Source organism: Burkholderia sp. FW306-1C-G01B, assembly GCF_058781685.1.
Genome location: NZ_JBYSWZ010000005.1, coordinates 167,458 through 281,765, shown reverse-complemented (window position 1 = coordinate 281,765; position 114,308 = coordinate 167,458). Strand labels below are relative to the sequence as shown.

At 68.2% G+C, this 114,308-nt stretch carries 95 protein-coding genes and 1 pseudogene (2 of these 96 only partly in view); 43 read left to right on the top strand and 53 right to left on the bottom strand.

Going from position 1 to position 114,308, the window contains the following annotated elements:
* A protein-coding gene (locus AC3WLY_RS12910; protein WP_492308263.1) for a GNAT family N-acetyltransferase crosses the window boundary here: on the bottom strand, positions 1-598 show its 5' portion. The gene continues 65 nt to the left of window position 1, outside the view; only the first 598 of its 663 coding nucleotides appear in the window; the start codon lies at positions 596-598; its stop codon lies beyond the left edge, outside the window.
* A gap of 216 nt (positions 599-814) precedes the next feature.
* Between AC3WLY_RS12910 and AC3WLY_RS12905 the strand changes: the two genes are divergently transcribed.
* Positions 815-2,038, top strand: a complete 1,224-nt coding sequence (locus AC3WLY_RS12905; protein ID WP_244137196.1) for a glycosyltransferase family 4 protein — start codon at positions 815-817, stop codon at positions 2,036-2,038.
* Positions 2,039-2,735: 697 nt separating this feature from the next.
* On the top strand, positions 2,736-4,127 hold the full coding sequence (locus AC3WLY_RS12900; RefSeq protein WP_034179702.1) for a sigma-54 dependent transcriptional regulator: 1,392 nt from the start codon (positions 2,736-2,738) through the stop codon (positions 4,125-4,127).
* A gap of 47 nt (positions 4,128-4,174) precedes the next feature.
* On the opposite strand, the gene AC3WLY_RS12895 is transcribed toward AC3WLY_RS12900, so the two are convergent.
* The 6 genes from AC3WLY_RS12895 to AC3WLY_RS12870 all read right to left on the bottom strand — a co-directional run bounded on the left by AC3WLY_RS12895 (position 4,175) and on the right by AC3WLY_RS12870 (position 11,082).
* On the bottom strand, positions 4,175-6,625 hold the full coding sequence (locus AC3WLY_RS12895; protein ID WP_492308264.1) for a glycoside hydrolase family 2 protein: 2,451 nt from the start codon (positions 6,623-6,625) through the stop codon (positions 4,175-4,177).
* 29 nt (positions 6,626-6,654) lie between these two features.
* Positions 6,655-7,719 (bottom strand): DUF1839 family protein, encoded by a 1,065-nt coding sequence (locus AC3WLY_RS12890; protein WP_492308265.1) that lies wholly within the window; start codon positions 7,717-7,719, stop codon positions 6,655-6,657.
* Positions 7,716-8,690: an amino acid--[acyl-carrier-protein] ligase gene (locus tag AC3WLY_RS12885; RefSeq protein WP_492308266.1), complete on the bottom strand. Its 975-nt coding sequence runs from the start codon at positions 8,688-8,690 to the stop codon at positions 7,716-7,718. The genes AC3WLY_RS12890 and AC3WLY_RS12885 overlap by 4 nt, the downstream gene beginning before the upstream one ends.
* Positions 8,687-9,883: an acyl-CoA dehydrogenase family protein gene (locus AC3WLY_RS12880; protein ID WP_175958973.1), complete on the bottom strand. Its 1,197-nt coding sequence runs from the start codon at positions 9,881-9,883 to the stop codon at positions 8,687-8,689. The genes AC3WLY_RS12885 and AC3WLY_RS12880 overlap by 4 nt, the downstream gene beginning before the upstream one ends.
* Positions 9,880-10,131 carry an acyl carrier protein gene (locus tag AC3WLY_RS12875; protein ID WP_006490451.1) on the bottom strand — a complete coding sequence of 84 codons (252 nt, stop codon included), beginning with the start codon at positions 10,129-10,131 and terminating at the stop codon, positions 9,880-9,882. Before AC3WLY_RS12875 ends, AC3WLY_RS12880 begins: the two co-directional genes overlap by 4 nt.
* A 168-nt stretch (positions 10,132-10,299) precedes the next feature.
* The gene (locus tag AC3WLY_RS12870; RefSeq protein WP_175958975.1) at positions 10,300-11,082 is read right to left on the bottom strand and encodes a Crp/Fnr family transcriptional regulator; all 783 of its coding nucleotides are present in this window, start codon (positions 11,080-11,082) and stop codon (positions 10,300-10,302) included.
* A gap of 919 nt (positions 11,083-12,001) precedes the next feature.
* On the opposite strand from AC3WLY_RS12870, the gene AC3WLY_RS12865 reads away from it, so the two are divergent.
* From AC3WLY_RS12865 to polX, 5 genes are all read left to right on the top strand, one after another.
* Entirely contained in the window at positions 12,002-12,784 is a 783-nt protein-coding gene (locus tag AC3WLY_RS12865; RefSeq protein ID WP_175958976.1) for a Crp/Fnr family transcriptional regulator, read from the top strand.
* Between the two features lie 32 nt (positions 12,785-12,816).
* Entirely contained in the window at positions 12,817-14,202 is a 1,386-nt protein-coding gene (locus AC3WLY_RS12860; RefSeq protein ID WP_175958977.1) for an undecaprenyl-phosphate glucose phosphotransferase, read from the top strand.
* A gap of 153 nt (positions 14,203-14,355) precedes the next feature.
* The gene (locus tag AC3WLY_RS12855; RefSeq protein ID WP_492308267.1) at positions 14,356-15,528 is read left to right on the top strand and encodes a glycosyltransferase family 4 protein; all 1,173 of its coding nucleotides are present in this window, start codon (positions 14,356-14,358) and stop codon (positions 15,526-15,528) included.
* A 305-nt stretch (positions 15,529-15,833) separates the two neighbouring features.
* On the top strand, positions 15,834-16,226 hold the full coding sequence (locus AC3WLY_RS12850) for a TraR/DksA family transcriptional regulator (protein ID WP_492308268.1): 393 nt from the start codon (positions 15,834-15,836) through the stop codon (positions 16,224-16,226).
* Between the two features lie 157 nt (positions 16,227-16,383).
* Positions 16,384-18,150 (top strand): DNA polymerase/3'-5' exonuclease PolX, encoded by a 1,767-nt coding sequence (gene polX / locus AC3WLY_RS12845; protein ID WP_492308269.1) that lies wholly within the window; start codon positions 16,384-16,386, stop codon positions 18,148-18,150.
* Positions 18,151-18,189: 39 nt separating this feature from the next.
* On the opposite strand, the gene ald is transcribed toward polX, so the two are convergent.
* The gene (ald, locus tag AC3WLY_RS12840) at positions 18,190-19,305 is read right to left on the bottom strand and encodes an alanine dehydrogenase (RefSeq protein WP_492308270.1); all 1,116 of its coding nucleotides are present in this window, start codon (positions 19,303-19,305) and stop codon (positions 18,190-18,192) included.
* 321 nt (positions 19,306-19,626) lie between these two features.
* Between ald and AC3WLY_RS12835 the strand changes: the two genes are divergently transcribed.
* Positions 19,627-20,043 (top strand): DUF3995 domain-containing protein, encoded by a 417-nt coding sequence (locus AC3WLY_RS12835; protein ID WP_492308271.1) that lies wholly within the window; start codon positions 19,627-19,629, stop codon positions 20,041-20,043.
* A 12-nt stretch (positions 20,044-20,055) separates the two neighbouring features.
* Here AC3WLY_RS12835 and AC3WLY_RS12830 read toward each other — a convergent pair whose 3' ends face one another.
* Entirely contained in the window at positions 20,056-20,274 is a 219-nt protein-coding gene (locus tag AC3WLY_RS12830) for an RNA 2'-phosphotransferase (protein WP_492308272.1), read from the bottom strand.
* Between the two features lie 595 nt (positions 20,275-20,869).
* On the opposite strand from AC3WLY_RS12830, the gene AC3WLY_RS12825 reads away from it, so the two are divergent.
* The 4 genes from AC3WLY_RS12825 to AC3WLY_RS12810 all read left to right on the top strand — a co-directional run bounded on the left by AC3WLY_RS12825 (position 20,870) and on the right by AC3WLY_RS12810 (position 26,737).
* On the top strand, positions 20,870-21,610 hold the full coding sequence (locus AC3WLY_RS12825; protein WP_175958982.1) for a gluconate 2-dehydrogenase subunit 3 family protein: 741 nt from the start codon (positions 20,870-20,872) through the stop codon (positions 21,608-21,610).
* Positions 21,610-23,388: a GMC family oxidoreductase gene (locus AC3WLY_RS12820; RefSeq protein ID WP_217586849.1), complete on the top strand. Its 1,779-nt coding sequence runs from the start codon at positions 21,610-21,612 to the stop codon at positions 23,386-23,388. Before AC3WLY_RS12825 ends, AC3WLY_RS12820 begins: the two co-directional genes overlap by 1 nt.
* Positions 23,385-24,809: a cytochrome c gene (locus AC3WLY_RS12815; RefSeq protein ID WP_175958984.1), complete on the top strand. Its 1,425-nt coding sequence runs from the start codon at positions 23,385-23,387 to the stop codon at positions 24,807-24,809. The genes AC3WLY_RS12820 and AC3WLY_RS12815 overlap by 4 nt, the downstream gene beginning before the upstream one ends.
* A gap of 209 nt (positions 24,810-25,018) precedes the next feature.
* Entirely contained in the window at positions 25,019-26,737 is a 1,719-nt protein-coding gene (locus tag AC3WLY_RS12810) for a cation:proton antiporter domain-containing protein (RefSeq protein WP_174417852.1), read from the top strand.
* Between the two features lie 158 nt (positions 26,738-26,895).
* Here the strand turns inward: AC3WLY_RS12810 and AC3WLY_RS12805 are convergent, their stop codons facing one another.
* Both AC3WLY_RS12805 and AC3WLY_RS12800 read right to left on the bottom strand, forming a co-directional pair.
* Complete coding sequence (locus AC3WLY_RS12805; protein ID WP_492308273.1) at positions 26,896-28,791, bottom strand: peptidoglycan D,D-transpeptidase FtsI family protein; 1,896 nt, start codon at positions 28,789-28,791, stop codon at positions 26,896-26,898.
* 420 nt (positions 28,792-29,211) lie between these two features.
* Entirely contained in the window at positions 29,212-29,556 is a 345-nt protein-coding gene (locus tag AC3WLY_RS12800; RefSeq protein WP_072436660.1) for a DUF3564 family protein, read from the bottom strand.
* A gap of 647 nt (positions 29,557-30,203) precedes the next feature.
* Between AC3WLY_RS12800 and AC3WLY_RS12795 the strand changes: the two genes are divergently transcribed.
* Positions 30,204-31,418, top strand: coding sequence for an SDR family oxidoreductase (locus AC3WLY_RS12795; RefSeq protein ID WP_310139717.1), 1,215 nt, complete (start codon positions 30,204-30,206; stop codon positions 31,416-31,418).
* A 55-nt stretch (positions 31,419-31,473) separates the two neighbouring features.
* On the opposite strand, the gene hpaR is transcribed toward AC3WLY_RS12795, so the two are convergent.
* Positions 31,474-31,914, bottom strand: a complete 441-nt coding sequence (gene hpaR, locus AC3WLY_RS12790; protein ID WP_034179682.1) for a homoprotocatechuate degradation operon regulator HpaR — start codon at positions 31,912-31,914, stop codon at positions 31,474-31,476.
* A 152-nt stretch (positions 31,915-32,066) separates the two neighbouring features.
* On the opposite strand from hpaR, the gene AC3WLY_RS12785 reads away from it, so the two are divergent.
* From AC3WLY_RS12785 to hpaI, 7 genes are read left to right on the top strand one after another with little or no spacing between them, the layout of a single operon-like run.
* Positions 32,067-32,756, top strand: coding sequence for a fumarylacetoacetate hydrolase family protein (locus AC3WLY_RS12785; protein ID WP_347063020.1), 690 nt, complete (start codon positions 32,067-32,069; stop codon positions 32,754-32,756).
* Positions 32,753-33,517: a fumarylacetoacetate hydrolase family protein gene (locus tag AC3WLY_RS12780; protein WP_492308274.1), complete on the top strand. Its 765-nt coding sequence runs from the start codon at positions 32,753-32,755 to the stop codon at positions 33,515-33,517. The genes AC3WLY_RS12785 and AC3WLY_RS12780 overlap by 4 nt, the downstream gene beginning before the upstream one ends.
* A 22-nt stretch (positions 33,518-33,539) precedes the next feature.
* Positions 33,540-35,003: a 5-carboxymethyl-2-hydroxymuconate semialdehyde dehydrogenase gene (gene hpaE, locus AC3WLY_RS12775; RefSeq protein ID WP_204422810.1), complete on the top strand. Its 1,464-nt coding sequence runs from the start codon at positions 33,540-33,542 to the stop codon at positions 35,001-35,003.
* Positions 35,004-35,053: 50 nt separating this feature from the next.
* On the top strand, positions 35,054-35,902 hold the full coding sequence (gene hpaD / locus AC3WLY_RS12770; RefSeq protein WP_175958990.1) for a 3,4-dihydroxyphenylacetate 2,3-dioxygenase: 849 nt from the start codon (positions 35,054-35,056) through the stop codon (positions 35,900-35,902).
* 41 nt (positions 35,903-35,943) lie between these two features.
* Entirely contained in the window at positions 35,944-36,336 is a 393-nt protein-coding gene (locus tag AC3WLY_RS12765; RefSeq protein ID WP_034179677.1) for a 5-carboxymethyl-2-hydroxymuconate Delta-isomerase, read from the top strand.
* A gap of 19 nt (positions 36,337-36,355) precedes the next feature.
* A complete protein-coding gene (hpaH, locus tag AC3WLY_RS12760; RefSeq protein ID WP_492308275.1) occupies positions 36,356-37,159 on the top strand; it encodes a 2-oxo-hept-4-ene-1,7-dioate hydratase in 804 nt (267 codons plus the stop codon).
* 7 nt (positions 37,160-37,166) lie between these two features.
* Positions 37,167-37,973 (top strand): 4-hydroxy-2-oxoheptanedioate aldolase, encoded by an 807-nt coding sequence (gene hpaI / locus AC3WLY_RS12755; protein WP_175958992.1) that lies wholly within the window; start codon positions 37,167-37,169, stop codon positions 37,971-37,973.
* A 246-nt stretch (positions 37,974-38,219) separates the two neighbouring features.
* Here hpaI and AC3WLY_RS12750 read toward each other — a convergent pair whose 3' ends face one another.
* Complete coding sequence (locus tag AC3WLY_RS12750) at positions 38,220-39,029, bottom strand: AraC family transcriptional regulator (RefSeq protein ID WP_492308276.1); 810 nt, start codon at positions 39,027-39,029, stop codon at positions 38,220-38,222.
* Between the two features lie 95 nt (positions 39,030-39,124).
* Between AC3WLY_RS12750 and AC3WLY_RS12745 the strand changes: the two genes are divergently transcribed.
* Entirely contained in the window at positions 39,125-39,376 is a 252-nt protein-coding gene (locus AC3WLY_RS12745; protein WP_034179673.1) for a hypothetical protein, read from the top strand.
* 46 nt (positions 39,377-39,422) lie between these two features.
* Positions 39,423-40,385 carry a quinone oxidoreductase family protein gene (locus AC3WLY_RS12740; RefSeq protein WP_492308277.1) on the top strand — a complete coding sequence of 321 codons (963 nt, stop codon included), beginning with the start codon at positions 39,423-39,425 and terminating at the stop codon, positions 40,383-40,385.
* 148 nt (positions 40,386-40,533) lie between these two features.
* Here the strand turns inward: AC3WLY_RS12740 and AC3WLY_RS12735 are convergent, their stop codons facing one another.
* The 5 genes from AC3WLY_RS12735 to pdxR (AC3WLY_RS12715) form a co-directional block, all read right to left on the bottom strand.
* Positions 40,534-41,625: a porin gene (locus AC3WLY_RS12735; protein ID WP_492308278.1), complete on the bottom strand. Its 1,092-nt coding sequence runs from the start codon at positions 41,623-41,625 to the stop codon at positions 40,534-40,536.
* A 166-nt stretch (positions 41,626-41,791) separates the two neighbouring features.
* Complete coding sequence (locus AC3WLY_RS12730) at positions 41,792-42,859, bottom strand: ABC transporter ATP-binding protein (RefSeq protein ID WP_175958996.1); 1,068 nt, start codon at positions 42,857-42,859, stop codon at positions 41,792-41,794.
* Positions 42,852-44,624 carry an ABC transporter permease gene (locus AC3WLY_RS12725; RefSeq protein WP_175958997.1) on the bottom strand — a complete coding sequence of 591 codons (1,773 nt, stop codon included), beginning with the start codon at positions 44,622-44,624 and terminating at the stop codon, positions 42,852-42,854. Before AC3WLY_RS12725 ends, AC3WLY_RS12730 begins: the two co-directional genes overlap by 8 nt.
* A 100-nt stretch (positions 44,625-44,724) precedes the next feature.
* Positions 44,725-45,825 carry an ABC transporter substrate-binding protein gene (locus AC3WLY_RS12720; protein WP_175958998.1) on the bottom strand — a complete coding sequence of 367 codons (1,101 nt, stop codon included), beginning with the start codon at positions 45,823-45,825 and terminating at the stop codon, positions 44,725-44,727.
* A 206-nt stretch (positions 45,826-46,031) separates the two neighbouring features.
* On the bottom strand, positions 46,032-47,519 hold the full coding sequence (gene pdxR, locus AC3WLY_RS12715) for a MocR-like pyridoxine biosynthesis transcription factor PdxR (protein WP_492308279.1): 1,488 nt from the start codon (positions 47,517-47,519) through the stop codon (positions 46,032-46,034).
* A gap of 102 nt (positions 47,520-47,621) precedes the next feature.
* Here pdxR (AC3WLY_RS12715) and AC3WLY_RS12710 point away from each other — a divergent pair, with 102 nt between their 5' ends.
* The 4 genes from AC3WLY_RS12710 (at position 47,622) to AC3WLY_RS12695 (ending at position 51,900) form a co-directional block, all read left to right on the top strand.
* On the top strand, positions 47,622-48,857 hold the full coding sequence (locus AC3WLY_RS12710; protein ID WP_492308280.1) for a multidrug effflux MFS transporter: 1,236 nt from the start codon (positions 47,622-47,624) through the stop codon (positions 48,855-48,857).
* Positions 48,858-48,982: 125 nt separating this feature from the next.
* Positions 48,983-49,654 (top strand): response regulator, encoded by a 672-nt coding sequence (locus AC3WLY_RS12705; protein WP_047903423.1) that lies wholly within the window; start codon positions 48,983-48,985, stop codon positions 49,652-49,654.
* A gap of 79 nt (positions 49,655-49,733) precedes the next feature.
* On the top strand, positions 49,734-51,134 hold the full coding sequence (locus AC3WLY_RS12700; RefSeq protein ID WP_310139767.1) for a sensor histidine kinase: 1,401 nt from the start codon (positions 49,734-49,736) through the stop codon (positions 51,132-51,134).
* Positions 51,135-51,405: 271 nt separating this feature from the next.
* Positions 51,406-51,900, top strand: coding sequence for a hypothetical protein (locus AC3WLY_RS12695; protein ID WP_175959000.1), 495 nt, complete (start codon positions 51,406-51,408; stop codon positions 51,898-51,900).
* A gap of 122 nt (positions 51,901-52,022) precedes the next feature.
* Here AC3WLY_RS12695 and AC3WLY_RS12690 read toward each other — a convergent pair whose 3' ends face one another.
* From AC3WLY_RS12690 to AC3WLY_RS12655, 8 genes are all read right to left on the bottom strand, one after another.
* A complete protein-coding gene (locus tag AC3WLY_RS12690; protein ID WP_492308281.1) occupies positions 52,023-52,889 on the bottom strand; it encodes an MOSC domain-containing protein in 867 nt (288 codons plus the stop codon).
* A 93-nt stretch (positions 52,890-52,982) separates the two neighbouring features.
* Positions 52,983-53,936: an ABC transporter substrate-binding protein gene (locus AC3WLY_RS12685; RefSeq protein ID WP_310139775.1), complete on the bottom strand. Its 954-nt coding sequence runs from the start codon at positions 53,934-53,936 to the stop codon at positions 52,983-52,985.
* A gap of 37 nt (positions 53,937-53,973) precedes the next feature.
* Complete coding sequence (locus AC3WLY_RS12680) at positions 53,974-55,155, bottom strand: c-type cytochrome (RefSeq protein WP_492308282.1); 1,182 nt, start codon at positions 55,153-55,155, stop codon at positions 53,974-53,976.
* A gap of 50 nt (positions 55,156-55,205) precedes the next feature.
* A complete protein-coding gene (locus tag AC3WLY_RS12675) occupies positions 55,206-56,033 on the bottom strand; it encodes an ABC transporter ATP-binding protein (RefSeq protein ID WP_072436681.1) in 828 nt (275 codons plus the stop codon).
* Entirely contained in the window at positions 56,027-57,133 is a 1,107-nt protein-coding gene (locus AC3WLY_RS12670; protein ID WP_492308283.1) for an ABC transporter permease, read from the bottom strand. Before AC3WLY_RS12670 ends, AC3WLY_RS12675 begins: the two co-directional genes overlap by 7 nt.
* 4 nt (positions 57,134-57,137) lie before the next feature.
* Positions 57,138-58,172: an ABC transporter substrate-binding protein gene (locus AC3WLY_RS12665; RefSeq protein WP_492308284.1), complete on the bottom strand. Its 1,035-nt coding sequence runs from the start codon at positions 58,170-58,172 to the stop codon at positions 57,138-57,140.
* 30 nt (positions 58,173-58,202) lie between these two features.
* Entirely contained in the window at positions 58,203-59,042 is an 840-nt protein-coding gene (locus AC3WLY_RS12660) for a class II aldolase/adducin family protein (RefSeq protein WP_175959006.1), read from the bottom strand.
* A gap of 20 nt (positions 59,043-59,062) precedes the next feature.
* A complete protein-coding gene (locus AC3WLY_RS12655; RefSeq protein ID WP_492308285.1) occupies positions 59,063-60,148 on the bottom strand; it encodes an LLM class flavin-dependent oxidoreductase in 1,086 nt (361 codons plus the stop codon).
* 394 nt (positions 60,149-60,542) lie between these two features.
* On the opposite strand from AC3WLY_RS12655, the gene AC3WLY_RS12650 reads away from it, so the two are divergent.
* On the top strand, positions 60,543-61,883 hold the full coding sequence (locus tag AC3WLY_RS12650) for an acyl-CoA dehydrogenase family protein (RefSeq protein WP_425133182.1): 1,341 nt from the start codon (positions 60,543-60,545) through the stop codon (positions 61,881-61,883).
* Between the two features lie 61 nt (positions 61,884-61,944).
* On the opposite strand, the gene AC3WLY_RS12645 is transcribed toward AC3WLY_RS12650, so the two are convergent.
* Positions 61,945-62,919 carry a LysR family transcriptional regulator gene (locus AC3WLY_RS12645; RefSeq protein ID WP_492308286.1) on the bottom strand — a complete coding sequence of 325 codons (975 nt, stop codon included), beginning with the start codon at positions 62,917-62,919 and terminating at the stop codon, positions 61,945-61,947.
* 17 nt (positions 62,920-62,936) lie between these two features.
* Between AC3WLY_RS12645 and AC3WLY_RS12640 the strand changes: the two genes are divergently transcribed.
* The gene (locus AC3WLY_RS12640) at positions 62,937-63,503 is read left to right on the top strand and encodes a cysteine dioxygenase family protein (RefSeq protein WP_175959010.1); all 567 of its coding nucleotides are present in this window, start codon (positions 62,937-62,939) and stop codon (positions 63,501-63,503) included.
* Between the two features lie 109 nt (positions 63,504-63,612).
* Entirely contained in the window at positions 63,613-65,238 is a 1,626-nt protein-coding gene (locus AC3WLY_RS12635; protein ID WP_492308287.1) for a rhodanese-related sulfurtransferase, read from the top strand.
* Positions 65,239-65,315: 77 nt separating this feature from the next.
* Here the strand turns inward: AC3WLY_RS12635 and AC3WLY_RS12630 are convergent, their stop codons facing one another.
* A complete protein-coding gene (locus AC3WLY_RS12630) occupies positions 65,316-66,461 on the bottom strand; it encodes a glycerophosphodiester phosphodiesterase family protein (RefSeq protein ID WP_310139800.1) in 1,146 nt (381 codons plus the stop codon).
* Between the two features lie 381 nt (positions 66,462-66,842).
* On the opposite strand from AC3WLY_RS12630, the gene AC3WLY_RS12625 reads away from it, so the two are divergent.
* Both AC3WLY_RS12625 and AC3WLY_RS12620 read left to right on the top strand, forming a co-directional pair.
* Positions 66,843-67,907, top strand: coding sequence for a phytoene/squalene synthase family protein (locus AC3WLY_RS12625; protein WP_492308288.1), 1,065 nt, complete (start codon positions 66,843-66,845; stop codon positions 67,905-67,907).
* Positions 67,908-68,385: 478 nt separating this feature from the next.
* Positions 68,386-69,582, top strand: a complete 1,197-nt coding sequence (locus AC3WLY_RS12620) for a porin (RefSeq protein WP_175959014.1) — start codon at positions 68,386-68,388, stop codon at positions 69,580-69,582.
* Between the two features lie 227 nt (positions 69,583-69,809).
* On the opposite strand, the gene AC3WLY_RS12615 is transcribed toward AC3WLY_RS12620, so the two are convergent.
* From AC3WLY_RS12615 to pdxR (AC3WLY_RS12580), 8 genes are all read right to left on the bottom strand, one after another.
* Entirely contained in the window at positions 69,810-71,300 is a 1,491-nt protein-coding gene (locus AC3WLY_RS12615) for an efflux transporter outer membrane subunit (protein WP_492308289.1), read from the bottom strand.
* Positions 71,301-71,310: 10 nt separating this feature from the next.
* Positions 71,311-72,465, bottom strand: coding sequence for an ABC transporter permease (locus AC3WLY_RS12610; RefSeq protein ID WP_492308290.1), 1,155 nt, complete (start codon positions 72,463-72,465; stop codon positions 71,311-71,313).
* Positions 72,462-73,412: an ABC transporter ATP-binding protein gene (locus AC3WLY_RS12605; RefSeq protein ID WP_310139811.1), complete on the bottom strand. Its 951-nt coding sequence runs from the start codon at positions 73,410-73,412 to the stop codon at positions 72,462-72,464. Before AC3WLY_RS12605 ends, AC3WLY_RS12610 begins: the two co-directional genes overlap by 4 nt.
* On the bottom strand, positions 73,409-74,371 hold the full coding sequence (locus AC3WLY_RS12600; RefSeq protein WP_492308291.1) for an HlyD family secretion protein: 963 nt from the start codon (positions 74,369-74,371) through the stop codon (positions 73,409-73,411). The genes AC3WLY_RS12605 and AC3WLY_RS12600 overlap by 4 nt, the downstream gene beginning before the upstream one ends.
* Complete coding sequence (locus tag AC3WLY_RS12595) at positions 74,368-75,066, bottom strand: TetR family transcriptional regulator (RefSeq protein WP_310139817.1); 699 nt, start codon at positions 75,064-75,066, stop codon at positions 74,368-74,370. Before AC3WLY_RS12595 ends, AC3WLY_RS12600 begins: the two co-directional genes overlap by 4 nt.
* A 304-nt stretch (positions 75,067-75,370) precedes the next feature.
* Positions 75,371-75,790: a cupin domain-containing protein gene (locus tag AC3WLY_RS12590; protein WP_175959021.1), complete on the bottom strand. Its 420-nt coding sequence runs from the start codon at positions 75,788-75,790 to the stop codon at positions 75,371-75,373.
* Between the two features lie 10 nt (positions 75,791-75,800).
* Complete coding sequence (locus AC3WLY_RS12585; RefSeq protein WP_310139824.1) at positions 75,801-76,238, bottom strand: carboxymuconolactone decarboxylase family protein; 438 nt, start codon at positions 76,236-76,238, stop codon at positions 75,801-75,803.
* Between the two features lie 94 nt (positions 76,239-76,332).
* Entirely contained in the window at positions 76,333-77,817 is a 1,485-nt protein-coding gene (gene pdxR / locus AC3WLY_RS12580; protein ID WP_310139828.1) for a MocR-like pyridoxine biosynthesis transcription factor PdxR, read from the bottom strand.
* Between the two features lie 215 nt (positions 77,818-78,032).
* Here pdxR (AC3WLY_RS12580) and AC3WLY_RS12575 point away from each other — a divergent pair, with 215 nt between their 5' ends.
* Both AC3WLY_RS12575 and AC3WLY_RS12570 read left to right on the top strand, forming a co-directional pair.
* Positions 78,033-78,950: a LysR family transcriptional regulator gene (locus tag AC3WLY_RS12575; protein WP_175959024.1), complete on the top strand. Its 918-nt coding sequence runs from the start codon at positions 78,033-78,035 to the stop codon at positions 78,948-78,950.
* Positions 78,951-79,090: 140 nt separating this feature from the next.
* The gene (locus tag AC3WLY_RS12570) at positions 79,091-79,840 is read left to right on the top strand and encodes an SDR family oxidoreductase (RefSeq protein WP_175959025.1); all 750 of its coding nucleotides are present in this window, start codon (positions 79,091-79,093) and stop codon (positions 79,838-79,840) included.
* Positions 79,841-79,932: 92 nt separating this feature from the next.
* Here the strand turns inward: AC3WLY_RS12570 and AC3WLY_RS12565 are convergent, their stop codons facing one another.
* On the bottom strand, positions 79,933-81,579 hold the full coding sequence (locus AC3WLY_RS12565; protein WP_175959026.1) for a glycoside hydrolase family 32 protein: 1,647 nt from the start codon (positions 81,577-81,579) through the stop codon (positions 79,933-79,935).
* A 157-nt stretch (positions 81,580-81,736) separates the two neighbouring features.
* On the bottom strand, positions 81,737-83,323 hold the full coding sequence (locus tag AC3WLY_RS12560; RefSeq protein ID WP_175959027.1) for a glycoside hydrolase family 68 protein: 1,587 nt from the start codon (positions 83,321-83,323) through the stop codon (positions 81,737-81,739).
* Between the two features lie 205 nt (positions 83,324-83,528).
* Here AC3WLY_RS12560 and AC3WLY_RS12555 point away from each other — a divergent pair, with 205 nt between their 5' ends.
* From AC3WLY_RS12555 to AC3WLY_RS12535, 5 genes are all read left to right on the top strand, one after another.
* On the top strand, positions 83,529-84,542 hold the full coding sequence (locus AC3WLY_RS12555) for a substrate-binding domain-containing protein (RefSeq protein WP_175959028.1): 1,014 nt from the start codon (positions 83,529-83,531) through the stop codon (positions 84,540-84,542).
* A gap of 393 nt (positions 84,543-84,935) precedes the next feature.
* Positions 84,936-85,622 carry a type 1 glutamine amidotransferase domain-containing protein gene (locus AC3WLY_RS12550; protein WP_175959029.1) on the top strand — a complete coding sequence of 229 codons (687 nt, stop codon included), beginning with the start codon at positions 84,936-84,938 and terminating at the stop codon, positions 85,620-85,622.
* Between the two features lie 141 nt (positions 85,623-85,763).
* Positions 85,764-86,873: an NADH:flavin oxidoreductase/NADH oxidase gene (locus tag AC3WLY_RS12545; RefSeq protein ID WP_492308293.1), complete on the top strand. Its 1,110-nt coding sequence runs from the start codon at positions 85,764-85,766 to the stop codon at positions 86,871-86,873.
* A 136-nt stretch (positions 86,874-87,009) separates the two neighbouring features.
* Positions 87,010-88,080 (top strand): AI-2E family transporter, encoded by a 1,071-nt coding sequence (locus AC3WLY_RS12540; protein ID WP_492308294.1) that lies wholly within the window; start codon positions 87,010-87,012, stop codon positions 88,078-88,080.
* Between the two features lie 223 nt (positions 88,081-88,303).
* On the top strand, positions 88,304-88,678 hold the full coding sequence (locus tag AC3WLY_RS12535) for a hypothetical protein (protein WP_175959032.1): 375 nt from the start codon (positions 88,304-88,306) through the stop codon (positions 88,676-88,678).
* Between the two features lie 28 nt (positions 88,679-88,706).
* Here AC3WLY_RS12535 and AC3WLY_RS12530 read toward each other — a convergent pair whose 3' ends face one another.
* Complete coding sequence (locus tag AC3WLY_RS12530; RefSeq protein WP_175959033.1) at positions 88,707-89,501, bottom strand: SDR family NAD(P)-dependent oxidoreductase; 795 nt, start codon at positions 89,499-89,501, stop codon at positions 88,707-88,709.
* 171 nt (positions 89,502-89,672) lie between these two features.
* Between AC3WLY_RS12530 and AC3WLY_RS12525 the strand changes: the two genes are divergently transcribed.
* Positions 89,673-90,518: an AraC family transcriptional regulator gene (locus AC3WLY_RS12525; RefSeq protein ID WP_492308295.1), complete on the top strand. Its 846-nt coding sequence runs from the start codon at positions 89,673-89,675 to the stop codon at positions 90,516-90,518.
* Between the two features lie 75 nt (positions 90,519-90,593).
* On the opposite strand, the gene AC3WLY_RS12520 is transcribed toward AC3WLY_RS12525, so the two are convergent.
* From AC3WLY_RS12520 to AC3WLY_RS12490, 7 genes are all read right to left on the bottom strand, one after another.
* Entirely contained in the window at positions 90,594-91,181 is a 588-nt protein-coding gene (locus AC3WLY_RS12520; RefSeq protein WP_492308296.1) for a LysE family translocator, read from the bottom strand.
* A gap of 99 nt (positions 91,182-91,280) precedes the next feature.
* Positions 91,281-92,747 (bottom strand): heavy metal sensor histidine kinase, encoded by a 1,467-nt coding sequence (locus AC3WLY_RS12515; protein WP_492308297.1) that lies wholly within the window; start codon positions 92,745-92,747, stop codon positions 91,281-91,283.
* A complete protein-coding gene (locus AC3WLY_RS12510; protein WP_034179625.1) occupies positions 92,744-93,439 on the bottom strand; it encodes a heavy metal response regulator transcription factor in 696 nt (231 codons plus the stop codon). The genes AC3WLY_RS12515 and AC3WLY_RS12510 overlap by 4 nt, the downstream gene beginning before the upstream one ends.
* 22 nt (positions 93,440-93,461) lie before the next feature.
* The gene (locus AC3WLY_RS12505; RefSeq protein ID WP_492308376.1) at positions 93,462-94,967 is read right to left on the bottom strand and encodes an efflux transporter outer membrane subunit; all 1,506 of its coding nucleotides are present in this window, start codon (positions 94,965-94,967) and stop codon (positions 93,462-93,464) included.
* Positions 94,968-94,972: 5 nt separating this feature from the next.
* Complete coding sequence (locus AC3WLY_RS12500) at positions 94,973-96,202, bottom strand: efflux RND transporter periplasmic adaptor subunit (RefSeq protein WP_492308298.1); 1,230 nt, start codon at positions 96,200-96,202, stop codon at positions 94,973-94,975.
* A 26-nt stretch (positions 96,203-96,228) separates the two neighbouring features.
* Complete coding sequence (locus AC3WLY_RS12495) at positions 96,229-99,477, bottom strand: efflux RND transporter permease subunit (RefSeq protein ID WP_492308299.1); 3,249 nt, start codon at positions 99,475-99,477, stop codon at positions 96,229-96,231.
* Between the two features lie 205 nt (positions 99,478-99,682).
* Positions 99,683-100,438 carry a Crp/Fnr family transcriptional regulator gene (locus AC3WLY_RS12490; RefSeq protein WP_175959040.1) on the bottom strand — a complete coding sequence of 252 codons (756 nt, stop codon included), beginning with the start codon at positions 100,436-100,438 and terminating at the stop codon, positions 99,683-99,685.
* A gap of 168 nt (positions 100,439-100,606) precedes the next feature.
* Here AC3WLY_RS12490 and AC3WLY_RS12485 point away from each other — a divergent pair, with 168 nt between their 5' ends.
* On the top strand, positions 100,607-102,259 hold the full coding sequence (locus AC3WLY_RS12485; protein WP_175959041.1) for an acyl-CoA synthetase: 1,653 nt from the start codon (positions 100,607-100,609) through the stop codon (positions 102,257-102,259).
* Positions 102,260-102,294: 35 nt separating this feature from the next.
* Here the strand turns inward: AC3WLY_RS12485 and AC3WLY_RS12480 are convergent, their stop codons facing one another.
* The 4 genes and pseudogenes from AC3WLY_RS12480 to AC3WLY_RS12465 form a co-directional block, all read right to left on the bottom strand.
* Positions 102,295-104,277 carry a methyl-accepting chemotaxis protein gene (locus tag AC3WLY_RS12480; RefSeq protein WP_492308300.1) on the bottom strand — a complete coding sequence of 661 codons (1,983 nt, stop codon included), beginning with the start codon at positions 104,275-104,277 and terminating at the stop codon, positions 102,295-102,297.
* A gap of 152 nt (positions 104,278-104,429) precedes the next feature.
* Positions 104,430-104,861 (bottom strand): YqaA family protein, encoded by a 432-nt coding sequence (locus AC3WLY_RS12475; RefSeq protein WP_072436722.1) that lies wholly within the window; start codon positions 104,859-104,861, stop codon positions 104,430-104,432.
* A gap of 85 nt (positions 104,862-104,946) precedes the next feature.
* Positions 104,947-105,135 (bottom strand): annotated as a pseudogene (locus AC3WLY_RS12470) (hypothetical protein); the annotation flags it as partial.
* The gene (locus AC3WLY_RS12465; RefSeq protein ID WP_492308301.1) at positions 105,132-105,800 is read right to left on the bottom strand and encodes a LysE family translocator; all 669 of its coding nucleotides are present in this window, start codon (positions 105,798-105,800) and stop codon (positions 105,132-105,134) included. The gene AC3WLY_RS12465 and the pseudogene AC3WLY_RS12470, both read right to left, overlap by 4 nt.
* A gap of 287 nt (positions 105,801-106,087) precedes the next feature.
* Between AC3WLY_RS12465 and AC3WLY_RS12460 the strand changes: the two genes are divergently transcribed.
* The gene (locus tag AC3WLY_RS12460; protein WP_072436724.1) at positions 106,088-106,570 is read left to right on the top strand and encodes an Lrp/AsnC family transcriptional regulator; all 483 of its coding nucleotides are present in this window, start codon (positions 106,088-106,090) and stop codon (positions 106,568-106,570) included.
* A gap of 802 nt (positions 106,571-107,372) precedes the next feature.
* On the opposite strand, the gene AC3WLY_RS12455 is transcribed toward AC3WLY_RS12460, so the two are convergent.
* The gene (locus tag AC3WLY_RS12455; protein WP_492308302.1) at positions 107,373-109,022 is read right to left on the bottom strand and encodes an IclR family transcriptional regulator; all 1,650 of its coding nucleotides are present in this window, start codon (positions 109,020-109,022) and stop codon (positions 107,373-107,375) included.
* Between the two features lie 177 nt (positions 109,023-109,199).
* Here AC3WLY_RS12455 and AC3WLY_RS12450 point away from each other — a divergent pair, with 177 nt between their 5' ends.
* Together AC3WLY_RS12450 and AC3WLY_RS12445 are read left to right on the top strand one after the other, a co-directional pair.
* On the top strand, positions 109,200-110,159 hold the full coding sequence (locus AC3WLY_RS12450; protein WP_492308303.1) for an MBL fold metallo-hydrolase: 960 nt from the start codon (positions 109,200-109,202) through the stop codon (positions 110,157-110,159).
* 157 nt (positions 110,160-110,316) lie between these two features.
* Complete coding sequence (locus AC3WLY_RS12445) at positions 110,317-111,684, top strand: MFS transporter (RefSeq protein ID WP_492308304.1); 1,368 nt, start codon at positions 110,317-110,319, stop codon at positions 111,682-111,684.
* A gap of 73 nt (positions 111,685-111,757) precedes the next feature.
* Here the strand turns inward: AC3WLY_RS12445 and AC3WLY_RS12440 are convergent, their stop codons facing one another.
* Together AC3WLY_RS12440 and AC3WLY_RS12435 are read right to left on the bottom strand one after the other, a co-directional pair.
* A complete protein-coding gene (locus AC3WLY_RS12440) occupies positions 111,758-113,563 on the bottom strand; it encodes a sensor domain-containing diguanylate cyclase (protein WP_492308305.1) in 1,806 nt (601 codons plus the stop codon).
* Between the two features lie 387 nt (positions 113,564-113,950).
* On the bottom strand, positions 113,951-114,308 hold the 3' portion of the coding sequence (locus AC3WLY_RS12435; protein ID WP_492308306.1) for an SDR family NAD(P)-dependent oxidoreductase. 443 nt of this gene lie beyond the right edge of the window; the window shows 358 of its 801 coding nt (coding positions 444-801); the start codon falls outside the window, past its right edge; it ends in the stop codon at positions 113,951-113,953.

Sequence of the window (114,308 nt, the reverse complement as noted above, 5' to 3'; positions counted from 1 at the left end):
TGTTTCGGGGCCGGGGCGTCGAAACGGCCCGGGACAGCAGTTGACGCAGCGCACCGGCGGCGTGATCGGCCGGCCGGATCATGCCGACGAACGGCGCGCCCTGTTCGAGATACGGGCCGTACGCCTTGCGGAATCCGAAGCGTTTGTAGAACGCCTGGCGCGGCGCGGGAACGTGCGTGCGGAGCGCGGCGTCTGGCCACGCGGCCAGCGCGGCGGTCAGCGCGCGTTCGATCAGGCGTTCGAGCGTATCGCCGTCGCGACACGCCTCGCTTGTCAGTACCTTGTCGATCACGACATCCGGATCGATGTCGTCGCCGGGCAGGATGCGCGCGTAGGCCGCGACTTCCGCCGTGTCGCCGTTGCGCACGCTTGCATACACGTGCAGCGCGCCGGCGTCCTTGCCGTCGATGTCGAGATGCGTGTGTGCGTCCTCGACCACCAGCACGGCGTTGCGCGCGCGCAGGATTGCATAGAGATCGACGGCGCTCAAATGTTCGAATTCACAACAATGCCATTCCATGATGCGGTCCTCGCGTGAAGCCTTCAGCACGCTGTACCGCACGGACGCGTTCGTTCCGTGCAGTGCGGCAATGGTCATGATGCGGATGCCGCGTGCGCCGGTCTGTTCGAAAGCGCACTCACGCCGTGGTTTCGCGCGGCCGGCGTGCTGCACGGCAATGCGCACGCCGACAGCGGCGCAATGTGCGGTAGCACACATCGGCCGTGCCGGGGCTTTCCGATAATTGGCACGTCACGGTGGCCGCACTGCGCGGTCTGCCGACATCGAACGTGAATGAAGAACCGGGGGCAGTACTTGAAGATTGCGATCGTTCACGACTGGCTGGTCGTGCCTGGCGGCGCCGAACGCGTGCTGGCGCACATGATCGACTGCTTTCCGCAGGCCGATATCTACAGCCTCGTCGATTTCCTCGAGGATCGGGACTGCCTGCGCGGTCGGGCGGTGCGCACGTCCTTCATCCAGACGCTGCCGTTCGCGCGCAAGCGCTACCGCAGTTATCTGCCGTTGTTTCCGCTCGCGATCGAACAGTTCGACCTGTCTGAATACGACATCGTGCTGTCGAGCTCGTACGCGGTCGCGAAGGGCGTGCTGAGCGGCCCGGACCAGTTCCACGCCAGCTACGTGCATTCCCCGGTGCGCTACGCGTGGGATCTGCAGCACCAGTACCTGAACGAGGCGGGGCTCGCGCGCGGGCCGAAATCGGCGATCGCGCGGGCGCTGCTGCATTACATCCGCAACTGGGATGCGCGCTCGGCGAACGGCGTCGATCGCGTGGCCGCGAATTCGCACTTCATCGCGCGCCGCATCCGCAAGACCTACCGGCGCGAGGCGACGGTGATCTATCCGCCGGTCGACGTCGACCATCTGTCGCTGCGCACGGACAAGGACGCGTTCTACCTGACCGCGTCGCGGCTCGTGCCGTACAAGCGGATCGACCTGATCGTCGACGCGTTTTCGCGTACGCCGGAGCGCCGTCTCGTCGTGATCGGCGACGGGCCTGAAATGGCGAAGATCCGCGCGCTTGCCGGGCCGAACGTCACGCTGCTCGGCTATCAGCCGTTCGATGTGCTGCACGACCACCTGCAGCGCGCACGCGCGTTCGTGTTCGCGGCGGAAGAGGATTTCGGCATTTCGCCGGTCGAGGCGCAGGCGTGCGGCACGCCCGTGATCGCTTACGGGAAGGGCGGCGTGCGCGAGTCGGTGCGCGCGTGGCCGTGCGCCGGTGCGACGGGCCTGTTCTACCGCGCGCAGACGGTCGACGCGCTGGTCGACGCGCTAGCCCGCTTCGAAGCACTGCCGCGCGGTTCGTTCGATCCGCACGCGTGCCGCGCAAATGCCGAATGCTTCGGCTCGGCGCGTTTCCGGGGCGAGCTCACGCGCTTCGTGATGGATGGCTATGCTGCATTGCAGGAGGAGATGGCCGGCACCGCCGGTTTCACGCCGGGCGACGGCGTTTCGGCCCGTGGCAACCTGCACGATCGGCAGGCCCGGCAACGCGAGGCGGCACTGCGGACCTGACCGGCGGCGCTGGCGTTTGGTTACGGCGCTGTAACGGACGACCCGGGCGCGTGCGTTCGCCGTGCGGTGCCGACGGGGCATGCGCGCGGCGATTATCGACTCGCCGAGCGGGACGTCCGGATTTATTCCGGGATTTCGGAGAAAATCGCGGGCAATGGACGTAGCGATCTTGCCGAAAAGTGGGATTTGCCACTGATTGACGGGAATAGTCATAGATAATCAAATTTCAGTGGTTAAAGGTGTGTTGTGCGGGCCGACCGGTGGCGTAATGGGCTGAATCATGTTTATCTTTTGGTAACACGGCCATCTCGAAACGGGGTGTAGATTCACGAACGGATGAAATACGGCGGTCATTCCGGGAGCGGGTTGGCGGCCATCCGGTTCGGCATCGGGCGCGACTGGCGACTGTCGTGTACGACGCAACGCACCTGCGGACGGATTTCCCGTTTGCCGACGTGCGCCGCCTGACGGCGCGTCGCATCAAAGCCGGAACGTCGTGGCTCCCGCGGCCGCGCGTTCCCTTCGAGTTCGATGACAACGAGGCCGGATGACATCCGGCTCGACCTCCGGGGGCTCTCGCCGTGTGCAGTTTCGATCTTCGCCAAAGCTGCAGAAACGCAGCGCGGACAGGCAGCCATGTGCCGCCGGCCGCAGCGCACGCGAACGGTTCGCGGAGTGGAGAAAATGATGGTTCGTTATGAATATGCCAATAACGCGCGATAAGAGCGCCGGCGGGGGAAGCGGTAACGGGCAGCGTCCGCTGATTTACTGGACGCAGTCGCCGTCCGTCATGCTGCGAAAGGAACTGGCCCGACGCGACTGGAAGGTGTCGATCGTCGAGCATGCGAACGAGCTGCGCAATACGCCCGGCGAAATCACCTGCGGCATTCTCGACCTGAGCGGCGGCCATGCCGATGCGATCGGCAGCATCGCGTCGACCTGTGCATCGATGCGCGACGTCGTGTGGGTCGCGCTCGTCGACGTCGGCCAGACCGCTTCCCCGAACGTGCGCGCGCTGTTGCGCGACTATTGCTTCGATTACGTCACGTTGCCCGCGTCGCACCAGCGGATCGCCGATACGGTCGGCCATGCATACGGCATGGAATGCCTGTTCGCGCGCGACCGCGAACAGCTCGAATCGGACGAGAAAGGCATCGTCGGCACCTGCAGCGCGATGCTGCGGCTGTTCGACACGGTGCGGCGCTTCGCGCGCACCGACGCACCGGTGTTCGTGTTCGGCGAAACGGGTACCGGCAAGGAGCTGACGGCCGTCGCGATCCATCGTCATTCGGAGCGGCGCAACGGCCCGTTCGTCGCGGTCAACTGCGGCGCGATTCCGCCGCATCTGCTGCAATCGGAGCTGTTCGGTTATGAGCGCGGCGCGTTTACCGGCGCGAACGCGCGCAAGATCGGCTATGTCGAGGCCGCGAACGGCGGCACGCTGCTGCTCGACGAGATCGGCGACCTGCCGCACGAGAGCCAGGCGAGCCTGCTGCGTTTTCTGCAGGAGCGCTCGATCCATCGCCTCGGCGGCAGCGATCCGGTGCCGGTCGATGTCAGGATCGTATCGGCGACGCACGTCGACCTGCGCGGCGCGATGGAGGAAGGGCGGTTTCGCGCGGACCTGTTCCACCGCCTGTGCGTGATGCGCATCGACCAGCCGCCGCTGCGCGCGCGCGGCAAGGACATCGAACTGCTCGCGCACCACATGCTCGAACGCTTCCGCGGCGATGCGCGTCATCGCGTGCGCGGCTTCTCGACGGACGCGATCACCGCACTCTACAAGCACGACTGGCCCGGCAATGTCCGCGAACTGATCAACCGCGTGCGCCGCGCGGTCGTGATGACGGAAGGGCGCCTGATCACCGCGCGGGATCTCGAGCTCGAATACTGTCTCGATGCGGCGTCGCCGTCCGTGGCCGACATCCGCAAGTCGATCGAGCGCGAGGCGATCGAAACCGCGTTGCTGCGCACGCGCGGGCGCGTCGCGGCTTCGGCGCGCGAGCTTGGCGTGTCGCGCGCGACGCTGTATCGCTGGATGGAAGCGTACGGGATCGAGCGGCCGCGCGGCACGGGCTCGTCCGACTGACGTTCGAATTGCGACGCTCGCGGCGCATGGCGCATGCGAGCGTCGCGTCAACCGGCCTGCGTGGCGCGTACCGTTCGCGCGGCGTTTACCGCGCGGATTTCCACGGCAGGCGGCCCGTCGTCTGCATCCTGAATCTTCCCGGCAGTTTCCAGCGGAACGAGCGCGACGCGCGCCGGCGTGCCGGGCGCGAGATGAAACCAGTCGTCGCGCGGCATGAAACCCGGCGCGTCGATCTGCACGTGCCGCGCGACGTGCCGCGTGTCGATGTCGACGTGCCACGTATCGCCGGTGCGCGACACGCACGCTTCGATCCCGAGTTCGCGGCGCGCCAGCACGGCCGGATGCGTGCGGGACGGGAAATGGAACGCCTGCGACAGCAGCGTGCCGTCGTCGGTGCGCAGCGTCGCGACGACGGTGTCGTGTTCGCAGGGCCCGAAACGGTACGCATAGGTCCAGTCGAAGAACCGGCCGAGCAGCTCGGCCGAGCCGATCCGCACCGTGTCGTGCGCGGCGATCCGTACCGGGCAGCCGGCCCGCGCGACCGGCGTGCGGCCGTCGCGCAGCGCGACCAGTTCGACGGCCGCCGACAGCGGCGCCGGGCGCTCGTTGACCACATGCACGTCGAGCCCGTTCAAGCCTTCGTCGACGAGCAGCACCTGCACGGGCTGCAGCACCTGGCGCAGCGCATACCACGCCGATTTCGGCCGGTGCGTGGCGTCGATCACACCCCATCCGGCACCCGGCATCACGTCCTGGAACTGCCATACGAGCGCGCCGGCGCAGCGCGAACCGGTGCGCCGCCATTCGGAGAACGTCTCGCGCATCACGTCCGCGATCGCGGCCCTCGACAGTTCGAAGTAGCGTGCCGGATCCTCGCGCCGCAGCCGGTCCGGCGCGACGTCGTACAGCGTCTGCAGATAGTGGTCGCGAATGTCCTCGAAATCCCACGACGTGCCGGGGTCGCGCGGCACGGCCGCTTTCCAGCGCGGCTCGTGCACGCCGGGCCAGCCGAGGCTGGCGAGCGTCGCATCGCACGGCACGTTCGCGAACGCGAGGCATTCGCTCGCGAAGCGCACGTCCGAGCGGCGCGCATCGTCGAGCGGGCGCAGGTACGCGCCGACGCCGTAGTAGTGCGACACGCGCTCGCGCGGCGCGAACGGCAGCACGCCGCCGTCGGGCGAATCGGGCACATACGGGACGTCGGGCCGGCGCGCGGCCGCATGGCCGGCCAGCCGCTCGGCGGTCAGCTCGAGGAAGCGCTGCTTCGGCCCGAGCCCCGACATCGCCGCCTGCTGCGCGATCTCGCTGCCGCCGCACAGCACCGCGAGCGACGGCGACGCGCCGTGGCGCGCGAGGAATTGATCGGCTTCACGGTCGACGTTGTCCGCGAACGCGGGATCGTCGAGCGCATGGTCGAAGTTCGCGAACATGAAGTCCTGCCAGACCAGCAGCCCGAGCCGGTCGCACCACGCGTGGAATGCGTCGGCCTCGTAGGTCATCGTGCCGCCGACGCGGATCATGTTGAAGCCGGCGTCGCGTGCGAGCCCGAGCAGGCGGCCGTAGGTGGCGTCGTCCGCGTGCAGCGCAAGCGGTGCGGCGCTGCTCCAGCATGCGCCGCGCGCGAACACGGGCACGCCGTTGATGCGCAGCCCGAAACCCTTGCCGTCGGCGCCGGCATCGATCTCGATCGTGCGGAAGCCGGTCGAGCCGAGCGGCCGCCGTTCGTCGCCGATATGCAGCGCGATCTCGTAGAGTGCCGGCTCGCCATGCGTATGCGGCCACCAGCGGCGCACGTTGGGCACCGCGACGCTCGCGCGCAGCCGGTCGGCGCCGGCGCGTTCGAGCGTCGCTTGGTGTTCACCGCACGACAGTCTTGCCGCGAGCGCGTCGGGCAACGGCGCGGCAAATGTCAGTTCGGCATCGAGCCAGCCCGTGTCGCCTTCGACGCGCGCACGCAGGTCGCAGTCGACCGGAACGAAGCCGTCGGCCGGATCGAGTACGTCGACGGGGCGCCACGGGCCGGCCGGCACGTATGGAGGAAACCAGCCGGGCATGTGTCCGAACAGCGACGTGCGGACCGTGCGCAACGTCGCCGGCTCGGCGAGCCGCGTGCGCCAGCGCGCACGGCGCGGCGCGCGCGCGTTGCGCAGGTGCGGCGCGAGCGCGCCGAAGCAGAGCGTCAGCCGGTGCGTGCCGTCGAGCGATACGGGAACGTCGTGCGCGACGAACATGCTGTCGGAGCGGAGGATAGGCGTGTCGTCGAGCCACGCCTGCGTGAACGTCGCGAGGCCGTGAAAGCGCAGCACGCGCGGCCCGCGCCCGCGCAGTTCGATCCGGTACCAGTGATCGCGTTCGTCGAGCGACGCCGCTTCGTCGAGCCGGCCGGCCAGCGCGAGTGCCTGCGCGACCGTGCCGGGCACCGGCGCCGCGATCCAGCCGTCGCCGTCGGCCGGAAGATCGCGCGGTTCCCGCGCGGCGCCCGCGGCCGTCGCCAGCATCGACCACGCGGGCAGGGCACGCGCGCGCGTCACCGCATGGCCGGCACGGGTGCCGCGTCGCTGCGCGCAGGCGTCGCGGGCGCCACATGCCGCGGCGGCGAGCCGATCTGCCGCGCGCAGGCGACGAGATCGGCGTAGGCGGCCGCGATCGCTTCGAGCGTCGAATCGCCGCGTTCTTCCTTGCCGCGTGCGCAGGCGCGCGCGAGCCGGAACTCCAGCACCATCGCTTCGGACGCGATGCGGTCGCATGCGACGCGGATTTCGGCGAACGGCCCGACGCAGCCGCTGGCCTGCAGCCAGCGCGCGTAATGGCCGAACAGTTCGAAATTCGCGCCGAGCTGCCGCACCGAATTGAACGAGTACGCATGGAAGTGTTCGAGCGGCGCATCGGCGAGCGTCTTCGCATCGGTCTGCAACTGCCGCCGGAATGCCGCGATCGGATCGACGACCGGCAGGCGCCGCAGGTGGCGCTGCAGCGCGGCGAGCGACGCTTCGCAGAGCGCGCGCTCGTCGAGCGGCGCAAAGCGCCGCTTCGCGATTTCGACGTACGGCGGCAGCGTCATCAGCGAACTGCCGCCGACGAGCCCGTTGTAGTCGAAATCCTCGGCCACGTAATAGCCGCTGTTGTGGAAATAGCCGATCTGGCGCTTCGCGCGGTCGATCGCGTCGATGCCGATCGTCGTCTTCGTGTGCTGCGTGCGATAGCTGCTGCCGCGCGTGTCGGGCAGGAACCACGCGTCGACCTCGACGATCATCAGGTGCCCGCGCGCGACCTGCGTTTCGATGTGCCGGTCGAGCGGCTCGTAGATCGAGTGCTCCTGCACGACGATGCCGTAGAGCCGCTCCAGTTCGTCGTGCGGAAACTTGAAGAACGTGAACTGGTCGCCCTCGAAATCGAGCGCGATCGTAAACGGCAGCGCCGCGTACGGATTGAAGCCCCACCACCGGAGCACCTCGAGCCACATGTCGACGTAGCAGTTGGTCTGCTTCCAGACCATCTCCTGACTGTGCAGCGGGTGCGGCCGGTAGTGGCGCGCACGGTGGCGCACGTCGTCGAACGACGCGTCTTCGCCGTCGCGGGAAACGAACCTCATCGCGTGCCCCACAGCACGTCGCGGACCTCGCGCGGCCACGCGTCGATGTCGAAGCCGTGGTGGCGGAACAGCGCGAGCGTGAGCCGTTCGAGACCGAAGCCGACGCAGCCCGTATGCGCGACGTCGCCCGTCTCGGTGCGGATGTCCCACAGCAGCCCGAAATGGTCCATGTGGTAGTTGAAGCTCAGGCACGCGGTCTGGCGGTCGTCGTGCTCGATCGGGATCAGCAGCTCGAACTTCAGGTTCTGCTCGCGCTGGCTGTTCGCGACGATCTTGCCGCCGCGCCCGAAGAACGGGTCGTTCGCGAGATCGATCGCGTTCGGCAGGCGCAGCGCGTCGATCATCCGCGTGCCGCGCTCGATCCACGTCTCGCGGAACGCGACGATCTGCTCGGGCGTGCCGATCCGCACGTATTCGCGCATCCGGAATAACTGCATGCGGGTCGGATCGAGCGACGGCTCGTGGCGGAAGCAGTACGAGAACACGTCGACGATCCGGCCGTCGCCGGGCAGCGCGCCCGCGCGTGCGACGACCGGATAGACCGGGTAGCACGCGGCCGGCGTCATCACGACGTAGGTCGGCTTCTGGTTTTCCGTCCAGTCGTCGCCGCGATCGAGGCACTGCAACAGGCGCTGGTGCTGCTGCTCGTCGCCGCAGAACGCATGCACGCTGCCCGCGAGCTGCGGGAAGCTCTTCATGTATTCGCTGCGCTCGAATTCGGTGCGGCTCATCGCCGGCGGGAAGCGCAGCACTTCGGCCTGTTGATCCGCGCCGAGGCGCGTGACGAACGCGTCGAGCGCTTCGACGACGCGCTCGAACCGTTCGCTGCGGCCGAACAGGCCCTGGATGCCGGTCGAGACCAGCAGGCCCGCGTCGATCAGCGCATCGCGCAGCGGGTTGACGCCCGCGCGGTCGAGCGGCGCGTCGGCGGGAGAGGCGGCGGCGGAGGGCACGGCGAGGCGATCGTTCACGAATGTTTCTCCAGTGTCGCAGGACGCAGCGCGAGCAGCAGGCTCGAGGTGTTGGCGGCAATGCGGTCGTTGCTGATCATCAGCGGCGCCGCGTGCAGGTCGCGAATGTGGCGGCCGATGCTGAACGGCGTGCCTTGCTTGTAGCCGGCCATCCCGCAGATCATCATCGCCTGTTGCGCGACTTCCAGCGCGGTCGACGACACGTAGGTCTTCAGCGTGTTGATCTCGGCGGCCCAGGCCATGCCGGCGGACCACGAGCGGGCCGGCGTATTCGCATGAAGCCGCAGCACGTTGTCGACGCGGGCCTGCATCGCCTGCATCAGCTCGAGCGATTCGGCGATGCGTCGCGACGCGGGCGACGGCGCGCCGTCGGTCTGGCGTGCCTGCGCGCGGAAGAACTGGTGCGCGCGATGGAACGCGTCGCCGGCCACGCCGATCCAGACCGCGGCCCACAGGATGTGCGAGACCGGCACCATCGTTTCCTCGGCGATCTTCGCGAACGGCACCGGCAGGCATTGAACGGCGGCACCCTGTGCGTCGAGCGCGAAGCCGTTGCTGCAGGTGCCGCGCATCCCGAGCGTGTCCCATTCGCCGCGGCGCGTGAGCGTATAGCCGTCGCGCAGCAGCGTGACGAGCACCTGTTCGGAAGCCGGCGCTTCCGCGTCGCGTCGCGCGGTCGCGAGGATGCCGTCCGCATAGTCGCCATACGAGATCGTCGGCGCGGATTTGCGCAGCCGGAATTCGCTGCCGTCGGTTTCGAGCGCGCACTGGCTCGCGCGCAGGTTGCCGCCGACGCCGTCTTCCGATGTGGCCGACGCGAGCAGCCACTGGCGGCGCACGAGTTGCTGCAGGAACAGCTTGTGCCAGCCCTGGTCGACGGCGTGGTCGACGATGCAGGCGACCTGGATCTGATGCATCGCGAACACCATCGCCGACGATGCGCAGGCCTGGCCGAGGATCGAGCAGGCCGACGCGATGTCTTGCAGCGACGCGCCAGCGCCGCCGAGATGGGTCGGCACCATCGCGCCCAGCAGCCGGCGCGCGCGCATCGCCTCGATCGCCTCGACGGGGCAGCGCGCGTCCCGGTCGACCGCATCCGCGTGCTGCGCGGCGATCTGCGCGACGGCGTGCGCGGCCTCGTCGAGCCGATGCGATTCGCTGTCGGCCGCGAGTTCGGGAAGCAGCGCGCTCATGCGGAATGCTCGGTGCGTTGCAGCGTGGCGATCGTGTCCGCGAGCGCGTCGATGCTGCGGAACAGGTTGCGGTTCAGCATCTCGTCGGGAATCTCGATGTTGAACTGCTTCTCGATCGCGAGCATCAACTGGATCGTGTCGAGCGAGGAGAGGCCCGCTTCGTAGAGGTCGTCCCCGTCGCCGATCGAATCGATCGCGGCTTCGAGGTGGGCGACGTGCTTGAGGATGGTTCTGATTTCGTTTTTCACGTGCGGCTCCGGCGTGCGTGGTGTCGTCCGCTCGGGCAGACGCGCGCATTGCGCTGACATCCCCCCGGCAGTCCGGCATCAGTAGACCATTCGCACGCTCGGCGTTCTGTTCGCCACCCTACAAACCGCTAACCCCGCATGCAGGCGCCGCACGAATCGGCGCGGCAATCAGGCGCGCGATGCGGCCGGCACGCCAGAATCGGCCGACAGGATGCGTTTCATCTCGTCGCGCACGATCGCGCGGCAGCCGCACGACATCTTCTCGAGGCCGTCGAGGTCGGCCAGCTCGATCGAGCTCCGGTATTGCCGGATCAGGCCAAGCTTCTGGATTTCGCCGGCGGCATCGGTGACCGTTTCCCGCCGCACGCCGAGCATCTGCGCCAGCATGCTGTGCGTCACCTGGATCTCGATGCTGCGCGTACGGTCGTACGCCAGCAGGAACCATCTGCATAACTGATGTTTGAGCACATGATGACGGCTGCAGAACGTGATCTGCGATACCTGCGCCATCAAGAGCCGCACGCAGACGAACACGAGATGGCGGATCACCGGCGATGCGTCGAACGCGGCCGCGAACACGCGACGGTCGAGCCGGTAGACGAAGCCGTCGCGGCAGGCGACGGCACGGCACGGCATCCGGCCGCTGCCGCCGATCACGTCGTCGCAGACCACGCTTTCGCTGCCGATTTCCGCGACTTCCAGCGTCATGCCGCCGGACGACACGTACTGCAGCGAGATCGCCGTCGTGACGGGCAGGTAGACGGCTGCGAGCATTTCGCCGGGTTCGCACAGCACCTGCCCCGATTCCAGGTGAACGAGTTGAAGGTGGGGGACCAGCGTGGCGAGCTCGTCGCGGTCGACGGCCGCGAGAAACCGGTTCGCATCGAAGCTGTGGGAAAGCTCGATCATGCCGTTCGCGTGCGCGACGACGTCGGGGGCCTGGTGAGTCACGGCGCATCCTCGTAGGGTGGCGGTCGCGCGCTGTCGCGGCGATACTCCCGAAAAGGGAATTTCGCACGCTCGTGCGGACTTGTGTTCAGCGAAATTCGAATGACGATGCTGCGCGAAGGCTAGCACGCAATTGAATTCAACCAATTTCACATTGCGTCATTTCACAAAGTTTGACGGTTTTGATTGGGTGCAAACGTTATCCGGATTTGATGATTCATTTGTCATGAAATTAATCATCCGCGATTGGAATGACAGGCTGGTCGACCATTCAATGTCGATCGTGAAGCAATCGGCCGACGCCATGCATCGTCCGGGAAATTGCCGCGCGAGCATTGAACATTATTTGACAAATAAACTGGGGTTGCGTGACTTTCTATAAGAATCAATGGCTTGCATGCGATATGTGCGATATCAGACATAGCCTGGAATTAGTGTGCCGATTCAAATTTGAGACAGTTTCAAACGACCGTGTGAAGCGTGGCGGCGCTGGCGCGTGCTGTCCGGCATATCACGGAAACAATTGAAAATCGGCTGTAAGTATATGACCGGTAAGCCTCGCGGCACCGCTGCGACGGCTCCGATCCGGTGCGCAAATTGATCAGTCGAATGCGGAACGGTGTCCGTCGCGCGGAAGAGTGTCCGGAAATGAGACGCTTTTTTCGGTTTTAGGTGGGTTATTCGGTCGATCTAAATCGGATGTGATTCATATATTAAGGACGGACGGGTATTGGCACGTAAATCGCTTATTCGGGCTGGCGTGTCGAAAACGGAACGATCGACTCAATCCGGAAGTGACAAGCCGATGGGCAGCCGGATTCAGGGTTGTGGCCGCAACCGCTGTGAACGTCCGGGCACGCATCGCGATAACGAGTTCCGTGCATGCGGCTAAACGCGGCGCGGACATAAAAGGGATACATACATGCTTCATCTTCACTCGAGCTACTCGGCGAATGCCATCCTCGATGCCCTCCCGGAGGACAGCATCCGCAACATCGCACCGCATCTCGAACTGGTCCGGATCAAGGCCGGCATGCTCGACCGGGTCGGCGAGCCGATGCGCCATCTGCATTTCCCGACGACGGCAATGATGTCGGTGCAGCACCTGATGGAGGACGGTGCGATGGTCGAGGTGGCGGTGGTCGGCCGCGAGGGCGTGGTCGGGCTTGGCACGCTGGTCGGGGGTGTCGCCGCGTCGAACCGGGTCGAGGTGCGCATCGGCGGCATGGCCTATCGCGTACCGACCTGCGTGATGCGCGCCGAATTCGAGCGGTCGCCCGAGACTTACCGGCTGCTGCTCAACTACTGCCAGGCGACGATGGCGCAGATCTCGCGCAGCGCGCTGTGCAACCGGCATCACTCGGTCAGCGAGCAGCTCAGCCGCTGGCTGCTGCTGGCGCACGACCGGATCGACGGCGACGAGCTGGCCGTCACGCAGCAAACGATCGCGAACATGCTCGGCGTGCGGCGCGAAGGCGTGACGGAAGCGGCCGGCAACCTGCAGGAAGCCGGGCTGATCCGGCAGCGCCGCGGCCGCATCACGGTGCTCGACCGCGATGGCCTCGAACATCACGCGTGCGAATGCTACGACCTGATTCGTGCCGACTATCGCCGCTTGCTCGGCACGCGCGGAAATGCGCGGTCGACGCCGGTGCGCCCCCGCATCCAGGAGGTACGTTGCGGATTCCCGGCACACGGTGCGTGACGATGCAGTCGGGGTCCGGTGGAACGAGTACGATGCGGCGTGCCGCGATCGCGGCGGCCGACGTCGTGCTCGTGCTGGCGGGGGCGCTCGCTGCGCAGGCGGCGTCGGGCCTTGCGTGGCGCGAGCTGTCCGATGCGCAGCGCGGTGCGATCGCGCTGCTGTGCGTGTTGACCGTGGCGCTGCTGCCGCGCCACCTGCGCACCGTGCGCGGCGGCGTGGCGCCGCACGGCAGCACACACCTGCCGACGCAGACGATGGTGGCCGTCGTTTGCGCGAGCGTGCTGACGGTGGCGGCCACGATGTGGATCATGAACCGCGGCGGCACGGTCACGACACGCTGGATCGTGCGCACGGTGCTGTCCGGCGACGCGGCGCTGCTGCTCGGCCGCGCCGCGCTGCTGGCGTTCGCGCTGACGCGTGACGACCCGCGCGCGCGGCAGCGCCGCGTCGCCGTCGTCGGCGCAACCGCCTACGGGCGCGTCGCGATCGAGCGGATGCAGCTTGCATCGAATGGCCCGTTCGTCGCGGCCTGCGTATTCGACGACGATGCGCCGGCCGCCGCGGGCGGCATCGGCGGCGTGCCGGTGATCGACGACTGGAATGCGTTGCGCGACATGATTCGCGGCGGCGCGATCGACGAGGTGTGGCTCACGCTGCCGATGTCGCACGAGTGGCGGATCCAGCGCATCGTGCGCGAGCTGCGCGACGAATTCGTCGAGCTGCGGCTGTTGCCCGACGTGCGGCAGATGGCCGTCGTCGATCGCTCGGCGACCGACGTGCTCGGCATGCCGGCGATCAATCTCGCGACCACGCCGCGCTCCGCGCCGGAGCTGTGGGCGAAGTTCGCGTTCGACCGGCTGTTCGCGTTCGGCGTGCTGATTCCGTTGCTGCCGCTGCTGTCGATGCTGGCGATCGCGGTCAAGCTGTCTTCGCCGGGGCCCGTGCTGTTCAGGCAGCGCCGCAAGGGGGTCGACGGTCGCGAGTTCGACATCCTGAAGTTCAGGACGATGCGCGTGCATCGCGCACAGCCGGGCGTCCTGCGGCAGGCGTCGCGCAACGATTCGCGCATCACGCGCGTCGGCGCGTTCCTGCGGCGCACGTCGCTCGACGAGCTGCCGCAGTTCTTCAACGTGCTGTTCGGGCAGATGTCGGTCGTCGGGCCGCGTCCGCATGCGATCGAGCACGACGACTTCTATCGGCAGCTGATCGACTGCTACATGTACCGCTACCGCGTGCGGCCCGGCATCACCGGATGGGCACAGGTGAACGGCTATCGCGGCGAGACGCGCAAGGTCGAGGCGATGGCCGCGCGCGTGAAGTTCGATCTGTTCTACATGCAGAACTGGAGCTTCTGGTTCGACATGAAGATCATCCTGTTGACGGTCGTGCGCGGCTTCATCGGGCGCAACGCTTTCTGAGGATAGCGAATCGTCTGGAAAGCGGTGCGTTGTGCGGTCGAACGTACCGACCGGATCGCAGGCGGCGGACACACTGACGGCACAGCAGCATCCCGCGCAACGGGGTGTCCGGCGGCGCGCAATCGCGCCGCAGCCATCGGAACAGTCACGATCATGTCAACGTCGATTCGGGAGCGAGGCGCACCTGTATTGCAGGAAGCGCGCGCGAAACGGGGCGTCGGCACAGCCGCGCACACCGCGCGGTTGCGCGGCCTCGCAATCAACGGAAAATTCACTGCGCAGCGCATGACGGGCGTTCAGCGGGTGGCATACGAACTGACGGCCGAGCTCGCGCGCATCGCGAACGCCGACGATGCGCCGGCGCTGGTCGTGCCGTCCGATCACGATCCGGCGGCATTGCCGGACGGCGCGCGGTCGCAGGCCTCCGGTCGCCACCACGGCGCACTCTGGGAACAATGGACGCTGCCGCGCACGACGCGCGGCCGGACCTTGCTGAGCCTGTGCAACATCGGGCCGCTGGCGAAGCGCGATCAACTGCTGATGATTCACGATGCGGCGATTTTCGATCTGCCGGCGGGTTATTCGCTCGCGTTCCGTCTGTGGTATCGCTTTGCGTTCTCGATCCTGAAGCGGCGCGCGCGCCATATCGTGACGGTCTCGCATTTTTCGCGGGCGCGGCTGGCCGCGCGGCTTGGCGTGCCGCCCGCACGCCTGTCGGTCGTGCCGGGCGCAGTCGATCATATCGACCGGATCGATGCCGACTCCGGCGTGCTGTCGCGGCTGAATCTGCAGGCGGACCGCTACGTGCTGTTCGTCGGGTCGCTCGCGCCCGGCAAGAATCTCGTGCGCGCGCTTGCCGCGATCGCGCTGATGCGCGAGTCGCATCCGACGCTGCGCTTCGTGATCGCGGGCGGCGCCAATGCGAAGATCTTCGGCGCACGGGCAGCCGGCTTGCGCGAAGACGACCCATACATCACGTGGGCCGGCTACGTGACCGACGGCGAACTGAAGGCGCTGTACGAGCATGCCGGCTGCTTCGTCTTTCCATCGTTGTACGAAGGGTTCGGGCTGCCGCCGCTCGAGGCGATGCGGTGCGGCTGCCCCGTCGTCGTGTCGCACGAGGGCGCACTCCCGGAAGTCTGCAGCGGAGCGGCATTGTTCTGCGACGCGTATTCGCCGCCGGATATCGCGGCGTCGATCGCGCGCGTGATGGACGATCCCGAACTGCGTGCGCGGCTGCGCACGATGGGCCGCGAGCATGCGCAGCGTTACAGCTGGCAGCGCTCGGCGCGCGCATTGCTCGACATCGTTCGTGCCGATGCCTGACGTGCGATGACGTCATGCTGCGCTGCGGATCGAGCGATCCTTCGCGGCGTTTGCATCGGACGAATCCGGCGATGGCGCGTTTTCGCGTCCGTCCCCAGTTTCCGCAAGCATGCGGCGAGCGCCGCGCTGATTCCGGTCAACACACGCGTGTTCAATGGGTTTATCCTGCGTCGAATGCATCCGGCGCTTCATGCGCCCGGGCGCATATCCGGGCGCGGCGGCGCCGGTCGTGTCTATCCGCCGCGCACCGGCGCGACACCGCGCGCCACACTTTCCGCGCGGAACCCGGAACAGGAGAGACGGCCATGGCGCTCGACCAACAACAACGGCAGATGCTGCAACAGCGGCTGAAGGAAAGCGAGCAGACGCTGCGTGCGGAGATCCGCACGAGCGAAGACCAGCGCGCGTCGGAATCCTATGCAGATCTTGCCGGCGCGTCGCCGGACGAGGGCGACGAGGCGAACGCGGATCTGTTCGTCGACGTCGATCATGCGTTGATCGGCATGAAGCTGACCGAACTGCGTGCGATCGGACGCGCACAACTGCGGATGCGCGACGGCAGCTACGGCGAATGCATCGATTGCGATACGCCGGTCGACTATGAGCGCCTGCTCGCGCGCCCGACCGCCGAGCGCTGCACGCACTGCCAGTCGGTCTACGAGCGACGCTACGCGACGACACCGCGCGCATCGCTCTGACGTCGCGCTCGCGATCCCGCTTTCGCGCTGCACGCGATGCGCGGCCGGCGTAGCATGACGAACGGGCGCCCGGCGGCGTCGACATGCGGCGCCGGGCGGGCAGACGCCGTCGCGCACGCGTGCGGCGCCATCCACGTGGAAGGGAGCCACGCCGATCATGCCGATCCACAATGCCGAGTGCGCGGCCGTGTTCGCCGAAATCGCGGACATGCTCGAAATCCAGGGCGCCAATCCGTTCCGCGTGCGTGCCTACCGCAACGCCGCGCGTACGATCGCCGACTACGGGCGCGACATCCCGACGATGATCGCGAACGGCGACGATCTCGGGAAGATTCCGTCGATCGGGGCCGATCTCGCGTCGAAGCTGCGCGAGATCGCCGCGACCGGCACCTGCGAACTGCAGCAAACGCTGCGCCACGCGCTGCCGGGCGCGATCGTCGAGCTGCTCGACGTACCGGGGCTCGGCGCGAAACGCGTGAAGGCACTGCATGACGCACTGCACGTCGATTCGCTCGAACAGCTTCGCGTCGAAGCGAAGAGCGGGCACGTGCGCGAGTTGCCGGGCTTCGGCGCGAAAACCGAAGCGCATCTGCTCGAAGCGATCGACGATCGCCTGCAGCGCGAACCGCAGCGTTTCCTGCTGCCGGATGCCGAGCAAGCGCTGACGCCGTTGCTCGAACGCCTGCGCGCGGTGGCAGGCGTCGGCAAGGTCGTGCCGGCCGGCAGTTTTCGCCGCCGCCGCGAGACGGTCGGCGATCTCGACATTCTCGCCACTGCACGCGATCCGGTGGCCGTCGCCGACGCGTTCGTCGGCTATGACAAGGTGGCGCGCGTGCTCGCGCACGGCAAGACGAAGTCGAGCGTCGTGCTCGACGGCGGGTTGCAGGTCGACCTGCGCGTCGTCGACGCCGATGCGTTCGGCGCGGCGCTCGTCTACTTCACCGGATCGAAGGCGCACAACATCGCGCTGCGCAGGATCGCGCAGGCCGGCGGGCTGAAGATCAACGAATATGGCGTGTTTCGCGGCGACGAGCGGATTGCCGGCACGACGGAGGCGTCGGTCTACGATGCAATCGGGCTGCACGTCGTGCCGCCCGAACTGCGCGAGAATCGCGGCGAGATCGACGCGTCGCGCGCGGGCACGCTGCCGGCGCTGGTCGAGCGCAAGCATATCCACGGCGACCTGCATGCGCATACGAACGCATCGGCCGGCCGCGACGGCCTGCGTGCGATGGCCGACGCGGCGCGCGCACGCGGGCTCGCGTACCTGGCCGTCACCGACCGGGCACCGCCTGCCGACGGCGGCCGCAACAGCTTCGAATGGCTCGCGCGGCAGCTCGACGAGATCGATCGCGTCAATGCGTCGTTCGACGATTTCGTGCTGCTCAAGGGCGTGGAAGCCGGCATTCTTGAAGACGGCAGTCTCGACATGCCCGACGCGATGCTCGGCCGGCTCGATCTCGTCGTCGGCGCGGTACGCGACGGCTTCGACTTGTCGCGCGCCGCGCAGACCGACCGCATGCTGCGCGCGATGGACCACCCGCATTTCACGATACTCGCGCACCCGACCGGCCGCATGCTCGGCGAGCGCGACGCATGCGAGCTCGACGTGCCGCGCGTGATCGCGCAGGCCGCGGCGCGCGGCTGCTTCGTCGAACTCGATGCGCAGCCGCGGCGGTTCGACCTGCCGGACATCTGGTGCCGCGAGGCCGCGAAGGCCGGCGTGCCGGTCGCGATCGGCTCGGATGCGTGCAGCGCGGACGAACTCGACAACCTCGCGTACGGCGTCGATCAGGCGCGACGCGGCTGGCTCACGCGGCCGGACGTGCTCAACACGCGCACGCTCGCGCAACTGCGGCCGCTGCTCGCGCGCACGATGGGTGGGGGCGGCGGGTCGAAGCGGAGCCGGTCGAAGGGTGCGTGAAGACGGCTGGCAACGCGTGCTGCCAGCCGTGCGTTCATGTCATGCCAGCACGCCGGCGGCCGGCACATAAGGCAGGCCGAGCGCCAGCGCGACCGCTTCGTACGTGATGTGTCCGTCGCAGACGTTCAGGCCCGCGCGCAGGTGCGGATCGTCGGCCATCGCCTGCTTCCAGCCCTTGTCGGCGAGCGCGAGCGCATGCCCGAGCGTCGCGTTGTTCAGCGCGAAGGTCGACGTGCGCGCGACCGCGCCGGGCATGTTCGCGACGCAGTAGTGCACGACGCCGTCGACGACGAAGGTCGGGTCCGCATGCGTTGTCGCATGCGAGGTCTCGAAGCATCCGCCCTGGTCGATCGCGACATCGACGACGACCGCACCCGTGCGCATCGTCGCGATCATGTCGCGCGTGACGAGCCGCGGCGCCGATGCGCCGGGCACGAGCACCGCGCCGATCACGACGTCGGCTTCGCGCACGGCTTCGTCGATCGTATGCGCATTCGAGCAGACGGTCGTGATCCGGTTGGCGAAGACGAGGTCGAGCTGACGCAAGCGGTTCACGTTGTTGTCGAGCACGGTGACGCGCGCGCCGAGGCCGACCGCCATCTGCAGCGCGCCGGTACCCACCACGCCCGCGCCGAGCACAACCACGTGCGCGGCCGGCACGCCGGGCACGCCGGCCATCAGCAGGCCGCGGCCGCCGCGCGGGCTTTCGAGGTGGGTCGCCGCGACCTGGATCGACATGCGTCCCGCCACCTCGCTCATCGGCGCGAGCAGCGGCAGGCCGCCGCCGGGCGCCGTCACGGTCTCATACGCGATGCAGACGGCGCCGGACTTCACGAGCGCGGCCGCCTGTTCGGGATCGGGCGCGAGATGCAGGTAGGTATAGAGAATCTGCCCGCGCCGCAGCATCGCGCATTCGACCAGCTGCGGCTCCTTGACCTTGATGATCATGTCGGCGCGCGCGAAGATTTCGTCGGCGCCGTCGCACAGCGATGCACCCGCGGCCGTGTAGTCGTTGTCGAGCAGGCCGATCGCCGTGCCCGCGCCGCGCTGCACGAGCACGGTATGGCCGTGCCGCGTGAGTTCGCGCGCGCCGGCCGGCGTGAGGCCGACGCGGTATTCGTGGTTCTTGATCTCCTTCGGCACACCGATCAGCATGAGTCGCCTCCATGGCCTCGTTATCGTTGTCGTGCATCTGCGCCGCGCGGCGAACGATGCGCGTGCGGCCGGTTGCGCAGGGGCATGCCGACCGCAGTACTGGAATACCAGCGTAGTAGTGCGTTGAGGGAAGTCAAGCGGGCGGCCGGCACGACGATGTCTGCGCATTGCACCGCAGCACGCACTGCGGCGGGTTGCGACCGGACGCCGCAATGCACGCGATGCCGGGTTTCGGTATCGTCTTGCGTGTCGCGGGCCGGGGCCGCGTGCCGGAATCTTCCGGCAAAACGACGAGACAACGAGACGAGGACATTTACCGACATGACCGGCGCGTATTTCAGCGTGCCGACGCTTTGCGCGATCGCGCTCGTTCACGTCTACTGGGCGTTTGGCGGGCGGCTCGGCAAGCGTGCGGCCATTCCGGAACAGGACGGCATGCCGCTGCTGCGGCCGACCGCCGTCGGCACGTTTGGCGTCGCGGCGGCGCTGCTGGCCGGCGCATGCGTGGTCGCCGCGCGTGCCGGCTGGCTGGGGCGGAACGCGTATCCCGACACGATCGCATTCGCGGTCGTTGCGCTCGCATTGATCTTCGCGGTGCGGGCCGTCGGCGATTTCCGCTATGTCGGCTTCTTCAAGCGGGTTCGCGGGTCGCGTTTCGCGCGGATGGACACGCTGTATTACTCGCCGCTTTGCGCGGCGCTTGCGCTGTCGCTTGCGTCGATGTTCTGGCCGCGGTGAGCGGCGTGCGGCTCAGCGCGCCGGCGTGTCGATCTGCGTGAGATATTCGGCCGGCACGGCGTCGGTCAGCCATACGCCGTTTTCGGCGACGAAGAGCGTGTGGCCTTGCCGGTGCATGTGCTGCGCATCGACTTCGAGAATCGCGGGCACGCCGTAGCGTGTGCCGACGGCCAATGCAGTCCGGATGTCCGGCGACAGATGCACCGGCGGTTTGTTCTTCCGTATATTCATGAGGCGCGGAGGCTACCAGAGCACCGTGCAAACCGGCACCGACGCGTTGCGCCGCGTGGCTGGAAACAGACAGCCGTCGGTTCCGCCCGACGCAGGCCGATAGCCTGCCCGGCGCGCGGCTCGGCCGGCGAGCGCGCCATCCTTGCGCATTCCCGCTTCCGGATTTTTCGATTGTTGCAATTTTCGATGCATTGAATTGCATCGAACCATCTAGCAATGGAACCGGTTCCATATATAATTCGCGGCACTCGTCGCCGGACCCGAGAGAGGGCCGTGCGCGTCGCGCCTGCTGTGGCAAGCGCGGCGTCCAGGTTGAACATGGTCATGGCGATGGCGGGCAGATCCAGGCCGACAGGCCGGTATTTGTCCGACGATAAGGCCCGCGAAGAGGTCGATCCGCGCCGCCGGAACCGGCACGCACGCGGCTGCATGACGGCGCCGTCGCGCATTGCGCGGCCGGCGCCCGCATCGAGGTTGTTCGCAACACACGAATGAACAGGACGGCCGGCCGCATGCGGCAAGGCTGCCGTGCCGGACCCGCCGTATGCGGAATGCGCGCGTCCGGCCCCCGATCCCCAACGATCAACATCCGACCATGTCCACGCCACCTGACAAACCCAACTCGCGCCGCCGTTTCCTGCGCACGTCGGTCGCGCTCGTGCCGATCGCGTCGGTCGCCGGCTGCGACCTGCGCGCGTCGTCGCCATCCGCGACGACGGCCGGCAACGCGCCCGCCGCTTCCGCCAGCGCCGAACGCGCCCCGTACAAGCCGACCTTCTTCGATGCGAAGGAGTGGGCGTTCGTCCAGGCTGCCGTCGACCGGCTGATTCCGGCCGACGCCGAAGGCCCCGGCGCGCTCGAATCGGGCGTGCCCGAATTCATCGACCGCCAGATGGAGACGCCGTACGCGCACGGTGCGACGTGGTACATGCAGGGGCCGTTCCAGCAGGGCGTGCCCGAGCTCGGTTACCAGTTGAAGCTCGTGCCGCGCGACATCTACCGGCTCGGCATCGCGGCCGTCAACCGCTATTGCGAAAAGGCCCACGGCAACACGTTCGCGGATCTCGACGCGCCGACGCGCGACACCGTGCTCGGCGCGCTGGAGAAGGGCGGCGCGCAGATCGACGACGTGCCGCCCGGCGTGTTCTTCGGCCAGTTGCTGCAGAACACGCGCGAAGGCTACTTCTGCGATCCGGTGCACGGCGGCAATCGCGACATGGCCGCATGGAAGATGATTGGCTTCCCGGGCGCGCGCGCGGATTTCATGGATTTCGTCAACCAGAACGGCAAGCCCTATCCGTACGGCCCCGTCTCGATCAACGGGGAGCGCACCTGATGGCCGCAGAGAAAAAGCCGCATGTCGATGCGGTCATCGTCGGCTTCGGCTGGACCGGCGCGATTCTCGCGAAGGAACTGACCGAAGCGGGCTTGAAGGTCGTCGCGCTCGAGCGCGGCGAGTATCGCGACACCTATCCGGACGGCGCGTATCCGAACACGATCGACGAGCTGACCTACAACGTCCGCAAGAAGCTGTTCGTCGACCTGTCGAAGACGACCGTCTCGATCCGCCACGGCGTGCAGGACACCGCGCTGCCGTACCGGCAGCTCGCCGCGTTCCTGCCGGGCGAGGGCGTCGGCGGCGCGGGGCTGCACTGGTCGGGCGTGCACTTCCGGATCACGCCGGAAGAGCTGCGCCTGCGCAGCCACTATGAAGAGCGCTACGGCAAGAAGTTCATCCCCGCCGGGATGACGATCCAGGACACCGGCGTCAGCTACGACGAGCTCGAGCCGCATTTCGATTTCGCCGAGAAGGTGTTCGGCACGTCGGGGCAGGCGTACAAGGTCGGCGGCAAGGTGGTCGGCGACGGCAACGTGTTCGAAGCGAACCGCAGCAACAACTTCCCGTTGCCCGCGCAGCTCAATACCTATTCGGCGCAGCGCTTCTTCGACGCGGCGCAGTCGCTCGGCCTGCATCCGTACCGGCTGCCGTCGGCGAACACGTCGGGCCCGTACACGAACCCGTACGGCGTGCAGATGGGCCCATGCAACTTCTGCGGCTACTGCAGCGGCTACGCGTGCTACATGTACTCGAAGGCGTCGCCGAACCTGAACATCCTGCCCGCGCTGAAGCAGGCGCCGAACTTCGAGCTGCGCTCGAAGTGCCACGTGCTGCGTGTCGACCTCGACGACACGAAGAAACGCGCGACGGGCGTCACCTACGTCGACCCGGCCGGGCGCGAAGTGCACCAGCCGGCCGATCTCGTGATCGTCGCTGCGTTCCAGTACCACAACGTGCACCTGCTGCTGCTGTCGGGCATCGGCAAGCCGTACGACCCGATCTCGGGCGAAGGCGTCGTGGGCCGCAATTTCGCGTACCAGAACCTGTCGACGATCAAGGCGTTCTTCGACAAGGACACCTACACGAATCCGTTCATCGGCGCGGGCGGCAACGGCGTCGCGGTGGACGATTTCAACGCGGACAACTTCGACCACGGCCCGCTCGGTTTCGTCGGCGGTTCGCCGCTGTGGGTGAACCAGGCCGGCGCGAAGCCGATCAGCGGCATTGCGACGCCGCCCGGCACGCCGCAGTGGGGCTCGGCGTGGAAGAAGTCCGTGAAGGACTACTACGCGCACACGATCTCGATGGACGCGCACGGCACGAACATGTCGTACCGCGACGTGTATCTCGACCTCGATCCGACCTATCGCGATTCGTACGGCCAGCCGCTCTTGCGGATGACCTTCGACTGGAAGGACAACGACATCAGGATGGCGCAGTACGTGACCGGGCAGATGAAGAAGATCGCGGAAGCGATGGGGCCGAAGGCGATCGGCGTGTCGACGCGCGAGTTCGGCAAGCACTTCGATTCGCGCGCGTACCAGACGACCCACCTCGTCGGCGGCGCGATCATGGGCACCGACCCGAAGACGAGCGTGCTGAACCGCTACCTGCAGTGCTGGGACGTGCACAACGTGTTCGTGATGGGCGCGTCGGCGCTGCCGCAGGGCATCGGCTACAACCCGACCGGGATCATCGCGGCGCTGGCCTACTGGTCGGCACGCGCGATCCGCGAGCAATACCTGAAGAATCCCGCCCCGCTGGTGACCGCATGAAGAGGACGATGAACCACAACGCCGCGCGCCGCCTTTCCCCGGTGCGGCGCGCGCTGGCGGCCGGCGCGGCCTGGGCCGCGTTCGGCCTCGCGGGCACCGCGGCTTTCGCGCAACCGGCGGTTGCGCCCGCGGCGGCTTCGGGCCCGGCGGCCGCGCCTGCGGCTCGATCCGCCGACGCGAACCTCGTCAAGCGCGGCGAATACCTGGCCCGCGCGGGCGACTGCATCGCATGCCACACGGCGAGCGGCGGCAAGCCGTTCGCGGGCGGGCTGAGGTTCGACACGCCGATCGGCGGAATCTATTCGACGAACATCACGCCGGACCCGAAAACCGGGCTTGGCGGCTGGACGTTCGAGAACTTCACCCGCGCGGTGCGCGAGGGCGTGCGCAAGAACGGCGACACGATGTATCCGGCCATGCCGTTCCCGTCCTATGCGCGCCTCACCGACGACGACATGAAGGCGCTGTATGCGTACTTCATGCACGGCGTCGCGCCCGTCGAGCACGAGAACCGCGCGGTCGACATCGTGTGGCCGCTGTCGATGCGCTGGCCGCTCGGGATCTGGCGCAAGATGTTCGCGCCGTCGCCGAAGCCGTTCGACGCGGCACCGTACACCGACCCGGCGGTCGCGCGCGGCGCGTATCTCGTGCAGGGTCTCGGCCACTGCGGCGCGTGCCACACGCCGCGCGCGCCGACGATGCAGGAGCGCGGGCTGACCGACGCGGACGGCCCGGACTTCCTGGCCGGCGGCGCGGCGATCGACGGCTGGGTGCCGACCAGCCTGCGCGGCGAGCCGCGCACCGGGCTCGGCACGTGGACGGAAACCGAGATCGTGCAGTTCCTGAAGACCGGCCGCACGCTGCGCACGGCCGCGTTCGGCGGGATGACGGACGTGGTCGGCCACAGCATGCAGCACATGACCGACGACGACCTGAATGCGATCGCGCGCTACCTGAAGACGTTGCCGCCGCGCGTGCAGGGCGAGCAGCCGCACGTGTACGACGCGGCCGCCGCGAAGGCCTTGCAGGCTGGCGACGCGAGCAAGCCGGGCGCGGCCGTCTATCGCGACAACTGCATGGCGTGCCACCGCAGCGACGGCCACGGCTACACGCGCGTGTTCCCGGCGCTCGCCGGCAACCCGGTCGTGCAGGGCGGCGATCCGACGTCGCTGATCCACGTCGTGCTGGAAGGCAGCGCGCTGCAGGGCACGCACACCGCGCCGTCGACCTTCACGATGCCGCCGTTCGGCTGGCGCCTGTCGGACCAGGAAGTCGCGGACGTGTCGAACTTCGTGCGCACGAGCTGGGGCAACACGGGCGCGCCGGTAACGGCCGCGCAGGTCGCGAAGGTGCGCAAGAGCGTGCCGTCGACCCGCCCCGAACCGCCGCCGGGCGCGCGGTTCCCGCAAGCGTCGCGCTGATGGGGAGGCGGGGCGCCAGCCCCGCCTGTCCGAGCCGCTTCAAGGCGCCGCCGAGCCCGCGCGGCGCCTGCCGTTGCGCCGGGGTTGCACCCCGCAAAGGCGCGCGCCGCCGGGCGAAATTTTCGCGGTAGCGCGCCATTGTTCCGCCTCATCCCTTATCCTTCCATTCTTGAACCTTACTAAATAGTTACAAGAGCTCGGGAGGGGGGATGCCCCATGATGTCAGCCTGATTGCGTTGCTCGCGGCCGGTTTCGGTCTCGCGATGATCTTTGGTTACCTTGCGTCGCTGCTGAAAATGCCGCCGCTCGTCGGCTATCTGCTCGCCGGGATCGTGATCGGCCCCGGCACGCCCGGTTTCGTCGGCGACCTGTCGCTCGCGCAGCAGCTCGCCGAAGTGGGCGTGATGCTGCTGATGTTCGGCGTCGGCCTGCATTTCTCGCTCGGCGACCTGCTCGCGGTGCGCAAGATCGCGCTGCCGGGTGCCGTCGTGCAGATTACCGTCGCGACGCTGCTCGGCGGCGGGCTCGCGCTCACGTGGGGCTGGAGCCTCGGTGCGGCGCTCGTGTTCGGGCTTGCGCTGTCGGTCGCGAGTACCGTCGTGCTGCTGCGCGCGCTCGAGGGGCGTGGGCTCGTCGAGACGGTCAACGGGCGCATCGCGGTCGGCTGGCTCGTCGTCGAGGATCTCGTGATGGTGCTGGTGCTCGTGCTGCTGCCGCCCGTCGCGGGGCTGCTCGGCGGCACGCCGCCCGGCGATGCGCAGGCGGCCGGCGGCAGCGTGTGGGGCACGCTCGGCGTGACGATGCTGAAGGTCGCGGCGTTCATCGCGCTGATGCTCGTGGTCGGCAAGCGCGTATTCCCGCGCATTTTGTGGCTCGTCGCGCGCACGGGCTCGCGCGAGCTGTTCACGCTGTGCATGATCGCGGCCGCGGTCGGCATCGCGTTCGGCGCGGCGAAGCTGTTCGACGTGTCGTTCGCGCTCGGCGCGTTCTTCGCCGGGATGATGATGCGCGAGTCGGAATTCAGCCGGCGCGCGGCCGACGAGACGCTGCCGCTGCGCGACGCGTTCTCGGTGCTGTTCTTCATCTCGGTCGGGATGCTGTTCGACCCGAAGGTGCTGATCGAAGAGCCGCTGCACGTGATCGAGGTCGCGGCGATCGTGCTGGTCGGCAAGACGCTCGCGGCGGTCGCGCTCGTGATCGCGTTCCGCTATCCGTTGAATACCGCGCTGACGGTCGGCGCGGGCCTCGCGCAGATCGGCGAATTCTCGTTCATCCTCGCGGGGCTCGGCCGTGCGCTCGGGCTGCTGTCGGCCGAGGGGCAAAGCCTGATCCTGGCGGTCGCGCTGATCTCGATCGCGATGAACACGCTGCTGTTCGCGATGATCGATCCGGCGCTCGCGTGGATCCGCAAGCATTCGGCGTTCGCGCGCAAGCTCGAGGCGCGCGACGATCCGCTCGCCGCGCTGCCGATGTCGACGCCGCAGACGCACCTGACCGGGCAGGTCGTGATCGTCGGTTACGGCAAGGTCGGCACGCGGATCGCGCATGCGCTGGACGAGCGCGGGATCGCGTATGTCGTCGTCGAGCAGAACCGCGAGCTCGTCGAGAAGCTGCGAGCCGACGGCATCGCGGCCGTGTCCGGCGACGCGATCGAGCCGATCGTGCTCGTGCAGGCGCATATCGCGCGCGCCGGGATGCTGGTCGTCACGCTGCCGGACGTGTTCGACGTGCGGCAGATCGTGGAGATCTCGCGCACGCTCAACCCGACGCTCGAGGTCGTGCTGTGCACGAACAGCGGCGACGAGGCCGCGCTGCTGTCGAGCGAGGGCATCGGCACCGTGTTCATGGGCGAGACCGAACTCGCGCGCGGGATGACCGAGCATGTGCTCGGCAGGATGGTGAAGCCGGTAGCAGCGGCGGCGCATTGACGGCGCGCGGGCAAGACCGCCCGCAGCGCGAAAGAATTGCAGGAGGGCGCAGCCGGAACGCTCAAATAATGCGGGGCGTTTCTGGAAAGTGGGATGAAAGCGGGGGACGGAGATGGAGCGCGGGCGGTGCGGCATGCCGCACCGCCCGCCTGGCGGCTTCAGCTTGCCGCCGCCTTCGTCGGCACGGTCGTGCCGGGCTGCGTGGCCGTCTTCAACGGTGCGGTGGTTTTCTGCGCGGCAGCCGTTTTCGGTCGAGCCGCCGCCTTCGGCGCCTCGACCGTCTTCTGCGGTGCAACCGCCTTGGCCGGCTGCGGCTTCTCCGGTTCGACCGGCGCATCGGGCGGCACGCCGAGCAACTGCAGCGAGCCGCTCGTGACCGACGCGAACACCGGGCCGGCCACCGTGCCGCCGTAGTAGCCCTTGCCGCGCGGCTCGTCGATCATCACCGCGACGATCAGGCGCGGGTTGCTCATCGGCGCCATCCCCGCGAACAGCGCGCGGTACTTGCCCTTCGCATAGGTCGCGCCGACCTGCTTGCGCGCGGTACCCGTCTTGCCGCCGATCCGGTAGCCGTCGACGCGCGCGCGGCGCCCCGTGCCGCCTTCGCCGACCGCCATCTCGAGCATCGAGCGAATCGATGCGGCCGTTTGCGGCGACGTCACGCGGTGGCCGCGATGCGCGTCGATCGTCTGCTGGTCGGTGCCGTTCTTCAGCAGCGACACCGGGTGCAGCGTGCCGTCGCCCGCGTAGGCCGTATACGTCTGCGCGATCTGCAGCAGCGACATCGACAGCCCGTAGCCGTACGCCATCGTCGCCTGCTCGATCGGCCGCCAGCGCTTGTAGCCGCGCAGCCGGCCCGACGCGACGCCCGGGAACGTCAGCTCCGGCGCGCGGCCGATCCCGTATTCCTGATACTTGTTCCAGATCGTTTCGGCGGGCAGGTTCAGCGCGAGCTTCGCGAGCGCGACGTTGCTCGATTTCTGCAGTGCCTGCGAGACCGTCAGCGACCCGTGGTTCGACGTGTCGTGGATCACGGCCGGGCCGATCTTGTAGGTGCCCGGCGACGTGTTGATGATCGTGTTCGGCGTGACCTTGCGCTCGTCGATCGACAGCGCGACGACGAGCGGCTTGATCGTCGAGCCGGGTTCGAACGTGTCGATCACCGCGCGGTTGCGCAACTGCTGGCCCGTGAGGCGCGCGCGGTCGTTCGGGTCGAAGGTCGGGTAGTTCGCGAGCGCGAGGATCTCGCCGTTCTGCGCATCGAGCACGACGACGCTGCCGGCGATCGCGTTGTTCTCGATCACGGCCGTCTTGAGCTGGCTGAACGCGAGCTGCTGGATCCGGCGGTCGATCGTCAGCTCGATCGTCGCGCCGTGCTGCGCGGGAACGAGCGGGCGCGTGTCCGACACGATGCGGCCGAGCCGGTCGCGGATCACCTCGCGCTGCCCGGACGTGCCCGACAGGCGCGCATTCGCCGCGAGTTCGACGCCTTCCTGGCCCTTGTCTTCGACGTTCGTGAAGCCGACCACGTGCGCGGCCGATTCGCCTTCCGGGTAGAAGCGTTTCGAATCGGCGATCTGCGTGATGCCGTCGATCGCGAGCTTGTCGAGGCGGCCCGCGGTGTCCGCGTCGACCTGCCGCTTGAGCAGCACGAACGTCTTGTCGTTGCCGAGGCGCCGCTTGACCTCGCCGAGCGGCAGGTCGAGCAGCTTCGCGATCTGCGGATAGTCGGTATCGGCGACCTGTTTCGGGTTCGCCCAGATTTCATAGGTCGACAGGCTGACCGCGAGCATCGCGCCGTTGCGATCGACGATGCGCCCGCGCATCGCATCGAGCTCGATCGTGCGCTGGTAGCGCTTCTGGCCCTGGCCGACGTAGAAATCCTGGTTCGCGACCTGCACCCAGAAGGCGCGCGCGAGCAGCGCGGCGAACGCAAGGAACACGACGATCACGACCAGTTTCGAGCGCCACATCGGCAGGCGCGACGCGAGCATCGGATTCTTCGTCGCGGCCGAGTACGGATCGGCGGGGTGGGTCTTCTTTTTCACGCTCATGCAATGGCCGGGTCGGGCCGCCGGGCGGCGGCGGGTCAGTCTGAATAATGCGATTGTAATAAATGAGTAAACGTCGTGTGGGGAAAGTATGTTCCGGCCCCGTGAAAAGGCGGGCGGTATCATCCGGCAAGCGCTGAAAGGTGGTGCCGGAAAGGTGGACGCGAGCGGATTTTCGCCGCCGCAGCAGACGCTGGGCGACGGGCGCTCGGCGGTGTCTCGATCCGGGCGTGCGGTGTCCGCTGGCGGTCGATCGCGGCCGTCGCCGGTATGCGATCAATTGCCCGGCCCTCGGTTATTTCTTTAATAGCGGAAAATAAAAAGCGCCCCGGAATGAGGCGCTGTTAATACTGAATATCGAAATGACTATCTCTGAAACTGGAATAAACCCGAAAACCGCAGACGTTTTACGTAAAAAATTTTCTATCGGGCGACGGAAATGAATTCCCGGTATTCCGGCTGGGTCGTGCAGCGATCGACGGCCTGCAGCCGCCACGCGCCGGGATGATTGCCGGCGAGCACGGCAGGGCCCTGTTCGCGCTGCGTCGCGCCGAACGACAGACCCTTCAACTGGCATACGGCTTTTCCGCCGTCGGCCGCGCAGAGCGCCATTGCGCCCTCGACGTCGCGGACCTTGCCCCAAGTCGGAAGATCGATGCCCTGATGTGCCTCACGCGACCACAGTCCCTCGTCGGTATCCACCCACAGTACCGCGAAGGATTGCCGGGTTGCCGATTCGCTGCCATTAATTCGAATGGTGAGGCGCATTGGAACGTCTCCTGAAAGAAAGGACGAATTTGACCGTTTGGACTTGAACAGTCTAGATAGACTGGTGTGAAACGCAAGCGATAATCCGCAATAAATCCATATTGAGTCCATTTCGGTTTCAGATGAAACGACGTCTGACGATTCACGGACATTTCGGCGGCGCGCGCAAACGTACGTGGCATCGGCGATTGCGGTGTCGACGCGCGCATCGGCGACGTTCGAGACATGGGATGACATGGCCGGGGGGCGCGTCGATCTGTCGCGCGCGGGCCGCCGCCGAAACCGGGCCGATCGACGCAATCCGGCACCGCCGGAATGCGGTCCGCCCCGATGTTTCAGCGTTTTGACGGCGCGGCCGGAACGACACACTCCAACAATCGCGCACAAATCGGCACACTTTCACGATACTTTCGGGACAGACTTGCACGCGATCGGGCCCCACACTGGGAACTTCCCGATCCTGTGCTGCGGACGCCCGTCCTCGGCGGCTGCCGCCTCGTGCCAGAGGTGCGATCGACGCGATCGCGGGCCGCACGCCCGATCGGGACTGCCGGGGCGCGTGTCAGCTCCGGCCCGGCCGGTGAGCCGTGCGCAGCCCGCAACCGCAGGCGCTGCGCCGCCCGGCCGACTCTTCGAAGGAGACTATCGTGCTGATCTGGAAAACCGCGTTGTCGCTGAACTGGCGGACGAGCCTCGTGTCGCCGGCCAGCGCACCGGTCGCGGCGGCGAACGTCGGGCGGCTGGTGCTGACCGGCGCGACCGGCTTCATCGGCAGTACCGTGCTGACGGCGCTCGTCAACGCAGGGCTGCTCGAACGCATCGTGTGCGTCGTGCGCGCGCAGGACCGCGGCCACGCCGTCGCGCGGCTGCGCGAAGCGGCGCTGCGCGCGGGGCTAACGCCGTACTGGGCGTCGCGCCTGACCGACGCGAACGTGATCGTCGGCGCGCTCGGCGACGTGTGGCAGGGCGCAGATGCGCCGCGCCTCGCCGGCGCGACGCACGTGATCCACTGCGCCGGCCATGCGTCGCCGGCCGACGGCGCGCACCTGCAGGCGGACATCGCCGATTCGGTGCGCTTCGCCGAACGCTTTGCACGGGCGCCGCGTCTGCAGCGCTTCGTCTACGTCGGCACGGCCTATGCGCATGCGGGGCGCGGCGGCATCGTGCACGAAGCAGTCGTGGCGGACGACGCGGCGAACGATGTCGGGCAACACGGCGGAGGCCTGCCGGGTGCGGTGCTCGCGGCGGACTACCTGCATGCGAAGGCGGAAACGGAGCAGCGCCTGCGCGCGCTCGGGCTGCCGCTCGTCGTCGTGCGGCCGTCGCACGTCGTCGGCCACACGGTGCTCGGCACGCGGCCCGCGCCGAACTCGTTCTGGATGTTCCGGCTTGCGCATGCCGCGCGCCGCTTCACCGCACGGCCGATGACGCGCATCGACATCGTGTCGGTGGACGACGTGGCGCGCGCGACGATGCTGCTGGCCGTCAAACCGACGCTCGCGCACGATCTCTATCACGTGTCGGCCGGCGACGAGGCGCCGCAGGTCGCGCAGATCGTGCGTGCGATGGACGAGGCAGCGGGGATGACGGGGGCGCCGCGCTACGCGGCGTGCGCGCCGGCCGAGCTGCCGCTGGTGGTGCGCGACGTGCTCGGGCGGCCCGATCCTGCACTCGAGCGCGTGATCGGCCGGGCGCTGCAGCGCTGCGCGGAATTCGCGACGGTCGATCGCGTGTTCGACAACAGCCGCGTGCGCGACGAAATCGATTTCGAGCCGTTGCCGTTCATCGATTACGTCGAGGAATGCATGCGCACGTCGCGCGGCGTCGCCGTGACCGAGCTGATGCGCGGCGCGATGCACTGACCGCCCGCGCTGCACCGGCGCCCGTTCCCGCGGCTGGCGGGAGCGGGCACCATCATCACGCGTTGCCGCCGAGTTCGATGAGCCGGTCGAGCGCGCGGTAGATGTCTTCCAGGCCGTCCTGGCCGAAGCGCGACTCGAGCTGCCGGTATTGCTCGTCGATGCGCGGACCGATTTCCGTGACGAGTTTCCTGCTTTGCGGCGTCAGGCTGACCAGCAGCCGGCGCTGATCCTCCTGCGCGCGCGTGCGCGTGATCAGCCCGTCGCGCTCCATCCGTTCCAGCACGCCCGTGAGGCTCGGGCTCAGGATGCAGCAGCGCCGCGCGATCTGTCCCGCTTCGAGTGCATGCGCCGGTTCGCCGTCGAGCACGCGGATGATCCGCCATTGCTGTTCGGTCAGTGCGAATTCCTTGAGAATGGGGCGGAACAGGCCCATCAGCGTTTCGCGGGCCTCGAGCAGCAGCATGGCCAGGTTGCGATGGTCGAGCGTACGGTTCATCGGGGTGGACAGTGGACGGGGACGCATCAATCTTAACAGCCGAAGGTGGTGAATTTCGCGTATCAGGGTAATCGAGGTTGCCAGCACCCGATTGTTTACTTAAGATGTTAAGTATTGACGATGCGCCGCGACGCGCGGCAGGGGAATGACGCATGGAGCTGTCTTGCACGACCGCCGCGGCGCCGCCGTTGCCGGTCGCCATCGGTACCGTCTACGGTGCGCTGCTGAACGAGCGCGCGGCGCTCGACGCGCTCGGCGATGCGGTAAACGCACCGCCTTACGGTCGCCCTCCGCAGGCGCCGATCCTTTACATCAAGCCGGCCAACACGCATGCGGCCGACGGCGCGGCCGTCGTCGTGCCGGCCGGCGTCGATGCGCTGGAGATCGGCGCGTCGGTGGCCGTCGTGTTCGCCCGGCGCGCCACGCGCGTGCCGGCCGCACAGGCGCTCGACTACGTGCACGGCTTCACGCTCGCGAGCGACGTGTCGGTGCCGCATCCCGATTACTACCGTCCGGCCGTGCGCTTCAAGTGTCGCGACGGCTTCTGCCCGCTGGGCCCGGCGATCGTGCCGGCCGCCGCGCTGGCCGAGGTCGACGCGCTCGCACTGACCGTGCGGATCGACGGCGAGGTGGCCGCATCGGCGTCGACCGCGACGCTGATTCGCCCCGTGCGCGAACTGATCGCCGACGTGACGGCGTTCATGTCGTTCGACGCCGGCGATGTGCTGCTGCTCGGCGTCGCCGGCGGCGCGCCGCGCGCGCGCGCGGGCAGCACGATCGAGATCGCCGCGGCCGGCATCGGCACGCTGCGGCATACGCTGATTGCGGAGGAGACACGATGAAGACGGCGCGCGTGATCTGCAACGGCGCACTGCATGCGGCCGAGCCGGCCGGCGACGGCGCGATCCGCCTCGACACGGGGCGCGTGGTTGCCGAGGAGACGGTCGCATGGCTGCCGCCCGTCGCGCCGCGCACGACGTTCGCGCTCGGCCTCAACTACGCCGACCACGCGAAGGAACTCGCGTTCAAGGCACCGAGCGAGCCGCTGATCTTCCTGAAGGGGCCGAACACGTTCATCGGCCACCGGTCGCGCACCGTGCGCCCGGCGGATGCCACCCACATGCACTACGAGTGCGAGCTGGCCGTCGTGATCGGCCGGCCCGCGCGCAACGTGAGCCGCGCGGAGGCGATCGACTATGTGGCCGGCTACACGGTCGCGAACGACTACGCGATCCGCGACTATCTGGAGAACTACTACCGCCCGAACCTGCGCGTGAAGAACCGCGACACCTGCACGCCGCTCGGGCCGTGGTTCGTCAGCCGCGACGAGATCGGCGACGCGGGCGACCTGATGCTGCGCACGACGGTGAACGGCCGGGAAACGCAGCACGGCAGCACGCGCGACATGATCTTCGACGTGCCGGCGCTGATCGAGCACATCAGCAGCTTCATGACGCTCTCGCCGGGCGACCTGATCCTGACCGGCACGCCCGAGGGGTTGGCGGACACGCAGCCGGGCGACGAGGTCGTGACCGAAATCGAAGGGATCGGCAGGCTCGTGAACACGATCGTCGCCGAAGCGGACTACTATCGCGCCGGCTGAGCCCGTCGCCCAAGGAGAACCCATGACCATCAAGCACTGGATCGACGGCCGCGAAGTCGAGAGCCGCGAGACCTTCACGACGCTGAATCCCGCGACGGGCGACGTGATCACCGACGTCGCGTCGGCCGGCGAGGCCGAAGTCGACGCGGCCGTGCGCGCGGCGAAGGAAGCATTCCCGAAATGGGCGAACACGCCGGCGAAGGAGCGCGCGAAGCTGATGCGCAAGCTCGGCGAGCTGATCGAGAAGAACGTGCCGATGCTCGCGGCGCTGGAGACGCAGGACACCGGCCTGCCGATCGCGCAGACGAGCAAGCAGCTGATTCCGCGCGCGTCCGAGAACTTCAACTTCTTCGCGGAAGTGTGCGTGCAGATGAATGGCCGCACCTATCCGGTCGACGACCAGATGCTGAACTACACGCTGTACCAGCCGGTCGGCGTGTGCGCGCTGGTGTCGCCGTGGAACGTGCCGTTCATGACGGCCACCTGGAAGACGGCGCCGTGCCTCGCGCTCGGCAACACGGCCGTGCTGAAGATGTCGGAGCTGTCGCCGCTGACGGCCGACCAGCTCGGCCGGCTCGCGCTCGAAGCCGGCATTCCGCCCGGCGTGCTGAACGTCGTGCAGGGCTATGGCGCGACCGCCGGCGACGCGCTCGTGCGGCATCCGGACGTGCGTGCGGTGTCGTTTACCGGCGGCACGGTCACGGGCAAGCGGATCATGGAGCGCGCGGGCCTCAAGAAGTATTCGATGGAGCTCGGCGGCAAGTCGCCGGTGCTGATTTTCGACGACGCGGATTTCGATCGTGCGCTCGATGCGTCGCTGTTCACGATCTTCTCGATCAACGGCGAACGCTGCACCGCGGGCTCGCGGATCTTCGTGCAGCGCACGATCTACGACCGCTTCGTGCAGGAATTTTCGCGCCGCGCGAACAACCTGGTGGTCGGCGATCCGTCCGATCCGGCCACGCAGCTCGGCGCGATGATCACGCGCCAGCACTGGGAGAAGGTGACCGGCTATATCCGCATCGGCGAGCAGGAAGGCGCGCGCGTGGTCGCGGGCGGCGCGGACAAGCCGGCGGGCCTGCCCGAGCATCTGCGCAACGGCAACTTCGTGCGGCCGACCGTGTTCGCCGACGTCGACAACCGGATGCGTATCGCGCAGGAAGAGATCTTCGGGCCGGTCGCGTGCCTGATTCCGTTCGAGGACGAGGAAGAAGGGCTGCGGCTCGCGAACGACACGTCGTACGGCCTCGCGTCGTACATCTGGACGCAGGACGTCGGCAAGGTGCATCGCCTCGCGCGCGGCATCGAGGCCGGGATGGTGTTCGTGAACAGCCAGAACGTGCGCGACCTGCGCCAGCCGTTCGGCGGCGTGAAGGAGTCGGGCACCGGGCGCGAGGGCGGCGAGTACAGTTTCGAGGTGTTCGCGGAGATCAAGAACGTGTGCATCTCGATGGGTTCGCATCACATTCCGCGCTGGGGCGTGTAACGGGCGCGGGTCGTTTCGCCGGAAGCACGAACGATATGGAGACTTGAACGATGGGCAAACTGTCCCTCGCCGCGAAAATCACGCACGTGCCGTCGATGTACCTGTCGGAAATGCCCGGCAGGCATCACGGCTGCCGCGAAGCGGCGATCCGCGGCCATCAACTGATCGGCGAGCGCTGCCGTGCGCTCGGCGTCGACACGATCGTCGTGTCGGACGTGCACTGGCTCGTCAACGCGGGTTATCACGTGAACTGCAATGCGCGGTTCTCGGGCACGTACACGAGCAACGAGCTGCCGCATTTCATCCGCGACATGCAGTACGCGTATCCGGGCAATCCGGCGCTCGGCCGGCTGATCGCCGAGACGGCCAGCGCACGCGGGATCGCGACGCGCGCACACGAGATCGACAGCCTCGAACTCGAATACGGCACGCTCGTGCCGATGCGCTACATGAACGGCGACCAGCACTTCAAGGTCGTGTCGATCGCCGGCTGGTGCATGTGGCACACGCTCGACGAAAGCCGGCGCTTCGGCGAGGCGTTGCTCGAAGCGATCGGGAAAAGCGATTCGAACGTCGCGTTCCTCGCGAGCGGCTCGCTGTCGCACCGCTTCAACGACAACGGCAGCCCCGAAGAATCGATCCACCAGATCAGCCGCGAGTTCTTCCGGCAGGTCGACCTGCGCGTGGTCGAGCTGTGGAAGCAGGGCGATTTCAAGACGTTCTGCGCGATGCTGCCCGAGTACAACACGCATTGCCACGGCGAAGGCGGCATGCACGACACGGCGATGCTGCTCGGCCTGCTCGGCTGGGATCGTTACGACAAGCCCGTCGAGATCGTCACCGACTATTTCGCGAGTTCGGGCACGGGGCAGATCAACGCGATCTTCCCGCTGCCCTGAACGCCGCGGCCCCGCATCGAACATCCGACCGGAGACTTGCCATGCCTCACATCGTCGTCGAATACACCGCGAACATCCGCGACGACGCGCGCATTCCCGCGCTGCTGCGCACGATCAATGCAACACTGATCGCGCAGGGCGGCGTGTTCCCGACCGGCGGCATCCGGTCGCGCGCGATCGAGCTGCAGGACTACTGCGTCGCCGACGGCACGGAGGACGACGCGTTCGTCCACGTGACGCTGAAGATCGGCTCGGGCCGCAGCGACGACACGAAGAAAGCCGCGTGCGACGCGCTGTTCGACGCGATCAAGGCGCATTTCGCCGAGCTGTACGCGAAACGCTATCTCGCGCTGTCGATGGAGCTGACCGAGTTCAGCGAAAGCGGCTCGTACAAGCACAACAACATCCACGCCCGCTACAAGCGAGCCGGCTGACCCCATTCCCGATCCGACCATGCTCGAAACCGCCATCATCGACCAGCTCGCGCAACGTCTGCACGACGCCGAGCGCGAGCGCAAGCAGATCCGCCAGATCTCGCTCGACCATCCCGACATCACGATCGACGACGCATACGCGATCCAGCGCGCGTGGGTGACCCTCAAGCTGGCGGAAGGCCGCACGCTGAAGGGGCACAAGATCGGCCTCACGTCGAAGGCGATGCAGAACACGTCGCAGATCGACGAACCCGACTACGGCGCGCTGCTCGACGACATGTTCTTCGCGGACGGCGGCACGATCCCGACCGGTCGTTTCATCGTGCCGCGCGTCGAGGTCGAACTCGCGTTCGTGCTCGGCAAGCGGCTATCGGGCCCGAACCGCACGATCTTCGACGTGTACGACGCAGTCGATTACGTCGTGCCCGCGCTCGAGATCATCGACGCGCGCAGCCAGTCGATCGACCCCGATACGAAACGGCCGCGCAAGGTGTTCGACACGATCGCCGACAACGCGGCGAACGCGGGCGTCGTGATCGGCGGGCGGCCGGTGCGGCCGCAGGACGTCGACCTGCGCTGGGTCGCGGCGATCATGTCGCGCAACGGCGTGGTCGAGGAAACGGGCGTCGCGGCCGGCGTGCTGAATCATCCGGCGAACGGCGTCGCGTGGCTCGCGAATCGTCTGTCGCGTTTCGACGTCGCGCTGGAACCCGGGCAGATCGTGCTCGGCGGCTCGTTCACGCGGCCGTGCGCGGCGCGGCCGGGGGACACGTTCAGCGTCGACTACGGCCCGCTCGGGACGATCCAGTGCTACTTCGAGTGAGCGAGCGATGCGGATTCCTTCGAATGTCTTCAAGGCCGCGCTCGCGCGCGGCGACGCGCAGGTCGGGCTGTGGCTCGGCCTCGCGAACCCGTACAGTGCCGAAGTCGTCGCGGGCGCCGGTTTCGACTGGCTGCTGATCGACGGCGAGCATGCGCCGAACACGGTGCCGACGATCCTCGCGCAACTGCAGGCGATCGCACCGTATCCGTCGCATCCGGTCGTGCGCGTGCCGTGGAACGATCCGGTGATCGTCAAGCAGGTGCTCGACCTCGGCGCGCAGACGCTGCTGGTGCCGATGGTGCAGAGCGCCGACGAAGCGCGCGCGGCCGTTGCCGCGACGCGTTACCCGCCGCACGGGATGCGCGGCGTCGGCAGTGCGCTGGCGCGTGCGTCGCGGTGGAATCGCGTCGGCGACTACCTGCATCGCGCGAACGACGAGATGGCCGTGCTCGTACAGGTCGAGACGCGCGCGGGGCTCGATGCGATCGACGCGATTGCGTGCGTCGAAGGTGTCGACGGCGTGTTCATCGGGCCGGCCGATCTTGCGGCCGATCTCGGGCATCTCGGCAATCCGGGGCACCCGGACGTGCAGGCCGCGATCGACGGCGCGATCCGGACGATCAAGGCGGCGGGCAAGGCGCCCGGTATTCTGAGTGCGGATGAAGCGGCGGCACGGCGGTATCTGGAAGCGGGTGCGCTGTTCGTCGCGGTCGGGGTCGATACGACGCTGCTGGCGAGGAGTGCGGAGCGGCTCGCGGCGCAGTTCAAGGGTGAATCTCGACCGACGGAAAAGAACGGTGACACGACATATTGAGCGAGGGGCTGTGGCAGATATGCCAAGTAACGCAGAGGCACTGCCTGACGAATCGGGGAATTGGCACAAGGTTTCGCAAAGGGACCGGATGACATCGCTTGCATCGAATGCGATCCCATATCGCCGTGCGGCGGCTCGTCGATGTGTCCGCGCCGTTGCCCTGACGCGTTGCGGGGCAGAATGCGATCAAGCGATCGTGGATGCGATGGCGGAATTGAGTGCGCAGGCGCAAGCCCTGTGGATGGGTTACGACTGACTTCCCATTGTTCCGACTGCTGATCTTGCTACGTCCATATACCGCCCCGGCGTCGTCCCCAGCGCGCGCCGGAACATGTCGATGAACGCGCTCACGTTGTCGTACCCGAGATCGAGCGCGATCGTCGTCACCGGCACGCCGTCGGCGATTCGCTCCAGCGCCCGCAGCAGCCTTGCCTGCTGACGCCACTGCGCGAACGTCAGCCCCGTCTCCGCGACGAAGCGGCGGCTTATCGTTCGTGCGCCGATGCCGGCCCATTCGGCCCATTCTTCCAGCCGCCGGTTGTCCGCGAGGTTCGTGGCCAGCGCGTCGGTGATGCGCACGAGCCGCGCGTCGCGCGGCCGCGCGAGGCTTAGCGATTCGACTTCCGAAGCAGCAATTTCATCGAGGATCACGTCGGCGATTCGCGTCTGCGCGGCATCGAGTTCCGAATCGCCCCAGCTTGCCGCGCGCTGCACCGCTTCGCGCAGCAGCGGCGACGCACGGATCGCGCGCGGCGTATCCGGCAACTCCGCGCAGCGTGCTTCGGCGACGAACGCCGACCAGCCGGAAATCGGCCCGAACGAACGCAGCGAATGCCGGCAATGCGGCGGAATCCAGATTGCGTGGATCGCCGGCACGACCCAGTCCCGGTCGTCGAGACCGATCGTCAGCAGCCCGCTCAGCGCACCGACGAGCTGGCCGCGCGCATGCGAGTGCGGCGCGGTCACGCGCGGGTCGCGTTGCGACAGGACGGCGGCGACGACGAACGGGCCGTCGTCGGACGTGACGAATCGGGCGGGCAGGAGCGGATCGGACATGGCCGGATAGCGGTATCAAATGGCTGTTATACCGGAGATCGGCCGGCTTCGCACGCCTACACTGCGTCCATCGATGACAACCGGAGTACGACGCGATGCGAGCCGAACAGATGCTTCCCGACCATGCCGACCGGATCGATGCCGGCGGAACGACGATCCGCAAGGGCACCGTCGGCGCGTTTCTGGTCAACGCGCGCGTGCTGACCGATCCCGGCGCCACGCCCGCCGACCGGGCACGCGCGGAAGCCGACGCGATCGATGCGTTGCCCGCGCTGCGCGCGCTCGGCTTATTCGACGTGATGGAAGTGCGCGATCCGGCGCTGCGCGCGTGGCTCGACGCGCGCTGACGTCCGCCGCAACCGTCGATCGAGATCCCCGAATCAAGGAGCCACCATGAAAGCCGCAGTCGTGAAGGGCGCCGGCGAGCGCCCCGTTTATATGGAATTCGAGGAGCCGCGCGCGACGCCGGGCCACCGGCTGGTCGACGTGACGGCATCCGCGTTGAGCCGGCTGGCGCAGGGGCGCGCATCGGGCACGCATTATTCGTCCGGCGGGCAATACCCGTTCGTCGTGGGTGTCGATGGCGTCGGCCGTCTCGACGACGGGCAGCGCGTCTATTTCTTCGGTGTCCCCGCGCCGTTCGGCTCGATGGCCGAGCGCACGATCGCGCCCGACACGCAGTGCGTGCCGCTGCCGGCCGCGCTCGACGACGTCACAGCCGCGGCGATCGCGATTCCCGGGATGTCGTCTTGGGCCGCGCTGACCGAACGCGCGCGGCTCGTCGCGGGCGAGACGGTGCTCGTCAACGGCGCAACGGGTACGTCGGGCCGGCTGGCGGTGCGGGTCGCGAAGCATCTCGGCGCTGCGAAGGTGATCGCGACAGGCCGCAACGCGGCCGCGCTGGACGCTTTGCTGAACGCCGGCGCGGATGCTGTCGTGTCGCTGCAGCAGGACGACGTGCAACTGGCGCGAGCGCTCGAACCACATTTCCGCGCGGGCGTGGATGTCGTGCTCGACTATCTGTGGGGTGCCAGTGCGCAGACGCTGCTGGTTGCCGCGGCGAAGGCGGCGCCCGATGGCCGCCGGCTGCGTTTCGTGCAGATCGGCTCGATCGGCGGCGCGGACGTGCTGCTGCCGGGCGCGGTGCTGCGCGCAACCGCAATCGAATTGATGGGCAGCGGCCTCGGCAGCGTGCCGCTGCCGCGTTTGCTGGACTCCGTGCGCGGCGTGTTCGACGCGGCCGGGCCGGCGGGCCTCGCGATCGAGACTCGTACCGAGCCGTTGTCGGCTGTAGGCGAACACTGGGGCGATGCAAACAGTCTCGTGCGTCCGGTGTTCATGATGCACGGCGCGTGAGCGGCGACCGAACCGCAGCGGGCCGGTCGTAGCGCGATGAACGAGCCGCGCGGCGACGACCGGCCATCCGTCGCGATGCCGCCGCGCGTGGGGGGAAAGCAGGGCGGCCGCGGGCGGCAGACGCCCGCGGACACCCGCCGCGTCGGGCTCAGAACCGCTGCTGAATCCCCGCCGTCACGCCGACCTGCGTCGTGCCATAACCGTTGACGTCGCGCGACACGCCGACCTTCTGATCGTGCTTCGCGATCGCGAACGCGCCGGCCGCGTACAGCACCGTGCGCTTCGACAGCGCGTACTGCGCGCGCAGCGACACCAGCGTCGGATCGGCGTCGGTGCCGCCCTTGATGTTCTGGTGATAGACGGCCGCGATCAGCGAGAACGTCGGCGTGAACTGGTACGACCCGCCGACCCAGACCATGTCGCTCAACTGGTTCGCCGCCGTCGTGCGGAACGTGCGTTTGTAATTGCGGTAACCGGCCATCGTCTTCAGGTTGCCGAAGTCGTAGCTCAGGCCCGCGTGGATGCCCTGGATGTAGTTGACCGTATCGGCCGGCATGACGCTGTCGGCCGCGCCGTTCTGCCGGTCGAACGTGACCGCTGCCGCGAACGGGCCGGTCTCGTAGCCGAGCGCGAAATCGTATTTCGAGCTGGTCTTCACGCTGCCCGGCACGTTGCCGAAGCCGTACAGCGCGCCGAACTTGAAGCCGCTGAATTCGCCGTCGTAGCGCACCGCATTCGACGAGCGCGTGAACAGGCCGTCCTTGCGGCCGCCCGTCGCCATCGACGAGGTCGCCCACGAGTAGTTCTGCGCGTAACCCATCGGATCGAACGGCAGCATGTAGTCGTAGGTGACGGTGAAGTTGCGGCCGAGCGACAGCTCGCCCCATTTGCCTTTCAGGCCGACCGTCGCGCGGCGCGCGAAGATCGAGTCGGGGCCGTCGTCGAAGGCGCCGTTCGCGAGATCGATCCCGCTTTCGAGGCGGAAGATTGCCTTCAGCCCGCCGCCGAGATCCTCGACGCCGCGCAGGCCCCAGCGCGACGTGTTCTTGTTGCCGGACTTCAGCTTGAACGAGTTGCCGCCCTGCGGCGCCGCGTGGTTCGTGTATTCGATGCCGGCATCCATGATCCCGTACATCGTGACGGACGACTGCGCGTGCGCGGCGGGCGCGGCGATGCAGGCCGCGGCGGCCGAGCTCGTGAGGACTACTGTGCGAATCGAACGTTCTGCGCGTGACTTCATTGACGGTGTCTCCTTGGTTCTTGTGGGTTGGGTGAAACAGGTGCTGCGCGCAACGGGCCGTGGCGGGCGCCGCAAGACGTCCGCCTGACCTGCATGTCGTCGCATGACGCGATGCGCGCGGCGTGCGGCGTGCAGGCGCGGCGGCGCGCGGGCCGCCGCGATCGGGTCAGCCCGCTTTCGCGAACGCCCAGCAGTCGTTGGTCGGGAATTCGAGCCAGTGCTTGCCGGCCGCGCGCGGCACGTGGCCGAACGCGCGCAGGCGCATGTCGCCGCAATGGAACAGGTATTCCCAGCGGTCGCCGAGATACATCGACGTGACGAGGTCGGCCTGCAGCCGGTTCGCGCCAGGGCCGTCGGCGACCTGCACGCGTTCGAGGCGGATCACGGCCTGCGCGTCCTGGCCCGGCGCGAACGTGTCGCGCGCCATCGCGCGCAGCTCCCAGCCGTCGCCTTCGAGCGTCACGCATTCGCCGTCGATCGCAGCGACGCGCGCATCGATCCGGTTGTTGCTGCCCATGAACTCGGCCGTGTACAGCGAGCGCGGCGCGCCGTACAGCTCGGCCGGCGTGCCTTCCTGCTCGATGCGGCCGTTGCGCAGCAGCAGGATGCGGTCGGACATCGCCATCGCCTCGGTCTGGTCGTGCGTCACGCACAGTGCCGACAGCCCGAGCGACACGATCAGCTCGCGCAGCCACGCACGCGCTTCCTCGCGCAGCTTCGCGTCGAGGTTCGACAGCGGCTCGTCGAGCAGGATCACCGGCGGGTTGTAGACGAGCGCGCGCGCGATCGCGACGCGCTGCTGCTGGCCGCCCGACAGCTGATGCGGAAAGCGTTCCGCGAGATGACCGAGGCCGAGCTGGTCGAGCGCGGTCTGCACGCGGCGCTTCTGTTCGGCGGGTGCGACGCGACGCAGCTTCAGCCCGTAACCGACGTTCTCGGCGACGGTGCGGTGCGGCCACAGCGCGTACGACTGGAACACGAGGCCGAGCGAGCGCTGCTCGACGGGCAGGTCGACGCGCTTCGCGCCGTCGAAGAATACGCGGTCGTCGAGCTGGATGCGGCCGTCGGACGGCTGTTCGAGGCCGGCCACCGCGCGCAGCAGCGTGGTCTTGCCGCTGCCCGATGCGCCGAGCAGGCACACGACTTCGCCGGCCTTCAGTTCGAACGACACGCCCTTGAGGATCGGATTGGCGCCGTAGCTGAGATGCAGATCGTCGACGATGAGCTTATCCATGAAGTTTCACTCCGAAACGCAGGGCCACGCCGAGACCGGCGCCGACCATCGCGATGTTGATGACAGAAAGCGCGGCGACCTGGTCGACGGCGCCGGTCGCCCACAGCGACACGAGCAGCGCGCCGATCACTTCGGTGCCGGGCGACAGCAGGTAGACGGCCGTCGAGTATTCGCGCTCGAAGATCATGAAGATCAGCAGCCACGCGGCGAGCAGACCGAAGCGCACGAGCGGCAGCGTCACGTCGAGCGACACGCGGCTGCGCGTCGCGCCGACGCTGCGGCCGGCTTCCTCGAGCTCGGGGCCGACCTGCAGCAGCGCGCTCTGGATGAGCCGCATCCCGTACGCGAGCCATACGACCGTGTACGCGATCCAGATGCTCCACATCGAGTTCTTCAGCTCGCGCAGGCCGGGGACGAACAGGAAGATCCACAGGAACGCGAGACCGGCGAGCAGGCCCGGCACCGCGCGCGGCAGCAGCACCAGATAGTCGAGCAGCTTGGTCGCCCAGTCGGGGCGGCGGTGGCCGGCGAATGCGACGAGCGAGTAGAAGCCGACCGCGAGCGCACCGCCGATCACGCCGATGCCGAGCGTGTTGACGATCGCGCGCACCAGGTTGTCCTGTTCGAACAGCTCGATGAAGTTCGACAGCGTCAGCACTTCGGCGAGCGCGACGCCTTCTCCCCAGTTGGTCACGAACGCGCGCAGCACGATGCCCGAGATCGGCACGATCACGGTCAGCATCAGCCACAGCGCGACGATCGCGAGCGCGACCCAGCGCCACACGCCGAGCGGCAGCACCGTTGCGCGGCCGGCCTTGCCCTTCACCGTGACGAAGCGGTTCGCCGTTTTCAGCAGGCGGCGCTGCAGCAGCACGAGCGGGAACGTGATCGCGACGATGCACACCGCGACCGCGGCCATCAGGTGATACGACGGCACGCCGAGCTTGTTGGTCAGCTTGTACAGATAGGTCGCGAGCACGAGGTGGCCTTCCGGATCGCCGAGCACGAGCGGCAGCCCGAACACCTCGAAACCGAGGAAGAACACGAGCACGCCAGCGAACAGCAGCGCGGGCATCGTCATCGGCAGGCTCACGTCGAGCGCGACGCGGAACGGACGGGCGCCCGTCACGCGCGCGGCTTCCTCGACATCCGAGCCGAGGTTGCGCAGCGCGGCCGACGAATACAGATACACGTGCGGCACGTGCGTGAGGCCGACGATCACCGTGATCGCGAAGATCGAATAGACGTTCCAGGGCACGTTTTGCACCCCGAACAGTTCCTTGAACCACACCGAGTAGAAACCGACCGGGCCGGCCGCGACCACGTAGCCGAACGCGAGCACCATCGGCGACACGAACACGGGCGTGAGCAGCAGCGGTTCGAGCCAGCGGCGGCCGGGCAGGTCGGTGCGCACCATCAGGAACGCGAGGATGCCGCCGAGCGGGATCGAGATGAACAGCATCCCGCCGGCGATGATGAACGAGTTCTTCACGGCCGACCAGAAATCGGGATCGCTGAAGATGAAGCGGAAACCTTCGATGCCGAGCGTCTTGTTCGCGTCGAAGAACGGCGCGGACAACAGGCTCTGGAACAGGATGAAGCCGAGCGGCAGCGCGACTGCGATGGTCAGTACCGCGACGACGATCCAGCGCAGCATGCCGGCAAGCGGCTGCAGGCTGTTGACCGGCAGCGGGGGAATCGCGCCGCGCTGGCCGGTGGTGGGCGCAACGGCCGGCGCCGTTGAGCGTGTGCTGGTTGAAAGCATGAGTTCGCCCCTGCGGCCATCCGGATGGCCGCCTCTAGGAAGTCGGTAAGGGGAAGCGGCCGCCCGCGCGATGCGCGGCGGGCGGCCGGCAGTCAGCGGATCAGCGCTTGATCGCCTGCTGCCATTGCTTCAGGAAGGCAAGGCGCTTCGACTGGTCGAGATAGACGAGCAGGCCGGTGCCGATCTGGATCGGCTTCAATGAATCGCCGAGCTCCTTCGTCAGGCTCGCGGCCGACGTTTCGCCCGTGACGTCCGTGCGGATCGCATACAGGTTCGCCTGGTCCGCGATCAACGTCTGGCCGCGCTTCGACAGCAGGTAGTCGACCCACAGCTTCGCGGCGTTCGGGTTCTTCGACTTCTTCGAGATCGTCGCGAGGCGGCTCACGATCTGTGTGTAGTCCTTCGGAAACACGTAGCCGATCGACTTGTCCTTCTTCGCTTTCGCGTACGCGTACGAACCGATGATGTTGTAGCCGATCAGGTTCTCGCCCGACGAGATCCGCTCCATCATCGCGCCCGTGCTCGACTGCAGCTTCGGGCCGGTCGCGCCGATCGCCTTCACGAGCTCCCACGTGACCTTCTCGTTCAGGTGCGCGTCCTGCGTCAGCGCGTTGAAGCCGACGCCCGATTTCTCGACGTCGTAGGTCGTGACCTTGCCCTTGAACTTGTCGGGTTGCGACGTGAGCAGCTTGATCAGGTCGGCGCGCGTTTTCGGCACTTCGTTTTCGGGAATCAGGCGCTTGTTGTAGACGATCGCGAGCGGCTCGAACGTCGTGCCGTACGCCTGCTTCTGGTATTGCGCCCACTGCGGCACGTTCGCGCTTTCGGGCGAATCGTAGGACGCCATCAGGCCGTCGTTGACGAGCTTCACCTGCAGGTCCATCGCCGCGCTCCACAGCACGTCGGCGCTGGTGCTGCTCGCCGCGTTCTCGCTGATGTAGCGGTTGTACAGCTCCGTGCTGTTCATGTCGTTGTACTCGACCTTCACGCCGTACAGGCTTTCGAAGTCCTTGATCAGCGGACGCACGAGGCCCGTGTCGGTCGTCGAGTAGACGATCAGCTTGCCTTCCTTCTTCGCGGCGTCGATCACGCTCTGGTAGTTACCCTGATACCCGGCCGGGACTTGCGCGACGGCGCTGCCGGCGGCAGTGCCCAGGACGATCGCCAGCGCGGCGGCGAGGTGCTTCGGTGCAAACGGCATGTCTTCCTCCAGTTACGCATTGATGTTGTTCGAGTGACGCGGATGTTAATTGCGAGGCACTTTCAGCCTGCTTTCATTTCCGTTCACAATCGCGTCCTTTATGTCATGGATTTCCCGAGGTCGAAACGACGGAGGCCGCGGTTTTTGCGGCGCGCGGGGCGGTTTGATGGGAGGGGGGGAGTCGCCGCGGGACGCGGCGATGACGGTTATGCGGGTTGCGCCAGCAGCTTGCCGAGGATCCGGCCGCCATGCCGCGCGTGCGCGGCCGTCAGCGCCGAATACCCGACGACGACGCCCGCTTCGCACTCGGCGCTTCGGCAGAATCCGCGGATCGTCTGCAACGCGATGCCAGCCGCGCGGGCCTGCGCGACGTACGATGCGTCGTCCATCCCGGGCGGCAACCACAGCACGAAATGAAATCCCGCGTGCTCGCCGGACACCGTGTACTGCCCGCCGGCGTGCTTCGCCAACTGGTCGAGCACGATGTCGCGCCGCTGACGGTACGCGTGGCGGCTGGCGCGCAGGTGCTTCGCAAAATCGCCTTGCGCGATGAAGCGGGCCAGCGCGAGCTGGGGCGCCACGCCGACGGAGCGCGCGGTCGCATGCCACACGGCCGACAGCATCGGCCGCAGTTCCGCCGGCACGACCATGAAGCCGATGCGCAGCCCCGAGAACAGCGTCTTGTTGAACGAGCCGCAGTAGATCACGCGATCGCAGGTGTCGAGCGATTTCAGCGCCGGCAGCGGAGCGGTCTGGTAACTGAATTCGCCGTCGTAGTCGTCTTCGATGATCCACGCACGGTTGCGCTGCGCCCAGTCGAGCAGTTCGAGCCGGCGCGACACCGGCATCGTGACGCCGAGCGGCGCCTGATGGGCGGGCGTCACGTACGCGACGCGCGCGCCGGGATGCCGATTCAGGGACGCGGTATCGATCCCTTCGCGATCGACCGGCACGTCGATCACGGTCGCACCGGCCATCGTGAAAATCTGCCAGGCCGACGCATAGCCGGGATCTTCCATCAGCACCGTCGAGCCGGGCGTAAGCAGCGTTCGCGCGACGAGATCGATCGAATGCCGGATGCCGGTCGTGATGAAAATGTCGCCGGCGTCGCACGGGATGCCGCGGTATTCCCGCAGGTACGCGGCGATTTCGGCGCGCAGGCTTTCGACGCCTTGCGCAGGCGTTGCCCCGAGGTCGTTTGCCGTCGCGGCAAGCAGGCTTGCGCCGAGCGCCTTCTTCCATTGCTGCATCGGCAGCAGGCCGGGATCGGCGAGGCGCGCGACGAACGGGACGCCGGGGCGCACGCCATGTTCCGGCGCGGCCGCATCGGTCGCGCCGGCCGGCGCGCGGGGCGTGTCGGGGCGGTGGGGGCTGCCGTCGCGCGACTGCCCGGCCGCGCGCAGATAGCTGTCCGGCACCACCGCGCAGACCCGCGACCCGGAGCCGCGCGTGCGTGCGATGTAGCCCTCGGAGCACAGCAGGTCGTACGCCGCTTCGACGGTTCCCCTTGCGACGCCCCAGCGTGCGGCAAGGGTCCGGCTGGACGGCAGCGGGCCGTCGCCGGGAAGCAGGCGCTTCAGGATCGCGTCGCGAATCGCGTCGGCAATGCACGCCTGCTTCGACTGCGGGCTGCCGGTCGACAGCCCCGCGGGGCGCGGCAGATCAAGCGGAATCGCGGCTTTGCCTCGCGACATAGTGGTCTAGCGGATAGTCGATTTAATGGCCCTTCAGCTTATATCACTTTCCTCTTAGATTGCTGTCGACCACACCCACCCGACCGGAGACGGACTCACCGCATGAAGACGCGTTCCTTGCCCCAGTGGGGCTGGCTGTTCCTGTTGATGCTCGTCGTGTGCCTGCCGCGAGTCACGATCGATGCGTACCTGCCGTCGCTGCCCGTGATGGCTGATGCGCTGCACGGCACCGACGCCCAGTTGCAGCTCACGCTGACCCTCTACATGGTCGGCTATGCGCTGTCGATGCTGGTGTCGGGGCCGTTGTCCGACCGCTACGGACGCCGTCCCGTCCTGCTCGGCGGCCTGTGTCTCTACGTGGTCGCGAGCGTCGCCTGCGCGTGGTCGGCCAGCATCACGGCGATCGTCGCCGCGCGCATCTTCCAGGCGTTGGGCGGCTGCAGCGGAACGGTGATCGGCAGGGTGATCGTGCGCGAGCGCTTCCCGACCGCCATGCAGGCCACGATGCTCGGCCGCATTTCGGCCGGCATGGCGCTGTCGCCGGTGATTGCGCCGCTGGCCGGCAGCGCAGTTGCCGAGTGGCTCGGATGGCGCGGTGTGTTCGGATTGCTGGCGGCAGGCGGGTTGGTCGCGACGGCGATGGTGCTGCGCTACCTGCCCGAGACCCGCGAATACGACGTGCGGCCGGCGCCGGGCCGCGGGCTCCTGCGGACGTATGCCGGCCTGCTGCGCGAGCGCCGTTTCCTGCGCTACTCGCTCGCCATCAGTTTCGCGTACTGCACGTACTACCCGTTCATCGCGGAATCGTCGACGCTGTTCCAGCGGCAACGGGGCGTATCCGGCCCGGTGTATGCCGCGATCTTCGGCCTGACCGTGCTCGGCTACCTGATCGGCTCGAGCGTATTCGCGCGGACCAGCGGCCGCTGGAAAGCCGATTCGGTCATCGCGGCGGCAGCGGTCGTCAATCTGGTCGGCGCCGCCGCGCTGTGGGGCTGCGGGGCGATCGCCCCCACGGCGGTCGCGGCCCTCGTCGTGCCGATGTTCGTCGTGATGATTGCCGTCGGGATCGCGATTCCGGCGTGCCAGTTCGCGGTGATGCAGCCGTATACGAAGATCGCCGGCACGGCGTCCGGGCTCTTCTTCTTTATCCAGATGGCGATCACAGCCACGTGCGGCGGCGTACTGGCATGGCTGTCGGACGGCACCGCCCGCCCGATGATTCTTGTCACCGTCTGCTCGAGCGTCGCGTTCCTGGTGGTGGTGGTCGGCCTTCGCGAGCGGAGCGCCGCCGACGGCCGACGCTTTGCCACGGAGAGCCTGCCGGCCGCCGAGCGGTGAGCGCAGATCGGGCAGGCCGGGTGATACGGGCTTGCGCCGGCGGCGCAACCGGTGTTTCCGCGAGACGTCGACATGGAAAGGATCATGTAATGTAGCGGCCTGTCGCTGACCTTACCGGAATCCCCATGCGTGTGCTGCTCGTCGAAGACAATCCGAACCTGGCCCAGTCGCTGAATGACGCGCTGAGCGCCGCGCGCTTCGCGGTCGATCACATGGCGGACGGGGAGGCGGCGGACCACGTGCTGCGCACTCAGGATTACGCGCTGGTGATCCTCGATCTCGGGCTGCCGAAGCTCGACGGGCTGGAGGTGCTGCGGCGGCTGCGCGCGCGGCGCAATCCGGTGCCGGTGCTGATCCTCACCGCGCACGGGTCGGTCGAGGACCGCGTGAAGGGGCTCGATCTCGGCGCCGACGACTATCTCGCGAAGCCGTTCGAGCTGACCGAACTGGAAGCGCGCGCCCGCGCGCTGATCCGGCGCAGCCTCGGCCACGAGCATTCGCGCGTCGAATGCGGCCCGCTTTCGTATGACAGTATCGACCGCAGCTTCCACCTCGCGGGCGAGCCGCTGTCGCTCACGCCGCGCGAGCGCTCGGTGCTCGAGGTGCTGATCCTGCGCAACGGCCGTGCGATCAACAAGGAAACGCTGTCGGAGAAGATCTTCGGGCTCGACGAGTCGGTCAACGCCGACGCGATCGAGATCTACGTGTACCGGCTGCGGAAGAAGCTCGAGAACACGGGCGTCGCGATCGTCACGCTGCGCGGGCTCGGGTATCTACTCGAAGCGAAGGCAGTATGAGTTACGACCCCCACGCTCACTGGCGTTCGCTGCCCCCCAAGGAGGCGCATGCCTTCCTCGGGCCGGCCCGGCGGGAAGCATGGTGACCCGCCCGAACCTGCGCACCCAGGTCGCGTTGTGGCTGCTGCTGCCGCTGCTCGGCCTGCTCGCGCTCGACTCGTGGCTCACGTACCAGCGCGCGATGAGCGCCGCGCATGTCGCGTTCGACCGCACGCTGTCGTCGTCGCTGAAGTCGATCCGCGAAGGCGTGCGGCTCAACGACGGCGAGATCGAGGTCGACCTGCCGTATCTCGCGCTCGAAATGCTCGAATCGAGCGACGGCGGCAAGATCTACTACCTGATTCGCGAGGACAACGGCCACACCATCACCGGCTACCCGGACCTGCCGCTGCCGCAGGGGCGCGACGCGGGCGACGGCGCGCTGTTCGTCACGCGCTACTACGACGTCGTCTATCGCGGCGAGCAGTTGCGGATGGCCGCGCTGCGCATCCCCGTGCACGACGTGCCGACCGCGCAGTCGCGCATCGTGTGGGTGATGGTCGGCGAGACGATCGAGGCGCGCCAGGCGCTTGCGCGCGAAATCCTGGTGGGTTCGCTGCTGCAGGAAGGGTTGCTCGTCGTGCTGGCGCTCGGCATCGTGTGGCTCGGCGTCGGGCGCGGGCTGCGGCCGCTGAACCGGCTGTCGGCGACAGTCGCCGCGCGCAGCGAGGACGATCCGACGCCGCTCGACACCGGCGCGATGCCGAGCGAGCTTGCGCCGCTCGTCGATTCGATCAACCAGTACATCGGCCGCACGCAGCGGATGCAGGTCGCGCGGCGCCGCTTCTTCGCGGACGCGGCCCATCAACTGAAGACGCCGCTTGCGGCCGTGCAGGCCGGTGTCGAGCTTGCGCTGCGGCCCGAAGAGCAGCCACGCGCGAACGGTCACCTGCGGCGCGCGAACGGCGCGGTGCGGCAGGCCGCGAAGATCGTCCAGCAACTGCTGTCGCTGTCGCGGCTCGATTCGGACAGCGGCCATGCGGTCGCGCACAAGCCGGTCGCGCTGCACCGGCTCGCGCGCAGCGTGACGCTCGACTGGTCGCCTGTCGCACGCGCGCGCGACATCGATCTCGGCTTCGAGCACGAGGCCGATATCGACGTGCACGGGCAGTCCGACCTGCTCGGCGAAATGATCGGCAACCTGATCGACAACGCGATCCGCTATGCGGGCGACCGCGCGGTGATCACGGTGCGCGTGTCGCGCGACGGCGAGCACGCGCGGCTCGATGTGATCGACAACGGGCCGGGGATTCCAGAAAACGAGCGCGACGCGGTGTTCGAGCGCTTCCATCGCGGCAGCAAGACGCAGACGGTCGAAGGGACGGGGCTCGGGCTGTCGATCGTGCGGGAGATCGCACGCGTGCACCAGGGCAGCGTGACGCTTGCCGATGCGGCCGGCGGCGGGCTGATCGTCACGGTGGCGCTGCCGATCAGCCTTTAGAAATACATTTCGGAATGTGTTTCCCGGGACGACGGTGGATATGCGGCGGGCAGGTGGTTATCGCGCTGTTATGCGCAACCGCGAAGTTCGATAAAATCGAAACCTTTAATAATAAAATTGAATGTTTTTATAATCGTAAGACATGCTGATATTTGTGACAGCTACAAAATCCAATTACCCGACCTAAGCTAAATCAGCCGTTCAATAACGGCTTCGTCTCGGTAATTCAGGGATGAATCGTAATTTTCTACAACTAAGTGAGGGCAAGGCCATGGCCACGACACTCGATGAAGAAGTTCTGCCGGAGATTTTCGTCAAACGATTCAGAATCAGCGGTGGGCAGGTCACGTCAGGAAAGGGACATGCGCCGGTCATCAACTTTGTCGCCGCTTTCCACCCGGAATTCGATCATCCGCAAGGCTCGGGTTCGCTGCAAGGCTCCGGCACGATCATCTGGGCTCATCGGCCCAACAACGTTACCAGAATCACGATCGGCGGAACCTATACCCACTTCCCGTTAAAGGAAGGGGAAAGCGCGTCCGTTCTTCCGGTGCGGTCGCTTTTGCTGCACGTGCACGGTTACGTCGGCGGGATCATCCCCATCAACAAGTATCATGGCATCCCGCCGGCACTGTGGCCGGTGCTGGATTTGTCTTCCCTTATTCCGCAGGTTTCGAAAACCGGAACGGCCAACTATACGAGCGTCGATCCCCAAAATCCGGAAGAAAAGATCACGGTGAGCGACGCAAAGATTGCGGAATTTTGATTCCGGCAGAAACCAATCGGCGCATTGTCTGAAATCGAATCCGGTGGCGCATTGCGGTAAATGATCGCATGCGCCGCCTTTTGATTCAGCGCCTTGCGCTACTCATGCGGGTTCGCGATTTCCTAATCGCCGAACCCGATCTCCGCTTCGAGCGCCTGCCCGACCTCTAGAAAACGCCCCGCGCCGCGCACGACGATCGCGTTGATGCCGAACGTCAGCGCATCGTCGTAGTTCGGGTTCGCGCGATAGGTCTGCATCGTGTCGGTCGGTTCGTGCGGCCACGCGGGATCGGGCGCGCCGGTGACCTGGTCGATCGTCGGCATCGGGCAGCGCGTGCACAGCTTCACGAGGCGCAGCCGCACCGGCGTCGCGCCGTCGGTGTCGAGGTGTTCGACGAAATCCTCTTCGTATGCATCGAGATCCGACACGACGATGTTCGGGCGGAAGCGGTTCATCGGGATCGCCGGCGCGCCTTTCGCGGCGAGCCGCGCGTTCAGGTCGTCGAGCGACGACTGGCCGATCACGAGCAGCGGATAACCGTCCGCGAACTGCGTATGCGTATCGATCTCGCCCGTCCATTTGCGGTTGCAGCCGCGGCGTGCGTCAGGCCCGAAGCGCGCGAGCCTGGTGGGCAAGCCGAGGAATTCGGTGAGCCATGCGGCCGTTTCGGCGCCCGTGTCGATCGCATCGACCGTGTCGCGCCAGACGGTCGCGGCCATTTTCGGCGTGGTGGGCGTCACGTCGCTGTCGAGCGGCGTGCGGATCTCGCGCATGCCCGGCGCGTTCAGCACGAGTGCATCGCTGTCGAGTGCGGTGCGGATCAGCGCGAGGCGCGGGTGCGTGCGCTGCGTGATCATCTGCCCGTCGGGATCGGTGATCAGCCAGTGGCGGTCGTATGCGAGGCCCGTTTCGAGCAGTTGCGCACGCGGCAGCGCGATGCCGGCGCAGGATTTGATCGGGTAGACGAAAAGTTCGCTGATGGCTGGCATGGCGCTGGCTTCGAATGACGTGGAGGATCAAAGCGCGATTGTGCCAGATCGTGCCGACGCCGTTCGGGCGGTTGCGTACCGCCGGGCGGCCGGTCATGCGAGCGGGAAACCCGCGTCGAAGGTCGTGCGCACGTCGAGCGGCTGGCGCAGCAGCCCGGCCTTCAGATAGAAGTCGGCCGTGCGCTGCTGTTCGGCGATCACCGTCGCATCGATCGGCAGCCAGCGCGTGTTGCGGCGCTCGAACTGCAGCTTCGCGGCTGCCGGTGGAATGCCGATGATGCGTGCGAGCGCCGCGGAATACGCGTCGACATGCCGGTACGACCAGGTCTGAGCGCGCACGACACGCCGCAGGAAATCGTGCAGCACATCGCGCTTCGACGCGATCGCGGCGTCGGTCGCCGCAAGATAGCTGAGGCCCGACCACAGCCCGCGGCCGTTGACGAGCACGCGCGCGCGGCCGCTCGTTTCGGCGAGCGCCGTGTAAGGCTCCCACGTCGCCCATGCGTCGATCGATCCGGTTGCGAGCGCAAGCATCGTGTCGGCCGGCGGCAGGAAGCGGAACGACACTGCATCGGGCGGCAGGCCGGCCGCGTCGAGCGCCTTCAACGTGACGAAATGGCCGATCGAGCCGCGCGTGGTGCCGATGCGCTTGCCCTTCAGGTCGGCCGCGCCTTTCAGCGCCGCGTCGGGCCGCACGAGCACGGCCGTGCCGTATGGATCGGAACGGTTCGCGCCGATCACCTTGATGCGTGCGCCCGACGCGAGCGCGAAGATTACCGGCGCATCGCCGATCGGCCCGCAATCGACGGCGGCCGCGTTCAGCGCTTCGGCGAGCGGCGCGGCGGCCGGGAATTCGGTCCACGCGATGTCGTACGCGAGGCCGTTCAATTCGCCCGCCGCTTCGAGCAGCGCGCGCAGCCCGCCTTTCTGGTCGCCGGCGCGCAGCAGCGGCCGTGCGCCCGATTGCGCGCGCAGCGCGGCCGGTGCCGCGGCGATCGTGGCGAGGGCGCTCGCCTGTGCGAGGAAATGGCGTCGGGTCGGATTCATCGTGAAGTTCGGTCGATCGAAAGAGAGGTTCGGGAAATCAGTGCGGGAGCCCGGCCTGCACGTCGCGTACGGGTTCCGCGTCGACGCGCAGCAGCAGCGCGGTCAGCGGGTCGCCGTTCGCGGCGGCCGCGGCCGGCCGCGCAGCGGCATCGGAACGACACAGCAGGTCGGCATCCGACCAGCCGGCGCTGCCCGGCAGCGCGCGCGCCCGCAGCCAGCCGCGCCGGTCGGCGAGCAGTTGCGTGCCGCCGAACGCGTCGGGCGCGACGCCGGCAATCGTCGCGAACGCGAGCCATGCATCGGGCGTCGCCGCGACGCAGTTCGCACGCGTACCGGTTGCCGGCGGCACGGCCGCGCCGTGTGCCGTGACGAGCAAGGTTTGCCAGCGCGCGTCTTCCGGCGGCGGCACGACGCCCGGTGCGAGCGCGACGATGCGCACGCGCTGGCCTTCGCGCCAGCGATCGAGCGATTGCGGCGCGGCGCTGCCGCAACGCACGTCGAGCGCCGGCAGCGGGACGGGCACGGGCCACGCGCCTTCGGCCTGCGCGCCGCTGCCTGCAGAGAGCGCTTTCAGGTAGTCGAGCACGGCCCACGTATCCTGCGGGCCGAGCGTCGCGGCGAAGCCGGGCATCGTCGGCGCGCCGTGTTCGTCGTGCGTGCCGTGGCGCACGCGCCAGAACAGTTCGCCGTCGAGGCGACGGGCGAGCAGCGAGCCGGCAAAGGTCGGCGGCCAGTGCGCGAGCGTGGCCGCGAGCGGGCCTTCGCCACGGCCGTCCGCGCCGTGGCAGGCCGCGCAGTGTTGCGCATACAGATGCGCGCCACGCATCACGTTCGTCACCGAAAACGGCGCGGGATCGCGCTGGAAACTCGTCGGCACGGCGGGCGCGAGCCACAGCGACGACGGCGGCCACGGTGCGAACCATGCAACGGCGAGCGCGGCGATCGCGGATGCGAAGCGCCGTTTGCGCGAAGCGAGCGCGATGCAGGCGAGCACGACGGCCAGCACCGTCGCCGCACAGGCGAACGCGAGTTGTCGCGTGAGTCCCGCGTCGATGCGCAGCGTCTCGAGCGCGATCCGGTGTGTCCACGGCCATGCGGCCTGACCGTCGGCGTCGCCGGTCAGGCTGACGGCATGCAGCACGCGCGCCAATGCGATTTGCGCGCGATACAGCAGTTGCAGGAATGCGAGTGTCCAGTCGGAGAACGGCGGCGCGTTCATCGCACACGTCTTTGCCGTGCAAAGGCCAAGCGTCGAACGGCACCCTGCATCTACCAGCTCGCATCCAGCCCGAGATGCCGCAGCGCGTCGTGGCGCAGTTCCGCGAGGCGCGGGTCGCCGCGATGGCGCGGGTAGGGCAGGTCGACGTGCAATTCGGCGACGATTCGTGCCGGACGCGGCCCGAACACGATCACGCGCTGCGCGAGAAACAGCGCTTCCTCGACATCGTGCGTGACGAGCAGCGCGGAGAACCCGTCGCGTTGCCACAGCGCGGTCAGTTCAGCCTGCATCGTGAGCCGCGTCAGCGAATCGAGCTTGCCGAGCGGCTCGTCGAGAATCAGCAGGCGCGGATCGTTGACGAGCGCACGGGCGAGCGCGACGCGCTGCGCCATCCCGCCGGACAGTTGATGCGGAAATACGTTCGAGAATTCCTGCAGCCCGACGCGTTCGAGCGCATCGTCGACGCGATGCTGCGCGACACGCGCCACGCCGCGCGCTTCGAGGCCGAGCGCGACGTTCGCACGCACGCGTCGCCACGGGTACAGCGTCGGGTCCTGGAACACGACGATGCGCGACGGATCGGGGCGCTCTATCGGTACGCCGTCCTGCGCGATCGTGCCTTGCCGTGCGGCGTCGAGGCCCGCGACGAGGCGCAGCAGCGTCGATTTCCCGCAGCCGCTCGGGCCGAGCAGCGCGACGAATTCGCCGGCCGCGACCGACAGCGTGACGTCGTCGAGCACCGGCAGCGGGCCGCCGGGGCCGTCGAACGCATGGCTCACGCGGCGGATGTCGATGCGCGCGCCGCGCGGCGCCGTGATGGTGGACGAAGCGGCGGGCGAAGCGGAAACGGACGGTTCGAGTACGGCGGCGCTTACCATTTGACGGTTCCTTTCTGCCACGCGAGCACGCGGTCGCGCACCGCGAACAGCAGCGCGATCAGCCCGGAAAACAGCAGCGCCATCACGATCAGCGCCGCATACATGTTCACGTACGATGCCCAGCCCTGTGCCCAGCTCAGGTACCAGCCGAGCCCCGACTTGACGCCCATCATCTCGGCGACGACCAGCACCGTGAACGATGCGCTCAACCCCATGAAGATGCCGACGAACACGTGCGGCAGCGCGGCCGGAATCGCGACGCGCAGCACCAGGAAGCGCGCGTTCGCGCCGAGCGTGCGCGCGACGTCGTAATACTGCTTGTTGACGCTCGCGACGCCCGACCACGTCAGCACGGCGACCGGGAAGCCGGTCGACAGCGCGATCAGGAACGCGGCGGCCGAATAGCTCGACGGGAAGAAGTAGAACGTGAGCGGCAGCAGCGCGGTGGCCGGCACGGGGCCGAGCACGCGCAGCACCGGATGCACCCAGTAGCCGATCCGGCGCGACCAGCCGATCGATACGCCGACGGCAAAGCCGACCGCGACGCCGTACGCGAACCCGAGCGCGAGCAGCTTCAGCGTGTTGCCGGCGCTGCCGAGCAGGCGCGGCCAGTCGTCGACATACACCTCGATCAGCGCCTGCGGCGGCGCGAAGAACGGTGTCGGCAGCCAGCCGGTTTTCGCGGTGACGATTTCCCATGCGGCGAGCACGAGCGGCAGCGCGACGAGCCACGGGCCGGCCGGACGCACGCGCGCGAGCCGCGTGCGCGTCGCGGGAACGAAATGGCCGAGCGTCGCGACGACGAGCAGCAACGCGGCGATCGTCCATGCCGCCGTGCCGAACGTGTCCGTGTATGCCCAGTCGGTGAAGCCGACGACGCGGTTCGGCCACAGTTGCGTGAGCGCGCCGAGCGCGGCCCACGCGAGTGCGGCGACGATGCCGGTCGGCCAGGTGCGTGCGCGGCGGGCCTCGGCGGCGAGCGTGGCTTCGCAGGCCGTGCAGGCGATGCGGGCGGACGCAGCGGAGGCAGCGGAGGCAGCGGCGCCGCCGGCCGGTGCCGATGCGGCGCGCGCGGGGGACGCGTGTTCGATCGTCGACATCGCGTCACCCCAGCACGTTCGCATAGACCTGCTGCGCGAAGCGCTGCGGGTCCGTGCTCTTCTTCAGCACGCTGATGCGGCGGAAATCGTCCGCATAGAACGCGATTTCCTGCTGCAGGTCGACGTTGGTCGGGTGATGCGTGTAGGTGAGCGTCGCGTACAGCTTGCGCAGGTCGTCGGGGCTGATCTTCGGCGAATACTTCGCGAACACCTTCGCGGCTTCGTTCGGGTTGTCGTGCGTGTACTCGGTCGCCTGCACGATCGAACGCGCGAGCGCGGCGGCAGCCGGCCGGTCGTTGCGCACGAGATCGCCGCGCGCGCCGATCACGCAGCACACCTTGCGCGCGTATTCGCCGGACAGGTTGGTCGCGAGTTCCGTATACGCGCCGTTGCTGCGCTTCTCGAGCAGAAAGAGATTCGGGTCGCCGTCGGCGATCGCGTGGATCTCGCCCTTGTCGACCGCGACGCCGAGCAGGTCGGCCGGATACTGCCGCCACGTGATGTCGCGCTCGGGATCGATGCCGTTCTTCGCGAGCAGGATCGAGAAGAAATGCTTGCCGGGCGCGGCGAGATCGCTGACGCCGACCGTCTTGCCCTTCAGCGCCTGCAGCGTCGTGACGCCGGCCGCCTTCGCGCCGACCAGCCGCACGCAGCCGCCGTGCGAGCTGCCGATGATCTTCACGTCGAAGCCGGCTTCGAGCGGTTTCAGCCAGCGGTGGATCATCCCGACCGCCGCGTCGGCCTTGCCGGTCGCGATCGATTCGAGCAACTGGTCGGTCGACCCGCTGTAGTTGATCAGGTCGACCTTCAGGCCGTTCTTCTCGAAGAAACCGCGCTCCTGCGCGACGACGATCGGCGTCAGGCAGAACGCGTTCTGGTTCCACGCGAACGTGAGCTTCTTCAGTGGCGGCGCGGACCATGCGTTGCGGCCGAGCGTGATCGCCGGCGCGGCGAGCGCGGCGGCGCCGGCCGCGCGCAGCAGCCGGCGGCGTTTGTCGTCGTGCGCGATGGCCGGCGCGGGTGCGGTGGGTTGGGTCATGGTCTGGTCTCCGGTCTTGCGGAAAGGCGCTCAGTCGAGCAGGTCGGGTTCGTCGGCGACGACGCGCGCGAACAGGCTGTCGAACGCATGCAGCGCGCCGTCGGGGCCGCCGATCTGGCCGTGCGTGTGGCGCGCGGTCGCGTGATCGATCGGCTGCGGCGTGCCGGCCGCTTCGGCCAGCAACTGCGTGTGCGCGGCGTTGTCGAGCGCGATGTACCACCACGCGGCGGCCTCGACGGTCGGGCCGGCCGTCAGGATTCCGTGGTTCTTCAGGATCACGCCCTTGTGCGTGCTGCCGTCCGGCTTCGAAAGCGCGTGCGCGATCCGCGCGCCTTCGCTCGTGTCGACGACCATCCCCGTGAAGTCGTCGAACAGCGCGTGATCCTCGTAGAACACGCACGCGTCCTGCGTCAGCGGATCGAGCGGGCGGCCGAGCGTCGACCACGCCTTGCCGTAGGTCGAATGCGTGTGCGCGGCGGCGACGATGTGCGGATGGGCTTCGTGGATCGCCGCATGGATCGCGAACGCGGCCTTGTTCAGCGGCCGCGTGCCGATCGCGGTTTCGCCGTGCGCGTTGACGAGCAGCAGGTCGGACACCTTGATCTGCGAGAAATGCACGCCGAGCGGATTCACCCAGAAATGGTCGGGCAGTTCCGGATCGCGCGCGGTGATGTGACCGGCGAGCCCGGACGCGAAACCGTAGCGCGCGAACAGGCGGAATGCGGCCGCGAGCCGTTCCTGCCGGTGGCGGCGTTCGGCGGCGACGTCGATGCGCGGTGCGGGCGGGTCGAACCAGAAATGCTGGCGCGGCGCGTCGGCGAGCACGAGTCCCGAGGCGGTACGGACGGGCGTGGCGAGGACGGCTGACATGGCGTGCGGCTCCGTTGGCGTCATGCGGCGCGCCGTGCCGCGTCGCGTGCGGCGACTGCGCTGCGCACGCGCGGAATCAGTTCGCGGCCGTAGTCGATCGCGTCTTCGAGCGGATCGAAGCCGCGGATCAGGAACGTCGTCACGCCGAGGTCGTAGTAGTCGAGCAGTGCATCGGCGACCTGTTCGGGCGTACCGACGAGCGCCGTCGAATTCGAACGTGCGCCGGTGAGCTTCGCGATCTCGGTCCACAGCCGCTTGTCGACGCGCGAACCGCGTTCGGCCGCGGCGAGCAGGCGGCGCGCGCCTTCGCTCTGCTGCGGGCCGCCGGCGCCGAGGCCGGCCGCTTCGCGCAGCCGCCGCGTTTCGTCGAGGATGCGATGCGCGCGCGCCCACGCTTCGTCCTCGGTCGCGGCGAGGATCGGGCGGAACGATACGGAGAAACGTACCTGCCGGCCGTGCCGAGCGGCTTCGGCGCGCACGCGCGCCGTCAGGTCGCGCACCTGGTCGAGCGATTCGCCCCACAGCGCGTAGACGTCCGCGTGCTTGCCGGCCACCGCGAGCGCGGCTTCCGACGCGCCGCCGAAGTAGATCGGCACATGCGGCTGCTGGAACGGCTTCACTTCCGAAAAACCCTGCTTGAACCGATAGTGCGCGCCGTCGTGATCGAACGGCTGCGCTTCGGTCCAGATTCGCCGCAGGATGCCGAGGTATTCGTCGGTACGCGCATAACGCGCGTCGTGGTCGAGGAAATCGCCGTCGCGCTGCTGCTCGCTGTCCGAGCCGCCGGAGATGAAGTGCACGGCGAGCCGGCCGCGGCTGAACTGGTCGAGCGTCGCGATCTGCCGCGCGGCAAGCGTCGGCGCGGTGAAGCCCGGGCGATGCGCGAGCATGAAGTGGATGCGCTCGGTCGCGGCGGCCGCGAACGCGATCGTCAGCGTCGCCGACGGACCGGTCGAGTGATGCGGCACGAGGATCCGGTCGAAGCCGGCCGTTTCGTGGGCGCGCGCAAAGTCGCGCACGTAGTCGGGATCGACCACGGGGCCGGACGGCGGGTGGATTTCCGACTGCTTCTGGCTCTGGATCATGCCGATGAATTCGACGCTCATCTGGGTCTCCGGTGCAGGGATGGCCCGGCGCACGACCGGGCAGGAATGGAGCGCAGGTTAACGCCGCGATCATGCGAAATGGAAATAATCAATACCGATTTGAATATCAGATTTGCATGGTTTGGGTGGCTGTGGGTTGCGCATACGCTGTGGGTTCGCGATCGAACCGGAGCGGAGCCGGCAGGGCGTCGCGCGGGGATGTCGGCGCCGGCCGCGCGTGGCGCGGGCGTCAGGCCGTTCGCTTCGGACGATGCGGATGCCGGATGCGCTTGCGGCGCCGGAGGTTCGCGGTGCCGCAGCGGATCGCCGCCTGTCCGACGTGCCGCCTCGCCATTCGCCGGCCGATCTACGTTTTGTGTTGCCCGTGACCGAGCTATCCAGGGAATCCGTACCGATGTCCGCCAGCCTTGCCGCATCCTCACCGTCGCCGCAGCAGCCTTCGCTGCGCCTTCTGCCTGCCGACGCCGCTGACGACGATGCAGAAGACGCGCGCGTCGCCGCGCTGCTCGACCGTCTCGCACCCGAACTTGCCGCCGATGCGGCGCGCAACGACGTCGATGGCCGTTTTCCGCACGAGAACTTCGCGCGGCTGCATCGCGCGGGGCTGATCGCGCAGGTCGTGCCGCGCGAACATGGCGGCGGGGGCGCGACGCTCGCGCGGGCGAGCCGGATCGTGGCCGCCGTCGCGCGCGCCGATCCGGCGACCGCGCTGGTGTTGACGATGACGTATCTGCAGCATCGCGCGCTCGCCCGTGCCGACAACCGCTGGCCTGCACCGGCGCGGCGCGCCGTGTTCGACAGCGCGGTTGCGCAAGGCGCGCTGATCAACGCGCTGCGCGTCGAGCCGGCGCTCGGTTCGCCGTCGCGCGGCGGCCTGCCGGAAACGGTCGCGCGCCGCGACGGCGACGGCTGGCGGTTGTGCGGCCACAAGCTGTACAGCACCGGGATTCCCGCGCTGCGCTGGCTGGCCGTGTGGGCGCGCACCGATGAACCGGAGCCGCGCGTCGGCGTGTTTCTGGTGCCGCGCGACCGTGATGCCGACGGCGACCGCATCCGCGTGATCGAAAGCTGGAATCACCTCGGCCTGCGCGCATCGGGCAGTCACGAAGTCGTATTCGACGATGTGCGGTTGCCGGCCGACCATGCGGTCGACGTGCGTGCGCCGCACGCGTGGGCCGTATCGGCCGAGACTCATGCGGATGCCGACGCGCACGCCGACCAGCACGCGTGGATGGTCGCGCTGCTCGGCAGTCTGTACGACGCGGTGGCGCGCGCGTCGCGCGACTGGCTGCTCGGATTCGCGACGACGCGTGCACCGAGCGGGCTCGGTGCGCCGCTCGCGACGCTGCCGCGCGTGCAGGAGGCGGTCGGCGAAATCGAGGGCTGGCTGTACACGAACCGCGTGCTGCTCGACGATCACATCTCACGCACCGACGCCGGCAACGCGCCGTCGGTCACGACGAGCGGCCTCGTCAAGCGGACCGTGACCGAGCACGCGATCCGCGCGGTCGAGCAGGCGCTGAAACTGTCGGGCAACCACGGGCTGAGCCGTAGCAATCCGCTCGAACGCCACTATCGCGACGTGCTGTGCAGCCGCGTGCATACGCCGCAGGACGACGCGATCGCGGTGGCGGCGGGGCGTGAGGTGCTTGAGGCGGCGAGTCGGGGTGACGCGAAAGCGGATGCGCGCGGGGCGTCGCGCAACGAGGCCGAACGCGGCCGAAACGATGCGTGAGCGGTGCAGCGCTGCGGGGGAAACAAACAGGGCGGCGCGAAGCAGACGCCGCCCCGTCCGGTCACGCAGCCTTGCCGTGCGTCTGCTCGGGCAACGCGAACGCCGCGCGCGCATGCTCGGCAACGGCCGCGAGCGGTGCGTCGAACCGGGCCGCATCGTGCCGGCGCAGCAGCCACAGATCGATCTGCGGCTTGAAATCGGCGAGCGGCACGATGTCGAGCGCGTCGCGCAGCGGGCTGCCCTCGACGAGCGGCAGCGGCATCAGCCCGATGCCGAAGCCGTTCGCGACGCTCTGCAGTTGCAGGTCGCGGCCGTAGGCGTCGAGCATGACCGGCATCGGCAGGCCCTGCGCGTCGAGCGCGCGCCGCAGGCCCGCGCGAAAGCCGCAACCGTCGGGATTGAGCACCCAGCCGCGCGCGTGGCAATCGGCGAGCCGGTAGCTGCGGCGCGGCCAGTCGCCCTTGCGGCCGACCGCGACGAGCCGCGTGGCCAGCAGCCGTTCGCCTTCGACGTACGGCGGCAGCACCATCTCGCGCGCGAGGAATACGAGCGCGGCATCGAGCTCGCGGCGTGCGACGCGCTCGACGAGCATGCCGCCCCACGCGGTCGCGATCTGCGTCGCGAGCGCGGGCCACTGCGCGGCGAGTTCGGCGATGAGCGCGGGCAGCATCAGTTCGCCGAGCCCCTGCGTGAGCCCGATCCGGAATTCGCCGGCGGGCGGCTGCTGGCCGGCCGTCAGTTCGCGCAGCGCATCGACTTCGCGCAGGATCGCGCGACACTGCTCGAATACCTGCCGGCCGATGTCGGTCGGACGCGGCGGCTTCGTGTTGCGATCGAGCAGGATCACGCCGAGCGCTTCCTCGAGATTCTGGACGCGCCGCGTGATCGCGGGCTGCGTCATCCCGAGCTCGGCCGCGGCCTGGCTCAGGGTCTGGCAGCGGACGACCGCTGCAAAAGCGTCGATATCGCTAATTTTCATGTTTGTTCTGCATGGTCTTTCAGGTGCATCATGACGATCCATCATATTCGGCATCATATTCGAGGAGGCAGCCGATGAGTACGCTTTCGTTGCAGCAGACGCCGTTGCGTCCGTTCGTCGACGGTCTGGGCGCGCTGCTCGCGTCCGGCGCGAACGAGGCGCGCATCCTCGACGAGGGCGGCGCGCTGCTCGCCGCGCTCGTCGAACGCGACGACTGGCTGCCCGACGCGTTCGCACAGCCCGATCCCGCGCGCTATCGGCAGTACCTGCTGCATCTCGACCCGGACGAGCGGTTCTCGGTCGTCAGTTTCGTGTGGGGGCCCGGCCAGACGACGCCGATTCACAACCACACGGTGTGGGGGCTGATCGGGATGCTGCGCGGCGGCGAGTTCTCGCAGCCGTACCGGTTCGACGCAGCGGGCAAGCCCGTGCCGGCGGGCGAAGCCGTGCGCCTGCAGCCGGGCGAGGTCGAGGCCGTGTCGCCGCGCATCGGCGACGTCCATCGCGTGACCAACGCATTCGCCGACCAGGTATCGATCAGCATCCACGTGTACGGCGCGAACATCGGCAAGGTCGAACGCGCGGTGTATCTGGACGACGGCACCGTGAAGCCTTTCGTGTCCGGCTATTCGAACGCGTGATGCGGCGCCCGCCGGCGCGGCCCGTTGCGGGCGCGTGCCGGCAGGCCGAAGATTCATCCGATTCGCTTTCCTTTCTTCACCGACTTCAACAGAATCCGACAGAGACACCGTGACGCAATCCGCCGATTCCACCTCCCGCTTTCCCGCCGCGTCGTACCAGGACGTGCGCGCGCGCCTGCTTGCCCGCGACGAGCTCGCGCTGATCGACGTACGCGAGGAAGATCCGTACGCGCAGGGCCATCCGCTGTGGGCCGCCAACTTTCCGCTGTCGAAGCTCGAACTCGACGCGTGGACGCGGATTCCGCGCCGCGACACGCCGATCGTCGTGTTCGGCGAAGCGGGCGGCGAGGATCTCGCGCCGCGCGCGGCCGCGAAGCTCGCGCAGCTCGGCTATACCGACGTGCGGCTGCTCGACGGCGGCCTCGCGGGCTGGCTGGCCGCGGGCGGCGAACTGTTCATCGACGTGAACGTGCCGAGCAAGTCGTTCGGCGAATGGGTCGAGGCCGAGCGGCATACGCCGTCGCTGTCCGCGCAGGAAGTGCAGGCGCTGATCGACGCGAAGGCCGATGTCGTGATCGTCGACGCGCGCCGTTTCGACGAATACCAGACGATGAACATCCCGACCTCGACGAGCGTACCGGGCGCGGAACTCGTGCTGCGCGTGCGCGCGCTCGCGCCGAATCCGCACACGCAGGTGGTCGTCAACTGCGCGGGCCGCACGCGCAGCATCATCGGCACGCAGTCGCTCGTCAACGCGGGGCTGCCGAACCCGGTCGCGGCACTGCGCAACGGCACGATCGGCTGGACGCTCGCCGGCCAGACGCTCGAGCACGGCGCGGCGCGACGCTTTCCGGACGAGATCGACGCGACGCAGCGCGCCGACGCGCGCCAGGCTGCGCGCGCGGTGGCCGAACGCGCCGGCGTGCCGCGCATCGCGCTCGCGGACGTCGCTGCGCTCGACGAGCCGGGCCGCACGCTGTACCGCTTCGACGTGCGCACGCCGGAGGAATATGAAGCCGGCCACCTGCCGGGCTTCCTGAGCACGCCGGGCGGCCAGCTCGTGCAGGAGACCGACCATCACGCGGCTGTGCGCGGCGCGCGGATCGTGCTCGCCGACGATGACGGCGTGCGGGCGGACATGACCGCGTCGTGGCTCGCACAGATGGGCTGGGACGTGTGCGTGGTCGAACCGGCCGGCGCGGCGGCGTTCGGCGAGCGCGGCCAGCCGCCGCGCGACGTGCCGGCGACGCCGCCCGCGACCGACGTGTCGCCCGCGACGCTCGCGGGCTGGCTGAAGGAAGCCGCGCCCGGCGAACTCGCGATCGTCGACGTGACGGCCAGCGCGAATTACGTGAAGCGCCATATTCCGGGCGCCTGGTTCGTCGTGCGCGCGCAGTTGCGCGACGCGCTCGCGGCGATCCCGCCCGCGAAGCGCTACGTGTTCACGTGCGGATCGAGCCTGCTCGCGCGGTTCGCGGCCGACGACGCGCGCGCGTTGCTGCCGGCATCGGCCGACATCTCGGTGCTGACCGGCGGCACGGCTGCATGGATCGATGGCGGGCTGCCGCTCGAAAGCGGCGAGACGCGGCTCGCGTCGCCGCGCGTCGACCGCTACCGGCGCCCGTACGAGGGCACCGACAATGCGGCTGCCGCGATGCAGGCGTATCTCGACTGGGAATACGGGCTGGTCGACCAGTTGAAGCGCGACGGCACGCACCACTTCAGCGTGATCTGATCGATACGGCGGAACCGGGCGCAGCGGCACGCAGTGCGCCGCGCCCGGCTACCGCACGTTCAGCACGTTCCGGGCATTCAGCGCTTGAACGTATCGACGGCCGTGCGGCCGACCGCCGGATCGTCGGTGAAGAAGCCGTCGATGCCCGCGCGCAGGTAGGCCTGGATCTCGCGCACCGAGCCGGCCGTATTGCGCGTGGCTGGCGTGCCGCCGTCCTTCAGCGACGCGGGCAGGAAGTTGTTCTCCGGGCGGAACGTGTACGGATGCACGACGAGGCCGGCCTCATGTGCATAGCGCACGTACGGCGTCGGCTGCTGCAGCGTGCCGTCCGCGGCGACCGCGATGATCGACGTCTTGTACGGGCCGACGCCGTTCGCATAGGTCGCGATTTCGCGCATGCCGTCGCGCGTCGACAGGTCGCCGTAGGTGCGCTTGTCGTTCGCCTTCACGAAGTCGTACGGGCGCTGGCCGGCTTCGTCCATCAGCTGCACGAGCTTCCAGTTGGGCTGGCTCGACTTGATCCGGTTGCGGATCGTCTTCAGGTTCGCGACCTCGAACGACTGGATGTAGACGGTCGCCGTGCGCGACGTGTACGAATCCTTCAGCAGCGCATCGACGAGACGGTCTTCGAGCGGCAGATTGATCGACTGGAAGTAGGTTGGATGCTTGGTTTCCGGATACAGGTGGATCGTGCGGCCGGTCTGCGCGGACATCTGCTTCGCGAGCGCGACGATCTCGTCGAAGGTCGGAATCTCGAACTGGTCGTTATACGCGGTGTTCGCGGGGCGGATCTGCGGAATGCGCTCGCGCGCACGCAGCGTCTTCAGCTCGGCGAGCGTGAAATCCTCGGTGAACCAGCCCGTGAGCTGAGCGCCGTCGATCGTCTTGGTCGCCTTTCGGCTCGCGAACTGCGGCAGCGCCGATACGTTCGTCGTGCCCGAGATTTCGTTCTCGTGGCGCGCGACGAGCACGCCGTCGCGCGTCGACACGAGGTCGGGCTCGATGACGTCCGCGCCGTCTTCGATCGCCTTGCGGTACGACGCGAGCGTGTGTTCGGGGCGCAGCGCGCTCGCGCCGCGATGGCCGACCACCTGGACCTTCGCGGAAATCGGCTGCGTGGGATCGGACGTCAGGTCGTCGTCGCCACCGCACGCAGCGAGCAGGAAGGCTGCGGCACAGGCGAACGGGACGTAGCGCGGGGCGCTCGGGCGCGTGAAGAACATGTCGATGAACCTTCGAAACGGGAGTCGGAAAAGTCGGGAAAGGGTGCTCGCTCCGCCGGCGCGGCTGTCGTGCCGCGCCGTATGGGATCGAACGGGACGCGATCGTCGCATTGAATAATTACACATGTATTACTTCGGCCTTTCTGTTTTATTCGGGGCTGTGACGAGGGCGGCGGGGAGCGGCGCGGCATCGATGTGCGTGCCGCATTCCGGCCGTCTCGGGCAGGCCTTGCGCCGGATGCACTAAACTTGCGGGAATTTTGCATTGCAGCGCCCGGGCCGACGCCCGCGCGGCGCGACGATGCGGCGACTCGCGAGCCGGCGCGGGCGCCCGGCGCCCGTGTGCGTCCGGGGCCCGCGCCGGCCGATTTTTCCCGACCCATGACGACCCGAACCGATTCCGCCTACCTGCTCGGCGACCTGCTGAAGAACGTTTCCCGCTCCTTCTACCTGACGCTGCGCGTGCTGCCCGACGGCATGCGCGACCCGGTCGGGCTCGCGTACCTGCTCGCGCGCGCGGCCGACACGATCGCCGACACCGCGCTCGTCGAGCCCGATCGCCGGGCGGCGTTGCTGACCGACCTGCGCGACGAGATCGAGCGGCTCGGCGACGGCGCGGCGCTGTCGCGTTCGCTCGACGACGTGACGCGGATGCAGACGGATTCGCACGAGCATATGCTGCTCGGCTCGATGGAGCCGATGCTCGCGCTGCTGCGCGCGCAGCCGGATGCCGATCGTGCATCGATCCGCAAGGTCGTCGCGACGCTGACGTCAGGCATGGAATTCGATCTGCGCACTTTCCCGGACGAGCAGTCGGGGCAGGTCGCGTCGCTGCCGACGCGCGACATGCTCGATCGCTACACGTACCTCGTCGCGGGCTGCGTGGGCGAGTTCTGGACCGAGATGACGGGCGCGCACACGCGTGCCGCGCGCGGCTGGGATTTGCCGGGCATGCGCGAGAAGGGCATCCGTTTCGGCAAGGCGCTGCAGATGACCAACATCCTGCGCGACTGCGCGAAGGACCTGCGCATCGGCCGCTGCTACCTGCCCGACGACGTGCTGCGCACGCACGGGCTCGGCGTCGCCGACCTGATGCAGCCCGACGCGTCGGCGCGCGCGCGCGGCGTGCTGGTCGACCTGCTGCGCATCGCGCTCGACCAGTATCGCGATGCATGCCTGTATACGCTCGCGATTCCGCGCCGCTTCGTGCGGCTGCGGCTCGCGTGCCTGTGGCCGATCATGATCGGCCTCGAAACGCTCGAACTGCTGGCCGGCCACGATGCGTGGCTCGCCCCGGCGAAGCCGGCCAAGGTGCCGAGAAAACGTATCTACCGGATCATGGCGTCGTCGCTCGCGCTGGTCGGCTCGAACACGGCGATCCGTGCGCGGATGACCGCGCTCGCCGATGCGGTGAACGCGCGGCTCGTCGCGCCGGCATCGCGTTGAATGTCGCCGGCGCGCCGCGCCGGCATCGTCCTTCGGCCCGCGTTCGCCGGGCCGCTCCCGTCCGATCTCCCGCGCGCGGACTGAAACGTTTTCATGATTTCGTTTCGCGAAATGTGGGTGTCATGAACGTCAGCGATCCTGCGCGGCGGCGTGAATCGCGGCGTCAGCTGCGATCGCGCATTTGTAAGACGATTTTTTGCCGAAGGCGTCTGACGACATGAGGCGGTCGCGTTGCACCCGTAAAAATGTAAAGCTAGGGTTTTCACCGGGAAATGCCGGAAATGCCCGCCGCGTAAGCGTTTTCAGGTGTTATGTAACTGCTTGGTGAACCCGCGCGTTGCGTCGATCATACGATGACCGACTGCGCGTGTTGGGAAATAATCGGTAATCCGTCAGAATTGCGCCGGCATGTACTCGCACATGTGTCAGTCATAAAACCACACCAGAAAAGAAATCATTCTTTGAGGACGGAGAATCAATGAAAAAGCGCGTCGCTTTCGCCATGACGGCAGCGGGCCTTGCAGCCGCTACCGCCGCCCACGCCCAGAGCAGCGTGACCCTGTACGGTATCGTCGACAACGCCATCGCTTGGCAGAACAACTCGTCGGCAACTGGCGCGACCACGGGTGGTCACTCGAAGGTGCAGATGGCCACCGGCATTTGGGCAGGCAGCCGCTTCGGCCTGAAGGGCAGCGAAGATCTCGGCGGCGGCACGAAGGCGATTTTCCAGTTGGAAGCCGGCTTCAACGCGAACAACGGTTCGTCGCAGTGGGCCAACGGCATCTTCACGCGTCAGGCGTGGGTGGGTCTGTCCAACGCAGCGTACGGTACGCTGACGGCGGGCCGCCAGTACACCGCGTACTACACGCTGCTGTCGCCGTATAGCCCGACGACCTGGCTGACCGGTTATTACGGCGCGCACCCGGGCGATATCGACTCGCTGGACACCAGCTACCGCGCGAACAACTCGCTCGTCTACATGTCGCCGAAGTTCTACGGCTTCACGGTCGGCGGTTCGTATTCGCTCGGCGGCGTGGCAGGCAGCTTCAACCGCGGCTCGACGTGGAGCGCGGCGATCCAGTACCTGAACGGCCCGGCAGGCATCGCGGTCGGCTTCCAGAAGGTCAACAACTCGACGCTCGGCGGCGGCGTGTGGGGTGACAATTCGACGGTCACGAGCGGCGGCCAGCCGGCCGTGTCGGCGATTAACAGCGGCTACCAAACGGCGCAAACGCAGCAGCGCCTCGGTGTGACGGCCGGCTACCAGTTCACGCCGGCATGGGACGTGTCCGTGTCGTACACGAACGTCCAGTACGTGCCGGGAGTCGGTTCGGCGTTCCGCAACACGGCGATCTTCAACACGGCAGGCGCCGTGCTGCACTGGAAGGCAGCGCCGCAGTGGGACTTCGCGGCAGGCTACTCGTACACGGCGGCAACGCAGTCGAACGGCATCTCGAGCGCGGCCAAGTACCACCAGGTCACGCTCTCGCAGTACTACAGCCTTTCGAAGCGCACGGGCCTGTATGCAGTTGAGGCTTACCAGCACTCGACCGGCAACACGCTGAACAAGGCTGGCGGCATCCAGGCAGCAACGACCTCGATCGGCGACGGCGTGGGCGCAGGTTCGAAGCAGAACCAGATCGCTGCAGGCGTCGGCCTGATCCACCGCTTCTGATGTCGCGCGGCGCGCGAGCGCCGCTCACGGCATGCAGTATGAAAAAACCGGCCTTCGGGCCGGTTTTTTATTTGCGTCACGCGTTGCGCGTATAGCAGGTTCAGTCATCGGCTGGCATCGAGTGGAAGCGAGCGGCGACGGCAGCCGAACCTGACAAGTGCGCTGCTTACGTGGTGCGGGGCGTGCAGACCGGCAGTGTCCGGCCGGTGCCAATGCCGTCGTGCCGGTCACCGCGCAGCATCATCCGTCCAGCTTCCCGCCAGCGCCTGAAACAGCGCCGCCGTATCGGTAAGCCGATCGGCCTGCGCGCGGGTACGGTCGAGCGTCGTCTGCAACGTCTGCCGCTGCGCGTCGAGCAGGTCGAACGTGCTGATCCCGCCGGCCGCGTAACGGTCGCCGGCAATCGCGTTGCGTGCCGCCGCTTCCTGCGCGGCCGTGTCCCGCGCCTGCAGCTCGGCTGCGTCGTGCTCGACCGCGCGCATCGCGTCGGCTACCTGCTGAAGCGCCTGCAGCACGGTTTCCCGATAGCTCGCGAACGCGGCGTCGTACGCCGCTTCGGCCGCGCGTTTCTTCGCGCGCAGCTCGCCGCCGTGAAAGAGCGGCTGTGTCAGACCCAGGCCAACGTTCCATACATTCAACCCGCTCACGATATCCGCGATGCGCGTGCGTTCCGAGCCGATCCCGGCCGAAATCGAAAAACGCGGATACAGGTTCGCGGCGGCCACGCCGACGTTCGCGCTCGCCTGGTGCAGCACGGCTTCCGCCGCGCGGATGTCGGGCCGTTCGCGCGCGAGCGTCGACGGCAGCGTGACGGGCAGCGTGCGCGGCAGCGCGAGCGCATCGAGCGCGAGATCGGGCAGCACGGCGCTGGACGGCGGAGCGCCGAGCAGGATCGCGAGCCGGTGGCCGGCCTGCGCGAGGCGGGCCGCGAGCGGCGGCAGCGATGCCTGCGTCTGTGCGAGCAGTGCGCGCTGCGCATGCACGTCGGCCTGCGACACGCCGCCCGCCGCGAAGCGCGCTTCGACGATGTGCAACTGCCGCGCCTGCGCGTCGACCAGTTGCTGCGTGAGCGCGACCTGCTGCGCGAGCGACGCGCGCAGGATCGCGGTGGCGACGACGTTGCCCGCGAGCGTCAGCCGCGCGGCGTCGAGCGTGTACGCCTGATAGTCGACCTGCGCGCGCAGCGCTTCGAGCGCACGCCGGTTGCCGCCGAACACGTCGAGCACGTACGACACGCTCACCGACGCGTCATACAGCGTGAACGGCCCCGGATTCGGCACGTTGGCCGGCAGCCCGAACGCGGCGATGTCGACCTTCTCGCGTGTGGCGGACAGGTTCGCGTCGACACGCGGCAGCATCGTCGCGCCGGCTTCGGCCGCATGGTTCTGCCGCGCTTCGTCGAGCCGCGCGCGGGCCTCGGCGAGCGTCGGGCTGTTTTGCCATGCGGTGTCGACGAGCCGGTTCAGCGGTTCGGAGCCGAACTCGGTCCACCAGCGTTGCGGCGTGTGCGCGGCCGATGCGAACGTCTGCGCGCCGCCGGCCGGGCCGCCGGCGGCCGCCGTCGTGACGGGCGGCTCGTCGCGCGTGTATTGCTGCGTGGCCGGTGCGTCCGGCGTGAGGAAATCCGGCCCGACCGCGCAACCGGCGACGAGCAGCGCAGCGGCGGCCAGCGTAACGCCGCTTGCAGCGATGGAGGCGCGATGCGAAGCCGGTTTCATCGTGCGGCACCTAATCGAGCGTGCGCCGGTAGAAGCGCAGCGCGATGCCCATCACGACGACGGTGAACAGCGCGACCGGCCACACGGACGGCCACAGGTCGGCCCAGCCGTTGCCCTTCAGCAGGATGCCGCGCACGAGGCGGTTGAAATAGGTGAGCGGCAGCAGGTTGCCGATGAGCTGAGCCCACTTCGGCATCCCGGCGAACGGGAACATGAAACCGGACAGCAGGATGTTCGGCAGGAAATAGAACACCGCGAGCTGCATCGCCTGCAACTGGTTCTGCGCGAGCGATGACAGCGTGATGCCGACCGTCAGGTTCGCGGCGATGAACAGCAGCGCGGACAGGTAGATCGCGAACACGCCGCCGACGAACGGCACGACGAACACGAAGCGCGCCGCGGCGAGGATGATCGACACCTGGATCAGCCCGATCAGCACGTACGGGACGATCTTGCCCGTCATCACCTCGAGCGGCCGCACGGGCGTCGCGAGCAGGTTTTCCATCGTGCCGCGCTCGCGTTCGCGCGTGATCGCGAGGCCCGTCATCATCACCATCGTCATCGTCAGGATCACGCCCATCAGGCCCGGCACGACGTTGTACTGCGTGATGCCTTCCGGGTTGTACAGCCGGTGCAGCACGACGTCGAACGCGGCCGGGCGGCCGTTCAGGTGGGCGAGCGGCCCCGTCAGGTCCTTGTCCGCGACGGGTTGCACGAGGCCCGGCAGCGCGCCGATCGCGGATGCGGTCGCGACGGGGTCGGTCGCGTCCGCCTCGACGAGCAGCGACGGACGCTCGCCGCGCAGCAGCCGCCGCGAGAAATCGGCCGGCACGCTCAGCACGAACTGCACGTCGCCGCGGGCGAGCGCATGCCGGCCGGCCGCTTCGTCCGGCAGCGTCTCGACGATGTCGAAGTAAGCGGAATTGCGCATCGCGGCGATGAAGCTGCGCGCGAACGGGCTCGAATCGGCGACGATCACCGCGGTCGGCAGGTGCTTCGGATCGGTGTTGATCGCGAAGCCGAACAGCGCGAGCTGGATGATCGGCACGCCGACGATCATCGCGAACGTCACGCGGTCGCGGCGCAACTGCAGGAATTCCTTCAGCACGATGCTCCACCATCGCGCGACCGAGAACGATTCGCGCAGGCCCGCCCACGCGTTCATGACGATGCTCCGCCGGGCGGCCCGGACGCGCGGCCCATCATATAGATGAAGACGTCCTCGAGCCCGGTGTCGATGGGCGCGACCTGCAGCGACGCATCGTCGCTCGCGACCCGCGCGAGCGTCGCGTCGAGCGCGGCGCGATCGCGGCCGCTCACGTGCAGCGCGGAACCGAACACGACGGTTTGATCGACACCCGGCATCGTGCGCAGCCGCGCGGACAGTTCGGTCAGGCGCTCGCCGGTGATCGTGCGGGTCGACAGGTGCTGCGACGCGACGATCTCCGCCGACGTGCCTTGCGCAAGCAGTTCGCCGGACGCGATATAGGCGAGCTTGTGGCAGCGCTCGGCTTCGTCCATGTAGTGCGTGCTGACGAGCACCGAGATCCCCTGCGCGGCCAGCCGGTGCAGTTCCTCCCAGAAGTCGCGGCGCGCGGCCGGATCGACGCCGGCGGTCGGCTCGTCGAGCAGCAGCAGTTCGGGCTCGTGCAGCATGCACGCGGCCAGCGCGAGGCGTTGTTTCCAGCCGCCAGACAACGCACCCGTGAGCTGGTCCGCGCGGCTCGCGAGGCCGAGCCCGTCGAGCGCGCGCGCGACGGCCGCCTTGCGGTCGGGCATCCCGTACACGCGCGCGACGAAATCGAGGTTCTCGCGGATCGACAGGTCTTCCCAGTACGAGAAGCGCTGCGTCATGTAGCCGACGTGCCGCTTGATCTGCGCGCTGTCGCGCACGATGTCGTAGCCGAGGCAGGTGCCGCTGCCCGAGTCGGGCGTGAGCAGGCCGCACATCATCCGGATCGAGGTCGTCTTGCCGCTGCCGTTCGGCCCGAGAAAGCCGAAGATCTCGCCGCGCGCGACGCGCAGCGAGACGTCCTTCACGACGTGCTTGTCGCCGAAGCGCTTGTTCAGGCGATCGACGTCGATCGCGTACGGAGCGGCCGGCGCGTTCATTGCACCCTCACGGCGACGGGCTGGCCCGGATGCAGCTTCGGCGCGTCGGCGACGGCGGGGCGCGCCTCGATCATGAACACGAGCTTGGTCCGGCTCTCGTTGCTGTAGATCACGGGCGGCGTGTATTCGGCCTCGCTCGACACATAGGTGATGCGCGCGGGTACGTCGGCCGCGCAGCCGTCGCAGCGGATCGCGACCGCGCGCCCCGGCGCGAGCGATGCGATGGCGGCTTCCGGCACGAAGAAGCGCACCTTCAGGTTCTGCGGCGGCAGCATCTGCACGACCGGATTGCCTGCCTGCACCCATTCGCCGACGCGGTACAGCGTGTCGTACACGCGCCCGGCGGCGGGTGCGGCGACGCGCTTCTGGTCGAGCTTCCATTGCGCTTCCGCGACCGCTGCCTGCGCGGCGTCGACCTGCGCTGCCTGCGCGGCGACCTGCTGCGCGCGGCCCGGCAGGCGAGCGACGTCGACCTGCTTCTGCAGTTCGCGCATCTGCGCGGCAGTGGTTTGCGCGGACGTGCGCGAATCGTCGAGCTGCTGCTTCGACAGGCCGCCGGCCGCGTACTGGCGTTCGTCGCGCGCGAGTTGAGCGGCAGCCCGTGCGGCCTGCGCGGTGGCCTGCGCGAGTTGCGCCTGCGTGACTGCCACTTCCGGCGGGCGCTTGCCGGTCTGCAGGTCGGCGAGCTGCGCGCGTGCCGCGGCGAGCTGATGCCGTGCCTGCAGCAGCGCGGCCGTTTCGTTCGCGGCTTCGAGCGAGAACGCGAGCGTGCCGGCGGCGACGGCCTGGCCGCGTGCGACCGACAATTGCGTCAGCGTGCCCGATTGCGACGACGACAGGTACACGAATTCGCCTTCGACATAACCCTGGTAGGTCGCGCCGTGGTCCGTCGACCGTCCGCAACCGGCGAGCAGCGCGAAGGCGGCGAGCGCGAGCGATAGCGCGCGGGCCGCGTTCACGACGGCCTCCGTGGCGAGCGCGTCCGCGCACGCGGCGCGGCGGCCGGCGGCTGCAGGCCGGAACCAAGCAGCGCGCGGACGTGCCGGTGCAGCACGTCGCGATCGATCGGCGGCAGGCCGCGCGCGCTTTGCCACAGCTTCGCGGTCGCAAGCGGCAGCATCACGAGCGCGATGATCGAATGGAACAGGAACGCGGGTTCCAGCGCTGGGTTCAGCGTGCCGGCCTGCTGCGCGGCGCGGATGCGTTCGGCGAAACGCCCGACATGCTCGAGCGGAATGCGCCGGACCATCCGTTCGCGCAGCAGCCCGCCTTCATGGACGATCTCGCGCAGCCAGATCGACGGCAGCCACGGCATGCGATGCGTGACGTCGAAGAAGCGGTCGACGAGTTCGGCAACGAGCGCGAACGGATCGTTCTCGATCTGCGGCTCGGTCGGGCGCCACACGAACGCGATGACCTGCGCGAGCCGCTCCTCGACGATCGCGTCGAGCAGTTGCTCGCGATTCGTGAAGTAGTAGTGGACCATCGCGGACGTGACGCCGGCGGCGGCGGCGATCTGCGCGACCGTCGTCGCGGCGATGCCGTGCTCGGCGAACAACTGCATCGCGACGTCCAGCATGTGGTCGCGCAGGTCGAAATCGTCCACCGACGGGCGGCGCCCGCGCGGCCTGGCGACGGTGGATTTCGCGTTCATGCAGACGACGCTAATTGATGAGTTAGTTAATTTCAAGGAAGGGTTTTCGCCGGCGTTGATCGAGATCAGACGCGCGTCGAATGGCGGCGCGGACGAGCGGGGACGTGATGCGGCGGCACGCCGTGTGCCGGCGATGGAGTGTAGGGAGTGGTTAAGGCAGAGGCGGCTTAGGGGAAACGGCAGAGGGATACGGCGAAGGAAAGGAGATGCGGCGACAAGCGGTGGAGAACCTTCTCGGAACCGGCGGGAAAGCCGTCCGCGAAGCGGGGGCGCGGCCTTGACATGGCTCGCCCCCGAAACGTCGTCACTGATCGATCGGCGACTTCAGCGGCTCGTGTTCGCCGGTCAGCCCGAACACGACGAGCTGCGCGGGCTCGGTCGCACTCGCGTTGCGCGACACCTGGTGGCGCGAGCCGGGCGCCTCGTACCAGCCTTCGCCGGCGCGATAGCGATGCAGCGGGCCGCCGTTCACCTGCGACAGCACTTCGCCTTTCGACACGACCGCGAACACCGAGCCGAGGTGCTTGTGAGCCTCGGAAGCCTGGCCGGGCGCATAGTCGACGGTCGCGACGACGACGAGCTTGCCTGGCGCTTCGGGCACGGCCTGCTGCATGATCGCGTGCACGTTGTCGCCGGCGTCGTGCGCATGGGCGGCGGCCGGCAGCGCGGCGCCGAGCGCGAGCCCCGCGCACAGGGCGGCTCGCTGGAGCGTGGAGCGGATCATCTTCGTCTCCTTACTCGGGCATCTTGCGGAACGCGATCGCGAAGCGGTTCCAGGTGTTGATCGTCGCGATCAGCATCGACAGGTCGAACAGCTCCTCGTCGCTGAAGTGCGGCTTCACGGCTTCCCAGACGGCGTCGGGCACGTGATTGCTGGCCACTAGCGTCAGCGCCTCGGTCCATTCCAGCGCCGCGCGTTCGCGCTCGGTGAAAAACGGCGTTTCGCGCCACGTGACGACGGTCGCGAGACGGCGGTCGGTTTCGCCGCCCTTGCGCGCGTCGGTCGTGTGCATGTCGACGCAGAACGCGCAGCCGTTGATCTGCGATGCGCGCAGGCGGACGAGTTCGGCGAGCGGCTTCTCGATCGAGCTCTTCGCGATGAAGTCCTCGGCGTTGCGCATCACCTTGATCGCATTCGGGCTGGCGGTATAGAAGTTCAGGCGCGGTTGCATGGCAGGTCCTTTTTCGGTTGGTGCGCACGGTGGCGCGACAGGACCCACTTTAAGACCCGGATTGGCCTGCTTGAATAGCCAATTTTGCGTAAATTCAGGTAACCAGTGCCGGGCGGCCGACACGGCCCGAATCCAGCAGCCCGGCCAGTTGCGCGAGCGCCGTGTCGATGCGCAGCGCGTCGATCCCGCCATAGCCGAACAGCAGCCCCGCACGGACCGGCACGCCGACATGGAACGCAGAGATCCCGTACAGGCCGATGTCCTGCTCGCGCGCCGCGCGGACCAGCGCCGCTTCGTCGAGCCCCGGCTTCAGGTGTGCGGCGAGGTGGATGCCGGCGGTCGGCACGATCGCGTCGAACCATGGCGCGAGCTCGCCGCGCAGATGCGCGATCAGCATCTTGCGGCGCGCATCGTAATGTTTCTGCACGCGCTTCAGGTGCCGCGCGAAATCGCCTTCGAGCATGAAGCGCGCGAGCGCCGCCTGCGTCAGCGTGCAGGTGTGCCAATCGACGATCTGCTTCGCCTTGGCGAGCGCGCCGCGCAGCGCGCGCGGCGGAATCGCGTAGCCGATCCGCAGTTCGGGAAAGATCGTCTTCGAGAACGTGCCGACGTACGCGACGAGGCCCGTGCGGTCGAGGCTCTTCAGCGATTCCACGGGCCGGCCTTCGAAGCGGAACTCGCCGTCGTAGTCGTCCTCGATGATCACCGCGCGGCGGCGCTGCGCCCATTCGAGCAGCGCGATGCGCCGCTCCAGCGTCATCGGCATCCCGAGCGGGAACTGGTGCGACGGCGTCACGTAGACGAGGCGCGCTTCGTCGGGCAGCCGTTCCGTGACGAGGCCGTGCGCATCGACCGGCACGCCGATCACCGTCGCGCCGAGCGACGCGAACGCGGCGCGTGCCGGCGGATAGCCGGGGTCCTCGACCGCGACCACGTCGCCGGGCCGCACGACGACGCGCGCGAGCAGGTCGAGCGCCTGCTGTGCGCCTTGCGTGACCAGCACGTCGTCCCAGCTGCACGCGACCGCGCGGCTGAACGCGACATAGCGCGCGATCGCGCCGCGCAACTGCGGATCGCCGGCCGGGTCGTGGTATTGGCCGGGGCCGCGTGCCTGCTGGCGCAGCGCGTGATGCAGGCAGCGCCGCCATGCATCGAACGGGAACAGCGTCTTGTCGGTCACGCCGCCGCGGAAGTCGAAGCCGGGCGAGTCTTGCGGCGCGGGCATCGCGAGCGCGTCGGGCAGGTCGTTCCACAGCGCGCGTGCGTCGACCGCGTCGATGCGCGGCGTGTCCTCGACGAGCGACGGCGCCGGCATGGCCGCGGCGTGCGGCACGCGCGCGAGGCCGTCGGCGACGAACGTGCCGTCGCCCGCACGCGTATTCAGGTAGCCCTCGGCGACGAGACGCTCGAACGCGTCGAGCGTCGTCTTGCGCGATACGCCGAGCTGCTTCGCGAGATCGCGCGTCGACGGCAGCCGCGCGCCGCCTGCCAGGCGCCCGTCGACGATCGCGGTGCGCAGTTGCCGGAAGATTTGCCCCGTCAGGTCGTGACGGCCTTCGATGCGGATCGCGATGTCCATCGCAGTGGTTACCTCGATTGATGCTGATTTGCCGGAATCGGTGTACCGCCAGTATGCCGCCGGCGCGCGGACTCGGGTTGGCAGGATGTTGCGCCCGACACTCAACCGCCCATCCGCCGCATCGAACGCCGTCCGATTGGACCGCCGCCCGCCGCTGCCTTACGATCCACGGGAGCCACGACAATCCCAGACTCACCCCGAACCGGAGCGACCCCATGCTGTCCGAAGACGAACTTGCGCTGCTCGACGCGATCCGCGCGACCGGCAGCCTGTCGCGCGCCGCCGCGCGGCTCGGCAAGGCGCCGTCGACCGTGTCGCACGCCGCGCGCCAGCTCGAAACGCGTTTCGACGCGCTGCTGTTCGACCGGCGCGGCTACCGGCTGCGGCTCACGCCGGCCGGACAACTGCTGGCCGACGAAGCGGCGCGGCTGGCGCTGGACGTCGCGCGGCTGACGCAGCGCGTGCGGCAGGTCGCGAGCGGCTGGGAGGACCGGCTGTGGATCGTCAGCGACGAGGTGCTGGAGTTCGACACGCTGCTGCCGGTCGTCCGCGCGTTCGACGCGCTCGATTCGGGCGTGTCGCTGCGCTTCACGCACGAGGTGCTCGGCGGCACCTGGGAGGCGCTGCGCGACGGTCGCGCGGATCTGGTCGTCGGCGCGACCAACGAGCCGCCGGCTATCCCCGGCTTCAAATGGTTCGAACTGGGCGCGATGGAGTGGGTGTTCGCGGTGTCGCCGCGCCATCCGCTTGCATCCGCGAGCGACGTGCTGACGCGCGACGCGATCGGCGCGTATCGCGCGGTCGTCGTCGCCGATTCGTCGCGGCGCGCGGCCGGCCGCGCGTATGGCCTGCTCGGCGGGCAGGCCGTGCTCGCGGTGCCGTCGATGCGCGCGAAGATCCTCGCGCAGCGCGACGCGCTCGGCGTCGGCTGGGTGCCGCGCCGGCGTGTGGCGTCGCTGCTCGCGCGCGGCGAGCTCGTCGAGAAACAGACGGCCAACCCGCGCGAACCGAACGTGCTGTATGTCGCGTGGCACGGCGATCGCGACGGCCGCGCGCTGCAATGGTGGCTGGAGCAATTGCGCGAGCCCAGACTCGCGCAGCGCCTGCTCGACGGGATCGACGTGACCGGCTGAGACGGAAAAACGACGACGGAGCGCCCGCTCGAACACGTTCGACGATTTCGAACATGTTCGCCGCGCGCGTCGTACGGCAACACAGGTCGCCGAGCGCATCCTGTGTTCACGGTCAACTCACCGGTTCACAGGAGAACATCATGCAACGCTTCGAAGGAAAAACGGTCCTCGTCACGGGCGGCAACAGCGGCATCGGCCTGGCGGCCGCCAAAGCATTCGCAGCCGAAGGCGCGCGGGTCATCATCACCGGGCGCGACGCGCAGACGCTGGAAGCCGCACGGCAAACGCTCGGCGAAGGGGCGCTCGCGATCCGCAACGAGGCCGGCAGCGTCGCGTCGGCCCGCGCACTGGCGGACGCGATCGCCGCCGCGGGTGCGCGGCTCGACGCCGTGTTCATCAACGCGGGCGTCGCGAAACTCGCGCCGTTCGCCGACAGCGACGAGGCGATGTGGGACCTCGTGTTCAACACCAACGTGAAGGGCGCGTATTTCCAGATCCAGTCGCTGGTGCCGCTGCTGAACCGCGGCGCATCGATCGTGATCAACGGTTCGATCAACGCGCACATCGGAATGCCCGGCTCGTCGGTGTACGCGGCGAGCAAGGCGGCCGTCAATTCGTTCGCGAAGACGCTGTCGACGGAACTGCTGCCGCACGGCGTGCGCGTGAACGTCGTGAGCCCGGGGCCGGTTCAGACGCCGCTGTACGGCAAGCTCGGGCTCGATGCGGCGACGCTCGACGAGACGGCTGGGAAGATCAGGGGCCTCGTCCCGGTCGGCCGGTTCGGCACGCCGGACGAAATCGCGTCGACGGTGCTGCACCTCAGCGCGCCGGAATCCGCGTTCATCGTCGGCGCGGAGATCATCGCGTCGGGCGGGATGGGATTGCTCTGAGCCGTAACGCCGGCGGGGACCGCGCCGGCCGACGCAGCGCCGGGCGGACGGTCCCCGTCGCATGCGGGAAGGGCGACGCTCTCGAACCGCACCTATCGCGTCGTGCAGGCGTTACGCGTATCGCCGCCGGCTTCCAGCTGCGTCACCGTGAGCCCCGAGAACGTCGCGCGGCCGTGCTCGGCAAACACCGCGACGCGGTCCGCGTCGAGCGGCGGAAAGATCAGGTCGGTGAGCGTGACGCGGCCGCCGTTCGCAAACACTTCGACCGACCCGCGATCGACGACGATTTCGAGCCGCAGTTGCCCGTGTTCGAGCGGCAGGTCGACGATATGCTCGCGGCTGAACGTGCCGGCGAAATTCGCTTCGCCGGACTGCGAGCGGTCGAGTGTCAGCGTGCGTTTCGCCGTGTCGTACACGATCCGGGTGCCGGTCGTGCCGTCCGCCGAGCGCCGGACGATCAGGCCCGCGCGCGCCGCGCGCTGCGGCGCAATCGTCACCGTGATGCGTTGCGCGACGCCGCGCGTCGCCGCCGACAGCTCGCGCGTGGCGGACTCGACGGCGAGCGCGCCTTCGTGCACGGCGGGCCGGCCGTCCGCCCACGCGTCGAACGCGGCGGCCGGCGCGGCGACGAGCCGGGGTTCGCCGTCGATCGTCTTCAGCGCCAGCTCGCGCGGCAGGGTCGTCGCGCCGCGCCACGGCGTGGTCGGCACTTTTGCCGCGTAATCCCAGTTGCTCATCCACGCGATCGCGACCGGCCGAGTGCCGGGCGCGCCCGAGAAGGTGCCTGCGGCATAAAAGTCGGCGCCGTGATCGACCCAGCGGAACCGGGCGGGATCGGAACCGGCCGGCGCGACGCGATCGGGCGTGAACGTGCGGCCGTCGAAGTCGCCGACGAAATACATCGCGCCCGAGCCACCCGCGATCGACCACGGATTCACATTGACGATCATTACCCACTTGATGTGTCGAGGATCGCCGTCGAGCGGCAGCGGCACGAGGTCGGGCATCTCCCACAGTGCGCCTGCATGCGGCACGTCCGGCAACGTGAAGTCGCTCAGGAACGACCAGTGGATCAGGTCGTCGGAGCGATAGAGCTTGACGACCTGCGCGTCGGCGACGACCGTCGTCATCAGCCAGTGGTGCCCGGGCGCATACCACGACACCTTGGGGTCGCGGAACTGCTTCGATTCGGGATCGAGCGTGAGCACGGGGTTGTGCGCGTAGGGCTGCCACGTCGCGCCATGGTCGACGCTGTAGGCGAGCGACTGCGCCTGCGTGCCGGGCGCGTGGCCGGAGCCGTCCTTATAGACGCTCGTGTAAAGCGCAACCAGCGGTGTCTTGCCTGGCGACCCGAGGCCCGACGTGTTGTGCGTATCGGCGACGATCGAGCCGGAGAAGATTTCCTCGGTGGCGTTCGCGCGCATCGCGACCGGCTGCTCGCGCCAGTGGACGAGATCGGTGCTGGTCGCGTGGCCCCACGACATGTTGCCCCAATCGTTGCCGAGCGGGTTGTACTGATAAAACAGGTGGTAGCGGCCGTCGTCGTAGACCAGGCCGTTCGGATCGTTCATCCAGTTGCGCTGCGGCGTGTAATGCAGCGCGGGGCGCCATTGCGGCGTGCCGTTTTCGGTCGATGCGGCGCAGGGCGCGGCGGCGGCCTGCGTGCAGGCCGCGCCCGCCGCACAGGCGAGCAGCAGCCGGGCGACCCGGAAGGAAAAGCGGAAAAACGTCGATCTCATGCGGGGTTCCGTGCTCCGACGCGCGAAGCGGGAAAGGAGGGCGCGTGCCGCTTGCAAAGGCGGCACGCGCGATCTGCGGAAGAAAAAAAAGCGGCACGCACGCGACACGCGCGATGTGCGCCGCCTCAACGCTTGCGGGCGGTGCCCGCCGCAGCCGTTACGGGCGGGTGCCCGGGCCGTCGTTGTGGTCGGCGCCCGTCGCCGGCAGGTTCGCCGGGATATCGCCGTAACCGCCGAGCCCGCCGCGTCCGTACGCGCGGTCGACCGCCGTCGAGGTGCCGTTGATGTTGACCTTCACCGTCGGCGCGAGCGTGCCGCCGCGCCGCGGGCCGATCGCATCGATGAACGACTCGACGAGCCCGCCCGGCATCACGTAGTGCGAATACGACTGGAATTCGCGCGGGTTCTGGTTCGGATCCTGCGAATACGGCGCGCCGGCCGGTGCGGAGAAGTCGGTCGGGTTGCCGAGCACGAGGCCGCCGCCGCCGTTCAGCGGCAGGAAGTCGCTGCGGATGCCGTTGCCGACGAAGCCGTACACGCCGTCCGGCCCGTCGACGCCCGCGGCCATCGTCGTACGGTGGCTGATCGTGAACAGGTAGTACTTGCCGTCCTTCAGGTAGATCTGCGGGCGCTCGGTCTGGTCGTCGACGCAGTTCGCCGACAGGAGCGGCGGCAGGAACTTCCATTCCGTCAACTGCGGGTTCGTCGCGACCGCGAGGCCGACATTGGCCTTTTGATACACTGCGCCCGAATTCATCACCGCGTTGAGATCTTCCTTGTACGGATCGTTCGGCGCGTAGCCGAGATCGGCCTCGGTGCAGGTGCGTGCGCCGCGCTGGCCGCCCGTATTGCCTTCGAACACCATATAGGTCTTGCCCGGGTGCGCGGGATCGGTGAACACGAACGGATCGCGGAACGAGAAGTAGGTATTCTGCTGGCCGGTCTGGTAGTAGTTGCCGTCCGGCTGCAGCAGCGCCTTGTGATCGTCGAAGCCGCTGAACCACACGTGCTTGTCGTCGGCGTGGATGTGACCGTCGGCGCGCGTGATGATCGCCTGCGGCGGCGTGATGTCGGCACCGCCGGGCGCCGAGCGGTTGAACGATGTCGCGGTGTAGTAGAGGCTGACGTTGTCGCCGTGCGTGAGGCGCGCCGAACCCGACCATTCGGCGTTGTTGGTCATCGGCGCGGTGCCGAACACCTTGGCGCTCGCGCCGTCCGGGAACAGGTGGCCGCCCCAGGTCCAGCCGCCGTTGGCAGGGCGCTGCGACGCAGGGACGCCCGCGCGGCGGTAGAAGAAGCCGATGCGCGCGTGGACGTGGCGGTCATCGAACGTGTAGCCCGCATGCGGATCGGCGGTGAGCGAGAAGATCACCTCCCAGCCCTTGTAGCTGAGCTGGTTCGCGCGCAGGTCGGCCAGCGGCCAGGTATCCCAGACCCACACGTTCGAGTTGATCAGCGGGAAATCCTGCGGGATATCCGGCATCGTCAGCGCTTGCGGCAGCGAGTTCCTGTCGGCGCCGGCCGTATGCGACTGTGCGACGATCTGGCGGATGTCCGCGCGGGTCCAGCGCATCGTGAAGTTGCCTTCGGGATCGTAGGCCTGCTGCGTATGCGGCGTGGGCGCGGGGGCGCCGGCGCTCTGCGCGTGCGTAACGGACGAAGCGGACGCGAAGGCGGCCAGTGCCGCGCCAGCGAACAGCAAACGTTTGGCCGCAGTCGCGCGGCAAAAAGGAAAGTGTGTCATCTCGGCGTTGTTTCAGTTGACGGTGAAAGGAACGGCTGAAGGTGGCATCGATGTCCAAACCGGTTTGGATACTATTTCAAACCGGTTTGGAACGCAAAAGATATTTATTTGACGGTAATGCTTACCCAATGGAAATAATTACCCGATTGAGGCGTCCGGGCATCCGGCGTCCGGGCATCCGGGCCGGCGAAAACGAGGAGCGACGGTGAAGGTGAATCTGAAGGCGCTGTCGGATGCGCTCGGGCTGTCTCGGACGACGGTCAGCCGTGCGTTGAACGGTTACGACGACGTCAGCGAGGCGACCCGCGAGCGCGTGGCGAAGGCCGCCCGGGAAATGGGCTATGTGGCGGACCCGACCGCGCGCCGGCTCGCGACCGGGCGGGCGGACGTGATCGGGATCGTCTATCCGTTCGGCGCGGGCGATCTCGGCGATCCGCGTTTCGGCGAGGTCGTCGCGGGCATCACCGAGCGGCTGGCCGAGCGCAATCTCGATTTCATCATCGCGTCTGCGCGGCCGAATGCGGAACTGGACACCTATCGGCGGATCGTCGACGGCAAGCTCGTCGACGGGCTGATCGTCGCGCGCACGCTGGTCGACGATCCGCGCATTGCGTACCTGCGGTCGAACGCGTTTCCGTACGTCGCATACGGCCGCACGCAAACGGCCGAGCCGTATGCGTGGTTCGATTTCGACAACGAGGCGGGCGCGCGCGATGCCGTCCGCCGGCTGACCGGTTTCGGGCATCGGCGCATTGCGATGATCAGCGCGCCGCTCGCGCTGAATTTCGCCGCGCAGCGTCGCGCAGGCTATCTGTCGGCATTGCGCGAGGCCGGTATCGAGCCGGATCCGGCGTTGCTCGTCGAGTGTACGTTTACGCACGACGGCGGGTTGCAGGCCGCGCGGGCGCTGCTCGCGTGCGCCGAGCGGCCGACGGCGCTGCTGGTCGACAACAACATCGCGGGCGGCGGCGCGTTTCGGGCGCTCGTGGACAGCGGGCTGCGGCTGGGGCAGGACATGTCGCTGATCGTCTACGACGGCGTGCCGCCGGACATCGCGCATCCGCATCGCGTGACGGCCGTCATCCAGCCGACCGGGCACGCGTCGGGACGCGCGCTGGCGGAATTGATGCTGAGTCGGCTGGACGACGGTGCATGCGGGCATCGACTCGAGGCGCCGGTAATCGAGGCCGGCGATACGGATGGTCCGTTGCGCGGCTAGCCGGCGCGACGGACACGGGCGGGGCGCGATCGGTGGCGGACGTTGCCGGATCGCGCCCGGTCAAAGGCCATGACGACGGCAGGGGCGAATGGCCATTTACTAGACGACTGGTCTAATCCGCGGATATCATGCGTCCTCGTGAATGCGACGACGTCCGCTGGCGCGTGCAACGAAGACGCGAAATTGCCATTTCGCGCTGCGATGCCGATCGTGCAGTGTACGCCGTCGTTTTATTTGGGATTTTTCTAGACGACTGGTCTAATAGGCGCGTACGGCATTCGGATACGCGAGTCGCACGTTGACGCGCCATAACGGACTAACCGACAGGCGTGTCGCGCCGACCGCCCCGGTTGCGCGGCAGCGTTCCCGTCCATTTTCGAAGGAGTTTCGATCATGAAGATTCTGGTTGTCCTGACCTCGCACGACACGCTCGGCGACACCGGCAAGAAGACCGGCTTCTGGCTCGAGGAACTGGCCGCGCCGTACTACGCGTTCAAGGATGCGGGCGTCGAGCTGACGCTGGTTTCGCCGAAGGGCGGCCAGCCGCCGCTCGACCCGAAAAGCAGCGATCCGTCCGCGCAGACCGATGCAACGCGCCGTTTCGACGCCGATCCGGCGGCCAAGGCCGAACTCGCGTCGACGCGCAAGCTTGCCGACGTGTCGGCCGACGACTACGACGCGGTGTTCTACCCGGGCGGCCACGGCCCGCTGTGGGATCTCGCCGAGGATCTGCATTCGATCGGCCTGATCGAGCGCATGCTCGCGGCCGGCAAGCCGGTCGCGGCCGTCTGCCACGCGCCGGGCGTGCTGCGTCACGTGAAGAACCCGGCAACCGGCGAATCGGTCGTGCGCGGCAAGCGCGCGACGGGGTTCACCAACAGCGAGGAAGCGGCCGTCGAGCTGACGGAAGTCGTGCCGTTCCTCGTCGAGGACATGCTGAAGACCAACGGCGCGGCATTCGAGCGCAGCGCCGACTGGGCGCCGCATGTCGTCACCGACGGGCTGCTGATCACGGGGCAGAACCCCGCGTCGTCGGCGCCCGCGGCCGAGGCGCTGCTCGCGAAGCTCGGCCACCGGTAAGCATCCGGCGCCGGCCCGGCCGGCGCCGTTCCGTATCCGTCGCCGGGCGCAACCGCCCCGACGACGGCTCGAATCGTTCCGCCGTGCGCATCGCCCGGCGAGTTCCCAGTCGTTTCGTAGAACCAAGCAAAGGAGTCGTGGATGTCTGCCCTGTTCGAACCGTTCAAACTCAAGGATGTCACGCTGCGCAACCGCATCGCGGTGCCGCCGATGTGCCAGTACGTCGCCGAAGACGGCGTCGTCAACGACTGGCATCACGTGCATCTGGCCGGCATCGCGCGCGGCGGCGCGGGCCTCGTGATCGCGGAGGCGACGGCCGTGTCGCCGGAAGGGCGCATCACGCCGGGTTGCGCGGGGCTGTGGAACGATGCGCAGGCCGAAGCGTTCGTGCCGTCGGTCGCGGCGATCAAGGCGGCCGGCGCGGTGCCCGGCATCCAGATCGCGCACGCGGGCCGTAAGGCGAGCGCGAATCGTCCGTGGGAAGGCGACGACCATATCGCCGACGGCGATCCGCGCGGCTGGCAGACCATCGCGCCGTCGGCCGTGCCGTTCGGCGCGCATCTGCCGAAGGTGCCGCGCGAAATGACGCACGAGGATATCGCCCGCGTGCAGGCCGACTTCGTCGCAGCGGCGAAGCGTGCGCGCGACCTGGGCTTCGAATGGCTCGAACTGCACTTCGCGCACGGTTATCTCGGCCAGAGCTTCTTCTCGGTGCATTCGAACCGGCGCGACGACGAATACGGCGGTTCGGCCGAGAACCGCGGCCGTTTCCTCGTCGAGACGCTTGCGGCCGTCCGCAAGGTATGGCCCGAGCATCTGCCGCTGACCGCGCGCTTTGGCGTGATCGAATACGACGGCCGCGACGAAGAGACGCTCGCCGAGTCGATCGCGCTCACGCAGCGGATGAAGCGGGAAGGGCTCGACATGCTGAGCGTGTCGGTCGGCTTCTCGACGCCCGATGCGCAGATTCCGTGGGGCCCGGCGTTCCTCGCGCCGATCGCCGAGCGCGTGCGCCGCGAGGCCGGGCTGCCGGTGTCGTCCGCGTGGGGGATCGACACGCCGCAACTGGCGAACCGCGTGGTTGCGGAAGAACAGCTCGATCTCGTGATGGTCGGCCGCGCGCATCTGGCCGATCCGCACTGGCCGTACTACGCGGCGAAGCAGCTCGGCGTCGAGCGCCCGTCGTGGACGCTACCCGCGCCGTACGCGCACTGGCTCGAGCGTTACCGGATCGCCGACAAGGTGGCCTGAGCGGACGCGGCAACATGGCGCCGGGGCGGCCCGCGTATGACGCGCGCCGCCGATCCGGTGCCGATGGATAGAATGGCGGTTCGTGCAGGCCGGTTGCCTGCGCGAACCGCCATTTTTTCATTTCGACAGAGGTGCCATGGACGCACATGTCCCGTCGTCTCACGAGGCCGCCGTGCAGCCGCGCGCGCAGCAGATCGCTCGCGTCGCGCTGTATGCGGCGCTGCTGGTGCTCGCGCTGTGGGTGATCCGCGACTTCATTCCCGCCATCGCGTGGGCCTGCGTGATCGCCATCGCGATGTGGCCGCTGCTGAAACGCTTCGAATCGCACCGGCTGTTCCGCAACCGGCCTACGGTCAACGCGCTCGTCATCACGGCGGCGGTCTCGCTGCTCGTCGTGCTGCCGATCGCCGTCGCGGCAACCCAGGCGATCGGGCAGGCGCACGACCTGCGCGAGTGGCTGCGTACGATCCAGGACAACGGCATTCCGCTGCCCGACGTCGTCAGCCGGCTGCCTTACGGTTCGGCGCAGATCACCGAGTGGTGGCAGGCCAATCTCGGTCATCCGCTGCATGCGGCCAGCGCGATGCACGGCGTCAACAGCGAGAAATTCCTCGCGTTCGGCCGGCAGTTCGGCACGAAGCTCGCGCATGCGCTGCTCGAATTCGGCTTCATGCTCGTCACGCTGTTCGTGATTCTGCGCGCGGGCCACAAGCTGTCGGGCGCGTTGCTGCAGGGCGGGCAGCGCGCGTTCGGGCGCAACGGCGCGGAACTGATCGAGCGCATGGTCAAGGCCGTGTACGGCACGGTGACGGGGCTCGTGGTCGTCGGGCTCGGCGAGGGTGCGCTGCTCGGCGTCGCCTATGCGCTCGCGGGCGTGCCGCATGCGGCGCTGCTCGGCCTCGTCACGGCGATTGCCGCGATGCTGCCGTTCTGCGCGCCGATCGTGTTCTGCGGCGCGGCGCTGTGGCTGTTCGTGCAGGGCGCGACCATGTGGGCCGTCGTGGTGGCGGTGCTCGGTTTCGTCGTCGTGTTCGTCGCCGAGCATTTCGTGCGGCCGGTGCTGATCGGCAGTTCGGCGCGGCTGCCGTTCCTGCTCGTGCTGTTCGGCATCCTCGGCGGCGCCGAGACGTTTGGCCTGATCGGGCTGTTCGTCGGCCCCGCGCTGATGACGGTGCTGACGATGCTGTGGGCCGAATGGATCGCGTGACGATGCCCGCCGTCGCGCCGATTCGATGGATCGGCGCGACGGGATGGGTGCGCGCACAAGCATGCGCCGGCCGCAACGATCGGCAACGATCCGGCTTGCGCACGGGGCATGCCGGGCAGGGGTTTGCATACGGATCTCTACATTTCTTTTCGATCCGGACCCAAAGGTCTAGTAGCATGGGGCTTTCGATCACGCCGGCATGGCGCGGCAGAATTCCCCAAGCATGCGATTGATTTCGATGTCCCGTCCCGCGGCGACGCTATCCCTGGCGGCCGGCTGCCTGATGTTGCACGGCTGCGCGTGGTTCGACTCGTGGCTACCGTTCTCGTATTCGCGCACGCCGCTCGCGCGGGCCGCGTCGCGGCATGGCGCGACGCGCGCCGATGTCGTGCGCGCCGGCGGCAACCCGCGCAGCGTATGGATGGTCCGCAACGGCAGCGGCGTCTGCTACAACTACTTCATCGAGCACGGCAACGATCACCGGCCTTACTTCGTCGTATTCGACAAGGCCGGCGTCGTCACGCAGCACGGCTTCGATACCTGCATGGACGCCGATCGCAAGGGCACGCTCCAGCCGGACAAGGCCGCTTCGCGCTAGCGCGGCGGCGTGCGCCGCGCGTGAGCGGTCATGCGAGCGTGTCGACCACGCCGCCGTCGACGCGCAACGCCGCACCCGTGGTCGCCGAAGCCTGCGGCGAGCACACGTACACGACCATGTTCGCGACTTCCTCGGGCGTCGCGGGTCGCTGGATGATCGAGCTCGAGCGATGATCGCGCACGAAATCCACGGCCACGTCTTCGACACTGCGGCCCGTTTTGTCGGCCGTTTCCTTCAGCAGCGCGCGCACGCCTTCCGACAGCGTCGGCCCCGGCAGCACCGAGTTGACGGTCACATGGGTGCCGGCCGCGAGCTTCGCGAGGCCGCGCGAGATCGACAGTTGCGCGGTTTTCGTGAACCCGTAGTGAATCATGTCGACCGGGATGTTCAGGCCCGATTCCGACGAAATGAACACGATGCGCCCGGCGTTGCGTTCGATCATCCCCTTCAGGTAATGCCGCGCGAGCCGCACGCCGGACATCACGTTCATCTGGAAGTAATGTTCCCATTCGGCGTCGTCGATGTCGAAGAACGCCTTCAGGCCGTAGATGCCCGCGTTGTTGACGAGGATGTCCGCATCGGGCGTGTGCTGCGTGACGCGCGCGACGCCGGCTGCGTCGGACAGGTCGGCGGCGACGCCGTCGAAGCTTGCGCCGGGCACGGCGGCGCGCAGTTGCGCGAGCGCGGACTGTACCGATGCGTCGCTGCGGCCGTTGACGACGACGCGCGCACCGGCGCGCGCGAGCCCTTCGGCGATCGCGAGCCCGATGCCGGCGGTGGAGGCGGTGACGACCGCGGTCTTGCCTTTCAGATCGATGTGCATGAGCGTGACGGGAGAGGAGTGAACGGGAACCGCCGCGCGTGTCGCGACGGCCGGATTTCAAAGCTTAGGCGAAACGGCGCGATCCGGCTTCGAAGCTGCAAAGCGCCGGTTGCATCGGCCCGCGCAGTCTTGTACGGTGAGCGTTCGCTGCCCGAACCAGGAGCCCGCCGCGTGAGCCGTATCTCCAACCGATCCGCCGTACCGTCGCCGTTCTGGCGCGATGCCGCGCTGCCGTTCATCGAGGCGCGCACCGTCGACGACGGGCGCGCGATCTGCTACGCGAAGCACACGCACGACACGTTTTCGGTGGGCGCGATCGTCGGCGGCACGAGCACCTACGTGAACGGCGCGACGAACGCGCATGTCGGGCGCGGCGTGCTCGTGATCATCGATCCGGAGCAGGTGCACGCGTGCAATCCGTACGGCCCCGACGCATGGGCGTACCGGATGGTCTACGTCGACGTGCCGTGGCTCGCGCGGCTGCAGCATTCGCTGGGCCGCGATCCGAACAGCGATTTTCACGGGTTTTCGCCGAAGTTGACGGAGCGGCGCGACCTGTTCGCGCAATTTGGCGGCTTCTACCGCGCGCTCGTGTCGCCCGGCATCGATCCGCTCGGCAAGGAGAGCGCGGCGGTCGAATTCTTCACGCAACTGCACGGCGCGCTCGATCGCGAGCTGCCCGATCCGCGGCCGCGAGACGACAACGCAAAGCTCGCGCGCGCGGCCGACTACATCGCCGCGCATTGCCGCGAGGGCGTGACGCTCGATGCGGTCTGCGCGGCGGCCGACCTGTCGCCGTCGTACCTGATCCGCGCGTTCAATGCGCGTTACGGGATGACGCCGCATGCGTTCCTGATCGATCGCCGCGTGCAGTACGGCCGCACCGAGCTGCGCCGCGGCCGGCCGATCGCCGAAGTCGCGCTCGACGCCGGCTTTGCCGATCAGGCCCATTTCCAGCGCGCGTTCCGGCGGATCGCGGCCGCGACGCCCGGACAGTACCGTAGCGCAATGAGCTGAGCGCCAGGGCGGCGGAACGCGGAGTGCGGAGTGCGCCGTCGATGCGCCGAGGCGCCCGATCTGCGGACCGGCCGGCTACACGTCGAGCAGGAACAGCGCGCTGCCCGCGAGCAGCAGTGCCATCAGCCGATTGAACATGCGCATGCGCCGCGCGTTCGCGAGCCGGTGCCGCAGCGACGCGCCCGCATAGCCCCAGCACGCGATCGACGCGAAACAGATCACCAGATACAGCGCGGCGAATAACCAGACCTGCGCGCGGTCGCCATCGGCCGCATATGCGCCCATCGCGGCCACGCACGCGAGCCACGCCTTCGGATTCAGCCACTGCATCGCCGCGCCGGCCGCCGCCGACGGGCCGGCCACGTCCGGGTCGGCCGACAGCCGGCCGTCATCGAGCGCGAGCCGCAGCGCCATGTACAGCAGGAACGCGATCCCCGACCACTGCGTGGCGGTCGTCAGCACGGGCCAGCGCACGAGCGCCGCGTGCAGGCCGAGGCCGATCAGCAGGAACAGCGCGACGAAGCCGAGCGTCGCGCCGGCCGCGTAGCGCAGGCTCGCGCCGAGGCCATGGCGCGCGCCGGCACTGAGCGCGACGATGTTGACGGGACCGGGGGTGATCGACGACGCCAGCGCGAACGCGGCCATCGAAACCAGCATGCTCATTGGGTGTCTCCATGCGAAATGTCGAAAGTCGCATCGAGACTACGGGAGCCGCACCGGCCCGTATTGAAGAAAACAACCCTCGGCGGCGCGCGGCCGCCGTCAGTGCAACGCGCGCGGCGCGTGCGCCGGCCGCGTGTCGTGCGGCCCGGCCGAACCGGCGGCATCGGCCGAGTCGGCCGCGCGTAGCGGGCCGCCCGCGCAGGGTTGCGTCGACACCGAGAAGCCGAACGTATTGACGCCGCCCGAGCATGCGACGAACACGCTGCCGCCGTGCATCTCGGCCACGGCCTTGACGATCGACAGCCCGAGCCCGTGGTTTTCCTTGCTGTTCGCGCGCGCTTCCTCGAGCCGGTAGAAGCGTTCGAACACATGCGAACGCTGCACGGGATCGATCGGTTCGCCCGGGTTCGCGACGGCCATTTCGACGAGCGCGTCGCGGCGCGCGATCGTCACGTGCAGCGTCGCGCCGGGCGCCGAATGCTGTATCGCGTTGATCAGCAGGTTCGTCATCGCGCGGCGGAACAGCGACGGATCGACGGCCGCGCGCGCATCGCCGTGCAGTTCGGCGCGCAGTTGCGCTTCGTCGAGCGGGATTTCGAGGAAATCGAGCATGCGCCGCACCTCGTCGGCGAGCGACACGTCCTTCAGGTCGGTCGCGCGTTCGCCGCGGTCGCTGCGCGACAGGAACAGCATGTCGTTGATGATCACGCGCAGCCGCTCGAATTCCTCGAGGTTCGACTGCAGCGTCTGGCGCATCCGGTCGACCGAGCGATCGCGGCTCGTCAGCGCGACCTGGGTCTGGCCGATCAGGATGCTGACCGGCGTGCGCAGCTCGTGCGCGACGTCCGCATTGAAGGCCTCGAGCCGCGCGTAGGTCTGCTGGATGCGCTCGAGCGCGCCGTTGAACGACGTGGCGAGATCGCGCAGCTCGGCCGGCAGCGCGTCGGTCTGCAGCCGCTGGCGGCGGTTCGTGGCGCTCACGCTCGCTGCATCCTGCGACAGCCGGTCGAGCGGTGCGAGCCCGAAGCGCGCGACCGCGCGGCTCAGCAGCAGCGTGACGACGGTGGCCGTGGCGATCAGCGCGGCGAGCGTCAAGCCGAAGCGGCGCAGCATCCGTTGCGTGCGCTCGCACGAGCTGGCGACGATCAGCTTCAGCGTCGGGCGCTCGCCGCTGCCGGCCACGGTGACGGTCTTCGTCATCACGTCGTAGCTGCTGTCGTTCAGCGCATAGCGCTGGAACGCGCCGAATGGCGGATCGACGGGCACGCCGTTTACCGGCGTACCGAAGCGGAATGCCGGGTTCGTGCTGTCGACCTGGTAGCGCGTCGAGCCGTCGGGCGGGACGAGATCGGCGAGTTTTTCCTGCATCATGCGACCGCGCGCGGCCGTCGTCGCATGCGACACGATCATCTCGGCGACCTTCGCGCGCGTGTCGAGCGTCGCGCGCAGTTCCGCGAAGAGCTGGCGCTCCATCATCACGAACAGCCCGCAGCCGACCAGCGTGAACACGAGCAGCGACACGATGCCGAACATCGCCGACAGCCGCAGGACGATCGAGCGTTTCATGCCTGCCTCTCGGTGTCGCCGTCCTCGCGCGCCTCGAGCACGTAGCCCATCCCGCGGATCGTGTGCAGCAGCTTGTCCGCGAACGGGCCGTCGAGTTTCGCGCGCAGGCGCTTGATCGCCGTCTCGACGACGTTCGCGTTGCTGTCGAAGTTCACGTCCCACACGAGTTCGGCGATCGTCGTCTTCGACAGCACCTCGCCGCTGCGCCGCGCGAGCACGCCGAGCAGCTGGAATTCCTGCGCGGTCAGGTCGAGCCGCGTGCCGTCGCGGGTCGCGCGGCGGCCGATCAGGTCGACGCGCAGGTCGCCGATCGAGATCAGCGTCGATTCCTGCACGCGCGCGCGGCGCGTCAGCGCGCGCAGCCGCTCGATCAGTTCGAGGAACGAGAAGGGCTTGGTCAGGTAGTCGTCGGCGCCGCCGCGCAGCCCGCGCACGCGATCGTCGACGCGGTCGCGCGCGGTCAGCATGATGACGGGCGTCTGCTTCTGCGCGCGCAACGCGCGCAGCACGCCGAAGCCGTCGAGCTTCGGCAGCATCACGTCGAGCACGACCACGTCGTAGTCGAATTCGACGGCCTTCCACGCGCCGTCCTCGCCGTCGAGCGCAGTGTCGACGACCCAGCCTTCCTCGGTCAGGCCGCTCTTCAGGTATTCGACGACTTTCGGTTCGTCTTCGACGATCAGCACTTTCATGTTGTTGTTCCGCGTAACCGGGTTAGGGGCCGACGCCCGCGGTGCGCTGCGGGCCGGCCGCCGCGACGTCGGACGGCGCGGGGCCGCCCGTCGTGCCGCCGTCCCAGCCGCCGCCGAGCGCCTTCGCGAGAAAGACGACGAGCGCCGCGCGCTGGCCCTGGATCTGCACGGCCTGGCGCTCGCTCGTCAGCAGTTGCTGCTGGGCCGTCAGCACGTCGATGAACGGCGTCAGGCCGCCCGCGTAGCGGTCCTGCGCGAGCGACACGAGCTTGCGCGCGTCGTCGACGGCCGCCGATGCCTGCTGCGCGGCGTCGGCCAGCACCGACAGGCCCGTCACCGCATTTTGCACCTCCTGGAACGCGGTGAGCACGGTCTGCCGGTAGCTGGCCTGCGCGGCGGTATAACCGGCCTGCGCGAAATCGACGCCGGCCTTCAGCTTGCCGCCTTCGAACAGCGGCTGGCTGACCGACGCGCCGACCGACCACAGCAGCGCCGGCACGGTGAACAGGCTCGCGAAGCGCGTCGCATCCCAGCCGATGTCCGGCGACAGCGCGATGCGCGGGAAATACGCAGCGCGCGCGACGCCGATCTGCGCGTTCGCGGCCGCCATCGCGCGCTCGGCCGACGCGACATCGGGGCGCCGCTGCAGCAGGTCGCTCGGCATGCCGGTCGGCAGCGCGGGCGCGTTGATCGGCACCACGCGCGGCGGCAGCGAGAATTCGGGGGCCGGCGTGCCGACCAGCGTCGCGATCGCGGTTTCGACCTGCGCGCGCTGCTGGATCAGCAACTGTGCCTGCGTGCGCGTCGCGTCGAGCTGCGAGCGCTGCTGCAGCAGGTCGAGGCCCGACACGGCACCGAGTTCGTGGCGCGCGCTCACGTAGTCGAGCGCCTTTTGCTGCAGGTCGATCGAGCGCTTGACGACGTCGATCTCGCTGTCCAACTCGCGTAGCGCGAAATAGCTCGACGCGAGATCGGCGGTCAGCACGAGGCGCGCGTTCGCGAAATCGTCGTGCGCCTGCTCGGTGCTTGCCTGTGCGGATTCGACGCTGCGCCGCACGCGGCCGAACAGGTCGAGCTCGTAGCTGACGCTCGCGCCGACCTGGATCTCGTTCTGCACGGTCGACATGCTGCGCGTCGCGTAGTTGGTCTGCGGCCGGTCGGCGGAGATCTTGAAGCGCTGGCCGCTCGCGGTCAGGCCGACCGCCGGATACTGCGCGGACGCGACCGATGCGAGCGTCGCCTTCGCCTGGTCGTAGCGCGCGGCGACGGCTTTCAGGTTCTGGTTGTTGCGCAGCGCGTCGGCTTCGAGCGCGTCGAGCTGCGGATCGCCGAACGCGGTCCACCACGCGGGATCGAGCGGCGCGCGGGCCGGCGCGGCCGGGTGCCAGTACGCGTCGGCCGGGTCGAGCCGCCACGCGGCCGGCGTATCGACGGCCGGGCGCCGGTAGTCGGGGCCGACCGTGCAGCCGGCGAGGGCGGCCGCTGCCATGACGGCGGCGAGTGCCGCGGGCCGCACGCGGGCGCGCATCGCGATCACGACTTCGCTCCCGCGACGGCCGATGCGGGTTTGGCCGCCGGCGTCGATACGACGACCGGATCGCCATTCGCGAGCGCGTCGCTCGGGTTCGCGACCAGGCGGTCGTTCGGCGTGAGCGGCCCGTCGACTTCGAGCGTCTGCCCGATCGTGCGCACGACCGTCACCGGTTTCAGGCGGACCTGGCCGTTCGCGTCGACGGTCGCGACCGTCGGGCCTTCGGCGCGGAACAGCAACGTATTGGCCGGGATCTGCAGGCGGCCGACCGGTGCCATCGGCAGCGTCGCCTGCACGTACGCACCGGGCAGCAGCCGTGCATCCGGGTTCGGCAGCGTGATCTCGATCTGCAGCGAACGCGTCGCGACATCGATCGCCTCGGATGTGCGCGTGATCGTGCCGTCGAAGGTCCGGCCCGGCAGCTCGGCCTGCGCGACGCTCACGTGCTGGCCGACCTTCACCTGCTGCGCGTACGCCTGCGGCACCTGAACGTAGAGGCGCAACCGGTCGGCCTGCACGACCGTGAACAGCGAGCGGCCCGCGTTGCCGGAGCTGACGAGATCGCCGACGTCGACGTTGCGCTGCGTGACGATCCCGTCGATCGGCGCGACGATTCGCTGGAAACCCTTCAGCTCGGTGAGCCGGCGCATGTTCGCATCGGCCGCGGCGAGGTTCGCGGTGCCCTGGTTGAATGCGCCCTGGCGGTCGTCGAGTTCCTGCTGCGACACCGCATCGCGCTGGCGCAACTGCTGCGCGCGGTCGAACGACGTCTTCGCGAGCGCGAGCGCCGCCTGCGCCTGCTGGCGCTGCGCGGTGGCCTGCGCGAGCTCCTGGTTCAGTTCGGGCGTGTCGAGTTCGGCGAGCACTTGCCCCTGTTTCACGTGCGCGCCGATATCGGCCTGCCAGCGCAGCACATAGCCGCTCGCGCGTGCATAGATCGGCGCCTCGACGAAGCCGCGCAGCGTGCCGGGTAGCGTCAGCTTGCCGCCGCTGGCCGCGTCGGCCGGGCGCACGACGTTCACGTACTGGCGCGTGTTCTGCTCGGCGATCGCGTCGAGCCGGTTGCGGTTCAGCACGTTGACGACGATCGTGCGCGCGGCGCCGGCGGCCAGCAGCACGCCGATCACGACCAGCACGATTCGCCCGCGCCGCGACACCGACGTGCGCGTCGGCAGGTGCATGCCGTGTTCGTCCACCTGGATGCCGACGGAGCTGTGATGTTTCTCTTCCATGAATTGACCGGGTCTATAGGCGAAAGTCAGTGTCCGGCCTGGCGCGCGCGCCGGCGGGCCAGCCGCGAATGCACGCCGCCGAACACGAGCGGCACGAACAGCAAGGTCGACACGGTTGCGAACAGCAGCCCGCCGATCACCGCGCGGCCGAGCGGCGCGTTCTGCTCGGCGCCTTCGCCGAGACCGAGCGCCATCGGCACCATGCCGATGATCATCGCGAGCGCGGTCATCAGCACCGGCCGGATTCGCGTCGCGCCGGCCTCCAGCGCGGCCGTGAGCGGCGGCGCGCCGGCCGCGAGACGCTGGCGCGCGAACGACACCACGAGAATGCTGTTCGCGGTCGCGACGCCCACCGTCATGATCGCGCCCGTCAGCGCGGGCACGCTCAGGTGCGTGCCGGTGATGAACAGCATCCACGCGATGCCGGCGAGCGCGGCGGGCATCGCGCTGATGATGATCAGCGGGTCGAGCCACGACTGGAAATTGACGACGATCAGCAGGTAGACGAGCACGATCGCCATCGCGACACCGGCGCCGAGGCCGATATACGACGTGCGCATCGTCTCGATCTGGCCGCGCATCGTCAGGTCGGTGCCGCGCGGCAGGCTCGCGCGCATGTCGGACACGATGCGGTCGATCTCGCCCGCGACCGAGCCGAGGTCGCGGCCCTCGACGCTCACGTACAGGTCGATCGCCGGACGGATGTTGTAGTGCGTGATCACGGCCGGGTTGGCGGCGGTGCGCACCTGCACGAGGTTGGCGAGCAGTTGCAGCGGCATGCCCGTGCGGCCGCTGGCCGAGATCGGCGTGCCGAGCAGGTCGTCGACCGACGAGATGTCGTATTGCGGGGTCTGAATCTGCAGCGGGTACTGGACGCCCGTTTTCGGGTTGATCCAGAACGACGGCGTCGTCTGCGAACTGCCGGACAGCGAGATCAGCATGTTCTGCGCGACGTTCTGCGCGGAGAGGTTGAGCTGCTGCATGCGCGTACGATCCATGTCGGCCAGCAGGGTCGGCTCGTCGTTGCGTTGCAGCACATGCACGTCGACGGCGCCGGGGATTTGCCTGATCTTTTTCATCAGGTTGCTCGCGATAGTCATGTTACTCGCGAGATCGTTGCCGAGCACCTGCACGTCGATCGCGGCCGGCTGACCGAAGTTGAGGATCTGCGTGATGATGTCCGATGGCTGGAAGAAGAATTCGACGCCCGGGAAGCGTTCGGGCAGCAGCTTGCGCAGCGTCTGCACGTAATCCCGGGTCGCGCGGTGGCCGGGCTTCAGCGCGATCAGCAGTTCGCCGTCGAGCGTGCCGATCGTGCCGGCATTGCTGTACGACAGGTTGATGCCGCTCACGGGCAGACCGAGGTTGTCGACGATCGCGCCGAGCTCGTCGGGCGGCACGACTTCGCGGATCACGCGCTCGACCCGGTCGGCGAGGCGCGCGGTTTCCTCGATCCGGTAGCCGGTCGGCGCGCGCATGTGCAGCCGGATGTTGCCGGAATCGGCGTTCGGGAAGAAGTCGCGGCCGAGCGCGAACACGAGGCCCGTCGACAGCACGCAGAAGCCTAGGAAGCACATCGCGTAGAAGCGGCGCCGCACGAGCAGCATGCTGAGCAGCACGATGTACCACGCGCGCAGCCGCTCGAACGCGTTGTTGAACGCATGATGGAGGCGCGCGAAACGCGACGTCGCGTGGTCGGGGCCGGTGCTCGCCTGCTGCGGGCGGAACAGCAGCATCGCGAGCGTCGGCACGAGCGTGCGCGACAGCACGTACGACGCGAGCATCGCGAACACGACCGCTTCCGCGAGCGGCACGAACAGGTAGCGCGCGACGCCCGTCAGGAAGAACATCGGCACGAACACGATGCAGATGCACAGCGTCGACACGAACGCGGGTACCGCGATCTCGCCGGCGCCTTCGAGGATCGCCTCGTGCAGGTCCGTGCTGAACGACGGCCCCCGCGCTCCCTCCGGTCGCTGCCCCCCGAGGGGGCCGCTCGGCACGCTTGGGGCGGCCCGGCGCGTGCCGAGATGCAGGTGCCGCTCGATGTTCTCGATCGTGACGGTCGCGTCGTCCACCAGGATCCCGACCGCGAGCGCGAGCCCGCCGAGCGTCATGATGTTGATGGTCTCGCCGAGCGCCGACAGCGCGATCAGCGACGTGAAGATCGACAGCGGAATCGAGATCGCGATGATCAACGTGCTGCGCCAGTTGCCGAGGAACAGCAGGATCATCATCGCGGTCAGCACGGCCGCGATCAGCGCTTCGTGGATCACGCCCTGCACGGCCGCGTTGACGAACACCGACTGGTCGAACAGCGGCGTGATCGTGAGCCCTTCGGGGAGCGTCGGGATCACCTTCGGCAGCAGCGCCTTCAGGTCCGACACGACCTTGAGCGTCGACGCGTCGCCGCTTTTCAGGATCGACACGAGCACGCCGCGCTGGCCGTTCTGGCGCACCACGTTGGTCTGCGGCGCGAAGCCGTCGCGCACGGACGCGACCTCGCGCAGGTAGGTCGTCGCGCCGCTGACGGTCTGGATCGGCAGGTTGTTGATGTCGGCGACCGTATCGGCCGACGCGTTCGTGTCGATCCGGTATTCGGTCTGGCCCATCTTCGCGGTGCCGGTCGGCAGCACGAGGTTCTGTGCGTTGACCGCGTTGACGATGTCGGCCGGCGTGAGGCCCTTCGCGAGCAGCGCCTGCGGATCGAGATCGATCGCGACCACGCGCGTGCGACCGCCGTACGGGAACGGCACCTGGGCACCGGGAATCGTGATCAGTTGCGGGCGCAGGAAGTTCAGCGCGATGTCGGCGAGCGACTGTTCGCTGAGCGTCGTGCTCGACAGCCCGAGCTGGATCACCGGGATGCTCGACGCGGAATAGGTGATCACGAGCGGCGGCGTCGCGCCCTGCGGCATCTGCCGCACGATCGCCTGCGCGGACGAGACCGTCTGCGCGATCGCCGTCTGCACGTTCGCGCCGGGCTGCAGGAACACCTTCACGACCGCGATGCCGGGCAGCGACGTCGACTCGACATGCTGGATGTTGTTGACGGTCGTCGTCAGGATCCGTTCATGCACGGCCGTGATGCGGTTCGTCATCTCCGTCGCGGAGAAGCCGCTGTAATTCCAGATCACGCTGATCACGGGGATGTTGATCGCGGGCAGCACGTCGACCGGCGTGCGCATCAGCGCAAGCGGCGTGGCCAGCACGATCATGATGGCCATCACGATGAACGTGTAGGGGCGCCTGAGCGCGAGATTGACGATCCACATGGAGGCAGCGGGACAGGCGGTGATCAGGCGTCGGTGACGGGAACCCGAATGATAGGCGTCGGCGTGGAACGGGTTACTGTCGCGAAACTGGCGGAATTGTCAGGTTGGGCGCGCGGTCGCCGCGGGCCGATTCCGCAGATGAAATGCGCGCGCATGCCGCGACTGACGAACCGACGCGGCACCGGTTTCGCTCATCGCGCCGCGCTCAGATCTGCTCCATCCCGAAGCGCGCGAGCGCGCCCAGATCGACGACCTCGATCTGGTTGTACGCGAGCCGCAGCGCGCCGAGCTTCTCGAGCTGCTGCAGCGCCTGGTTGATCCGCTGCCGCGACACGCCGACGAGCATCCCCAGTTCCTCCTGCGAAATCGACAGCGACGGGCCGGTGTCCGGGTACAGGTCCGGGTTGAAGAGCTGCGCGAGCGCCTGCGCGACGCGCGCATCGACGTCGAGCAGCCGGCTGTTCTGGATCGACGCGATGAATTCGCCCATCCGGTTGTTCAACTGGTGGATCACGAAGCGCGTGAACGGCAGGCTCGTGTCGAGCAGCGCATGGAACGTATCGACCGGCACGAACAGCACGGTCGAGCGCTGGATCGCGACGACCTCGTACTTGCGCAGTTCGCGCTTGATCACGCTGCCTTCGCCGAACCAGCCGCCCGACGGCACGCCGGAAAACGTGCAGCCGCGCCCCGACGCGTTGAAGATCGCGAGCTTCAGCAGCCCGCGATGCACGCCGATCCAGTATTCGGACGGCGCGAGCCGGTGCGCGATCACGTCGCCGGCCTCGCGCTGCTCGACATGCGACTGCGCGAGCACCAGCGCCTGGTGCTCGGGCGCGAGCGTGCGGAACCACGCGCACTGGCCGAACAGCGTCGACAGCGCCGGCAGCGGGCCCGGTTCGGGAAGCGCGTCGGCCGGGCGGGCGGCCGCGTCGGGCGGCGCAACGTGGTGGTCGTGCATGGGTGCGGGTTTGCGAGGTTAGGGATAACGCGCAGCGCTCGAAAGGCACTCTGTCGTTTCGATGACAGACGGCTCACAATAACGCCCGTTAGGCTGTCGGCAATTGAACCACATCAAAACGATCCGGGGTGCATGCACACCGGTCGACAGGACACGGGAGACAGGATCATGACGCAGATGTTCGAGGCCGGGCTCGGCCGCCGCGATGCCAATTACGTACCGCTCACCCCGATCGACTTCCTGGTCCGGACGGCGGAAGTCTACGGCGAGCGCCTCGCGATCGTGCACGGCGACGTGCGGCGCACGTGGGGCGAGACCCATACGCGCGCGAAGCAGTTGGCGAGTGCGCTCGCGCAGGCCGGCGTCGGGCGCGGCGACACCGTCGCGGCGCTGCTGCCGAACATCCCGGCGATGGTCGAGGCGCACTTCGGCGTGCCGATGGCCGGCGCGGTGCTGAACACGATCAACACGCGGCTCGACGTGCCGTCGGTGATCTTCATGCTGCGTCACGGCGAGGCGAAGGTGCTGATCGTCGACACCGAATACGCGGAGCTCGCGCATCGCGCGGCGCTCGACGTGCCGGGCCTGAAGATCGTCTGCGTCGCCGATGCGATGCCGGCCGATCCCGAGCGTTTCGCGGGCGCGATCGACTATGAAGCGTTCGTCGCGAGCGGCGACGCCGACTACGCATGGACGCCGCCCGCCGACGAATGGGACGCGATCGCGCTGAACTACACGTCCGGCACGACCGGCGACCCGAAGGGCGTGGTCTACCACCATCGCGGCGCATATCTGGCGGCGATCAGCAACATCCTCGAATGGGACATGCCGAAGCACGCGGTGTATCTGTGGACGCTGCCGATGTTCCACTGCAACGGCTGGTGCTTTCCGTGGGCCGTCGCGGCGCGCGCGGGCGTGAACGTCTGCCTGCGCAAGTTCGACGCGAAGACCGTGTTCGACCTGATTCGACGCGAACGCATCACGCACTATTGCGGCGCGCCGATCGTGCAGAGCGCGATCGCGAACGCGCCGGCCGAATTCCGCGAAGGCATCGACCATACGGTGCACGCGATGGTCGCGGGCGCGGCGCCCGCGCCGGCGGTGATCGCGAAGATGAAGGAGATCGGCTTCGACCTGCTGCACGTGTACGGGCTGACCGAGGTCTACGGCCCGGCGACCGTGTGCGCGAAGCAGGCGCACTGGGAAGCGCTGCCGGATGAAGAGCGCGCGCGGCTCAATGCGCGGCAAGGCGTGCGCTATCACCTCGAAGCGGGCGCGACGGTGCTCGATCCCGACACGATGGCGCCGGTGCCGGCCGACGGCGAGACGCTCGGCGAGATCATGTTCCGCGGCAACATCTGCATGAAGGGCTACCTGAAGAACCCGCACGCGACCGACGAGGCGTTCCACGGCGGCTGGTTCCATACCGGCGATCTCGGCGTGCTGACGCCGGACGGCTATATCCGCATCAAGGATCGCCGCAAGGACATCATCATCTCGGGCGGCGAGAACATCTCGAGCATCGAGGTCGAGGACGCGCTGTACCGGCATCCGGCCGTCGCCGTTGCGGCCGTCGTCGCAATGCCCGATCCGAAATGGGGCGAGGTGCCGTGCGCGTTCGTCGAGCTGCGCGAAGGCGCATGCGCGACCGAGGAGGAGATCGTCGCGCACTGCCGGCAACTGCTCGCGGGCTTCAAGGTGCCGAAGGCCGTGCGTTTCGGCGAACTGCCGAAGACGTCGACCGGCAAGATCCAGAAGTTCCAGCTGCGCAATGCGGTCGGCTCGGACAAGGCGATCGACCTGGCGGGCGACAAGAAGTAGGCGGCGAGCGGCCGCCGGCCGCCGCCGGTCGACGCTCATGCGTCGCGTTCGAGCCGGAATACGCTGACGGCTTCCGACAGTTGCGCGGCCTGGTCGCGCAGTGCGACGGCCGCGCGTTCGGCGTCCGAGATCAGCGTCGCGTTCTGCTGCGTGGTCTCCCCGATCTGCGTGACGGCCTGGTTCACCTGCTCGATACCGGTCGATTGCTCTCGCGACGCGGCGCTGATCTCGCCGATCAGCGTGCTGACCTGATCGACGCGCGCGACGATGTCGCGCATCGTGCCGCGCGCCGCGTCCGCGATACGGTAACCCTGTTCGACGGTCGTCGACGATTCGGCGCTCAGCGCGTCGATTTCCTTGACCGCGGCCGCGCTGCGCTGGGCGAGCGCGCGCACTTCGGCCGCGACCACCGCGAAGCCCTTGCCGTGCTCGCCTGCGCGCGCGGCCTCGACGGCTGCGTTCAGCGCCAGGATGTTGGTCTGGAACGCGATGCCTTCGATCGCGCCCGTGATTTCGGCGATCCGGCGCGTTGCGCGGCCGATTTCGTCCATCGTCGCGACCACGCGCTGCACGGCCTCGTCGCCGTCGGTCGCGGCGGCCGAAGCGTTCGCGACCAGCGCGTTCGCTTGCGCCGCGTGCTCGGCGTTTTGCTGCACGGCGGCCGTGATCTGCTCCATGCTGGCCGCCGTCTGTTCGACGCTGCTCGCCTGCGTCGCGATCCGTGCGGCGATGTCGCCGCTGCCGGCCGCGATGCCGACCATGCCGCGCGCGATGTCGGCCGAGCCGCTGCGCACCTGCGCGACGATCCGCGCCAGGCCGTCGCCGATCCCGTCGACCGCCTGTACGAGCCGGCCGATCTCGTCGTTGCGCGTGGCGCTGCGTGCCGTCTCGCCGTCGCGGATCCGCACGCTGAGGTCGCCCGCCGCGTAGCGTTCGGACGCGCGTGCCGCCGCATCGAGCGGCCGGCTCACGACGCGCCTCACGACGACGACGAACAGCGCCGCGAACGCCGCGACGAGCACGGCTGCGATCATCAGGAAGCGGTCGCGGAGGGTGCGCATGCCGGCGAGCAGTTCGTCGTCGATCGCGATGCCGCCGACCAGCCATTGCCACTGCGGAACCGTCGTGAACGACACGAATTTCGCGGTTGGCCGGCTGTCGTGCGCGGCCGGGTCGGCCGACGTATACGCGAGCCGGCCGTGGCCGGCCGCGAGCATCTGCGTGTACGGCGCGCGCGCGTCGTCGGCGCGCTGGCCGGCTGCATCGGGATGAACGACGAAGGTGCCGCGCGATGCGCCCGGCGCGGCGTCGAGCACGAAGTAGTAGCCGTTATCGCCGACCTTCAACGCACGGATGCCGTCCTGGACGACTTGCAGCTCCGCGCCGACGTCGAGACCGACGAACAGCGCGCCGATCACGCGGCCGGTTGCGTCGGTGACCGGCTTGTACTGCGTGATGTACTGCCGGCCGAACAGTTTGGCGAGGCCCGTGTAGCTGCGCCCGGCGGCGAGCGGCGCATACGCGGGGCTCGCGCGATCGAGGCGCGTGCCGACCGCGCGTGCCCCGTCCTGTTTCTTCAGCGACGTCGTGATGCGCACGAAATCGTCGCCGTCGCGCGCGAAGATCGTCGCGATCGCGCCGCTTTTCTTCAGGAACTGGTCCGGAATCGAGTAATCGAGGTCGAGCGGCTGGCCGCCCGCGGACAGCGTGGGCGCGGCGACGCCGCCGATGTCGACGGTGCGCGCCGGGTCGAGCGAGAAATCGGCCGGCAGGAAACTCGCGAACAGCGACATCGCGCGACTGGCTTCGGCCGACAGCGCCTTGTCGAACATCTCGACCATCGCACGGATCGACTGCTCCTTGTCGGCGATTCGCGCGTGCGCCTCGTCCGCGAGTTGCTGGCTGGCGAAATGGGCGAGCGCCCACGCGAAAACGGTGAACAGCAGTGCGACGAGCGTGCACGCCAGCGCGGCCAGGCGCGCGCCGACGCTCACCCGGCCCAATTGGGTCAATCTCATACGGCATCCTGAGTGGGGTGGGAGAGGGGCGGAACGCACGCGTCACCGCACACTGTAAGGAGAACGGCAGCTTCGGCGGATTCTTTAGCGTTGCGAAGCCGGTGGCGGCGCGAGCAGGCGCCAGCGACGGAGGAAAGGTCGCGTCAGTACCGTCAGTACGTCACGAGCCACGCGACGGCCAGGTAGCGGCCGACCTTCGCGAGCGTGACGATCGCGAGAAAGGTCGGCAGCGGCTCGCGCAGCACGCCGGCGATCATCGTCAGCGGATCGCCGATCACCGGCGCCCAGCTCAGCAGCAGCGACCAGCGGCCGTAGCGTGCATACCAGCGCTCGGCGCGCGCGAGCGCGGACGGCTTGACCGGAAACCAGCGGCGGTCGCGGAAGTGCTCGATGCCGCGCCCGAGCGCCCAGTTGATCGCGGAGCCGGCGACGTTGCCGAGGCTCGCGACGAGCACCAGCGCCCACACGGGTTCGCGCCCGGCGAGCAGCAGGCCGGCGAGCACGGCTTCGGACTGGAGCGGCAACAGGGTCGCGGCGACCATCGACACGGCGAACAGGCCGCCGTAAGTGAGCAATTCGGACATCGCGCGATTGTACCGGTCGAGCGCCGACCGCTCTGGGTCGCACGGTTAGCGGCTCAACGGCTCAACGGCTCACTGGGGCAGCGGTTCACTGGGGCAGCGGTTCACTTGGGCAGGCGGCATCGGCGGTCCCGAACACCAGATGCGAGATCACCGACTTGTCGCCCGGTTCGTCGTTGAGCGTGCTTGCGAGCAGTTCTCCGGCGAGCTGCTGCGGCGAAAACACCGTGTCGGGTTTCGGCAGCCGCAGCCGTTCGAGGTTGCGCTGCTTGCTCAGTTCCAGCCGACCATGATCGCGCCCATCCCGACGAGCAGCCCGCCCGTCACGCGGTTCATCGCGCGCATCCGCGCCGGCCGCCGCAACGCGCGGCTCAGCCGGTGCGAGAACAGCGCCATCGACGCGACGCCGCCCGCGAACAGCAGCGCGAACGTTGCGGCGAGCAGCAGGTATTGAAGGTTCAGGCTCCAGTCGGCGTTCGGGCTGATGAACTGCGGAAAGAACGACGGAAAGAACAGCAGCGTCTTCGGATTCAGGCCCGACGTCGCGACGCCGCGCCAGAACAGCGCGCGTCCGGTGTCGGTGTCCTGCGGGACGATCGCGGCTCCGGCTCCAGCCCTGGCTGCGGCTTCCGCCGATGCGGCGGGCGCGTTGACCAGCGAGCGGCCGAGCCATTGCTTGCCGCCGAGCCACACGAGATACGCGGCGCCGGCCCAGCGCAGCACGGTCAGCGCGTGTTCGTTGACGTGGACCAGCGAATTCAGGCACAGCGCGGTCAGCGCGAGTTGCAGCAGCACGGCGAGCGTGCCGCCCCACACGCACGGCAGCGCGCGGCGCCAGCCGGCGCGCAGCGCCTGGTTCATCGTGAGCAGGTTGACGGGGCCGGGCGCGTAGATGAGGACGACGGAAGCAGCGAGGAACGACAGATAAAGCCTGAACGACATGACGGGAAGTGCGAGAACGGGGATGCAGGCACCGGCTCCGCACGCGGTCGGATAGGCGTGCGGGCGGCGGGGAATCGCATGCCTGCTTGTCCGGCACCGCAACTCGTGATTGCGGCCGTGCGTCCCGGTGCGAAGGGGTTGTCGCGGGGAGCGTGCCGGGCAACAGGCATGGAGAAAATGTATCAAGCGGGCCGGTTAAAAGGCTTCCTGTTTTCCAGTAAAACGGGCCTGAAACCGGAATCCTGTTCAGATAGAATGCCGATTTTCAGTAGAAGATTCTTTTCATCATGGCTATCCGCGAACGCACGCCGAAAACGCTCGACAATCAGGACCGCAAAATCCTTGGTGCATTGCAGAAAAATGCGCGGCTGTCGAACGCCGAGCTGGCCGAACAGATCGGCATGTCGACGACCGCGTGCTGGAACCGCACGCGGCAGCTCGAAGTCGACGGCTACATCGACGGTTACGTCGCGCTGGTCAACCAGCGCATGCTCGGCTACGCGGACATCGTGATCCTCGAAGTCACGCTCGATCGCCACGAAGACGACGCGCTCGCGCGTTTCGGCGCGGAACTGGCCGCGTTGCCGGAAGTGCTCGAGGCGTATCTGGTGTCGGGTGAATACGATTACTGGATCAAGGTTGCCGTGGACGGCACGGCCGGCTACGAGCGGTTCCTGCGCGAAAAGCTGTACAAGATCTCGAGCATCCGGCACAGCCGCTCGATGTTCGCGCTGCGCTGCATGAAGGATGTGCCTTCGATCCAGGTGTGAGGGGGCGGAGAAGGGGGCGCGGCCGTCGTTGAAACGACGGCGCATGCAACTGCGCGATGGCGCGGAGCAAGCCGGCGAACGGCCGCCACGGAAGGCGTTCGGCGTGGAACCGCACGCGGGCAGACAAAACGGATGAATCTTCCGTCCGCAACGATCAGGCGCAATCGCGCGCCGACGGGATAACGGTAGCCCGTCCGGGCAACCGGCAGACAAAACCGCACCGATACCGATCGGTGCCGGACCTCAAACCGACCTCAACGCTCCCGAGTGGTGAGCGCATTCAACCCGGGGTAAGCCCGGCCCGTTTCCGCGTGGCCTGCCAGATATTCCGGTGCCGGACGCAGCGACCTCGCGGCGCGCGTCCGCACAAGCGGATCCGGCAGGTCATCGCGCCGGCTGGCGGCTGATCGTTCCGTTCAGCGCGGAAGGCGCGCGTGTGCTTCGGCGATGACTTCGCAGTTCTCGAGGTGGAGCTGCCAGGCTTCTGCAAGCAGCTCGCCAACACGTGCGAGCCAGCCAGTGGATTGGGTGGAACGATCGGAGACATTAGACGTTTGCATGACGAAGCCCCATATAGGTGGCGAGTTAGGGATAACCCTAATCATAACGAAACGTCACCGCCTTGTGAAATGCGATTTCGTTATATGAGAATTACTGACACTTTGTGTTGCTGCTTCGCAACATGAATTGGTGCGGTCCGTCCGGTCGCAGACAGACGCGAGAAGGCCGTGGCAAGCACACGGCCTTCAAGGAGAAAGAGAGGATTAATCGCGCGACGCGGAAGAAGGCGGCGCTGCGGCGATTACCGGCCGATCCACCCGAACCGCCACGACAGTCGCCGCGTCGCGGCGAGCAGCGTCTGAGCGAGGTCGCTGTCCGGCCCGCGCGGGAAGCCGCGCGACGAGCCGATGATCGCGATCACGAGCCGGATGCTGCCGGTGTGGTCGAACACGGGCGCGGCGATCGTCCCGATGCCGGGCACCGGCGCGTCGAACGCGAAATCGAGCGCGTCCGCGCGGATCGCCGCGAGCCGCGCGCGGAATGCATCGTCGGCCTGCGCGGGGCCGCTGCCGGCGAGGCGTACGGGCTCGTTGGCGAGCAGGTCGGCCAGCACGTCGTCGGACATGCCGGCCGCGAAGATCCGGCCGATCGCCGTATTGACGAGCGACATCACGGTGCCGACCTGCAGGCTCACGTGCTGCGGCCGCGCCGATTCCTCGAGGCGGATCACGGTCGGGCCGAGCGGCCCGAGCGTCGCGGCGGCCACGCTCATGTCGGTCGCGGCGGCCAGCGCGACGATCTCGGCTTCCGCGTCGCGCGTCGGCGACACGCGCTGCATCGCGATCAGGCCGAGCGCCTGCCCGAGCGGGCCGCCGTCGAAGCAGCCGGCGTCGTCGCGGCTCAGCAGGCCGATCTTCTGCAGGCTGACGAGATGCGGAAACGCCTTCGCCGCCGGCATGCCGGCCGCCGCCGCGAGATCGCGCAGCGGCAGCGCACGGCCCGCCGATACCAGCGCAAGCAGCAGCTCGCCGGTGCTGTCGAGCGCGTTGATTCCGCGCTGCGCTTTCGCGTCGTCGGCCAGCGCGGGCGGCACGCGCGGTGCGCCCGCCGAGGGGGCGGGCGGCGGTTCCGCACGTTCCGCGCCCAGCGATGCGGTGGCCTGCCGCGCCGCATCGCGCAACGCGGTCGCGATCGGGCCATCCCAGCCGACATCGATCGACCCGCTCGAACCGATCACAGTCAAAGCGAGCTGCAGGCGCCCGTGCGCGTCGAATACCGGCACGCACATCGCGCTGACACCGGGGCTCGGCCGGTCGACGCTGCGTTCGATGCCGCGTGCGCGGATCGCGTCGAGTTCGGCCAGTTGCGCTCCGGCATCCTGCGCGGGTTGCGTGCTTTCGGCGCCCGCGAGCGTATCGCCCGCGCCGGCCTGGCTGGCCGCCATCGCATCGAGTTGCGCAGGATCGCCGAACGCGCGGAACACGCGGCCGGTCGCCGTCGTGTCGAGCGACATCACCGAGCCGACGTGCAGGTTCACGTGCAGCGGATAGCCGCCGTGCTCGATGCGCACGATCGTCGGGCCGAGCACGCCCGGCACCGACAGCGCGACGCTCAAGCCCACCGCTTCCGCGAGCCGTGCCGCGTGCGGCAGCGCCGCGCGGTAGGCAGGCTGGCTCTCGATCGACATCAGCCCCAGCCGCAACGACAACGGGCCCGGCTCGTAATTGCCGGTGATCGCGTCGCGCTTCACGAGCGCGAGCCGCATCAGGCTGACGAGATAGGTATGCGCCTGCGCGGTCGACAGGTCGGCTGCCGCTGCCAGCTCCGACAGGCCGAGCGGCTTGCGCCGGCGCGCGAGCACGTCGAGCAGCCGGCCGCCGACCTCGACACTCTGGATCCCGCGCTGCGCCTTGGGCGGCGCGTCGTCCGCGCTGACTTCGTGGTTCTGCACGCGATGATTCTTCCGTTGACGAAACCCCGCATGGTATCCGACGCCATTTATCGCGCCAGCCCGCAGGTTTACCCGTATTAGACAATAGCAAGTTGATTTGTCATTGACAAATAATCGATGGGAGAAGATGATCCGTTCACACCCCTCAACACATGGCTCGCAGCCACGGAACGCAACATGGCCAAAGCATTCGCCTCCCAAGCCGATCTGGAAGAGAAGAAAGTCACGTGGACGAAGCTGTCCGAGAACGCATACGCGTACACCGCCGAGGGCGACCCGAACTCGGGCGTGATCATCGGCGACGACAGCGTGCTGATCGTCGACACGACCGCGACGCCCGCGATGGCGCAGGACCTGATCGCGAAGATCCGCAGCGTGACCGACAAGCCGATCAAGCACGTGGTGCTGTCGCATTACCACGCGGTGCGCGTGCTCGGTGCGTCCGCGTATTTCGCCGAAGGTGCGCAGCACGTGATCGCGAGCCGCGGCACCTACGAGATGATCGTCGAGCGCGGCGAGGCCGACATGAAGTCGGAGATCGAGCGTTTCCCGCGCCTGTTCGCCGGCGTCGAGACGGTGCCCGGCCTGACCTGGCCGACGCTCGTGTTCGAGCGCGAGATCACGCTGTTCCTCGGCAAGCTCGAAGTGAAGATCATGCATGTCGGCTCGGGCCACACGAAGGGCGACACGATCGTCTGGCTGCCGTCGCAGAAGGTGCTGTTCTCGGGCGACCTCGTCGAATACGACGCCGCGTGCTACTGCGGCGACGCGCAGCTCGAGCAGTGGCCGGCCACGCTCGAGGCGCTGCGCGCGCTCGGCGCCGAGAAGCTCGTGCCGGGCCGCGGCCCCGCGCTGCTGAATCCGGCCGACGTGAACAAGGGCCTCGACTACACGAAGGATTTCGTCACGACGCTGCTCGCGCAGGGCCGCAAGGCCGTGGAACGCAAGCTCGACCTGAAGGCGTCGATGGCGCTCACGCGCGAAGCGATGGATCCGAAGTTCGGCCACGTGTTCATCTACGAGCACTGTTTGCCGTTCGACGTGTCGCGCGCGTTCGACGAGGCGAGCGGCATCAAGCATCCGCGCATCTGGACTGCGCAGCGCGACAAGGAAATGTGGGCCGCGTTGCAGGACTGAGCGGCACACGGCGGCGGGGCGTTCGTCTGAACGCGTCGCCGTTTCACTGAGGGCGGCGGTTTCCGCCGCCGTATCCGGTCTCACAAGAAAGCAGGGCGCATGCACGCCCTCGGAGACTGCTGCGCACTCGATTCGCGCAGCCCGTTTGGAGAGAGACATGCCCCAATCGCTTCCCGCCGAAGCGACGCTCGCGCACACGAGCGCTTCGGTATCCTCATCGACGTCGGAATCCGGCGACGCGCTGCTGTTCCGCAAGATCGCGTGGCGGATCGTCCCGTTCCTGTTCCTCTGCTACGTCGTGTCGTTCCTCGACCGCATCAACATCGGCTTCGCGCAGTTGCAGATGAAGTACGATCTCGGCTTCAGCGATGCGATGTACGGCCTCGGCGCCGCGGTGTTCTACGTCGGCTACGTGTTCTGCGAAGTGCCGAGCAACCTGCTGCTCGCGCGTTTCGGCGCGCGCCGCACGTTCACGCGGATCATGCTGCTGTGGGGCATCGCGTCGACCGGGATGATGTTCGTGTCGCAGCCGTCGCATTTCTACGTGCTGCGCTTCCTGCTCGGCGTGTTCGAAGCCGGTTTCTTCCCCGGCATCGTGCTGTACCTGACCTGGTGGTTCCCCGCGAACCGGCGCGCGGCCGCGATCTCGGTGTTCTTCGCGGGCGTCGCGGTGGCCGGCGTGCTCGGCGGCCTGATGTCGGGCTGGATCATGCGCGACATGAGCGGCGTGCTCGGGCTGCACGGCTGGCAATGGATGTTCGCGATCGAAGGCGCGCCGGCGATCCTGCTCGCGTTCGCCGCGTTCACGTTCCTCGTCGACCGGCCGCAGGACGCCGCATGGCTCACGACCGATGAAAAGGCGCGTGTCGCCGCGCTGTGCGCGGACGGCCGCGGGCACGGCGGCGCGCACGACGGGCGCAGCCTCGCGGCCGCGCTCGCGAACCCGCGCGTGTACCTGTTCGCGTTCATCTATTTCTCGCTGACCTGCGCATCGCTGACGCTCAATTTCTGGATGCCGCTGATGATTCGCGACTTCGGCGTGACCGACGTCGTTGCCGTGAGCCTCTACACGGTCGTGCCGAATGCGGTCGGTGCGGTCGGGCTGATCCTGATCGCGCGCCGCTCGGACCGCACCGGCGAGCGCCGCAGGCACTTCGCGTGCTGCACGATCGGCGGCGGGCTCGCGCTCGCGGCGCTGACGCTGCACCTGCACAGCTTCGCGGCGATGCTCGCGTGCCTGTCGATCGCGGCGACGCTGATCTTCGCCGCACTGCCGATCTTCTGGGCCGTGCCGACCCGCTACCTGTCGGGCAACGCGGCCGCGGCCGGGATCGCGCTGATCAGCAGCATCGGGATCACGAGCGGCATCGTCAGCCCGTGGGTGATCGGGATCATTCGCACGCGCACGGGCAGCATGGATCTTGCCGTGTACCTGCTGGCCGCGCTGCTGGTCGCCAGCGGCGTCGCGCTGATGCTCGGCGTGAAGGGCGGCGACGCGCTCGTACGAACGGAAGCGCAACATTGATCGAGAGGTCGGGCAATCGCGCGGCTGGTGTTGTCGCCGTCCGGTTCGACGCGGGTGGCTCGTACCGCTTCGATTACGCCCGATACACCTCGATCCGGTTGCGGCCGCGATCCTTCGCGAGATAGAGCGCCTTGTCGGCGCGCGACAGCGACTGGTACGCGCCGACATCCGACTCGCGCATCGCGTCGATGCCGATGCTGACGGTCAACTCGACCTGCTGATCCTCATGCATGAGCCGCGCCAGCATCGCGCGTTGCTGCAGGCGCCGCGCAAACGCAATTGCCGTATCGAGGTCCGATCCCGGCAGCACGATCGCGAATTCCTCGCCGCCGATCCGGCCGACGATGCCGTCCGTCCCGGTTTCCGCGAGCAGCAGCCGCGCGAAATGCGGGAGTGCGCGGTCGCCGAGCGGATGGCCCCAACGGTCGTTCAGCGCCTTGAAGTGATCGAGATCGAGCATCAGCACCGCGGCGGCCCGGCCGGTCGCGCGCACGCCGCGCAGCGCGGCTTCGCTTTGTCGCATGAACGCGTGGCGGTTCGACAGTTGCGTCAGGTGGTCGGTCGTCGCCATCCGCTGCAGTTCGGCCTCGATGCGTTTGCGGTCGGTCGCGTCGGTGATGAAGCCGTGCCACACGGTGCCGCCGTCGGCCATGCGTTGCGGGCGCGCATCGCCTTCGCGCCATCGCAGGCCCTGGCCGGGCAGCAGCACGCGATATTCGAGGCGCCACGGCGTCAGTCGCGCGGAAGACTCATGCAGCGATTGCCGATAAGCGGTCAGGTCGGCCGGATGGATCCGCGTCTCGACCGCCTCCGCGTTGCGGGCGATCTGCTCCGGTGTCAGTTCGTAGATGTCGCGGATACCCGCACTCGCATAGGTAAAGGTGCGGCGCCCGTCGGCCGCCTGCCGTAGCTGGAACACGAGCCCGGGAACCTGGTCGGTGAGATCCGTGACGAGCGCGGCCGAGTCGCGCAGCCGCGCGGCAAGCTCGCGCAGCGCCGTGATGTCGGTTGTCGTGCCGACCATGCGCAGCGCGCGGCCGTTGCCGTCGCGGCTGATCACCTTGCCGCGGCTGCGGATCCACTTGTACGTGCCGTCCTTGCAGCGGATGCGGTGCTCGACCTCGTAGCTGTCGGTCCGGCGCTCGAAATGCGCGAGCATGGCAGCTTGCACGTCGTCGACATCGTCCGGATGCAGCCGTTCGTACGCATCCTCGATCCGGCAGCTCAGCTCGTTCGGCGCGTAGCCGAGCATTGCCTTCCAGGCCGGCGAGTAATGGATCTCGCCGGTTTCCACGTTGCGATCCCACACGCCGGTGCCGCTTTCGGTCAGCGCGAGCGTCGTCAGTGTGCTGTGTTCTTCTACGATGGTGAGCCGTTCGCGCAACGCGGCTTCCGCAATCGCGCGGGCAAGCGCGCGTTCGGCCAGCGCAGCGAGGTCGCGCAGCAGCGCGCATTGCGTGGCGTCGAGCGTCAGGACAACAGGGTTGACGATGCACAGCGTGCCGAGCGCAGCGCCGTCGGGCGCGACCAGTTCGCAAGTCGCGACGACCTGCGGCGCGTGAGGTGGACTGTCGTCGGATTGCAGGTTGCCGTTCGCGCCGAGAAGGACGAATCGTCTGTCGGCAGACGGATCTCGTTCAGCCGGTAGCGGGAATAAATCGGCGGGGAGCGGGGCGGGCAGCGTCCCGTCGGCGGCCAGCACGTGTTGCGTGCCGGCTTCGGCGTGCGCAACGAAAGCGCCGGCCGTGCCGAAATGCGCACGCGCGACGCGGCAGACGGTCTCCAGCTCGGGCGGCGCAAACGCCGGCTGACCGTCGGCCGAACCACGCGCGGCGGCCGGCGCGTCGCCGGCCTCGGTGATGAACATACGGAACCGCATGGTCGAATTCCGCAACGGACGATTGCCCTGGTGATCGGACGAATGCCGACCGGATGATTGCTGCTCGGGAAACTGCGATCGTAGAGCTTACTGTTGCACAAATTGCGTGGCAATCGGGTTTGAATGGGATTTCAATGCGATCCATTTGCGCCTGCCGAGAAAGAATCCGGGGGTGTTTTCCCGGCGTTTTCCCGGCACGCGGGCGGCCGGACGCCGTGCATCGTCGGTGCCTTCCCGCAGACGAATGAAGCGACCGACGCTCGCCCGGAAATGTGCCGCCGAACACCGGATGACCGTCGGCCGATTCTCCGCGTGTTGCCTCGTGCCGCAGCACGCTCCGGTGTTCGGCAAGCTTGCCGCCTTCGATCCGCAGGATGTCAGACGCGATCAGCGTACCGACGCGTAGCGCGGCGCCGGCGTATCGGTCGACAGGTGCGGCGCCATCGTCTGGCGCGCGGCCTCGTACGCATTCCATTCGTCGGCCGTGTGCAGCGACGGAATCGTCACGAGTTCGCCGCGATCGAAGCCGACCAGCGCCGCGTCGACCATGTCGGATGCCGGCATCACGATTTCCTTCGGCAGGTGCTCGAGCGGCAGGCCGCCCGTCTGCCAGAAATCGGTGGCCGTCGCGCCGGGCAGCACGGCCTGCACCTGCACGCCCTTGTCGGCGAGCTCGTGGTGCAGCGACTGGCTGAACGCGAGCACGAACGCCTTGCTGCCGCCGTACACGCCGTTCAGCGTTTCC

Bases quoted from the DNA above. Each gene is read 5' to 3' on its own strand.
- AC3WLY_RS12745 (WP_034179673.1), top strand. From the start codon at position 39,125: ATGCGAGCCGAACAGATGCTTCCCGACCATGCCGACCGGATCGATGCC.
- AC3WLY_RS12825 (WP_175958982.1), top strand. From the start codon at position 20,870: ATGTCCACGCCACCTGACAAACCCAACTCGCGCCGCCGTTTCCTGCGC.
- AC3WLY_RS12575 (WP_175959024.1), top strand. From the start codon at position 78,033: ATGCTGTCCGAAGACGAACTTGCGCTGCTCGACGCGATCCGCGCGACC.
- AC3WLY_RS12620 (WP_175959014.1), top strand. From the start codon at position 68,386: ATGAAAAAGCGCGTCGCTTTCGCCATGACGGCAGCGGGCCTTGCAGCC.
- AC3WLY_RS12800 (WP_072436660.1), bottom strand. From the start codon at position 29,556: ATGCGCCTCACCATTCGAATTAATGGCAGCGAATCGGCAACCCGGCAA.
- AC3WLY_RS12530 (WP_175959033.1), bottom strand. From the start codon at position 89,501: ATGCACATCGATCTGAAAGGCAAGACCGCGGTCGTCACCGCCTCCACC.
- hpaR (WP_034179682.1), bottom strand. From the start codon at position 31,914: ATGAACCGTACGCTCGACCATCGCAACCTGGCCATGCTGCTGCTCGAG.
- AC3WLY_RS12550 (WP_175959029.1), top strand. From the start codon at position 84,936: ATGAAGATTCTGGTTGTCCTGACCTCGCACGACACGCTCGGCGACACC.
- AC3WLY_RS12670 (WP_492308283.1), bottom strand. From the start codon at position 57,133: ATGTCGACGATCGAACACGCGTCCCCCGCGCGCGCCGCATCGGCACCG.
- polX (WP_492308269.1), top strand. From the start codon at position 16,384: ATGCCGATCCACAATGCCGAGTGCGCGGCCGTGTTCGCCGAAATCGCG.
- AC3WLY_RS12835 (WP_492308271.1), top strand. From the start codon at position 19,627: ATGACCGGCGCGTATTTCAGCGTGCCGACGCTTTGCGCGATCGCGCTC.
- hpaH (WP_492308275.1), top strand. From the start codon at position 36,356: ATGCTCGAAACCGCCATCATCGACCAGCTCGCGCAACGTCTGCACGAC.
- AC3WLY_RS12900 (WP_034179702.1), top strand. From the start codon at position 2,736: ATGAATATGCCAATAACGCGCGATAAGAGCGCCGGCGGGGGAAGCGGT.
- AC3WLY_RS12660 (WP_175959006.1), bottom strand. From the start codon at position 59,042: ATGTCAGCCGTCCTCGCCACGCCCGTCCGTACCGCCTCGGGACTCGTG.
- AC3WLY_RS12655 (WP_492308285.1), bottom strand. From the start codon at position 60,148: ATGAGCGTCGAATTCATCGGCATGATCCAGAGCCAGAAGCAGTCGGAA.
- AC3WLY_RS12565 (WP_175959026.1), bottom strand. From the start codon at position 81,579: ATGAGATCGACGTTTTTCCGCTTTTCCTTCCGGGTCGCCCGGCTGCTG.
- AC3WLY_RS12810 (WP_174417852.1), top strand. From the start codon at position 25,019: ATGCCCCATGATGTCAGCCTGATTGCGTTGCTCGCGGCCGGTTTCGGT.
- AC3WLY_RS12465 (WP_492308301.1), bottom strand. From the start codon at position 105,800: ATGTCGTTCAGGCTTTATCTGTCGTTCCTCGCTGCTTCCGTCGTCCTC.
- AC3WLY_RS12445 (WP_492308304.1), top strand. From the start codon at position 110,317: ATGCCCCAATCGCTTCCCGCCGAAGCGACGCTCGCGCACACGAGCGCT.
- AC3WLY_RS12515 (WP_492308297.1), bottom strand. From the start codon at position 92,747: ATGAAACGCTCGATCGTCCTGCGGCTGTCGGCGATGTTCGGCATCGTG.
- AC3WLY_RS12675 (WP_072436681.1), bottom strand. From the start codon at position 56,033: ATGGTAAGCGCCGCCGTACTCGAACCGTCCGTTTCCGCTTCGCCCGCC.
- AC3WLY_RS12610 (WP_492308290.1), bottom strand. From the start codon at position 72,465: ATGAACGCGTGGGCGGGCCTGCGCGAATCGTTCTCGGTCGCGCGATGG.
- AC3WLY_RS12850 (WP_492308268.1), top strand. From the start codon at position 15,834: ATGGCGCTCGACCAACAACAACGGCAGATGCTGCAACAGCGGCTGAAG.
- pdxR (WP_310139828.1), bottom strand. From the start codon at position 77,817: ATGGACATCGCGATCCGCATCGAAGGCCGTCACGACCTGACGGGGCAA.
- AC3WLY_RS12740 (WP_492308277.1), top strand. From the start codon at position 39,423: ATGAAAGCCGCAGTCGTGAAGGGCGCCGGCGAGCGCCCCGTTTATATG.
- AC3WLY_RS12820 (WP_217586849.1), top strand. From the start codon at position 21,610: ATGGCCGCAGAGAAAAAGCCGCATGTCGATGCGGTCATCGTCGGCTTC.
- AC3WLY_RS12570 (WP_175959025.1), top strand. From the start codon at position 79,091: ATGCAACGCTTCGAAGGAAAAACGGTCCTCGTCACGGGCGGCAACAGC.
- AC3WLY_RS12700 (WP_310139767.1), top strand. From the start codon at position 49,734: ATGGTGACCCGCCCGAACCTGCGCACCCAGGTCGCGTTGTGGCTGCTG.
- AC3WLY_RS12560 (WP_175959027.1), bottom strand. From the start codon at position 83,323: ATGACACACTTTCCTTTTTGCCGCGCGACTGCGGCCAAACGTTTGCTG.
- AC3WLY_RS12485 (WP_175959041.1), top strand. From the start codon at position 100,607: ATGACGCAGATGTTCGAGGCCGGGCTCGGCCGCCGCGATGCCAATTAC.
- AC3WLY_RS12440 (WP_492308305.1), bottom strand. From the start codon at position 113,563: ATGCGGTTCCGTATGTTCATCACCGAGGCCGGCGACGCGCCGGCCGCC.
- AC3WLY_RS12480 (WP_492308300.1), bottom strand. From the start codon at position 104,277: ATGAGATTGACCCAATTGGGCCGGGTGAGCGTCGGCGCGCGCCTGGCC.
- AC3WLY_RS12865 (WP_175958976.1), top strand. From the start codon at position 12,002: ATGCTTCATCTTCACTCGAGCTACTCGGCGAATGCCATCCTCGATGCC.
- AC3WLY_RS12780 (WP_492308274.1), top strand. From the start codon at position 32,753: ATGAAGACGGCGCGCGTGATCTGCAACGGCGCACTGCATGCGGCCGAG.
- AC3WLY_RS12725 (WP_175958997.1), bottom strand. From the start codon at position 44,624: ATGCTTTCAACCAGCACACGCTCAACGGCGCCGGCCGTTGCGCCCACC.
- AC3WLY_RS12815 (WP_175958984.1), top strand. From the start codon at position 23,385: ATGAAGAGGACGATGAACCACAACGCCGCGCGCCGCCTTTCCCCGGTG.
- AC3WLY_RS12830 (WP_492308272.1), bottom strand. From the start codon at position 20,274: ATGAATATACGGAAGAACAAACCGCCGGTGCATCTGTCGCCGGACATC.
- AC3WLY_RS12495 (WP_492308299.1), bottom strand. From the start codon at position 99,477: ATGTGGATCGTCAATCTCGCGCTCAGGCGCCCCTACACGTTCATCGTG.
- AC3WLY_RS12880 (WP_175958973.1), bottom strand. From the start codon at position 9,883: ATGAGCGCGCTGCTTCCCGAACTCGCGGCCGACAGCGAATCGCATCGG.
- AC3WLY_RS12490 (WP_175959040.1), bottom strand. From the start codon at position 100,438: ATGCACGACCACCACGTTGCGCCGCCCGACGCGGCCGCCCGCCCGGCC.
- AC3WLY_RS12730 (WP_175958996.1), bottom strand. From the start codon at position 42,859: ATGGATAAGCTCATCGTCGACGATCTGCATCTCAGCTACGGCGCCAAT.
- AC3WLY_RS12590 (WP_175959021.1), bottom strand. From the start codon at position 75,790: ATGATCCGCTCCACGCTCCAGCGAGCCGCCCTGTGCGCGGGGCTCGCG.
- AC3WLY_RS12625 (WP_492308288.1), top strand. From the start codon at position 66,843: ATGACGACCCGAACCGATTCCGCCTACCTGCTCGGCGACCTGCTGAAG.
- AC3WLY_RS12605 (WP_310139811.1), bottom strand. From the start codon at position 73,412: ATGAACGCGCCGGCCGCTCCGTACGCGATCGACGTCGATCGCCTGAAC.
- AC3WLY_RS12475 (WP_072436722.1), bottom strand. From the start codon at position 104,861: ATGTCCGAATTGCTCACTTACGGCGGCCTGTTCGCCGTGTCGATGGTC.
- AC3WLY_RS12450 (WP_492308303.1), top strand. From the start codon at position 109,200: ATGGCCAAAGCATTCGCCTCCCAAGCCGATCTGGAAGAGAAGAAAGTC.
- ald (WP_492308270.1), bottom strand. From the start codon at position 19,305: ATGCTGATCGGTGTGCCGAAGGAGATCAAGAACCACGAATACCGCGTC.
- AC3WLY_RS12735 (WP_492308278.1), bottom strand. From the start codon at position 41,625: ATGAAGTCACGCGCAGAACGTTCGATTCGCACAGTAGTCCTCACGAGC.
- AC3WLY_RS12685 (WP_310139775.1), bottom strand. From the start codon at position 53,936: ATGAATCCGACCCGACGCCATTTCCTCGCACAGGCGAGCGCCCTCGCC.
- AC3WLY_RS12500 (WP_492308298.1), bottom strand. From the start codon at position 96,202: ATGGAAGAGAAACATCACAGCTCCGTCGGCATCCAGGTGGACGAACAC.
- AC3WLY_RS12640 (WP_175959010.1), top strand. From the start codon at position 62,937: ATGAGTACGCTTTCGTTGCAGCAGACGCCGTTGCGTCCGTTCGTCGAC.
- AC3WLY_RS12510 (WP_034179625.1), bottom strand. From the start codon at position 93,439: ATGAAAGTGCTGATCGTCGAAGACGAACCGAAAGTCGTCGAATACCTG.
- AC3WLY_RS12785 (WP_347063020.1), top strand. From the start codon at position 32,067: ATGGAGCTGTCTTGCACGACCGCCGCGGCGCCGCCGTTGCCGGTCGCC.
- AC3WLY_RS12855 (WP_492308267.1), top strand. From the start codon at position 14,356: ATGTCAACGTCGATTCGGGAGCGAGGCGCACCTGTATTGCAGGAAGCG.
- AC3WLY_RS12680 (WP_492308282.1), bottom strand. From the start codon at position 55,155: ATGAACGCGCCGCCGTTCTCCGACTGGACACTCGCATTCCTGCAACTG.
- AC3WLY_RS12520 (WP_492308296.1), bottom strand. From the start codon at position 91,181: ATGAGCATGCTGGTTTCGATGGCCGCGTTCGCGCTGGCGTCGTCGATC.
- hpaI (WP_175958992.1), top strand. From the start codon at position 37,167: ATGCGGATTCCTTCGAATGTCTTCAAGGCCGCGCTCGCGCGCGGCGAC.
- AC3WLY_RS12460 (WP_072436724.1), top strand. From the start codon at position 106,088: ATGGCTATCCGCGAACGCACGCCGAAAACGCTCGACAATCAGGACCGC.
- AC3WLY_RS12750 (WP_492308276.1), bottom strand. From the start codon at position 39,029: ATGTCCGATCCGCTCCTGCCCGCCCGATTCGTCACGTCCGACGACGGC.
- AC3WLY_RS12805 (WP_492308273.1), bottom strand. From the start codon at position 28,791: ATGAGCGTGAAAAAGAAGACCCACCCCGCCGATCCGTACTCGGCCGCG.
- pdxR (WP_492308279.1), bottom strand. From the start codon at position 47,519: ATGTCGCGAGGCAAAGCCGCGATTCCGCTTGATCTGCCGCGCCCCGCG.
- AC3WLY_RS12695 (WP_175959000.1), top strand. From the start codon at position 51,406: ATGGCCACGACACTCGATGAAGAAGTTCTGCCGGAGATTTTCGTCAAA.
- AC3WLY_RS12690 (WP_492308281.1), bottom strand. From the start codon at position 52,889: ATGCCAGCCATCAGCGAACTTTTCGTCTACCCGATCAAATCCTGCGCC.
- AC3WLY_RS12595 (WP_310139817.1), bottom strand. From the start codon at position 75,066: ATGAACGCGAAATCCACCGTCGCCAGGCCGCGCGGGCGCCGCCCGTCG.
- AC3WLY_RS12645 (WP_492308286.1), bottom strand. From the start codon at position 62,919: ATGATGCCGAATATGATGGATCGTCATGATGCACCTGAAAGACCATGC.
- AC3WLY_RS12630 (WP_310139800.1), bottom strand. From the start codon at position 66,461: ATGTTCTTCACGCGCCCGAGCGCCCCGCGCTACGTCCCGTTCGCCTGT.
- AC3WLY_RS12765 (WP_034179677.1), top strand. From the start codon at position 35,944: ATGCCTCACATCGTCGTCGAATACACCGCGAACATCCGCGACGACGCG.
- AC3WLY_RS12650 (WP_425133182.1), top strand. From the start codon at position 60,543: ATGTCCGCCAGCCTTGCCGCATCCTCACCGTCGCCGCAGCAGCCTTCG.
- AC3WLY_RS12895 (WP_492308264.1), bottom strand. From the start codon at position 6,625: ATGCTGGCGACGGCCGCGGGCGCCGCGCGGGAACCGCGCGATCTTCCG.
- AC3WLY_RS12665 (WP_492308284.1), bottom strand. From the start codon at position 58,172: ATGACCCAACCCACCGCACCCGCGCCGGCCATCGCGCACGACGACAAA.
- AC3WLY_RS12505 (WP_492308376.1), bottom strand. From the start codon at position 94,967: ATGCGCGCCCGCGTGCGGCCCGCGGCACTCGCCGCCGTCATGGCAGCG.
- AC3WLY_RS12535 (WP_175959032.1), top strand. From the start codon at position 88,304: ATGCGATTGATTTCGATGTCCCGTCCCGCGGCGACGCTATCCCTGGCG.
- AC3WLY_RS12585 (WP_310139824.1), bottom strand. From the start codon at position 76,238: ATGCAACCGCGCCTGAACTTCTATACCGCCAGCCCGAATGCGATCAAG.
- AC3WLY_RS12615 (WP_492308289.1), bottom strand. From the start codon at position 71,300: ATGAAACCGGCTTCGCATCGCGCCTCCATCGCTGCAAGCGGCGTTACG.
- AC3WLY_RS12720 (WP_175958998.1), bottom strand. From the start codon at position 45,825: ATGCCGTTTGCACCGAAGCACCTCGCCGCCGCGCTGGCGATCGTCCTG.
- AC3WLY_RS12705 (WP_047903423.1), top strand. From the start codon at position 48,983: ATGCGTGTGCTGCTCGTCGAAGACAATCCGAACCTGGCCCAGTCGCTG.
- hpaE (WP_204422810.1), top strand. From the start codon at position 33,540: ATGACCATCAAGCACTGGATCGACGGCCGCGAAGTCGAGAGCCGCGAG.
- hpaD (WP_175958990.1), top strand. From the start codon at position 35,054: ATGGGCAAACTGTCCCTCGCCGCGAAAATCACGCACGTGCCGTCGATG.
- AC3WLY_RS12545 (WP_492308293.1), top strand. From the start codon at position 85,764: ATGTCTGCCCTGTTCGAACCGTTCAAACTCAAGGATGTCACGCTGCGC.
- AC3WLY_RS12710 (WP_492308280.1), top strand. From the start codon at position 47,622: ATGAAGACGCGTTCCTTGCCCCAGTGGGGCTGGCTGTTCCTGTTGATG.
- AC3WLY_RS12860 (WP_175958977.1), top strand. From the start codon at position 12,817: ATGCGGCGTGCCGCGATCGCGGCGGCCGACGTCGTGCTCGTGCTGGCG.
- AC3WLY_RS12890 (WP_492308265.1), bottom strand. From the start codon at position 7,719: ATGAGGTTCGTTTCCCGCGACGGCGAAGACGCGTCGTTCGACGACGTG.
- AC3WLY_RS12540 (WP_492308294.1), top strand. From the start codon at position 87,010: ATGGACGCACATGTCCCGTCGTCTCACGAGGCCGCCGTGCAGCCGCGC.